This window comes from Bacillus sp. EB106-08-02-XG196 (assembly GCF_013396335.1).
GTDB lineage: Bacteria > Bacillota > Bacilli > Bacillales > Cytobacillaceae > Neobacillus.
On the sequence record NZ_JABWSY010000012.1, the window covers coordinates 57,672 to 173,014 of the forward strand.

At 38.2% G+C, this 115,343-nt stretch carries 124 protein-coding genes, 5 pseudogenes and 1 riboswitch (2 of these 130 cut by a window edge); of the genes and pseudogenes, 28 read left to right on the forward strand and 101 right to left on the reverse strand.

Annotated elements, in window-relative coordinates; all coding sequences use genetic code 11:
* Positions 1-336, forward strand: partial view of an MBL fold metallo-hydrolase gene (locus MLOOGBEN_RS18745; RefSeq protein ID WP_179159805.1) — the final stretch only. 495 nt of this gene lie to the left of the window's left edge; the window shows 336 of its 831 coding nt (coding positions 496-831); the start codon falls outside the window, past its left edge; its stop codon occupies positions 334-336.
* 216 nt (positions 337-552) lie between these two features.
* Here MLOOGBEN_RS18745 and MLOOGBEN_RS18750 read toward each other — a convergent pair whose 3' ends face one another.
* The 3 genes from MLOOGBEN_RS18750 to MLOOGBEN_RS18760 form a co-directional block, all read right to left on the reverse strand.
* Positions 553-1,458 (reverse strand): WD40/YVTN/BNR-like repeat-containing protein, encoded by a 906-nt coding sequence (locus tag MLOOGBEN_RS18750; protein ID WP_179159806.1) that lies wholly within the window; start codon positions 1,456-1,458, stop codon positions 553-555.
* Between the two features lie 240 nt (positions 1,459-1,698).
* Positions 1,699-2,406: a DNA alkylation repair protein gene (locus tag MLOOGBEN_RS18755; protein WP_179159807.1), complete on the reverse strand. Its 708-nt coding sequence runs from the start codon at positions 2,404-2,406 to the stop codon at positions 1,699-1,701.
* A 119-nt stretch (positions 2,407-2,525) separates the two neighbouring features.
* Entirely contained in the window at positions 2,526-2,828 is a 303-nt protein-coding gene (locus tag MLOOGBEN_RS18760; RefSeq protein WP_179159808.1) for an MTH1187 family thiamine-binding protein, read from the reverse strand.
* A gap of 227 nt (positions 2,829-3,055) precedes the next feature.
* Here MLOOGBEN_RS18760 and MLOOGBEN_RS18765 point away from each other — a divergent pair, with 227 nt between their 5' ends.
* On the forward strand, positions 3,056-3,490 hold the full coding sequence (locus MLOOGBEN_RS18765; RefSeq protein ID WP_179159809.1) for a DUF192 domain-containing protein: 435 nt from the start codon (positions 3,056-3,058) through the stop codon (positions 3,488-3,490).
* A gap of 88 nt (positions 3,491-3,578) precedes the next feature.
* Here the strand turns inward: MLOOGBEN_RS18765 and MLOOGBEN_RS18770 are convergent, their stop codons facing one another.
* The 23 genes from MLOOGBEN_RS18770 to MLOOGBEN_RS18880 all read right to left on the reverse strand — a co-directional run bounded on the left by MLOOGBEN_RS18770 (position 3,579) and on the right by MLOOGBEN_RS18880 (position 26,281).
* The gene (locus MLOOGBEN_RS18770; protein ID WP_179159810.1) at positions 3,579-4,850 is read right to left on the reverse strand and encodes an L-lactate MFS transporter; all 1,272 of its coding nucleotides are present in this window, start codon (positions 4,848-4,850) and stop codon (positions 3,579-3,581) included.
* A 54-nt stretch (positions 4,851-4,904) separates the two neighbouring features.
* Positions 4,905-6,047 (reverse strand): phosphoribosylglycinamide formyltransferase 2, encoded by a 1,143-nt coding sequence (gene purT / locus MLOOGBEN_RS18775; protein ID WP_179159955.1) that lies wholly within the window; start codon positions 6,045-6,047, stop codon positions 4,905-4,907.
* A 365-nt stretch (positions 6,048-6,412) separates the two neighbouring features.
* Positions 6,413-7,345 (reverse strand): alpha/beta hydrolase, encoded by a 933-nt coding sequence (locus MLOOGBEN_RS18780; RefSeq protein WP_179159811.1) that lies wholly within the window; start codon positions 7,343-7,345, stop codon positions 6,413-6,415.
* An 83-nt stretch (positions 7,346-7,428) separates the two neighbouring features.
* Entirely contained in the window at positions 7,429-7,731 is a 303-nt protein-coding gene (locus MLOOGBEN_RS18785) for an EthD family reductase (protein ID WP_179159812.1), read from the reverse strand.
* Between the two features lie 117 nt (positions 7,732-7,848).
* Positions 7,849-9,477: a flavin-containing monooxygenase gene (locus tag MLOOGBEN_RS18790; RefSeq protein WP_179159813.1), complete on the reverse strand. Its 1,629-nt coding sequence runs from the start codon at positions 9,475-9,477 to the stop codon at positions 7,849-7,851.
* 393 nt (positions 9,478-9,870) lie between these two features.
* The gene (locus tag MLOOGBEN_RS18795; protein ID WP_179159814.1) at positions 9,871-10,590 is read right to left on the reverse strand and encodes a response regulator transcription factor; all 720 of its coding nucleotides are present in this window, start codon (positions 10,588-10,590) and stop codon (positions 9,871-9,873) included.
* Positions 10,591-10,734: 144 nt separating this feature from the next.
* Complete coding sequence (locus MLOOGBEN_RS18800) at positions 10,735-11,607, reverse strand: 3-hydroxyacyl-CoA dehydrogenase family protein (RefSeq protein ID WP_179159815.1); 873 nt, start codon at positions 11,605-11,607, stop codon at positions 10,735-10,737.
* On the reverse strand, positions 11,604-12,431 hold the full coding sequence (locus MLOOGBEN_RS18805; protein WP_179159816.1) for an enoyl-CoA hydratase-related protein: 828 nt from the start codon (positions 12,429-12,431) through the stop codon (positions 11,604-11,606). Before MLOOGBEN_RS18805 ends, MLOOGBEN_RS18800 begins: the two co-directional genes overlap by 4 nt.
* A complete protein-coding gene (locus tag MLOOGBEN_RS18810; protein WP_179159817.1) occupies positions 12,424-13,317 on the reverse strand; it encodes an NAD(P)H-dependent flavin oxidoreductase in 894 nt (297 codons plus the stop codon). Before MLOOGBEN_RS18810 ends, MLOOGBEN_RS18805 begins: the two co-directional genes overlap by 8 nt.
* Positions 13,310-14,485 (reverse strand): acetyl-CoA C-acetyltransferase, encoded by a 1,176-nt coding sequence (locus tag MLOOGBEN_RS18815; RefSeq protein WP_179159818.1) that lies wholly within the window; start codon positions 14,483-14,485, stop codon positions 13,310-13,312. Before MLOOGBEN_RS18815 ends, MLOOGBEN_RS18810 begins: the two co-directional genes overlap by 8 nt.
* Positions 14,478-14,864, reverse strand: a complete 387-nt coding sequence (locus MLOOGBEN_RS18820) for a MaoC/PaaZ C-terminal domain-containing protein (RefSeq protein WP_179159819.1) — start codon at positions 14,862-14,864, stop codon at positions 14,478-14,480. Before MLOOGBEN_RS18820 ends, MLOOGBEN_RS18815 begins: the two co-directional genes overlap by 8 nt.
* Positions 14,865-14,897: 33 nt before the next feature.
* A complete protein-coding gene (locus tag MLOOGBEN_RS18825) occupies positions 14,898-15,323 on the reverse strand; it encodes an FAS1-like dehydratase domain-containing protein (protein ID WP_179159820.1) in 426 nt (141 codons plus the stop codon).
* 14 nt (positions 15,324-15,337) lie between these two features.
* Positions 15,338-16,390, reverse strand: a complete 1,053-nt coding sequence (locus MLOOGBEN_RS18830; RefSeq protein WP_256989174.1) for a phosphotransferase family protein — start codon at positions 16,388-16,390, stop codon at positions 15,338-15,340.
* Between the two features lie 17 nt (positions 16,391-16,407).
* Positions 16,408-17,178, reverse strand: a complete 771-nt coding sequence (locus MLOOGBEN_RS18835; protein ID WP_179159821.1) for an enoyl-CoA hydratase-related protein — start codon at positions 17,176-17,178, stop codon at positions 16,408-16,410.
* On the reverse strand, positions 17,136-17,918 hold the full coding sequence (locus tag MLOOGBEN_RS18840; protein WP_218781254.1) for a 2-phosphosulfolactate phosphatase: 783 nt from the start codon (positions 17,916-17,918) through the stop codon (positions 17,136-17,138). The genes MLOOGBEN_RS18835 and MLOOGBEN_RS18840 overlap by 43 nt, the downstream gene beginning before the upstream one ends.
* A 4-nt stretch (positions 17,919-17,922) precedes the next feature.
* Complete coding sequence (locus MLOOGBEN_RS18845; protein WP_179159823.1) at positions 17,923-18,456, reverse strand: TRAP transporter small permease; 534 nt, start codon at positions 18,454-18,456, stop codon at positions 17,923-17,925.
* A gap of 17 nt (positions 18,457-18,473) precedes the next feature.
* Positions 18,474-19,799, reverse strand: a complete 1,326-nt coding sequence (locus MLOOGBEN_RS18850; RefSeq protein WP_179159824.1) for a TRAP transporter large permease — start codon at positions 19,797-19,799, stop codon at positions 18,474-18,476.
* A gap of 165 nt (positions 19,800-19,964) precedes the next feature.
* Complete coding sequence (dctP, locus tag MLOOGBEN_RS18855) at positions 19,965-21,086, reverse strand: TRAP transporter substrate-binding protein DctP (protein WP_368737806.1); 1,122 nt, start codon at positions 21,084-21,086, stop codon at positions 19,965-19,967.
* A gap of 20 nt (positions 21,087-21,106) precedes the next feature.
* Positions 21,107-21,883: an enoyl-CoA hydratase/isomerase family protein gene (locus MLOOGBEN_RS18860; protein WP_179159825.1), complete on the reverse strand. Its 777-nt coding sequence runs from the start codon at positions 21,881-21,883 to the stop codon at positions 21,107-21,109.
* Positions 21,876-22,877 carry an NADPH:quinone oxidoreductase family protein gene (locus MLOOGBEN_RS18865; RefSeq protein ID WP_179159826.1) on the reverse strand — a complete coding sequence of 334 codons (1,002 nt, stop codon included), beginning with the start codon at positions 22,875-22,877 and terminating at the stop codon, positions 21,876-21,878. The genes MLOOGBEN_RS18860 and MLOOGBEN_RS18865 overlap by 8 nt, the downstream gene beginning before the upstream one ends.
* Positions 22,878-22,892: 15 nt before the next feature.
* Positions 22,893-24,098: an acyl-CoA dehydrogenase family protein gene (locus MLOOGBEN_RS18870; RefSeq protein WP_179159827.1), complete on the reverse strand. Its 1,206-nt coding sequence runs from the start codon at positions 24,096-24,098 to the stop codon at positions 22,893-22,895.
* A complete protein-coding gene (locus tag MLOOGBEN_RS18875; protein ID WP_368737807.1) occupies positions 24,079-25,677 on the reverse strand; it encodes a class I adenylate-forming enzyme family protein in 1,599 nt (532 codons plus the stop codon). Before MLOOGBEN_RS18875 ends, MLOOGBEN_RS18870 begins: the two co-directional genes overlap by 20 nt.
* A gap of 16 nt (positions 25,678-25,693) precedes the next feature.
* A complete protein-coding gene (locus tag MLOOGBEN_RS18880) occupies positions 25,694-26,281 on the reverse strand; it encodes a TetR/AcrR family transcriptional regulator (RefSeq protein ID WP_179159828.1) in 588 nt (195 codons plus the stop codon).
* Positions 26,282-26,667: 386 nt separating this feature from the next.
* Between MLOOGBEN_RS18880 and MLOOGBEN_RS18885 the strand changes: the two are divergent.
* The 7 genes and pseudogenes from MLOOGBEN_RS18885 to MLOOGBEN_RS18915 all read left to right on the forward strand — a co-directional run.
* Positions 26,668-26,892: pseudogene (locus tag MLOOGBEN_RS18885) on the forward strand (5-methyltetrahydropteroyltriglutamate--homocysteine S-methyltransferase); the annotation flags it as partial.
* Positions 26,893-26,999: 107 nt separating this feature from the next.
* A riboswitch (guanidine-I (ykkC/yxkD leader) is annotated at positions 27,000-27,098 on the forward strand.
* Positions 27,099-27,163: 65 nt separating this feature from the next.
* Positions 27,164-27,505: a DMT family transporter gene (locus tag MLOOGBEN_RS18890; protein ID WP_179159829.1), complete on the forward strand. Its 342-nt coding sequence runs from the start codon at positions 27,164-27,166 to the stop codon at positions 27,503-27,505.
* The gene (locus MLOOGBEN_RS18895; RefSeq protein ID WP_179159830.1) at positions 27,505-27,819 is read left to right on the forward strand and encodes a DMT family transporter; all 315 of its coding nucleotides are present in this window, start codon (positions 27,505-27,507) and stop codon (positions 27,817-27,819) included. The genes MLOOGBEN_RS18890 and MLOOGBEN_RS18895 overlap by 1 nt, the downstream gene beginning before the upstream one ends.
* A gap of 509 nt (positions 27,820-28,328) precedes the next feature.
* A complete protein-coding gene (locus MLOOGBEN_RS18900; RefSeq protein WP_179159831.1) occupies positions 28,329-28,772 on the forward strand; it encodes a hypothetical protein in 444 nt (147 codons plus the stop codon).
* 24 nt (positions 28,773-28,796) lie between these two features.
* Entirely contained in the window at positions 28,797-28,982 is a 186-nt protein-coding gene (locus MLOOGBEN_RS18905) for a hypothetical protein (protein WP_179159832.1), read from the forward strand.
* Entirely contained in the window at positions 28,937-29,212 is a 276-nt protein-coding gene (locus MLOOGBEN_RS28960) for a TNT domain-containing protein (protein WP_218781255.1), read from the forward strand. The genes MLOOGBEN_RS18905 and MLOOGBEN_RS28960 overlap by 46 nt, the downstream gene beginning before the upstream one ends.
* A gap of 12 nt (positions 29,213-29,224) precedes the next feature.
* Positions 29,225-29,467, forward strand: a complete 243-nt coding sequence (locus MLOOGBEN_RS18915; RefSeq protein WP_179159834.1) for an Imm59 family immunity protein — start codon at positions 29,225-29,227, stop codon at positions 29,465-29,467.
* A 413-nt stretch (positions 29,468-29,880) separates the two neighbouring features.
* On the opposite strand, the gene MLOOGBEN_RS29380 is transcribed toward MLOOGBEN_RS18915, so the two are convergent.
* The 6 genes from MLOOGBEN_RS29380 to MLOOGBEN_RS18945 all read right to left on the reverse strand — a co-directional run bounded on the left by MLOOGBEN_RS29380 (position 29,881) and on the right by MLOOGBEN_RS18945 (position 34,897).
* Positions 29,881-30,132 (reverse strand): hypothetical protein, encoded by a 252-nt coding sequence (locus tag MLOOGBEN_RS29380; protein ID WP_256989175.1) that lies wholly within the window; start codon positions 30,130-30,132, stop codon positions 29,881-29,883.
* Positions 30,133-30,191: 59 nt separating this feature from the next.
* The gene (locus tag MLOOGBEN_RS18925; RefSeq protein ID WP_179159835.1) at positions 30,192-31,436 is read right to left on the reverse strand and encodes a replicative DNA helicase; all 1,245 of its coding nucleotides are present in this window, start codon (positions 31,434-31,436) and stop codon (positions 30,192-30,194) included.
* Positions 31,436-32,395, reverse strand: a complete 960-nt coding sequence (locus MLOOGBEN_RS18930) for a DnaD domain protein (RefSeq protein ID WP_179159836.1) — start codon at positions 32,393-32,395, stop codon at positions 31,436-31,438. Before MLOOGBEN_RS18930 ends, MLOOGBEN_RS18925 begins: the two co-directional genes overlap by 1 nt.
* A 138-nt stretch (positions 32,396-32,533) precedes the next feature.
* A complete protein-coding gene (locus tag MLOOGBEN_RS18935) occupies positions 32,534-32,800 on the reverse strand; it encodes a hypothetical protein (RefSeq protein WP_179159837.1) in 267 nt (88 codons plus the stop codon).
* A gap of 175 nt (positions 32,801-32,975) precedes the next feature.
* Positions 32,976-33,761, reverse strand: coding sequence for a YibE/F family protein (locus tag MLOOGBEN_RS18940; RefSeq protein WP_179159838.1), 786 nt, complete (start codon positions 33,759-33,761; stop codon positions 32,976-32,978).
* On the reverse strand, positions 33,758-34,897 hold the full coding sequence (locus tag MLOOGBEN_RS18945) for a YibE/F family protein (protein ID WP_483296398.1): 1,140 nt from the start codon (positions 34,895-34,897) through the stop codon (positions 33,758-33,760). Before MLOOGBEN_RS18945 ends, MLOOGBEN_RS18940 begins: the two co-directional genes overlap by 4 nt.
* Positions 34,898-35,244: 347 nt before the next feature.
* On the opposite strand from MLOOGBEN_RS18945, the gene gltC reads away from it, so the two are divergent.
* Positions 35,245-36,156, forward strand: a complete 912-nt coding sequence (gene gltC, locus MLOOGBEN_RS18950) for a glutamate biosynthesis transcriptional regulator GltC (RefSeq protein ID WP_179159839.1) — start codon at positions 35,245-35,247, stop codon at positions 36,154-36,156.
* Between the two features lie 124 nt (positions 36,157-36,280).
* Here gltC and MLOOGBEN_RS18955 read toward each other — a convergent pair whose 3' ends face one another.
* Both MLOOGBEN_RS18955 and MLOOGBEN_RS18960 read right to left on the reverse strand, forming a co-directional pair.
* Positions 36,281-37,150 (reverse strand): 50S ribosomal protein L11 methyltransferase, encoded by an 870-nt coding sequence (locus MLOOGBEN_RS18955; RefSeq protein WP_179159840.1) that lies wholly within the window; start codon positions 37,148-37,150, stop codon positions 36,281-36,283.
* Between the two features lie 198 nt (positions 37,151-37,348).
* Positions 37,349-38,389 (reverse strand): NAD(P)-dependent alcohol dehydrogenase, encoded by a 1,041-nt coding sequence (locus MLOOGBEN_RS18960; protein WP_179159841.1) that lies wholly within the window; start codon positions 38,387-38,389, stop codon positions 37,349-37,351.
* 342 nt (positions 38,390-38,731) lie between these two features.
* Here MLOOGBEN_RS18960 and MLOOGBEN_RS18965 point away from each other — a divergent pair, with 342 nt between their 5' ends.
* Positions 38,732-39,142: a MerR family transcriptional regulator gene (locus tag MLOOGBEN_RS18965; RefSeq protein WP_179159842.1), complete on the forward strand. Its 411-nt coding sequence runs from the start codon at positions 38,732-38,734 to the stop codon at positions 39,140-39,142.
* A gap of 88 nt (positions 39,143-39,230) precedes the next feature.
* Here the strand turns inward: MLOOGBEN_RS18965 and MLOOGBEN_RS18970 are convergent, their stop codons facing one another.
* From MLOOGBEN_RS18970 to MLOOGBEN_RS18985, 4 genes are all read right to left on the reverse strand, one after another.
* Entirely contained in the window at positions 39,231-40,142 is a 912-nt protein-coding gene (locus MLOOGBEN_RS18970) for a nucleoside hydrolase (RefSeq protein WP_179159843.1), read from the reverse strand.
* A gap of 15 nt (positions 40,143-40,157) precedes the next feature.
* Positions 40,158-41,063, reverse strand: a complete 906-nt coding sequence (gene rbsK / locus MLOOGBEN_RS18975; protein WP_179159844.1) for a ribokinase — start codon at positions 41,061-41,063, stop codon at positions 40,158-40,160.
* A 67-nt stretch (positions 41,064-41,130) separates the two neighbouring features.
* The gene (paiA, locus tag MLOOGBEN_RS18980) at positions 41,131-41,649 is read right to left on the reverse strand and encodes a spermidine/spermine N(1)-acetyltransferase (RefSeq protein WP_179159845.1); all 519 of its coding nucleotides are present in this window, start codon (positions 41,647-41,649) and stop codon (positions 41,131-41,133) included.
* Positions 41,650-41,674: 25 nt separating this feature from the next.
* Positions 41,675-42,127, reverse strand: coding sequence for a MarR family winged helix-turn-helix transcriptional regulator (locus tag MLOOGBEN_RS18985; protein WP_179159846.1), 453 nt, complete (start codon positions 42,125-42,127; stop codon positions 41,675-41,677).
* Between the two features lie 109 nt (positions 42,128-42,236).
* Here MLOOGBEN_RS18985 and MLOOGBEN_RS18990 point away from each other — a divergent pair, with 109 nt between their 5' ends.
* Positions 42,237-42,677 carry a GNAT family N-acetyltransferase gene (locus MLOOGBEN_RS18990; RefSeq protein ID WP_179159847.1) on the forward strand — a complete coding sequence of 147 codons (441 nt, stop codon included), beginning with the start codon at positions 42,237-42,239 and terminating at the stop codon, positions 42,675-42,677.
* 185 nt (positions 42,678-42,862) lie between these two features.
* Here MLOOGBEN_RS18990 and MLOOGBEN_RS18995 read toward each other — a convergent pair whose 3' ends face one another.
* Positions 42,863-43,384, reverse strand: coding sequence for an ECF transporter S component (locus MLOOGBEN_RS18995; protein ID WP_179159848.1), 522 nt, complete (start codon positions 43,382-43,384; stop codon positions 42,863-42,865).
* Between the two features lie 306 nt (positions 43,385-43,690).
* Between MLOOGBEN_RS18995 and MLOOGBEN_RS19000 the strand changes: the two genes are divergently transcribed.
* The 4 genes from MLOOGBEN_RS19000 to MLOOGBEN_RS19015 all read left to right on the forward strand — a co-directional run bounded on the left by MLOOGBEN_RS19000 (position 43,691) and on the right by MLOOGBEN_RS19015 (position 47,733).
* On the forward strand, positions 43,691-44,923 hold the full coding sequence (locus MLOOGBEN_RS19000) for an endo-1,4-beta-xylanase (protein WP_179159849.1): 1,233 nt from the start codon (positions 43,691-43,693) through the stop codon (positions 44,921-44,923).
* 234 nt (positions 44,924-45,157) lie between these two features.
* On the forward strand, positions 45,158-46,156 hold the full coding sequence (locus MLOOGBEN_RS19005; protein ID WP_179159850.1) for an ABC transporter ATP-binding protein: 999 nt from the start codon (positions 45,158-45,160) through the stop codon (positions 46,154-46,156).
* Positions 46,153-46,944: an ABC transporter permease gene (locus MLOOGBEN_RS19010; RefSeq protein WP_179159851.1), complete on the forward strand. Its 792-nt coding sequence runs from the start codon at positions 46,153-46,155 to the stop codon at positions 46,942-46,944. The genes MLOOGBEN_RS19005 and MLOOGBEN_RS19010 overlap by 4 nt, the downstream gene beginning before the upstream one ends.
* Before the next feature lie 3 nt (positions 46,945-46,947).
* On the forward strand, positions 46,948-47,733 hold the full coding sequence (locus MLOOGBEN_RS19015) for an ABC transporter permease (RefSeq protein ID WP_179159852.1): 786 nt from the start codon (positions 46,948-46,950) through the stop codon (positions 47,731-47,733).
* Between the two features lie 95 nt (positions 47,734-47,828).
* Here the strand turns inward: MLOOGBEN_RS19015 and MLOOGBEN_RS19020 are convergent, their stop codons facing one another.
* The 6 genes and pseudogenes from MLOOGBEN_RS19020 to MLOOGBEN_RS19045 all read right to left on the reverse strand — a co-directional run bounded on the left by MLOOGBEN_RS19020 (position 47,829) and on the right by MLOOGBEN_RS19045 (position 52,987).
* On the reverse strand, positions 47,829-48,743 hold the full coding sequence (locus MLOOGBEN_RS19020; RefSeq protein ID WP_179159853.1) for a VOC family protein: 915 nt from the start codon (positions 48,741-48,743) through the stop codon (positions 47,829-47,831).
* Between the two features lie 306 nt (positions 48,744-49,049).
* A pseudogene (locus MLOOGBEN_RS19025) lies at positions 49,050-49,577 on the reverse strand (YceI family protein).
* A 338-nt stretch (positions 49,578-49,915) separates the two neighbouring features.
* Complete coding sequence (locus MLOOGBEN_RS19030) at positions 49,916-51,190, reverse strand: mechanosensitive ion channel family protein (RefSeq protein WP_179159854.1); 1,275 nt, start codon at positions 51,188-51,190, stop codon at positions 49,916-49,918.
* A 255-nt stretch (positions 51,191-51,445) separates the two neighbouring features.
* Positions 51,446-52,237, reverse strand: coding sequence for a DUF817 domain-containing protein (locus MLOOGBEN_RS19035; protein ID WP_179159855.1), 792 nt, complete (start codon positions 52,235-52,237; stop codon positions 51,446-51,448).
* Positions 52,238-52,281: 44 nt separating this feature from the next.
* Positions 52,282-52,500: a helix-turn-helix domain-containing protein gene (locus MLOOGBEN_RS19040; RefSeq protein ID WP_133367729.1), complete on the reverse strand. Its 219-nt coding sequence runs from the start codon at positions 52,498-52,500 to the stop codon at positions 52,282-52,284.
* A gap of 10 nt (positions 52,501-52,510) precedes the next feature.
* Positions 52,511-52,987, reverse strand: coding sequence for a DUF2975 domain-containing protein (locus MLOOGBEN_RS19045; RefSeq protein ID WP_179159856.1), 477 nt, complete (start codon positions 52,985-52,987; stop codon positions 52,511-52,513).
* A 269-nt stretch (positions 52,988-53,256) separates the two neighbouring features.
* Here MLOOGBEN_RS19045 and MLOOGBEN_RS19050 point away from each other — a divergent pair, with 269 nt between their 5' ends.
* Positions 53,257-53,484, forward strand: coding sequence for an EthD family reductase (locus MLOOGBEN_RS19050; protein ID WP_256989190.1), 228 nt, complete (start codon positions 53,257-53,259; stop codon positions 53,482-53,484).
* A gap of 277 nt (positions 53,485-53,761) precedes the next feature.
* Here MLOOGBEN_RS19050 and MLOOGBEN_RS19055 read toward each other — a convergent pair whose 3' ends face one another.
* Positions 53,762-54,292 (reverse strand): GNAT family N-acetyltransferase, encoded by a 531-nt coding sequence (locus MLOOGBEN_RS19055; protein WP_179159858.1) that lies wholly within the window; start codon positions 54,290-54,292, stop codon positions 53,762-53,764.
* A 325-nt stretch (positions 54,293-54,617) separates the two neighbouring features.
* Here MLOOGBEN_RS19055 and MLOOGBEN_RS19060 point away from each other — a divergent pair, with 325 nt between their 5' ends.
* Positions 54,618-55,328: a Dph6-related ATP pyrophosphatase gene (locus tag MLOOGBEN_RS19060; protein WP_179159859.1), complete on the forward strand. Its 711-nt coding sequence runs from the start codon at positions 54,618-54,620 to the stop codon at positions 55,326-55,328.
* Between the two features lie 438 nt (positions 55,329-55,766).
* Here MLOOGBEN_RS19060 and MLOOGBEN_RS19065 read toward each other — a convergent pair whose 3' ends face one another.
* From MLOOGBEN_RS19065 to MLOOGBEN_RS19095, 7 genes are all read right to left on the reverse strand, one after another.
* A complete protein-coding gene (locus MLOOGBEN_RS19065; RefSeq protein ID WP_179159860.1) occupies positions 55,767-56,900 on the reverse strand; it encodes a zinc-dependent alcohol dehydrogenase in 1,134 nt (377 codons plus the stop codon).
* 218 nt (positions 56,901-57,118) lie between these two features.
* The gene (locus tag MLOOGBEN_RS19070; protein WP_179159861.1) at positions 57,119-57,529 is read right to left on the reverse strand and encodes a VOC family protein; all 411 of its coding nucleotides are present in this window, start codon (positions 57,527-57,529) and stop codon (positions 57,119-57,121) included.
* 139 nt (positions 57,530-57,668) lie between these two features.
* Positions 57,669-58,742: an alpha/beta fold hydrolase gene (locus MLOOGBEN_RS19075; RefSeq protein WP_179159862.1), complete on the reverse strand. Its 1,074-nt coding sequence runs from the start codon at positions 58,740-58,742 to the stop codon at positions 57,669-57,671.
* 19 nt (positions 58,743-58,761) lie between these two features.
* Positions 58,762-59,244 (reverse strand): polyhydroxyalkanoate biosynthesis repressor PhaR, encoded by a 483-nt coding sequence (locus tag MLOOGBEN_RS19080; protein WP_179159863.1) that lies wholly within the window; start codon positions 59,242-59,244, stop codon positions 58,762-58,764.
* 272 nt (positions 59,245-59,516) lie between these two features.
* A complete protein-coding gene (locus tag MLOOGBEN_RS19085; RefSeq protein ID WP_179159864.1) occupies positions 59,517-60,416 on the reverse strand; it encodes an alpha/beta hydrolase in 900 nt (299 codons plus the stop codon).
* 355 nt (positions 60,417-60,771) lie between these two features.
* The gene (locus tag MLOOGBEN_RS19090; RefSeq protein WP_179159865.1) at positions 60,772-61,083 is read right to left on the reverse strand and encodes a hypothetical protein; all 312 of its coding nucleotides are present in this window, start codon (positions 61,081-61,083) and stop codon (positions 60,772-60,774) included.
* A 16-nt stretch (positions 61,084-61,099) separates the two neighbouring features.
* Positions 61,100-61,324, reverse strand: coding sequence for a YdbC family protein (locus MLOOGBEN_RS19095; protein WP_179159866.1), 225 nt, complete (start codon positions 61,322-61,324; stop codon positions 61,100-61,102).
* Between the two features lie 179 nt (positions 61,325-61,503).
* Here MLOOGBEN_RS19095 and MLOOGBEN_RS19100 point away from each other — a divergent pair, with 179 nt between their 5' ends.
* Both MLOOGBEN_RS19100 and MLOOGBEN_RS19105 read left to right on the forward strand, forming a co-directional pair.
* Positions 61,504-61,827 (forward strand): BC1872 family protein, encoded by a 324-nt coding sequence (locus tag MLOOGBEN_RS19100; RefSeq protein WP_179159867.1) that lies wholly within the window; start codon positions 61,504-61,506, stop codon positions 61,825-61,827.
* Positions 61,828-61,920: 93 nt separating this feature from the next.
* Entirely contained in the window at positions 61,921-62,103 is a 183-nt protein-coding gene (locus MLOOGBEN_RS19105) for a hypothetical protein (RefSeq protein ID WP_179159868.1), read from the forward strand.
* Between the two features lie 70 nt (positions 62,104-62,173).
* On the opposite strand, the pseudogene MLOOGBEN_RS19110 reads toward MLOOGBEN_RS19105, so the two are convergent.
* Positions 62,174-62,608, reverse strand: a pseudogene (locus tag MLOOGBEN_RS19110) (NAD(P)-dependent oxidoreductase); the annotation flags it as partial.
* Positions 62,609-62,644: 36 nt separating this feature from the next.
* Here MLOOGBEN_RS19110 and MLOOGBEN_RS19115 point away from each other — a divergent pair.
* Positions 62,645-62,851 carry an ATP-binding cassette domain-containing protein gene (locus MLOOGBEN_RS19115; protein WP_179159869.1) on the forward strand — a complete coding sequence of 69 codons (207 nt, stop codon included), beginning with the start codon at positions 62,645-62,647 and terminating at the stop codon, positions 62,849-62,851.
* A 239-nt stretch (positions 62,852-63,090) separates the two neighbouring features.
* Here MLOOGBEN_RS19115 and MLOOGBEN_RS29800 read toward each other — a convergent pair.
* Positions 63,091-63,186: pseudogene (locus MLOOGBEN_RS29800) on the reverse strand (peptide ABC transporter substrate-binding protein); the annotation flags it as partial.
* A gap of 33 nt (positions 63,187-63,219) precedes the next feature.
* On the opposite strand from MLOOGBEN_RS29800, the gene MLOOGBEN_RS19120 reads away from it, so the two are divergent.
* Positions 63,220-63,393, forward strand: coding sequence for an oligopeptide/dipeptide ABC transporter ATP-binding protein (locus MLOOGBEN_RS19120; RefSeq protein ID WP_179159870.1), 174 nt, complete (start codon positions 63,220-63,222; stop codon positions 63,391-63,393).
* Between the two features lie 148 nt (positions 63,394-63,541).
* Here the strand turns inward: MLOOGBEN_RS19120 and MLOOGBEN_RS19125 are convergent, their stop codons facing one another.
* The 19 genes and pseudogenes from MLOOGBEN_RS19125 to MLOOGBEN_RS19205 form a co-directional block, all read right to left on the reverse strand.
* Positions 63,542-64,561: an NADP-dependent oxidoreductase gene (locus MLOOGBEN_RS19125; RefSeq protein WP_179159871.1), complete on the reverse strand. Its 1,020-nt coding sequence runs from the start codon at positions 64,559-64,561 to the stop codon at positions 63,542-63,544.
* Between the two features lie 222 nt (positions 64,562-64,783).
* A complete protein-coding gene (locus MLOOGBEN_RS29385; RefSeq protein WP_256989177.1) occupies positions 64,784-64,912 on the reverse strand; it encodes a hypothetical protein in 129 nt (42 codons plus the stop codon).
* Between the two features lie 49 nt (positions 64,913-64,961).
* Entirely contained in the window at positions 64,962-65,222 is a 261-nt protein-coding gene (locus tag MLOOGBEN_RS19130) for an enoyl-CoA hydratase-related protein (protein ID WP_218781256.1), read from the reverse strand.
* Between the two features lie 219 nt (positions 65,223-65,441).
* A complete protein-coding gene (locus MLOOGBEN_RS19135) occupies positions 65,442-66,332 on the reverse strand; it encodes a 3-hydroxyacyl-CoA dehydrogenase family protein (RefSeq protein ID WP_179159872.1) in 891 nt (296 codons plus the stop codon).
* 127 nt (positions 66,333-66,459) lie between these two features.
* Positions 66,460-67,070 (reverse strand): annotated as a pseudogene (locus MLOOGBEN_RS19140) (thiolase family protein); the annotation flags it as partial.
* On the reverse strand, positions 67,070-67,195 hold the full coding sequence (locus tag MLOOGBEN_RS29390; protein WP_256989178.1) for a hypothetical protein: 126 nt from the start codon (positions 67,193-67,195) through the stop codon (positions 67,070-67,072). The pseudogene MLOOGBEN_RS19140 and the gene MLOOGBEN_RS29390, both read right to left, overlap by 1 nt.
* Before the next feature lie 194 nt (positions 67,196-67,389).
* Complete coding sequence (locus MLOOGBEN_RS19145) at positions 67,390-68,163, reverse strand: SDR family NAD(P)-dependent oxidoreductase (RefSeq protein WP_179159873.1); 774 nt, start codon at positions 68,161-68,163, stop codon at positions 67,390-67,392.
* A gap of 12 nt (positions 68,164-68,175) precedes the next feature.
* Positions 68,176-69,951 (reverse strand): acyl-CoA dehydrogenase family protein, encoded by a 1,776-nt coding sequence (locus MLOOGBEN_RS19150; RefSeq protein WP_179159874.1) that lies wholly within the window; start codon positions 69,949-69,951, stop codon positions 68,176-68,178.
* 280 nt (positions 69,952-70,231) lie between these two features.
* Positions 70,232-70,738, reverse strand: coding sequence for a flavin reductase family protein (locus MLOOGBEN_RS19155; protein WP_179159875.1), 507 nt, complete (start codon positions 70,736-70,738; stop codon positions 70,232-70,234).
* A 30-nt stretch (positions 70,739-70,768) separates the two neighbouring features.
* Positions 70,769-71,032, reverse strand: a complete 264-nt coding sequence (locus MLOOGBEN_RS19160) for a hypothetical protein (protein WP_179159876.1) — start codon at positions 71,030-71,032, stop codon at positions 70,769-70,771.
* Between the two features lie 38 nt (positions 71,033-71,070).
* On the reverse strand, positions 71,071-71,619 hold the full coding sequence (locus tag MLOOGBEN_RS19165) for an NADPH-dependent FMN reductase (RefSeq protein ID WP_179159877.1): 549 nt from the start codon (positions 71,617-71,619) through the stop codon (positions 71,071-71,073).
* Between the two features lie 45 nt (positions 71,620-71,664).
* Positions 71,665-72,459 carry an enoyl-CoA hydratase-related protein gene (locus MLOOGBEN_RS19170; protein WP_179159878.1) on the reverse strand — a complete coding sequence of 265 codons (795 nt, stop codon included), beginning with the start codon at positions 72,457-72,459 and terminating at the stop codon, positions 71,665-71,667.
* Positions 72,460-72,489: 30 nt separating this feature from the next.
* Complete coding sequence (locus MLOOGBEN_RS19175) at positions 72,490-73,722, reverse strand: acyl-CoA dehydrogenase family protein (protein ID WP_179159879.1); 1,233 nt, start codon at positions 73,720-73,722, stop codon at positions 72,490-72,492.
* Between the two features lie 96 nt (positions 73,723-73,818).
* The gene (locus MLOOGBEN_RS19180; RefSeq protein WP_179159880.1) at positions 73,819-75,927 is read right to left on the reverse strand and encodes an acetate--CoA ligase family protein; all 2,109 of its coding nucleotides are present in this window, start codon (positions 75,925-75,927) and stop codon (positions 73,819-73,821) included.
* Between the two features lie 492 nt (positions 75,928-76,419).
* Complete coding sequence (locus MLOOGBEN_RS19185) at positions 76,420-78,360, reverse strand: sigma 54-interacting transcriptional regulator (RefSeq protein WP_179159881.1); 1,941 nt, start codon at positions 78,358-78,360, stop codon at positions 76,420-76,422.
* 167 nt (positions 78,361-78,527) lie between these two features.
* Entirely contained in the window at positions 78,528-79,592 is a 1,065-nt protein-coding gene (locus MLOOGBEN_RS19190; protein WP_179159882.1) for an LLM class flavin-dependent oxidoreductase, read from the reverse strand.
* Positions 79,593-79,681: 89 nt separating this feature from the next.
* Complete coding sequence (locus MLOOGBEN_RS19195; RefSeq protein WP_179159883.1) at positions 79,682-80,464, reverse strand: enoyl-CoA hydratase/isomerase family protein; 783 nt, start codon at positions 80,462-80,464, stop codon at positions 79,682-79,684.
* 27 nt (positions 80,465-80,491) lie between these two features.
* Positions 80,492-81,682: a thiolase family protein gene (locus MLOOGBEN_RS19200; protein WP_179159884.1), complete on the reverse strand. Its 1,191-nt coding sequence runs from the start codon at positions 81,680-81,682 to the stop codon at positions 80,492-80,494.
* Positions 81,683-81,790: 108 nt separating this feature from the next.
* Positions 81,791-82,636 carry a 3-hydroxyacyl-CoA dehydrogenase family protein gene (locus MLOOGBEN_RS19205; RefSeq protein ID WP_179159885.1) on the reverse strand — a complete coding sequence of 282 codons (846 nt, stop codon included), beginning with the start codon at positions 82,634-82,636 and terminating at the stop codon, positions 81,791-81,793.
* 495 nt (positions 82,637-83,131) lie between these two features.
* Between MLOOGBEN_RS19205 and MLOOGBEN_RS19210 the strand changes: the two genes are divergently transcribed.
* The gene (locus MLOOGBEN_RS19210) at positions 83,132-83,878 is read left to right on the forward strand and encodes an SDR family NAD(P)-dependent oxidoreductase (protein ID WP_218781257.1); all 747 of its coding nucleotides are present in this window, start codon (positions 83,132-83,134) and stop codon (positions 83,876-83,878) included.
* Positions 83,879-83,944: 66 nt separating this feature from the next.
* Positions 83,945-84,691 (forward strand): SDR family NAD(P)-dependent oxidoreductase, encoded by a 747-nt coding sequence (locus MLOOGBEN_RS19215; protein ID WP_306430753.1) that lies wholly within the window; start codon positions 83,945-83,947, stop codon positions 84,689-84,691.
* 82 nt (positions 84,692-84,773) lie between these two features.
* On the opposite strand, the gene namA is transcribed toward MLOOGBEN_RS19215, so the two are convergent.
* From namA to MLOOGBEN_RS19280, 13 genes are all read right to left on the reverse strand, one after another.
* Complete coding sequence (namA, locus tag MLOOGBEN_RS19220) at positions 84,774-85,838, reverse strand: NADPH dehydrogenase NamA (protein WP_179159886.1); 1,065 nt, start codon at positions 85,836-85,838, stop codon at positions 84,774-84,776.
* A 37-nt stretch (positions 85,839-85,875) separates the two neighbouring features.
* Complete coding sequence (locus tag MLOOGBEN_RS19225; protein WP_179159887.1) at positions 85,876-86,817, reverse strand: phosphotriesterase family protein; 942 nt, start codon at positions 86,815-86,817, stop codon at positions 85,876-85,878.
* Between the two features lie 37 nt (positions 86,818-86,854).
* Positions 86,855-87,271: a PaaI family thioesterase gene (locus MLOOGBEN_RS19230; RefSeq protein WP_179159888.1), complete on the reverse strand. Its 417-nt coding sequence runs from the start codon at positions 87,269-87,271 to the stop codon at positions 86,855-86,857.
* 32 nt (positions 87,272-87,303) lie between these two features.
* Positions 87,304-88,611 carry a TRAP transporter large permease gene (locus MLOOGBEN_RS19235; protein ID WP_179159889.1) on the reverse strand — a complete coding sequence of 436 codons (1,308 nt, stop codon included), beginning with the start codon at positions 88,609-88,611 and terminating at the stop codon, positions 87,304-87,306.
* Positions 88,612-88,619: 8 nt separating this feature from the next.
* On the reverse strand, positions 88,620-89,114 hold the full coding sequence (locus tag MLOOGBEN_RS19240; RefSeq protein WP_179159890.1) for a TRAP transporter small permease: 495 nt from the start codon (positions 89,112-89,114) through the stop codon (positions 88,620-88,622).
* Between the two features lie 136 nt (positions 89,115-89,250).
* Positions 89,251-90,330, reverse strand: a complete 1,080-nt coding sequence (gene dctP / locus MLOOGBEN_RS19245) for a TRAP transporter substrate-binding protein DctP (protein ID WP_179159891.1) — start codon at positions 90,328-90,330, stop codon at positions 89,251-89,253.
* 83 nt (positions 90,331-90,413) lie between these two features.
* Positions 90,414-91,478 (reverse strand): LLM class flavin-dependent oxidoreductase, encoded by a 1,065-nt coding sequence (locus MLOOGBEN_RS19250; protein ID WP_179159892.1) that lies wholly within the window; start codon positions 91,476-91,478, stop codon positions 90,414-90,416.
* A 226-nt stretch (positions 91,479-91,704) separates the two neighbouring features.
* Positions 91,705-92,406 carry a carboxymuconolactone decarboxylase family protein gene (locus MLOOGBEN_RS19255; protein WP_179159893.1) on the reverse strand — a complete coding sequence of 234 codons (702 nt, stop codon included), beginning with the start codon at positions 92,404-92,406 and terminating at the stop codon, positions 91,705-91,707.
* Between the two features lie 397 nt (positions 92,407-92,803).
* Entirely contained in the window at positions 92,804-94,423 is a 1,620-nt protein-coding gene (locus MLOOGBEN_RS19260) for a long-chain fatty acid--CoA ligase (protein ID WP_179159894.1), read from the reverse strand.
* A gap of 81 nt (positions 94,424-94,504) precedes the next feature.
* Positions 94,505-95,512, reverse strand: coding sequence for an NADP-dependent oxidoreductase (locus MLOOGBEN_RS19265; RefSeq protein ID WP_179159895.1), 1,008 nt, complete (start codon positions 95,510-95,512; stop codon positions 94,505-94,507).
* Positions 95,513-96,204: 692 nt separating this feature from the next.
* Positions 96,205-96,843, reverse strand: a complete 639-nt coding sequence (locus MLOOGBEN_RS19270; RefSeq protein ID WP_179159896.1) for an NAD(P)-dependent oxidoreductase — start codon at positions 96,841-96,843, stop codon at positions 96,205-96,207.
* A 24-nt stretch (positions 96,844-96,867) separates the two neighbouring features.
* On the reverse strand, positions 96,868-97,929 hold the full coding sequence (locus MLOOGBEN_RS19275) for an LLM class flavin-dependent oxidoreductase (RefSeq protein ID WP_179159897.1): 1,062 nt from the start codon (positions 97,927-97,929) through the stop codon (positions 96,868-96,870).
* A 16-nt stretch (positions 97,930-97,945) separates the two neighbouring features.
* A complete protein-coding gene (locus MLOOGBEN_RS19280; RefSeq protein WP_179159898.1) occupies positions 97,946-98,797 on the reverse strand; it encodes a VOC family protein in 852 nt (283 codons plus the stop codon).
* A 179-nt stretch (positions 98,798-98,976) separates the two neighbouring features.
* Here MLOOGBEN_RS19280 and MLOOGBEN_RS19285 point away from each other — a divergent pair, with 179 nt between their 5' ends.
* The gene (locus tag MLOOGBEN_RS19285) at positions 98,977-99,303 is read left to right on the forward strand and encodes a winged helix-turn-helix transcriptional regulator (protein ID WP_179159899.1); all 327 of its coding nucleotides are present in this window, start codon (positions 98,977-98,979) and stop codon (positions 99,301-99,303) included.
* Between the two features lie 228 nt (positions 99,304-99,531).
* Here MLOOGBEN_RS19285 and MLOOGBEN_RS19290 read toward each other — a convergent pair whose 3' ends face one another.
* From MLOOGBEN_RS19290 to MLOOGBEN_RS19300, 3 genes are read right to left on the reverse strand one after another with little or no spacing between them, the layout of a single operon-like run.
* Positions 99,532-100,806 carry a TRAP transporter large permease gene (locus tag MLOOGBEN_RS19290; protein WP_179159900.1) on the reverse strand — a complete coding sequence of 425 codons (1,275 nt, stop codon included), beginning with the start codon at positions 100,804-100,806 and terminating at the stop codon, positions 99,532-99,534.
* A 16-nt stretch (positions 100,807-100,822) separates the two neighbouring features.
* A complete protein-coding gene (locus MLOOGBEN_RS19295) occupies positions 100,823-101,401 on the reverse strand; it encodes a TRAP transporter small permease (protein WP_256989180.1) in 579 nt (192 codons plus the stop codon).
* 21 nt (positions 101,402-101,422) lie between these two features.
* Entirely contained in the window at positions 101,423-102,415 is a 993-nt protein-coding gene (locus MLOOGBEN_RS19300) for a TRAP transporter substrate-binding protein (protein WP_179159901.1), read from the reverse strand.
* A gap of 376 nt (positions 102,416-102,791) precedes the next feature.
* On the opposite strand from MLOOGBEN_RS19300, the gene MLOOGBEN_RS19305 reads away from it, so the two are divergent.
* Complete coding sequence (locus MLOOGBEN_RS19305; RefSeq protein ID WP_179159902.1) at positions 102,792-103,862, forward strand: YeiH family protein; 1,071 nt, start codon at positions 102,792-102,794, stop codon at positions 103,860-103,862.
* A gap of 187 nt (positions 103,863-104,049) precedes the next feature.
* A complete protein-coding gene (locus tag MLOOGBEN_RS19310) occupies positions 104,050-104,745 on the forward strand; it encodes a FadR/GntR family transcriptional regulator (protein WP_179159903.1) in 696 nt (231 codons plus the stop codon).
* A 63-nt stretch (positions 104,746-104,808) separates the two neighbouring features.
* Here MLOOGBEN_RS19310 and MLOOGBEN_RS19315 read toward each other — a convergent pair whose 3' ends face one another.
* The 7 genes from MLOOGBEN_RS19315 to MLOOGBEN_RS19345 all read right to left on the reverse strand — a co-directional run bounded on the left by MLOOGBEN_RS19315 (position 104,809) and on the right by MLOOGBEN_RS19345 (position 111,156).
* Positions 104,809-105,879, reverse strand: coding sequence for an Ldh family oxidoreductase (locus tag MLOOGBEN_RS19315; protein WP_179159904.1), 1,071 nt, complete (start codon positions 105,877-105,879; stop codon positions 104,809-104,811).
* A 96-nt stretch (positions 105,880-105,975) separates the two neighbouring features.
* Complete coding sequence (locus MLOOGBEN_RS19320; RefSeq protein WP_179159905.1) at positions 105,976-107,130, reverse strand: UxaA family hydrolase; 1,155 nt, start codon at positions 107,128-107,130, stop codon at positions 105,976-105,978.
* Positions 107,131-107,133: 3 nt separating this feature from the next.
* Positions 107,134-107,472, reverse strand: a complete 339-nt coding sequence (locus tag MLOOGBEN_RS19325; protein ID WP_179159906.1) for a UxaA family hydrolase — start codon at positions 107,470-107,472, stop codon at positions 107,134-107,136.
* A 121-nt stretch (positions 107,473-107,593) separates the two neighbouring features.
* Complete coding sequence (locus tag MLOOGBEN_RS19330) at positions 107,594-108,544, reverse strand: hydroxyacid dehydrogenase (protein WP_179159907.1); 951 nt, start codon at positions 108,542-108,544, stop codon at positions 107,594-107,596.
* A gap of 206 nt (positions 108,545-108,750) precedes the next feature.
* On the reverse strand, positions 108,751-109,698 hold the full coding sequence (rarD, locus tag MLOOGBEN_RS19335) for an EamA family transporter RarD (RefSeq protein WP_179159908.1): 948 nt from the start codon (positions 109,696-109,698) through the stop codon (positions 108,751-108,753).
* A gap of 230 nt (positions 109,699-109,928) precedes the next feature.
* Positions 109,929-110,690 (reverse strand): TerC family protein, encoded by a 762-nt coding sequence (locus MLOOGBEN_RS19340; protein WP_179159909.1) that lies wholly within the window; start codon positions 110,688-110,690, stop codon positions 109,929-109,931.
* A gap of 28 nt (positions 110,691-110,718) precedes the next feature.
* Positions 110,719-111,156 (reverse strand): MarR family winged helix-turn-helix transcriptional regulator, encoded by a 438-nt coding sequence (locus MLOOGBEN_RS19345; protein WP_179159910.1) that lies wholly within the window; start codon positions 111,154-111,156, stop codon positions 110,719-110,721.
* Positions 111,157-111,304: 148 nt separating this feature from the next.
* Between MLOOGBEN_RS19345 and MLOOGBEN_RS19350 the strand changes: the two genes are divergently transcribed.
* Positions 111,305-112,726 carry a Na+/H+ antiporter NhaC family protein gene (locus tag MLOOGBEN_RS19350; protein ID WP_179159911.1) on the forward strand — a complete coding sequence of 474 codons (1,422 nt, stop codon included), beginning with the start codon at positions 111,305-111,307 and terminating at the stop codon, positions 112,724-112,726.
* 147 nt (positions 112,727-112,873) lie between these two features.
* Here the strand turns inward: MLOOGBEN_RS19350 and MLOOGBEN_RS19355 are convergent, their stop codons facing one another.
* The 4 genes from MLOOGBEN_RS19355 to MLOOGBEN_RS19365 form a co-directional block, all read right to left on the reverse strand.
* Complete coding sequence (locus MLOOGBEN_RS19355; protein ID WP_179159912.1) at positions 112,874-113,386, reverse strand: CBO0543 family protein; 513 nt, start codon at positions 113,384-113,386, stop codon at positions 112,874-112,876.
* Positions 113,387-113,532: 146 nt separating this feature from the next.
* Positions 113,533-114,090 carry a cysteine hydrolase family protein gene (locus MLOOGBEN_RS19360; RefSeq protein WP_179159913.1) on the reverse strand — a complete coding sequence of 186 codons (558 nt, stop codon included), beginning with the start codon at positions 114,088-114,090 and terminating at the stop codon, positions 113,533-113,535.
* Between the two features lie 36 nt (positions 114,091-114,126).
* Positions 114,127-114,249, reverse strand: a complete 123-nt coding sequence (locus MLOOGBEN_RS29395; protein WP_256989183.1) for a hypothetical protein — start codon at positions 114,247-114,249, stop codon at positions 114,127-114,129.
* Positions 114,250-114,577: 328 nt separating this feature from the next.
* On the reverse strand, positions 114,578-115,343 hold the 3' portion of the coding sequence (locus tag MLOOGBEN_RS19365; RefSeq protein WP_179159914.1) for an LLM class flavin-dependent oxidoreductase. The gene runs 293 nt beyond the window's last position; the window shows 766 of its 1,059 coding nt (coding positions 294-1,059); its start codon lies beyond the right edge, outside the window — the gene reads right to left on this strand; its stop codon occupies positions 114,578-114,580.

Below are 115,343 nucleotides of genomic sequence, written 5' to 3' on the forward strand. Positions count from 1 at the left end.
GAAAAGACAAAGGTTATTTTACAAGAAGAAAGCATTCCGACCATCATTGGTTCCTTACAGAGAGTAATAACCTATGATTTTGTGGAGGTATTTTGCTGCCATGCGGGCTATTTAAAGGATGGTCGTGCTGCTTTACAGAGAAAGCTCGATTATTTGTTAAATCTTCAAGGGAATATTATCAAGCTCTATGAAGATGGCATGTCTCCAAGTCAGATTAGCCAAACCCTTTTTCCAAAAAAATATCCCATCATCTTTCTTTCTAGAGGGGAATGGGAATCTATGCACATAATTAATTCGATTATCCAAGAACATACTATAAAAATCATAGATAAATAGGATTATAGGGATTAGAATTATCACCAAAATACTATATTAGACTCTACATTCTACTATATGTATATTAGTACTTTACACTTATAGGCAAGGGTAAACTATACTCCCTTGCCTTTTTCAAGAATATCATGAAAATAGACAGGACAAAAAATGAATTTAGTTAAATAAGTTTACTCCTGAGCGAATTTTTCATCAAATGGGTCATCCTTTTAATGAAGCTTATTCTACCTCCATAGAAAACTCCCAAGTGGTGCCGTTATCGTTTGAAATGAATTTCCCCTTTATTTTCCCACCTTGGTAGTCCCCATTAGGACCTTGATTGATATTAACGGCCAAATGATCCTCTTCTTTAAAAGGAACTTCAGCCATTACAAAGATTTCATGATACTTCTCTGGAATCGTAATATTTGCTTCATGCCAAGAGTTCCCACTATCCTGTGTGACGTATAGATCTGGTTCAACAGGATTAAGGATTCCGAATGATAGGAATCCTGTGTTTTCGTCAACAAATCCTCCATCATAAATTAATCTAGTAACATCCGAATGGGCCGTCTCTTTCCATTGCTTACCGCCATTGTTCGTAACATAAACGGTTGTCCATTCTTGCGACATCGTTCGATCACCTGAAATGATGACATAACCGAACGACTCATTTAAAAATTCAACCTTACGGAAACGGATTGGAGGATATTGAACTGTAATTACACTATCTTCCCATGTTTCTCCCTGGTTCAGAGAATATTTCAATTTGATGCTGCTGCCTTCTGAATATAAAAAGGCAGAACGATTTTGCGTAAGGATATAGCTATTTTCAATTAGCTCTTGTTCGTTCCCATTGTATTCTCCTGCAAAAAATTTCGCATTTTCAACCGGAACTATAACCCAATCACTTCCTTTATTGAAGGTGATTTGTAATTGATTGTTTTGTAACGAGTATCCAATAGAATCGTCTTCAAAGATCGGCTGTAATGGGCTCGGTTGTGGTGTTTCTGATACTTTCGTATCCTGCTCTTCAATTGGTTGTTTCAGTTCTGGTGTAGTTAATTCTTGGTGCATTTCGAAAAAGAATGTGGCAACGGTTATACAAATCATAATAAAAATTGTTCCAATGATAATATTTTTCATATTGAAAGACTCCTTATAATCATGCTTCTGCCTCTTACTATTCTACTAGACTTGACAAAATAATCTATTAAAAAACCAGGAACATCCTTTATTAGGATAGTTCCTGGCTCTTGTTTCCTTTTACTCTTCAAGTTAACATAATATTATTATATGAAGTATTTAGGGTACTTCTTTTATAATAACCTTCGAAAGATGTATTAAGCTCTTGTTTCCGTTAGAAGATTTACTCTACTAACTATACTAACACCTTACATATTTGCGTTTGAATCCAAGCTTCCCTCGATCTAATTCCTTATGAATATTTTCGGAAGCTAGCAGGATGCTGGGTTTTTTCTTACCCCGGTTCATGTCAACTGGGCCTACTGCCTTTGCTGTTTCAATTGCTTTTTCATGGAGCGGCAGATAGGAAATTGCGACTGTGTAAATAAAATTATTCATAGCAGATTTCGTTCGATCAGGAGAATCGTGAATCGTTCTTTCCACCTGGTCAAGCATACTGGCAAGCTTGCTTGCGCTAAATTCACTATCCGGGCGATTACCCAAAAGCCAGCAGTAACAGCTCCAGCCTGCCGACATTCTAAGTTCTTCACCGTTTGCGATCCATTTATCGGCAACAACTTGTGCAATATCAGCTTCTGCCAAAGTGACTGCGACTACATAATCTGACAGCATATAAAAATACGCACCATCCATCCAACGATCAAAATCAGCCTCCGTCATAGCCATTGGGTCCGCAATGATGCCGGCAAAATACATGGCATCGTAGTTCCTAGTTGCGTAAAGCTGCTCGGCCAAAGGCTGATTTATCTTAATTTTTTTTGCAATCGGCTTCATTTTGCCTGTAGCTACACCAAAAAGCGGTTCCTGTGCACCATTGCCTATGTACATCTTTTTCAATCTTTCATTGCTGAGAGCTTCCAGTTCCTGCATTACCGTTTCAAAATCCATCGTATTGCACTCCCTCCTTTTTATCATCTATTTGATGATGAAAAATATAAAAAAATATCTAGTTAACATAATATTATTATGTATTGAATTGTGTTTATTTTTATATATACTCCATTAGGCTATAATTTTGCCTGAACCGATTGTAACTTACGCTCCATTGTATTTTCTTTGTCGCGCCGATCATCAATTCGAACATTCGTACATACTCTTTGCAAACCTTTTTGAAACGGTACCTCATGCAGTTCTTGAACAATCTCAAGCAATAATTTTAAATCACCTTCAATTAGCGTACTCATTGGGGTTAACTGATACTTGACTCTTCCTTCATACTGCTGAAGAACTTTTTGAATTTCAGCTACATACTCACTGACACTTGGTGTGCCTGTCCCAACCGGAATCACTGTAATATCAACAATCGCCATTCTTCTACCTCCTGCTTTCTTTATACTTCATTAGGATATCATGAAATTAGGCGGGGGAAAAATCTAATACAAGCAACGATTAGGTCAGAAGGACGTAAGTACACGTTTATTTCATATCAAAGTCACGTTAAAACCATATCATGGGTAGTAGAAGCGAAAAGGAGTTTTCCTGTTTAGTTCTACTTGTTTTCGTTTAATATGAAAGGGAAATAACAAGGTGAGTGAATATGTGGAAAAATAGCATAAAATTAATCAGTTTACTTTTTCGTCCAAAAAAAGAAACAAGTCTTCAAACAAAAATGATTAAAGTGTCTAGTGGAGAAAAGACAATCAACATCACCGCTCAAGTTGCAGATACTCCAAAAAAAAGAGACAAGGGCTTAATGTTTGTAGAAAAGATACCCGAAAACGAGGGGATGCTATTTGTGTTTTCAGGTGAAACATATGGCGGTTTCTGGATGAAAAACACCTTAATTCCTTTATCGATTGCTTTTCTTGACTCGAATGGAAAAATTCTAAAAATACTAGATATGGTACCATGTAAAGAGGAGTTATGTCCTACCTATGATCCGGAAATTACTTATCATTATGCACTCGAAGTGAATCTTGGATGGTTTGAAAAGAATCAAATCAAAGAAGGTGATTTTGTAAAGCTTAATTAAAATCATCTCATCTCAAAGACATCTTAGATGTGAGGTGTACAGAAAAAGCTGCCCAATTGGCAGCTTTTGCATAAAGATAAACATTAATCTAAAAATTCCCCGCATTTTTCATCATTTGATTTTCACTCATTGTCCTTATTTTCTTGATATCAAGACGAATAAGGAGTGAAACCGTTAGAGCGACAATAAAGATTCCTGAAAAGATTACTAATGTCCCCTGATAGCTTCCGGTTGTTTCCCTGACCCAGGATACAAAGATCGGTCCCGCTAAACCAGCTGCGGCCCATGCAGTCAAAATATATCCATGAATAGCCCCAAGCTGCTTAGTTCCAAACAAATCGCCAATATAGGCAGGTATGGAGGAAAAACCTCCTCCGTAACAAGTCATGATCATATAAACGATTATAGAAAATAGAATTCCCACGGTTATATTTGGAAGCATAAAAAAAGCAACTATTTGAAAAGCAAAGAATAGTGTGTAGACATTTGGTCTTCCGATGTAATCAGAGATGGCAGCCCAAACAATCCTTCCTCCTCCATTAAATAAACCCATGATTCCAACCATTGCCGCGGCCCCAGTTGCTGTCATTCCAACTAACTCTTGAGCCATCGGCGATGCAACAGAAAGAATCGCAATTCCACAGGTAACATTGATAAATAACATCAACCATAATGCCCAAAACTGTCTTGTTCTGACTGCCTCATTTGCGGTTAACTGACGCAGATCCTGTTTTATTTTCATACCGCCTAATTTATGCCCTGCTACCTCGATACCCTTAGGTACCCAGCCCGCTTTCGGTGGAGCAAGATATTGAGCAGAACAAAATATGATAATGAAGTATGCCGCTCCTAGTAGATAAAAGGTATTGGAAATTCCATAGTTCACGATTAAATAATTCATAATCGGACTGCTAATTAAGGAAGCAAATCCAAATCCCATAATAGCTAATCCTGTAGCAAGACCTCTTCTGTCAGGGAACCATTTTACCAGCGTAGAAACCGGTGTAATATATCCAACTCCCAACCCAATTCCAGCGATCATTCCATAAAATAAATAGAGTAATAGCAATGATTCTACTTGAATCGCAAAACCTGCCCCTGCAACTCCAACTCCGAAAAACAAAGCACTTAGTGTACCAGCTGCTCTCGGACCAAACTTCTCTACAAAATGCCCCAAAAAGGCTGCAGATAAACCTAAGAAAAGAATAGCCAAGCTAAAAGTGAAGGATATTTGCTTTAACCCCCAGCCCATTTCTTGTTGAAGTGGTTTAGTGAAAACACTCCAAGCGTAAACCGAACCAATCGAAATATGAATTCCAACCGCCGATAGAGCGATTAGCCAACGATTTTTTGTATGCATTCATCCATCCCTCGTTCCAATTTGTATGGTCGTGTTGCCGATGATTCCAAAGAGTTATTCCTCATACGTTACCATCATTTTAGAAGCTGCTAATTCCGCTCGTTCTCTAGCCTCATTTACAGATTCACCGTTGCTTAACACAACACCCATCCGTCGTCCCACTTTCGTTTCCGGTTTTCCAAATATCCTAACCTGTGTATGAGGGACAGATAAGCTTTCAGCGATTCCAGATATGTGGTACGTCTTACTTTCTTTTTTAGCCTTAATCGTATAACTTGCACCTGGTTGCAATAGCTGAACATCCGGAATCGGATAGCCTAAAATGGCCCTTACATGTAAGGCAAATTCTGATAAATCTTGGGTAACCATGGTAACCATCCCCGTGTCATGTGGTCGTGGTGACACTTCACTAAAATAGACACCAGTTGAAGAAAGGAATAATTCCACTCCAAAAACTCCGTGCCCGCCGAGTGCATCGGTGATTTTTTTTGCAATTGCCTGCGCCTCCAGAATTTGTTCCTCCGACATGTCATGCGGCTGCCAGGATTCTATATAGTCCCCATCTTTTTGCACGTGTCCAATAGGTGCACAAAAGGTTGTTCCGGAAGCGGAGCGGACGGTTAAAAGGGTAATTTCAGAATCAAAATGGATAAATTCCTCCACAATCATTCGGGCTTTTTTTCCTCTCCCCCCTGCAATTGCCTCATTCCAAGAGCATTCTACATCCTCTATCGAACGGCAAACAGTTTGCCCTTTTCCAGAGGAACTCATAATGGGTTTAATGACGCAAGGTGTGCCGATTTTCAGTACAGCATTCCGTAGTTCGTAAAGTGTGTCCGCAAAAGCGTACCTTGCTGTTGGAATCCCTAGTTCTTCGCTTGCCAATCTGCGGATTCCTTCCCTATCCATGGTCAGGTTCACAGCTTTAGCGGTCGGTACGATACGGAAACCTTCGTTTTCAAGGTCCACTAATGTTTCTGTTGCAATCGCCTCGATTTCGGGAACCACCAAATCTGGTTTCTCTTTTTCTATCACTCTACGAAGTGCTTCTCCATCAAGCATGTCCACAACATAAGACCGATGAGCCACCTGCATAGCAGGAGCGTTTTCATAACGGTCAACTGCAATCGTCTCAAGCCCAAGACGCTGAGCCTCAATAATTGTCTCTTTCCCAAGTTCACCTGATCCAAGTAACATTACCTTTTTTGTCTGGGTACCAAACACCTAACACAACCCCTATCGTTTGTCTTTTGATTATAATATCTTATATATATAAAGATTACAAGCAAATATTATCCGTAAAATACGAACATTATATTGAAAATATAGTTTAATATTCGTACTTAAAACAAGGGTGATAGCGTATTAGGTATTTCTTGACTAATTATCTGATTAGGTAGACGCAGTCCAAACTCACTTAAACTCAAAAAAGCTGTTGAGATAAAGCTTTCTCAACAGCCTGACATTCTTTAATTATTTTTCATTAAGGAGATGTTTGTATCGTTATAATATGTTGAAAACTTTCTTTAATTCGGCACAAGCATCATCCACTGCTTCGCTTTTTAAACAGATGCAGCTAAGGCATTGTTCAAAAACAGTCCGATTTCTTTTGCCGTATTCTTCATACTTTCTGCAAAAGGTGGATAGCTGAAGTAACCGTGAATATGACCTTCCATACAAATAAATTGGACAGGCACACCCGCTTCCTTAAGTCGATCAGCATACGCTTTCCCTTGGTCACGAATCGGATCAAGCTCAGCGGTAATGACGAGCGCCTGCGGTAAATCGCTAAAATCTTCAGCCATTATTGATGAGGCATATTTATGATCACGTTCTGTTGGATGATTGAGGTAATGATCCACAAACCAGTTAATCAATTCTACGTCAAGACCGTAGCCTTCTCCATACTCTTGTACAGATTGATAGCCCAGATTTAAATCTGATCCAGGGTATAACAAGACTTGTGCTGCAATCGATGGTCCTTGACGCTCTTTCGTCAATTGTGTCATTACTGCCGATAGATTTCCCCCAGCACTATCTCCACCCACGATAATTTTTGACGCATCCCCATTCAGTTGCGCGGCATTCGCATCGACCCATTCTAGTGCTTTATAGCAATCTTCCACTGGAATCGGAAACTTGTATTCTGGTGATTTACGATATTCTGCGGAGACGACGACACAATTACCAGCATTGGCAATTGAACGACAACCATGATCAACGAATTCTAAATTACCAATTACATAGCCTCCCCCATGATAGTAAACAAAAAGTGGAAATGGTCCCGTACCTTCTGGAGTATAAATTCTCACGTTTATTTCACCATTATCGACTGAGATCGTTTGTTCTTCAATTTTTAAAACCGCTTCCGGTTCTGAGCGAAGTTCAAGCATTGCATCAATTGCCGCACGCGCTTCCACAGGAGACAACGATGGGATTGGCGGTGCAGTACTTAGCATTTCAAGAAATTGTTTCGTAATGGAATTAATCGTCATTCTAAATCACTCCTAATTTTTCTATGAATTTAAAAGTATCTCTGCTTCCTTACATTTTTTAGCAATGCAATTTTAAAAAAGCACTAGTCAACAATTATAATAGCTGGAGGTTTGGGTAAGAATTCCATTAATTTTTTTACGTCTGCTGTTAATTCTTGTCCTTGCGGTGAAGCCAAGTTTTGATTTAATTCTTCTGCATTTTCAAATTCGAGTTGAACCACTAAGTATGGCTTCAACTCGCAGTTTTGAACTCCCAATACTCGATTTGCTTGGACACTTTTTATATCAGGTAATTTCTCAGCTAAAGGGATGTGGGTACCATAGTAATGTCCATCAAACCCATCTTTGTTTGTTGGTTGATCATAAACTACTAACAATTTTGCCATATCATTGTCCTCCGTTTCAATTAAACTAGGAAAACATCATTGTGCAAGAATGTTCTATCAAACAAGCAGGTATATACATTCTTCCTAAAAAGCGCTTTTCAATAACCACGCCCCCAGTTATTTTTTTACAGCCGCGTTTTGCTTTGGTGTAAATGTAAACCCTTTGTAATCTCTAGCATTATTAAACTGTTCTTGAAACATTAAGTAATCTCCAGTGTAACCTAAAAATGCACGCGGCTTCCCTTCAATATTGGCTCCTGTATACCAGCTGTCAACCTTAGCATAAATCGACTGTTCTCCAACTTCATTTGCATGGTTTGTCCAGGTTTCTTCTGCCTCAGTAGTGGCCTCAATTTCTTCAACCCCATGCTCTTCAACATATTTAATGCAATCGAAAATCCATTCTACTATTAACTCATTCACGGTAATAGCATTCGCTGTTAAAGGGAAATGGGGACCCGTAATGGTAAACATATTTGGAAATCCAACGTTACATACGCCGAGGAATGTCATAAGGTTTTTTCCGCCATCCCATTTATCCTTTAACAAAATCCCATTTCTTCCACGGATATTTGCTTTCATTAATGGTCCTGTCATCGCATCGAAACCGCTCGCAAATACAATGATGTCAAACTCAATCTCACCTTCTGATGTTACCAATCCCTTGTTTGTGCACGCTACAATTGGAGTTTTTTTCAAATTGACGAGAGAAACATTTTCTTGATTATACGTTTCATAATAATTTGTACCTACAACAGGACGTTTTCCGCCGATAAGGTACGTAGGAAGTAAATCCTCTGCGGTGTCAGGATCTTTTACAATTTCTTTGATCTTAGTACGTACGAATTCTGCTAATGTTGAATTAGCTTCATCATTTACCGTAATATCCATGTACGAAAATAATAATTGGAAACCATTTTGTTCTTGCCAGAGTTCCTCGTAAAACCTTTGACGTTCTTCTGGTGAATCTTCGAGTGCTGAATAAGGCCTTCTTAAGTCAAAGGCAGGCGCACCGATAAAATGTTCTCGAATTTTACGTCTCAATTCAGGGAAATTATTCTTCATTTCCTTCACTTGGTCTGGACTGAGTAAAGGGTTTTTCACTGGGCTTACAAATTGTGGTGTACGCTGAAAAACTGTAAGGTGCTCCGCTACTTTCGAAATAGATGTAATTGCTTGGACGCCGCTCGAACCAGTCCCGATAACCGCTACTCGTTTCCCCTTAAAGTCTACTTCTTCATGTGGCCAACGACTCGTATGGTAGGTTTCGCCTTGGAAATGTTCTAGACCTCTAATTTTAGGTGCATGAGGGACTGACACATTTCCTAACGCTGGGATGAAATATTTTGCTTGAACAATGTCTCCATCCCCCGTACTGACTTTCCATTTTTTACTCTTCTCATCATACTCAGCAGATGTAAGTCGAGTGTTGAACTGGATATCTCGGCGGAGGTCCAACTTATTTGCTACGAAATTACAGTAGTCTAGAATTTCGGATTGCTCAGGATAAACGGAAGACCATGTCCATTCTCTATGAATTTCTTCTGAAAACGTGTAACAATAAGCTTCTGTTGGAATATCACACCGTGCACCTGGATAGCGATTCCAATACCAAGTACCCCCAACGTTACTGCCTGCTTCATATAGGCGAACTGAGAAACCCTCCTCACGTAATAAATGAAGCATATACATTCCCGAAAAACCTGCCCCTACGATAATAGCGTCAAATTCTTTTGAATTAGTCATAGCTTTCTCCTCTCGTATTTCATTCTTCCTCAGGTTGAAACTTAATTATTCTCAAAATTCGAATAATTATGTATAAGACTATTTTACATTGAGTACCAAAATCATAATACTCCTAGCATTAGGGGAATTATCCTTCATTTGAGGGGTTCGAAAACTTGTAACCTCCATTATTAAATTAGCTCTTTCATATTTGTTGAGGTTATAAACATTTTCTTGCATAAAAAACACGCAAACTCCATTTCTTTTATACTTGAATTGACGAGAAACAAGTAAAGAATGAGGTTGCGTGCTAGATAATTTTCTCTATACCGTAAAAGAACTTGAACAGTTAATCAACATAGATGAATATGAGAGTTTTAGTTGTATTCCCCTGATTTAGGAAACTAACATTTATTAAATAATTCCTTGCTTTATTAATATAGCAACTGCATGAGTCCGGTCTTTTACCCCTAGTTTTTTGAGAGACAATTTAATATAATCCCTGATCGTAAATTCACTAAGATGCATTGACTGGGCGATAGCCTTCGTCGTTTCCCCTATTGATAGCTTTTGCATGATTTCAACCTCTCTCTTGTTTAGCAAGCAATAATTATCATTGATAAGGTATGGTTCCTCAAACAGCTCCCCTAACATTTCTCCATAAAGCGTAAATATAGAAAGTAATTCTTCTATTTTATTATTGCTTTCCGAAAACTGTGTACTACAGGCAATTCCTACGACAACACTTCTAAAAGATATAGGGATAAATAATATCGAAGAGGTCTTTGAAGTAAAAGTGTATCTAGGATTATACTTTACGAAATCTTCCCCTTTGAGAATGATTGCTTTTCGTGTCCTTACCGCATTGTAAACGAAAGGCAGGGTTCGAACATCATCTCTCATATCTCTAATATGTTTAAGTCCCTCTTCTGGGGTGATGGCCATCATTCCTTCTGTTAAATATCCAAATGGAGAGTATCTGAATAATCCTATATCCAATAATGGAAATAATTCAAGAAAGCTCTTAAGCACTTGGATAATCTGATCTTCATGTGATTCCATTGCATTAATTTTTTTAATGTATTTTTCTAAATCACATGTATCCTGCAATATTGAGTTATGATCAATAACCATTACCTAACCCCTTTCTAGACCAATAAAAAACATTCCATACTTAATACAATTAATAAAAATGAGGAAGAAGGTTATTGAAATAAAGAAAACTAAGTTAGTAGATTCCATTGTCTCCAATTAATAAGGGAACTGAGAATTAATACTTTAACTCGTTTGGAGGTTTGTTGGTAAATCGCTGCTAACATAATATTGATAAAATCCTTTGCCGCTTTTTCTTCCTAACTCACCTTTAGCTACCATTTCTCTAAGTAATTCAGGCACCCGGTATTTGGAATCATTTGTCTTTACAAAAAGCGCTTCTTGAATATGCAGCATCGTATCAAGACCAATCATATCTGCGAGCCAAAGGGGACCGATTGGATGATGAGCCCCTAATTTCATCGCTTTATCAATATCGGCTGGGGAGGCAATTCCTTCCTCTACTAGTGTAATCGCTTCACAGATAAGAGGCACTAGCAGACGATTGACAACAAACAGTGGGGTGTCCTTTACAAGAATGCTTTCTTTATTCATTTGCTTAACAAGTTCTTCCGCAATTTGAATGGTTTCGACCGATGTACTATCAGTCGCCGTGATTTCAACAAGCTTCATAAGTGGCACAGGATTAAAGAAATGCATGCCGCATACCCGGTCCTTTCGGTTTGTGAAGGCGGCCATATCGGATATACATAAACTTGACGTGTTCGAAGCTAAAATCGTCTTTTGCTCACATAATTCATCCAGTTCTTTAAAAACTTTTTTCTTTACCTCGATGTTTTCCGTAATTGCTTCGATGACCAGGTCTGTATCACATAACTTTTGTTTGTCGGTTGTATATTCCATGCGCCCTAATACCTCAACCGGATCAAGGTTAGCATCCTTTTGCGCAAGTTTGGTTAAGCTTTTTGTTATTGAATCTTCGGCTTTTCTCAGAGCTTCGTAAGATATATCTACTAATGTAACGTGGTGTCCACTAGTCGCAAACACCTGTGCAATCCCATTTCCCATAACTCCTGATCCTAATACAGCAATTTTCATTTATCCTTTTCCCCTTTATTAAAAAAATCAGGTACGTCACTGCTGTTTAATGGAAAATGAGCGGGGCGTTTTTCTAGAAACGATTGAACACCTTCCATTGCATCAGTGTTGTTTCCTGCCCAAAATAAAAACTTTGACTCTGCAAGATGAGAGACACCTGGTGAATTCTCACTCAGCATGCTCCAAAGAAGCTGTCGGACAAATCGGTTGGATGTTGCTGCAGTTTCGCTTGCAATTTGTTGAGCCAGTTCATATGCTTTTGCCAGCACATCATCTACTTCATACTGGACTAAGCCAGAGGCTAAAGCCTCAGACGTTGGTATGTAGCGAGCTGTATACATCCATTCCAATGCCTTTCCGATTCCAACGAGACGAGGCAGAAACCAGCCTGAGCACGCTTCAGGACCGATGCCTCGTTTGGCAAAAACAAAGCCGATTTTTGCGTCTTTTTTGACAATCCGAATGTCCATTGCCAGTGTCATTGTTAAACCAATACCAACCGCCGGCCCATTTATCGCGCCGATGATTGGCTTTTTCAAGTCGTGTACGACAAGGCTGACCTGACCGCCGCTGTCACGAAAATCTTCCATTGATTCAGATGTTGAGAATGTCTTTCCTCCGTCACCTAAGTCCATTCCCGCACAAAATGCTTTTCCTTCGCCAGTTACAATAATGACTCGAACGTCATCATCCACATCTGCCTTTTTGTATGCATCGATAAGCTCTTGCGCCATAACGTTTGTGTAAGCATTCATTTGCTCCGGTCGGTTTAAAAAAATCGTTAAGATTCCTTCTTTTTGTTCTGTTCTAATCGTTTCATACAAAGCTCGCCACTCCCTCTTCGTATTCCAGTATCAGCTGTTCAATGATTTCCCTTGTAGTCTGAAGCTTTTTGATTGTTGCTACACCATGGCCAGCCGACCAAATGTCTCTCCATGCCTTCACGTTCACCAAATGAGATAAATCGACGTCTTGGCGATGAACGAATGTACGGGGATCGATTCCTTGCTGAAGAAGACTTGGAATAAGTAAATTTGCATAGACCCCGCTGAACGAATTTGTATAGAGAATGTCTTGTGGCGATGCGTCAATTACCATTTGCTTATAGGTATCAAGGGCTGCGCTCTCCTTTGCGACAATAAAGCGCGTGCCCAAATATGCGTAATCGGCTCCCATCATTTTCACTGCGGCAATATCCTGCCCAGTGGATAAGCTTCCAGATAGAATAATCGTACCCTTATAAAACTGTTTAACGGCATTAACGAATCCAAATGGATTTAATGTACCGCCATGTCCACCGGCACCGGCGCATACAAGAATAAGTCCATCCACGCCTGTTTGCGCAGCCTTTTTAGCATGTTCTACTGTAGCAACATCAGAGTACACAAGTCCACCATATCGATGCACCACTTCGATCACTTCACCAGGGTTGCCAAGTGATGTAATAACAATTGGAGGCTGATATTTGTTGATTAACTCGAGATCATCAGCGTACCGGGTATTTGATTTTTTGTGACAAATAAAATTCACCGCCCATGGTTCATCAGGAAGTCCTTCTTTAATCGTTGTTAGCCAGCGCGCGCACACTTCAACAGGGCGGGCGTTAAGAAGATGAAACGAACCAATGACACCCGCTTTACCGGCTTCAATGACCATTTCTGGAGTGGAAACAAGAAACATCGGGGCAATGATTAAGGGCAATCTAGACATGCTCAATCACCATCGCAATACCCTGGCCACCGCCAATGCATAAGCTAACGACAGCAAATTGTGCATTCCGGCGTCTTAATTCGTAAGCAGCAGATAATAACACTCTTGCCCCGCTCGCGCCAACCGGGTGTCCTAAGGCTATTGCTCCACCATTGACATTCGTTTTTTTACGGTCAAGTCCTAAAGCCTTTTCCACTGCTAAATATTGTGCAGCGAACGCTTCGTTTACTTCAATAACATCCATGTCATCAAGAGTAAGCTTGGCTTTGTTGAGTGCCTGCTGGATGGCTGGAACAGGACCGATGCCCATGATGGTTGGATCTACCCCTGTAACAACCCATGAAACGATTCGGGCTATTGGCTTTAGGTTGTTGTTTTGAACGGATTGTTTTCCAGCCACTACAAGTGATGCTGCTCCGTCATTAATGCCTGAAGAATTCCCCGCCGTGACTGTGCCCCCTTTTTTAAATGATGGCTTAAGCTTGGACAAGGCTTCCATGTTTGCATCCGATTTTATATGTTCATCTTTTTGAATAAGGAGGCTGCCTTTTCTTGTTTTAACCTCAACTGGGACGATTTCTTCCTCAAATACATGGGTTGCTCTGACCGCTCGTTGATTTGATTCCGCAGCAAATGCATCTTGTTCTTCTCTTGTAATTTCGTACATTTCAGCAAGTTTTTCTGCTGTAAGTCCCATACCAAATCCTGTGTATTGGTCCGTTAATGTTTCTAACAGCATATCATCAAACGACAGGTTCCCCATTTTAGCTCCGCCAAAGCGCTGCGTGAAATTGGCAAAAGGCGATTGCGACATATTTTCCGCCCCGCCTGCAAGGACGATGCCGGCATCACCAACTAAAATATGCTGGGCAGCGGAAACGACGGATTGCAGGCCAGAACCACATAACCGGTTCAATGAAAATGCTGGCACCTCCTTTGGAACTCCGCTATATAAGCCGATGTGCCTCGAAAGATAGGAAGCATTTTTTTCTGTGTGGATGACATTTCCATAGATAACATGGTCAATTTGCATTGGATCAACATTTGAGCGGCGCAACGCTTCTACAGCACTTACCTTCCCAAGTTCGGTCACACCCGTTTGTGCGAAGGAACCTCCAAATTTTGTGAAAGCGGTTCTGGCACCGTCAACCAAATAAACTTCAGTCATGTTCTTTTCCTCCTTTTAATTCAAATGATCCATTCAGTTTTACTTGCTGGTGAGCATCCGTGACCTGGATAGTCCCATGTAAGTCATCCAATTCTGTTTTTGTGATCATTGTTTCAGTGACTATCAGTTCTTCCCCAGAGTAGGTAGGGGAGAGAAATCGGACCTGGAATTTTGCTAGTTTCCCCTCTGGATACCATGCTTCAAGTGCTTTTGAAACCAAGCCCATGACATACATACCATGAGCAATTGGTTGTGGATGGCCGCTTTTTTGGGCAACCTCTGGTACTGTGTGGACAGGGTTGAAGTCTCCTGAAGCCCCCGCATACTGGACCAAGTCAACGGGTTGGATATATTTTACTTTTAATTGTTTATGTGACAATTTTTCCCCTCCATTCAAGGGTGCAGGTGCAACTTAAGGGATTTTAATCAATGTGGACCTGCATATAACTGTTAGCTTATTCAATTGATTACGGTACACCGTTTTCAAATAATAAAAGGTCATGCTTCGTTTTTCCTCGACTCTTTCTACCGTAAGCGTCGCGGTAATAGTGTCGCCCGCACAGATTTCCTCGAGGTATTCATACGATTGTTCACCATGGAGCACCTGCTCCGGATGAAGTTGTAACCTATCAAATAATTGATAAAGATCGCGATCATTTGAGTACTCAATGACCGTTGGAAAAGTTGGAGGTGTCACAACATCACGGTATCCATTTTGCTGTGCTTCCTCTTGGCTATAATAAATCGGATTTTTGAGACCCAGTACCTTCGCAAACGTTTTGATTTTTCCCCGCTCTATCTCAAATGGTTTGTAGTGATGAGTTATCTCCACTTTCATCTCATCCCTCTTTTTTACAAGATTTGGTTTGTCCGTGTTAAATTTGCCAAGTTAAATAAGTTGGTAATCGGGATATGAAGTTTCGCAAACCGATCGTCATTCGCCGCGCCTTTTTTCCAGCGATAATAGAGCTGTTGTAATATGACGGCAAGCTTGTAAAAGCCGAATGCCACATAATAGTTAATATGTGAGATGTCACGACCGCTTACCTGGGCATACTGTTCAGCCATTTCCCTTCTTGAAAAGAAGCCCTTCTGATTTGTCACCAGCGAAATTCCCATGTCTGGATCACTCACTTCTCCCCAGTATGCAAGAACTGCGCCAATATCTGTCATCGGATCGCCAATTGTTGCCATTTCCCAGTCGAGTACCCCTTTTACTACGCCAGGGTCATGTGGGTCCAGGACGAGGTTGTTTAGTTTAAAGTCATTATGAACAATCGTCGTCTCGACAGTTGTCGGCATTTGCTTTATCAGCCATACCTCCAGTTCCGAAACTCCAGCAATTTCATGCGTTTTGGACACGCTGTAGCGTTTAATCCAGCTATGAATCTGCCTTTCTAAAAACCCTTCTGGTTTCCCTATATCCATTAAGTTTGCTTTCTTGTAATCTACGTTTTGAAGCTCAATTAAGCTATTAATGATACTTTTTGAAATGGCAGGACCAACCAACTCTGAAGATCCATACGCCTCAGGAAGAACATCGTTAACGACCACCCCTTGCTTTTTTTCCATGAGGTAAAAATGTCGCCCCATAATGACTGGGTCATCGCTATATAAATATGGTTTGGGGGCAAGGGGATAAACACCATGCAGTCTGGATAGAATCATATACTCCCGCTTGATATCATGTGCTTTCGCTGGAATTTCACCAAACGGAGGCCTCCTTAACACCGATTCCCATTCCCCAAACGACAGTAAATAGGTGTGATTGGAATAGCCTTCGGAAAATTTTCTAACCTTCATCGGTTCATTTGGGATGCCTGGAATCGTTTCACGGATTAAAGTTTCCAATAAACCCCAATTAATATGTTCGTGATCAATATATTGGTTCACAGTTTTCATCATCCTTAATTCACCCCTGTTTACTTGCCGTAATAGATTGGAATGCGTTTTTCTTTAAAAGCCTTTGCCCCTTCTAGCATGTCTTCGGTTTGACAAAGAACAGCAAAGCATTGTGTTTCAAAGGCTTGACCTTCCGCAAACGTAGTATCTAAACCTCGTGTAATCGCTTGTTTGGCTTTTGCGATGGCTAACGGACCTTTTCTTGTGATTTGTTCAGCGAGTGCCAGTGCTTCTTTGACAGATTCACCGTTTGGTACGACCGCTTCAACCACTCCCCATTCATACGCTTCATCGGCAGAAAGGGCTGCGCCTGTAAAAATCATTTTCTTTGCCCGGCCCGGACCAATTAATTGCGTCAAGCGCTGTGTCCCGCCGTAGCCTGGCAAAATCGCCAATCCGGTTTCTGGTAAACCGAGTTTTGCTTTTTGCTCAGCAATTCTAATATCACAAGCAAGTGCCAGTTCAAGTCCTCCCCCTAATGCAAGACCATTTATGGCACAAATTACCGGAAACGGTGCAGAAGCTAGCTTATTAAAAATCATTTTTCCTTTATCTACTAATCTCGCACCCTCTTTGGCATCAAGATGAAGAAATTGATTAATATCCGCACCCGCAACAAATGCCTTTTCACCTGCTCCTGTAACGACGAGTGCGCGGCAGTCCGATTTGGAGAGAATTTCATCAAAAATTACGTCCAAATCACTTAATAGTGCGTCAGTCAGCACATTCAATGGCGGATTTGCAATGGTCAGCAGGTAGACAAATCCTTTTTGTTCGTATGTAACCAACATTCTGACCTCTCCCTTCCTATATGATTAGCGTATAATTTCCCATTCCTATATACAGGCACGACATCTACTTTCTCAACTTGGTCAATGACCCATTGAGTACTATGCTCATAACCAGTCCTTTTTAACAACCCTGCTGTCTCGCTTCCTAGCAAGTTTACAAACTGTTTTGACTTGGCATGAATGAAAGCGTCTCTTGCCAACCTTGATGCATCGGAAAGCTCAAAGACATTATTCCTCGTGAGGTGATCAATGATTTGTCCAGCCCCGATAAAATCTTCCATGGAGAAACGTCCAGCATTTCCGGAACAGATGAGAATAATCGACGACCCATCGGCCCGCTGCCTAATTTGTTCGGAGACACGGTGGCCATTAATAAGCGAGGACACATATAGCACCTTCGCCTGCTTAGCTTTTTCGATCGCAATCGTTCCATTCGTCGAGCAAATAATTGCTGGTCGTTTTATCCTGGTTGTTTCTATTAACGTGGGGTCTGGATAATGAAAATTCGCTATCGATTCTCCCTGCCATTCGCCCATTAACAGATAGGGGCTTTTCTGCTTCTTTACAATATCAAGTGCTGATAATGCGTCTTTCACGGCATAGACCGGTTCATATCCTTTTTTGAGTAAATAGGTAATCGTTGAGGTGGCCAGTAAAACATCGATGACCACCGCCGTACAATTACGAATCATTTCCGAATCTACTAATTCTTTTTGCGTTATCACATGGATTTTTCTCATGCTATTAACTATTTCTTTCTATATTAAATAGGAAAGAAGGTTCTTTCTCCAACAGGTTTTTTAAAAGAATGAACAAGTTCTCGACAATGATTAAAGCAAAGGCTGCGGGAACAAAAAAGAACAAGGGGTAAATTGGGTATAATGTTCCTGCTGCCGGAAAGGACATTTTTCGTTCCAGCCCTTCCATGGCATACTCCCATGTAAATTGCGTCATTAGTACAAAAATAAAAAGTTCTACGATAATCATTCCAAATATAAAAAATTTCTTGGTTCTATTCTGAAAACGATCCATCAAAAGGTCCATTCTTGGAAGGACGTTAGATGAATACATATACGCAAGAGCTGGAAACACAAGGATAGGCATAAAGTAGTTTTGCACAATTTCAAACCCACCGTTGATTGTGTTGCCGCCAGTGTTTCGCAAAAATACATCAGCGGTAATAAACAACATCATCCCAAACAAGCTGATACCGCTAATCCATACACCAATGAGCTTAATCCAATTAAAATATTTGTAAGCATTTAAAATCCCGTTCATCCTCATCATCCTTTCTGTTAAGAATCCATCGAATTTGGTAGGTATGTGGCAAGTTCAGGGAAAAGAATCATCAGTCCGCCGACCACAACGAGTGCGGCTAAGGCAAACACCATACCAATACGGAAAATTGGTTCTAATCGAATATTACTGACACCTGCTACCGCGTATACACTTAACCCGACCGGAGGAGTCAGTAGACCGATGGTACAAATGACACCGACAAAGACACCGAACCATAATATATCTATCTGCATGGCATTGATAATTGGAAGGAGTACTGGAATCGACATTAAAATGACCGCAGCCCCTTCAATGAACATAAACATGATGAAAAGCACCACAGAGATCACGATAAGCACTAATGCTGGCGTATCCATAATTGGCTCAAGCATCGAAATTAATTTTCTTGGTATCAGAGAAAGTGAGATGAATCGGCCAAAGATTTGCGCCCCAATCATGATGATCAGAACCATACCTGTTAACCGAAGCGTTTCGATAACAGAGTATTTGATAAAATCAAAATTCACCTTTCCTAACACAAGTGCAGCTAAAAACCCGGCAAATGATCCTACTGCTCCTGCTTCTGTCGGGGTGAAAATACCGCTGTAAATCCCCACGAAAATAATTGCCATCACTAAAAAAGAAATAAATATTACGGTTATTAGCCGAGGTACGGAGACATAATGTGCTTCTTCGACTGTTGCAGCTACTTCGTTTTGAACAACCGGCTGCTTTTTTTCAATTTTGTAATAGACCAACATCACGGCGATAAACACTAGCATACATAGTATTCCTGGGATAACTGAACCAATAAATAAGGAGCCTATAGGAGTTTCTGTAGCTACTCCATAAAGGATTAAGATGATACTCGGTGGGATAACCCCTGAAAGGGAGCCCGCTGCCGCAGCTATTGCCCCTGCAAGCGGTCCGCTGTATCCGTGTCTTCGCAACTCTGGGACTGCGACCTGACCAAGGGATGCGGCAGTGGCTGTACCAGACCCGGATACGGCGCCAAGCAGTCCACCAATAATCATGGTTAACACACCCAACGCACCATTTTTCCCTCTGGAAACCTTATGTACCAAATAAAAAATGTCTTTTACAATGTCAGCTTTCAAAATGAATTGCGCCATCAACACGTACAACGGAATCGTTGTTAACGTATAACTTGCCACTCGGTTAAACGGCTCGTTTCCTAAGAGTCCTGGTAAAATATCGAACCCTTCTAATAAAATAATCCCGATGATTCCACAGGCAAATAACACGGAATGAATGTACAAACCAGACAGCAGAAAAAGGACTAATAATGTAAGTGTGATGGTTATGACGATTACTGCATCCATTTTACTCCCCTACCTTCCTGTAATTATGTGTCCCTCATTTCCTAGGTTCAGTTCATAAGGGCAATTAGGAGTTTTACCAATCAAAAAATGATTTTCTCGTGAATACATCCATGAAAGGGCTAGTCACCAATAGTTCTACCAGTGACTAGCACCCTTTTTTCGTTTTTATTTCATGTTCTTAACGCCCTCTGGGACGTCTCCGCCATGTTCGATAATAATGTCACGCCATAATGTGACTAACTTATTCCCTGGTTGACCTTGTTTTTCAAGAAGGTTGGCGTAATCCTTCCATGTATCTTCAATCCCCTTGTTAATTAAATCTTGAACTCCTTTATCGAGGGTAGAAAATTCAACAAACTTACCGCCATCCGCTTCATTTTGCTTAATCATATCTTCTGAACGCTTAATCCACTCATCTGCTCCTTTTGAGAACAATTCTTCGTTTGCTTGTGTCATAGCCTCTTGCACATTCTTTGGCAGACTATCCCACTTCTCATTACTCAAGCCAATAAACGCATTGAAATGTCCGAAGTTTACTCCTGTAAGAGTGTATTTAAATAGATCCTGGAAACCATACCCTGACCAGTCAGCTATACTATAGTAACTGCCATCAAATGAGCCTCTGCTGAGTGAATCATACATTTCTACCGCAGGCATGGTAACACTGTTAATGCCAATGATTTCGGAGTATTTTTCATGGATGCGTGAAGGAGTGCGGAGAGAAGTCCCTTTCACATCTTTGGCTGTCTTGAATTCTTTTCCAGTTGTAGAGATTGAATACTCCTGAGTTGTGGCAATTGGGAATACTTTAAAATCGCCAAACTGCAACTCAGAAAATGATTTTCCATCAGCAAGCTCTACATCACTATTTAACAGATCATTCCATGCATTTGAACCGATATGGGCATCAGACTTTGCAAGTGGGAGCATGGTGATCTCAGCCATTGCATATTGATCCGGCTGATAGATGGGAAGTACCAGTCCGACATCAATTGTACCGCTTAAAACGGCATCTCCTTCATCAGGTGTCGAAACAAGTTCGCCTCCAGCGAATGATTCAAACTCTACTTGACCATTCGTCAACTCTTCCACACGTTCCATCCACGGAACCATATTAGCCGACCACCAGGCATGTTGGGTGCTTAGCCCTGTCGCTGCCCGAAGTTTGATTACTTCACCCTTCTCACCTTCTCCGCCACTTTTAGATGTTTCTGATGAGCAGGCTGCCAAAATCATGAAAATGCTTATAATAAGTGTCAGTAATACCCCTTTTTTTCCTTTTCTCACACGTGTTTCCCCCTTGTTATTTATGATCCTACAAAACTAGCTTTTCTTTTCTCAAAAAAGGCGGATACCCCTTCTTTGTGATCGTCTGTTTGTAGTAGCATGGCTTGAATCGTATTCTCTTGCATAAGTGCTGTTTCATGATGCAGAGATGGAGCTGTATTGACGAGATACTTGACGTATTTGTTCGCCACTGAGGGACCATTCACAATGAAATCGGCAAAGGTCTCCGCCTCCTTGACAACATCCCCTTCTGACAGGCGATTAATCATCTGATACGATAACGCTTCCTCTGCAGTAATAATTTTGCCTGCAGAAATCCATTCCTTTGCCAAAGGTGGCGAAACCCTTTCAGATAAAAGCTTAATTAATCCCAAGTCGGGAATTAAGCCAATATTCGAAAAACTTAAAGCGAATTTTGCTCCCTTTTCAGCTACAATGAAATCGCAGGCAAGGGCGAGACTAAATCCTGCTCCAGCAGCAAAACCATGGACCGCGGCAATCACATATTTATTGAGCTCTAGAATCTGTCGGGTGAGTCCTGAAACAAATTCGACCCATTCAGCAGCCTCTACTTGATTTTTCAAGTTCTTCATGGAATCAATGTCTCCACCCGCACAGAATGATTTGCCGTTGCCTGATAGAACGATTACTTTCACAGCTTGATTGTTCTCAAGTCCAAGAAGTGCTTCACGTAATTCCTCCACTAACTCCCTTGATAGGGCATTTAGCTTACTAGGCCGGTTGAGAACAATATTGCCAATTCCTTTTTCCACTTTTATTTCAATGAATTCAGTCATGGATACCCTCCTTGTGCGTCATAACGACTAATTTCCCCCATGTTTCCCGGCTTCCCAATTGGTTTAGGGCATCAGGGACTTCCTCGAAGGAATATCTCTGATAAATTAGCGGCTTAATTTTTTTTGCTTTGTATAATTCCATCAGCTCGTCATGGGCAGCTTTTACTTTTTCCGGAAAAAGCTTACGGAAATAACCAAAGTGTACGCCAACTAGTGAGTAATTCTTGATTAAGGCATGGTTCATTGGTGCCTCAGGGATGGTTCCACCCGCAAACCCGATGATCAACAGCCTTCCATCAAAGGCGATGCATTTCCGTGACAAATGGAACACATTTCCTCCGACAGGATCAAAGGTTACATCTGCTCCAAGCCCATCGGTTTCTTTCTTTACTCTTTGACTAAAGTCTTCTTCTCGGTAATTGATGACAACATCGGCACCCAGCTGCTTGCATATTTCGAGCTTTTCAGCAGATCCAGCGGTTGCAATGACCTTGGCACCAAGTGCTTTTCCAATTTGAATCGCGGCCGAACCAACTCCACCTGACCCAGCGTGAACAAGAAGTGTCTCATGGGGTTGGAGACAGGCTTTAGCATGTAACGCATAATACGCAGTATGATAGGTGATAAACATCGCAGCCGCTTCCTCGTACGATAGTTCATCAGCAATCGGGAACACATCCTCTTCCTTTACAACCACTTCATCGGTAAATCCTCCATTTGGCAGCAGTGGAAGTGCGAGTACACGCTGACCGACGGATAGTGACACACCCTCTCCGACTTCGTCGATTACTCCCGCCACCTCTGCACCGGGAATAAACGGAAGCGCTGGTTTCTCCTGATATTTCCCTTGGCATTGCAAAATATCAAAGAAATTGAGTCCGAAAGCTTTAACTTGAATGACTACTTCCCCTTTTGATGGAACCGTCCTCTTGATTTCCCTTATTTTAAGAGCCTCTTCCGGGTCTCCAATCGTTGTCACAAACCACGACCTCATTTAGTGCTACACCTCCTATAGTTGTTCTTTAATTTCCAATCTAGCAATATCTCTTAAATGGACTTTATCTGGTCCATCAACTATTCTAAGCGTCCTTGCATTCGCGTAGTGAGCAGCAAGTGGGAAATCATCTGATACACCCGCTCCGCCAAATACCTCGATGGCGCGATCAATGACTCGAATGGATACGCGTGGCACGGCAACTTTAATCATCGCAATTTCTTTTCTCGCAGCCTTTGCCCCTTCCTGATCGATCTTGTTAGCAGCATGCAAGGTAAGAAGTCTTGCCTGCTCGATGTCAATCCGGCTTTCTGCAATTTGTTCCCTTATCGTCTCTTTATCAATTAGTTTCGAACGAAACGCTTCGCGGCTATTGGCACGCTTGATCATTAAATCAAGAGCACGTTCCGCGGCTCCAATCGCACGCATGCAATGATGAATTCTTCCTGGTCCTAAGCGTCCTTGAGCAATTTCAAAACCTCTTCCTTCACCTAATAAAATATTGGAGACTGGTACGCGCACATTGTTGTAGTGGACTTCAGCGTGTCCGTATGGTGCGTGGTCGTAACCAAACACCGGCAAAGGCCTTTTCACTTCCACTCCAGGTGTATCAAATGGAACGAGAATCATGGACTGTTGTTTATGACGCTCGGCATTCGGGTCGGTTTTCCCCATTACAATCGCTACCTTACAGCGTGGATCTAATGCCCCTGTTGACCACCACTTTCTTGCGTTAATCACGTACTCATCGCCGTCACGAACAATACTGCTTTGAATATTTGTCGCGTCTGAAGATGCTACATCCGGTTCAGTCATTGAGAAAACTGAACGAATTCTCCCTTCTAATAGCGGTTCAAGCCACTGCTTCTTCTGCTCATCGGTCCCGTACTTGATGAGGACCTCCATATTCCCTGTATCAGGGGCATTGCAGTTAAAGATTTCCGGTGCCAGAAGGGAACGTCCCATTATTTCGCATAGATGGGCATATTCATAGTTTGATAGCCCTTTTCCATATTCTTCATCTGGAATGAATAAGTTCCATAGCCCTTGTGCTTTTGCTTTCTCCTTTAATTCTTCAATCAAGGACGGGATTTCCCACCTATTTTCTTGGCGGTTCAATTCTTCTTCAAATACCATTTCGTTTGGATAAATATGCTCCTCCATAAACTCAACAAGTTGTGTTTGTAGGTGCTTCGCTTGATTAGACAACTCTTTTAGCATCGTTTTCCCTTCTTTCTTTCAGATTGTTTTTTAGAATTTTTCCAGAAGCGTTTCGTGGCAGTTCATCTAGGAATTCGAACAACTCTGGAACCTTATAATTTGCAAGATAGGTTCGACAATGGGCTTGAATGGCAGGAATGTCTGCTTCTTGAAGCTGGTCGCTAACGACAAATGCTTTCACGCGTTCCCCGTAAATCGGATCTGGTTCACCGACAACTGCCGCTTCCCGAATCCATTCAAGCTTCTTCAGGACATCCTCAACTTCAATGGAAAAAATTTTCTCTCCTCCGCGATTGATCATGTCCTTTTTACGATCGAGAATATAATAGTACCCCTCCTCATCCATTGTTCCAATGTCACCGGATTGCCAATAGCCATTGGAGAAACTCTTAAGATTAGCTTCATCATTTCGCCAATACTCCTGGATGACCATTGGCCCCTTAATGTAAAGTTCGCCAACTTCACCAACTTTGCACGCTTCTCCCTCCGCATTCATGATCCTGATATCCGCCACTGGAACCGCCAAGCCGACGGAAGCGACTTTTTCTGGTGGATGAGTTCTTGGCATTAGCGTAGCGGGAGATGAAGTTTCGGTTGAACCATAAGCATTATGTAGTTCAGCATTTGGAAAAGCACTTTGGAGTAGTTGGTAGGTTTGCTTGTAAATAGGTGATCCGCCATAGGCAACTTTCGTGACAAAATCAAAGGTGTGGTTTTTGAATTCTTCTTCAGTGGACATCATGATGAAAATAGTGGGTACGTTGAACAGGAAGTTGATTTGGTGTTGTAAGATGAGTTCGATGTATTTCTTATTTTGGTAACGTTCCATGCTATAGGATGTACCGCCGACATAGACCATGTGCAGGAGCTGGCCGACTAAACCAGTCACATGAAACATTGGGACTGCAATCAAGGTTTTCATTGTGGAAATAGTGTTAAATACCGATTGGTAATTCATTAAGCTGTGAATTACTCCAATATGCGATAATACGGCCCCTTTAGGCCTGCCAGTCGTCCCGGATGTATATAAAATAAAGGCAGGGTCAACCTCATCTATTTTGGTAAGGTCAGGAGTTGAATTTCTTATATCCATCAGTTGAGCAAATGAATCCTTACCATCTATAAGAAAGATATTTTTCTCCTTTGGGAGGGCTGTTTTATTGATTTCTTCTACTTGGTTGAGTTGGTTTTCATATTTGCTATCACTGACAACAACTTTAACTTCAGAATGACTTAAAATATATTCCATTTCATCTGGTGATAATTTGACATTGACTGGAACCATAATGGCGCCAAGCTTCATACAAGCAAAGACTATGAGTGGTAAGTGGTAGCGATTGCCAATAATGGTAGCAACCCGGTCCCCTTTTTGAATTTTGCATTTATGTTGTAGGTTGGCAGCTATCGTGCTAGAGTATCTATCTAACTCTTCATAAGTGAGTGATCTTTCCTCGGTCACGATAGCCTCCTTTTGTTTGTTGGCACCCAGTTGCATGTTAAGGATATCACTGATATTCTTTGGTCGGTTTGCAAATACTTTAATAGACTTTCTTCCGAATAAATCCATTTCATGAATCACACTTTGAGCCTCCCTCTTATTTTAAAATTTTTAAAATAGATTTTGTGTATTTTTCAATCACTTCTTCTTTCACTAAACGACCATCTGGATTATACCATTGCTGCACCCAGTTCATGGCACCAAGTATAATCATTCTCTCGATGAAAGGTTCCTCTACGCGGAATTCACCACTTGTGATTCCTCTTTTGATAATTTGGTCGAATAAATTTTCGTATTCCTTTCTCAGCTTTAACACGAGTTCAAGCTGCTCCTCATTAAAAAAACGCTTAGGCTCCATTATGAGATTGAATACTTCTTTCTCTTCAATTGCGTACTCCATGTGGGTAGCGATCATTTTTACGAGAATTTCTGTTGCACTTCCTTCCCCTCGATTCAGAATATCACGCAAATCCTCTGTTCCCTGGGACAGGACAAAGTTATGACATTGGTACATTAAATCACTCTTATTTTTGAAATAATAATAGAGGGACCCTTTTGTCATTAATAGTTCGGCTGCAATTTCCTCCATGGTTGCACCACTGTAGCCTCTTCTATTCACTATTTCAATTGCTGAAAGAAGAATCTGTTCTTTCTTTCGGAGGATTTTCTTTTCTGAAAGTTTCATAGGATCACCGCTTTGATAGAATTAGAAATTTACGGAACCGCTTACATTATCTTTTTTTAAACAAGGGTCTGTTTTTAAACCCCATTTAGTTATCTGAATATTTAGTATTAAATATAATTTAACAACATCTTTTTCAAATTGCAAGCATTTTTTTGAATGATGTTTTATTTTTGAACCCCGTTTAATTTTTTATATAGAAAAACGGAAGTAGGTGTAACTACTTCAGTTTGTAGAAACCTGCTGTATTCAAGGATTTTACCTTCATTTGTCTTTGAGACACGTCAATATTTTAATATATTGATAAAACATGTAACCCATCTTGCTGGTGGCAAAAAATATTTGAAGGCATATTTGCCTTAACATCCAGCCTTTCAATCCATGTTTACGTTGAAGGATTAATTACTTCTAAATTGACGGAACTAGAAAATCCTGATGCGATAAAAGCCAGGATCAAAGAAGCAAGCCAATCTATTCCTTTAGAAAACTTAGCACTAAGTCAGCAATGTGGTTTTGCTAGTACCGAAGAAGGAAATATTTTAACAGAAGAAGACCAATGGAATAAAATCAAACACGTTGTGAACATAGCTGATATTGTATGGGGTTCGATCTAAATATATTGAAATAAATAAAACCTCCTTCCATGCCTAGGGTCTTATTTTTACATATTTTACTATTGAATAAATTTTAAATATGTATATAATCTATCGTAATTGTATACGAAAATGTTTTCTAGGGTTCCGCAACCACTGTGTTGGTCTGGTCCGAGAGAAAACTCACAGCTATAGCTGTGTCACGGAAGGAGAAAAGCCTGGGAGATACTGTTTAACAGTTATCTCTCAGGTTTTTTTTGCTTTTAAAAATTTATTATGGAGGTAATAGGTAATGAATGCGAATTGGATTAAGGTGTTTATTGGGGCATTTTTTGAAGTGTTTTGGGTGATAGGTCTAAAACATGCAAATGGCTTTTGGACCTGGACAGGAACTGTCATCTCAATTATTGTGAGTTTCTATTTAATAATAATGGCTGGTCGGAAACTTCCAGTAGGTACGGTATATGCCGTTTTTGTCGGATTGGGGACAGCAGGGACGGTCTTATCTGAAATCATATTCTTCGGTGAACCAATCAAAGTGGAAAAAATGATGTTGATTTTACTTTTACTAATAGGTGTTCTTGGATTGAAATTATTAACAAGTGACGATACTCAAGAAGGAGCTGAGTCCTAATGGCATGGATTTCATTAATTTTAGCAGGATTATGTGAAGCGTTTGGTGTTGTTACCATAAATAAATTGAATATCAGTCGTAATTGGCAATCTTTATTACTATTAATTCTCGGATTCGGGGCTAGTTTTCTATTTCTTGCCTACGCCATGAAAACTCTGCCTATGGGGACCGCTTATGCAATATGGACTGGAATTGGCTCAGCAGGTGGTGCACTTTTAGGAATCATGATTTACGGCGAATCAAAAGATTGGAGAAGGATCGCATGTATTGCATTAATTTTAGGTGCTACCATTGGGCTAAAACTTGTTGGCTAGGAATCTAAAATTCCACTAAACTAGGCAGACCAAAGAACACGTAAGTAAGTCCCGCTGGCTTAGGCTTGTTTTAATATTAATAGGATCATAGCGGGTCTGAAGATTTCTAGAACTAAAATAAAGTCTTCCTATTTGGAAAGAGAGTCTACGTTATAAGAATGGTTTTCGGGGTGAGCTAATCCTTTTTGGGCAAACCCTACCCTTTTTAATTTACTCTTCACTCTTCTTTTTCCTAATGACATCTTTTAAGGATTGAGACCTATTATCCTTCTAGTAATCCTAACCATTTGCAGACAATCCCGTAACTTATGAAGATGAAGCATTTACAGAAGAGTATAATTATTTTAATATCTGCATTGCATAATTAGTAAAATCACCCAAATGTTTTTCGATGATTTGTTTTAAAATGTCTAGATTAATAGGTTTGATAATCATGAACGACAATATTTCTAAATCCAACCATTGCTTTTGTAGATGCAGTAGTCGCGACAGTTGAAGGTCTATGGAATGTGATTACCCATCCAATTGAAACCTTTAAAGGTCTTGTATATGTCGTCCAGCACCCTGTTGAAACCGCCAAATCTATAAGGGAATCGATTAAAAGTTCATGGAATAATGATGTCGTCAATGGAGATGCCGACAGCCGGTCCAATTGGTTTGGGCGCGCTTTTGGAGAAGTTGCTCTTGCCGTTGTCGGTACAAAAGGCGTCGATAAAGCGGTAAAATTAACGAAGGGCGTAAAGGTAGTTGAAGAAGCTGGTGAGGTTAGAATTGTTGATGGTATCGATGCAATTATTAAAAAAACAAACTGTTCCCCGACCGATCTGAATAATTATTTGCAAAAGATAGATAAAGAACTTGCAGAAAATTATACAGAAACCGGACTGTGGCCGGAACATATTCAGGTACCGAAAGACCCTGGGGTATTAAATGTTGACAGCTCCATCAACTGAGATGAGGTTCCAAAGGGCGGCTACGTGCTAGATGAAAACGGAAATGCGATGAAAGAAATTCATAATCCTGAACAAGGAGAAGTTGTTGACCGATATGGACCTGCAAATGGCAGATATACTTCACTTGTTATAGATGGGAAACCGTATAATATGATCAGCGGTCATTGCCTTATGTCGAGGATCCTTCAAAATATCATCAGTATAGAATAACGGGAGATTTCAATAACATTGAATCGTATGTTAATCAGACGCCAGACGCCGTCCTTAGGGAAAAAGTAACTACACTCATGGATGCTTATGACCTATCTTACGATGATTTAAAAATTCAAAAAGGTGATATTGCTCCAGGGTTTGGTTCAACCGGCGGCGGGATTCAGTATGAAATGCCATTACCAGTAGATTTATTGGAAGGTTTAGTCTTAATAGGAAAAATGAAATAAGGTGTGATTACGTTGACAAGAGAGAAGGCTTTAGAAATCATCCAAAATGAGAAATTGCAGAATTTAAATTGGTTCGATGACCATAAAATTAAACCGAATGAAGTTGGCATCCGCGAAAAAGCAAATAAATGGAAAGTATATACTACAGAAGAGTGGGCAAATCCTATCTCAGAGAAAGAATTCCAAACTGAAGGTGAAGCATTAGAAAATTTTATTAAACGATTAAGAGCATTGAATAAGTTTCAAAATCTCTAGGGATGAAAGTAATAAAATTATTGAGAGAAATTTAATATAGCTAGAAATTGAGGACTAACCTCGATTGGTTAGTCCATTACTTTTTCCAAACCTGTTCTTCCTTTTTAAAATCTGTTAATCAGACAAAAGCGGCCCAGTTCTCTGGTTCCGGTCGGACCATATAAATAAACTTGACCAGGCAATAGATTTCTTCGTCCTCCTAGGGAATCATCCTAGAAATTGGTTGTCCCCTTTCTTTATCATCAATACTTCTCAAAACACCCCGCAATAGCAGGAAAGCTATTAAATTCCTTCCTCATGTCCCGAAACGAAATCACCTCATTTCCTCTAGCAAGCTGAAAATCTAGTGAATATTCGTGACAGTTCAATGGGGTTTGATGAAATGTTTTGGTATAGAACTGGATGGCCTCTTGCTAGCTGGTTGCAAAGATAAAAACAAAATCCTTCTGATTCATCTTTAGTGAGTAGATGCGAATTTTACGAATACCTAATACATTGTTTTGAATCATTTCCCTTACTTTCTGATGATCTGCCTGTTCTAGGTCTATCTTGGACATATCATCATCCAATGAAATTTTCTCCTCTCCGAGTAAATGATGGATGTAATGGGCTAATGCAGATTCTTCAAAACATAAACTATCAAAGTAAGCATCTTTTACAAGCATGCGGGTACACCTCGGTAATCAATTTTTTTGGCTAATGAAAGTTTACAAAGGGGATGACTCTATTCCTTTTGGTCCTCAATCCTTCCTGTATGCTCGTTGTAATTCACAGCGATGGCAGCTACCGGGCCATTACGGTTTTTCGAAACAATGATTTCTAGGGAATAATTCTGAGTTTCCTTTTCATAATACGATTCACGATACAAGAACAATATGACATCGGCATCCTGTTCCACACTGCCCGATTCCCGAATATCAGACATCATCGGCCGTTTATCCACTCTTGATTCCACCGATCGATTAAGCTGCGCCAAACAAATAACGGGGCAATTAAAATCCTTTGCCATCGCTTTAAGAGATTTGGATATTTCCGTTACTTGTAAATGGGCGTTCCCTCCATAAAATTGACCAGAATGGATCAGTGTTAGATAATCGATAAAAAGAATTGGTTTCTTGTGCGGAAATTGATTCATCATTTTTCTCGTTTTCGCTCTCATTTCCGCTATACTTTGTCCAGAGCCATCAAAAATTTGCATATGCGTTTCAGTGAGATCTCCAATCACATCCGACCATTGATTCTTTTGATTTTCATTCAGCATTCTTTTTGGGTCCCGCATTTTTCCACGGTTAAATCCCCCTGTGGAAGCAATTAAACGAGAAGTGATCAGCTTTTCAGGCATTTCTAGGGAGAATACAAGCGGCAAATAACCCACCCAGCCCGCCATTTTTGCAAAATGAAGCATGACATCGGTTTTTCCCATCGATGGTCTTGCTGCTAAGATCGTCACTTCCCCGTCCTGAAAGCCTCCCGTCACTTCGTCGAGCTTTTTAATGCCCGTTGTTGCACTTCTCAGTGTTAGTTGATCCTCCCATGGTGCCTCATAGATATCTGATAACGCCTGCTGTAAGGACGTGTGATCATCCATCTTTGCTTGGTTAATTTTATCCAATTCACCAATGACCTTAGCAATCTCCCAATCATTTATGGCTGCCACATTTAAGATATTTCTCTTTTCCCGCTCCTTCCACAGGTCAAGAATGATCTTCTCCACCCCATCAAATTTCTCCAGATCTGCAAACGATAACAACTCCGATAGATAAGACATTCCACCTAATGTTTCGAGGTTGGGTAAAGTGGTGAATGTGATTAAATCAATATTCTTTCCTTCCTGGGTTAACTCCAGCATTCTTCGCATGATTTCTTTATGCCGTGTACTTTCCAGCTGTTCAGGGTGGATTACGGTATCCTTAAGCAAGTATTCCGCCTTCATCAAGCTTCCTATAAATGCTTTTTCTGCTATACTCATTATTCTTCACCTGCCGTAAGGTCAAGTACAAATCCCACTGGTATCGCTCTTCCTGCAGGAAACGTTTGTGTTGTTTGCCTATGCTTAAATACCGGCTTTTGGTTCTCATGGTAGGAATCAACTTCTTCAATCGTCAGTAACGATTCATTTTCCCAGTTTTTCAGAATCCCAATCACATAGCTCAGCCTTCGCTTGTTATTGGCACAGGCAATGTTCATCGCTTTTAAAATCATTTCTTTCGGCTGTAAAAAACTAGAATCATCCAACCAAGATAACAACTGCTGTTTCGCATTAACGTGGGTAAAACCAAATCCATTATCATCCCAAAACCCGATAATTTCTTTCACGTCTTGTTGATTCTTTTTCAAGGGATTTTCCATGGTTGAATTATACGCTATATCTTGATCAAGAGCTTTTTGTTGTTGGTTTTCTGGTTGCATAGTAGGCATAACATCTTCAAGCTCTTCAGAAACAGTTTCCAAATATGTATCGTCTTCATGTTGATTGATAACTTCCTGGTCGTTAACTATTCTTACTTGCTCACAAAAAGAAATATATAAACTACGAATTTCCTGTTTCTGAATAGGCTCTGACACATATTGAATCAGTGAGGTATCCTCGACTTCCTTTAATTCGCTAGTAATACAATCCATGACTGGTTTTCCTGCTCTATACAGGTTGTCTTTCCCCCAGTTTCTAATCGCGAGTTCTCTCGTCACAGGATTGTAACGAATCACCTTGTGATGGTGAATGAATCGGTCCATCACGGTTTGAACACTCTCCATGGAGAAGCCCAAATCAAACGCCATTTGTTTTTTGGTAATCTTATAGATTCCAATTTGAGTTGTATTTGCATTCGTAAGTAGGTAAAGGTAAAATAACTTGTCCTCTGGGCTCATCTCTTCCAGCACAATCGGGTTCTTCCAAAAATCCGTATGTATTAATCTAAACTTTGCCATCTTCCATCACTAACCCTTCTTCTATTAAAATCTTTCATAGGTTATATATGAAAAATTGAAGAAAACGGACAGGGTGATTTTCATCTAGATGTGAATAGTTTGTGACAAATCAATACAAGGTTCCTATGACTCCTCTTTTTAGCTTTTGAAACCGTATGTGAAAAGAATCGAATCAATTCCTTCTACTGGCCCGGATTTACCTCTATACTTGGATAAAGAACTTGTTGTTGTTTTTCTTTTTATTTTTCCTTTTCTTCTTCTTTTTCTTTTTGTCCACGTATCGTAAAACAGTGCATGAACGTATCGTCTAACTCCTAGAATTAGAATCAATTTATGTATCATTTTCATCTTCGTCGCGAACTTCCTTGCAGAAACCACATCTCTTCTTGTTTCAAAAAGAGTCATAATGCCTACGAACGTCCTGTTTTTGAATGCATCCATATACATATTTAAACCAAATTTTTTCATACTTTTTTACAAAAAAAAAACACTCACAACCATTGATTAATCAAGAATTGTGAGTGTTTTAATAACAGGGGATTTCCTCCAAGACCTACTTCATTATCAACAAAGAGCATTGTTATGTATCTTTATTAATGATCTTGTTCTTTCCTCTTGGTTTAATTAAAAAATAAGAATTGATCCAAGCAGTAATCGGAATAATGAGAGCGACACCTATTCCCGCACAAAAAATGGTGATTAGTTCAGCACTAAATATTTTTGAATTGACAATTTCCCCCAGAGTATAATGTAAATCTTTAAACCAAATGAGCAGGGCCAAATAACCTCCAAAGAAAGCAAAAAATAACGTATTTGTACTTGTTCCTAAAATGTCTTTTCCAATACTAATTCCAAAAGCAAATAATTCTTTTCTGCTTATGGATGAATGATGGTGAAACATTTCCCTCATAGGAGATGAAATGGCTATAGCTGTATCTGTAATTGCACCAATGGTACTCATAATAATGACAGAAGCAGCTATTTTAACAAAATCCACCCCAATATAAAGGGAAAAGTAGGAAAGTTCCTCAATTTCTTCTGCGCCAAATCCTTGAATCATAGCACTTTCTGTCACAATCAGAATAAAAAAGAGCAGTATAACAACTGTAATAATAGTAGAAATGAAAGCTGTAATTGTTTTGTTATTCACTTCATTAATATAAAAGAGATTAATGCAGCTAATAACGGTTGATGCAATCAATGTTAAGATAATAGGATCAGCTTTGGGTATGGTCATAATAAAGATAGTAAAAAAGATTACTCCAAAGTTTAGGAATATCGCAATGAATGACCGTTTCCCTTTATTACCGCCAATAAGAATCATCAGGATTAATAAAATGGCTGCCAGCAACACTAATACATTCATACTCTTGCCCTCTTTCGATTAACGAAAAAAATGGTAGTATACAGCCCTATTGGGATTGTAATGACGATTCCTATACCGCCTGCCAAGGCACGTGCCATTTCCAAAGATAGATTCATGGAAAGAGTGAATATCAATGGGGAATTATTCTTAAAATACAAAATAAGCATTGGAATAGAACCACTGATATAGGCAAAAAACAAAATATTCGTCATGGTTCCCATTATATCTTTTCCAATCTCCATTCCTGAAGTTTTAAGTGCTTTTATTGGGATGTTGCGATCCTTTTCATACAGCCCAAAAATAGAAGAAGACATGGTAATGGCCACATCCATTACGGCTCCTAACGATCCGATAAATAACCCAGCCATAAACACTTCTTTATAAGGACGAGTTAAAAATTGCATTTCCTCATATCGAAGTCCTTTTTCAGCTGTTAACCACATCACAAGATAGGTTATGAACAGCGAGACAAAAGTTCCCAATAATGTTGCAACAATTGCGGCATATGTTTTTTCATTAAAGCCGTTAACGAGCAATAAAGAAATGACCGTAAATAATAGAACACTTATACTGCATATCCATAACAAACTGATGCCTGATGTTTTTAAATAAACATCCAATGCATAGGATAACAAAACGGCATTGACAGCCAAGCTGATAATAGAAAACAACCCTTGCTTTTTTCCCACGAAAAGGAGAGTGAAAATAAACATCCACGCTACCAACAATATGTATTTATCCCGCTTTACGTCCATTATGGTTCCACTTAAATCTGTATTTTCCTTTTTTTTCGTATCAATCGAAACAAATAATTCATTTCCAATATGATATTCTTGATCATACGCTCCTGATACGGAATACTCATTTGTTAAATGGATAAGCTGTCCTTTGTAATCACCATTTCTTATTTCGGCTATGATCCGTTGAGTGAAAAGACAATCTTTATTTTCATGCATATCGATCATTTCCGTAGAATCGCCCAACTCTATTTCAATGACCTCAGCTATTGGTCTTTCGTAAAATGAATGATTGTAATAGACAAAGAACACGGAGGAGACAAAAAGAAGTAAGATGATCGAATACCAAAATATTTGTTTGTAAGTCATTTTCTTAAATAGATTGACTATAACCTTCAAAAAAAAACCTCCAGCTTTTGGGATAAACTCTTTAACATAAGGGTATTACAAGTAAAACAACGACCTAAGATAACCTTAAAATAATGCAAAGGAGGTTCATATAACAAAGGTATATGGTTTACAATGGACTAAGAATAACAGGAATGATTTTGAACCGTCAAGGAAACACATACTATTCATTACTTTCTCCATTTTTCGCAAATTCTTTAGGAAAAGGATCGTAAACCTTTTAAGTCTGTAGAATTCCTTTTCTAAAAAGCTGTTTACAATATATAATTTAATAATAAATAGTTCCAATAATTCATGATGATTTTTTTCATGAAACGCATGAACGTGGAGTGGTGAAAATGGAAACGAGACAAATTCAATACTTTCTGGAAGTAGCAAAAAGAGAGCATGTAACAGAGGCAGCAGATGCGTTGCATATTGCCCAATCTGCCATTAGCAGACAAATTTCCAATTTAGAAGAGGAATTAGGTGTAGAGCTTTTTATACGTGAGGGAAGGAATGTAAAGTTAACCCCTCTTGGCAAAATATTTTATGAACGGATTAAACATGTCTGGTATTTGATGGAGGATTCAAAGAGAGAAATTAGAGAATATTTAAATCCTGAAAAAGGGACCGTTCGAATTGCTTTTCCGATTAGCATGGCAGCCCACACATTGCCTCACATCATTTATTCTTTTCGTACTCGTTTCCCCGAAGCAAAATTTCAAATGAGCAATGCCCTTTATTATGATTTAATAGATGGTGTTATACATGGACAATTTAATTTGGCGATGATTGCCCCCATGCCAAATCTGGAAAAAGAAAAAAAGATTAAAGGGGATATTTTATTCACAGAGAATATCGTTGCCCTCATCCCTCTTCATCATCGATTATCGGACCGGCCATCGATTCGATTACGCGATTTAATAAATGATCCCTTTTGCGTTCTTCCTGAAGGGTTTGTATTTCGTGAACAAGTTGTTCAAGCTTGTAACAGTGTCGGTTTTTCACCAAACATCGAATTCGAAGGGAAAGATATTGACGCATTAAAAGGGTTAGTATCTGCAGGTTTGGGTGTAGCCTTAATGCCTGAGATGACATTGGTAGATAACACACCAAGATCTACTGTCGTAATTCCCCTTTCAGATTCAAGACTCACTCGAACAGTAGGTGTCATCTACCCTGCCGAACGTGACCTGCTTCCAACTGAAAAGCTGTTTTATGATTTTCTTATAGATACTTATGAAAGATTGAATGAATTTAAAAACTAGCAAAACAATCGTAAGTAAAAAACACCAAAACAGTGCATAAAAAATGTGTCACAATTCCATGTAGTTTTTCCTACAAGGATTTCTGACACTGTTTTTATTGTTTAACATTCTAATATGGCTCTATTTATTTTACCTTAAAAAGGCATGTCACCCATTCGTTATTTTGTTTCTTTTCCTTCAACAAGAAACCTGCATCACCAAATAATGTTTCTACACGATGGGAATTCCATTCAAGCATACCTGACAATATAAATGTAGCGTCCTTGCAATCTAATAGGCTTTGGGCGTTAAGGATATCCATGTTTTCCTGCGTTCCAATATTAAGGAAAATCCAATCATATTTTTTGTTGATTTGATTTTTATTCTTGATTAAATCACTTTGAAACACATTTACCGGCTTCACGCGATTTAATTCACACTGATACAGAATTTCTCGTTCGACCGGTTGGATGTCATAGGTATCGATCGTACTTGCTCCCTTCTTCGCAGCGGCCACACTTAATACTCCTGAACCGGCCCCGATATCGGCAACACTCAACCCTGTAAAATCATGTTGTAATATGAAGTACAAACAATCTTTTGTGGTTTCATGATAGCCTGTTCCAAAATTCCCTTGTGAGTCTAGTACAATCATCTTTTCTTTTTCGTAATGATTCCTTCTATCCGGTGTCATAATGACCCAGCCATTCTCAAGGAAAATGTCATCAAAGGATTTCTGGTAATTCTGCTCATTTATTTCCTTAACCACCAGACTGGACTCATCAATCGCTAATAATTCTACTAACTGAAGCCGTTCCTTTGCTTTAATATAATCATTTATATAGATATTAAGTTCTGTTGATTCATTTCTCTTCTCAACAAAGGCATAGCCGTTGGCATCTGTGACCACATCTAATGGAATTTCATAGAAGGTTTGATAATAGCCTTTTTGGTATAAATGCGTAATGATTCTCTCGATCTTTTTAGTTGGGAGTATTACGGTTATTTCATACATTGTAGTTTCTCCTAGCAGTTGGCATTATCGATCATTTGGTATAGCCAACATGATCAAACTTTTTACCATTATCGCCAGTGGAACGGAAATGAAAACGGCTTACATAAAAAAAGTTGACCATTACAATTAACAGCTTCTTCTAAAAAAAAATGAGCTGCATATTTGCAGCCCTGTATTAAAACACTTGAATGACGCAACTCACATCGTGCAAATATCGATTACAAACCGATACTTCACATCTGAAGCTAGAACACGTTTATATGCTTCGTCAATTTGATCGGCCGAAACCACTTCAATGTTAGGAACGATGTTATGTTCCGCACAGAAATTCAACATTTCCTGCGTCTCACGGATGCCACCAATCATTGAACCTGCAAATGAACGGCGATGACCAATGAGAGAGAACACATTTAATGACAATGGCTCTGCAGGCGCACCAACATTTACTAGCGTTCCATCTAGCGCTAATAAGGAGAGGTAAGCACTAATATCGATTTTTGCACTTACCGTGTTAATGATTAAATCAAAAGTACCGGCAAGTTTCACGAATGTTTCAGGGTTGCTTGTGGCATAGTAGTGGTCTGCGCCGAATTGCAAGCCATCTTCCTTTTTATTCAATGTTTGTGACAGAACCGTAACTTCAGCACCCATGGCGTGTGCAATCTTGACAGCCATATGACCAAGACCGCCCAGGCCAACAACCGCGATTTTTTTACCTGGTCCAGCTCCCCAATGGTTTAATGGAGAATAGGTCGTAATACCTGCGCAAAGTAATGGTGCTGCTGCGTCAAGCTCAATGCTATCAGGAATTCTCACTACAAAGTCTTCCGTTACGACAATGTGAGTTGAATAGCCGCCTTGGGTAGGCTCGCCGTATTTGTCAACACCTGCGTATGTAGGAACATTGCCTTTTAGACAGTATTGTTCTTCTCCTTTATCGCAGTTCTCACATTCGCCACAGGAATCTACCATACACCCGACCCCTACTCGATCACCAACCTTGTACTTTGTGACCTCTTCTCCTACATCAGTGACAATTCCCGCAATCTCGTGGCCAGGTACGAGAGGATAATTTACTGGACCCCATTCTCCATGTGCAGTATGGATATCAGAATGACATATTCCTGCATATTTAATTTCAATTAGAACATCATGTAAATCAAGATCGCGTCTCTGAATTTCAGCAGCTCGAAACGATTTGTCTGGACCGTCGACAGCTCGTGCTTTAGCGGTTATCATAATAAAACCTCCAATAATTTATCATTTTTCAAGATAAAAAGTATGTACTGGGTAAATTTCTAACCAGCTTCTTTCTCTTGTAAAAACAATGTTAAACCTTAGAGTTAACTCTAGGTCAAGAGATTAATTAATATCCCTCTAAAAAATCTCACTGGCGAAAACAAGCCTTGTAAACTAGCCTATAGCAAACAATTTTTTTAAAAGTTAATCTTAATTAAACAGGGCAGATTTCTACTATTCTAATAAGTGACTTTGACATTTCTGTAAATACCGTGATAAAATCCACTCAATTCATAGAAGGAATCCGGGAGCCTATCGATCATTAAGAAAAGGAGATAAAGGATGAAGACATATTCAATCAGCGAAGTAGCAAATGAATTAAATCTTACCGTATATACCTTGCGTTACTACGACAAAGAGGGTCTTATGCCTTTTGTAGAACGGACAGCCAGCGGAACACGCTTGTTTAAAGAATCCGATATCGAAGCTTTAAGAATAATAGAATGCCTGAAATCTACTGGAATGCCTATTAAGGAAATTAAAAATTTCATTGTTTGGTGTTCTGATGGAGATTCCACGCTGCATCAAAGATATGCCATGTTTTTGGAACGAAAAGCTACTGTAGAAGCACAGATGGAAGAACTAAAAAAAACAATGGAAGTCATCGAGCATAAATGCTTATATTACAAGACTGCTTTGGATGCCGGCACGGAAGATATTCATAAAAACAATAAAATAGAGATTAAGAATTAACAGAAAACCACCTGTATTTCATAAATGTGTATATGAAATACGGGTGGTTTTCTAATTGTAGAATATTAGAGGTAATAAAAATTTATACCTAAAAAAGTCGATCTAGAAAATGGTTTAGAAACCTGTCTGCTTCTACTTGTGTACATACTTGAATTTGCTGCTCACCTTCAGCGTGCGCTACCGTTCTCCCGTATTCTTCCCCTTCTAAGACAACCTTAACATTCCATTTTTCCTTCTTAACGAAACCAGGGTCAATAACAACACCTACCGCAAGAGGGTCGTGTAAAGCACAGCCACCAATACCTGGGTGGAACCTTTCATAGGATTGCATATAAAAACTGGTCATATCTGCAAAAAAATGGGATACATCTGTATCTAGGGCTCGCCAATCAGCTAACCTCGCGTTCGGCAATAGTGTCTGCATCGTCACATCAAGACCTACAACCGTTACTGGCAGCCCTGATGAAAACACACAATCAGCTGCATCCGGGTCAGAAATTATATTAGCTTCGCTATATGGGGTGACATTACCCCTTACAAAAACAGCACCACCCATGATGACTACATCTTTTACAAGTGAAGCTATTTCAGGTTCCTTTTGAACGGCGTGCGCCAGATTCGTAAGTGGTCCGACCGCAATGATCGTAATCTCGTGTGGGCGCTTTTTCACTTGGCTAATGATAAAATCCACAGCGCCTTCAGTTTCTGCTTCCCTGACCGGAGCTTTTTCGAATTTGTTACCCAGACCGTCTTCACCATGAACATGTGTAGGGAATTCTTTTCTAGCACGTTTTAGCGGTTTATCAGCTCCTGAATATACAGGGACAGTTTTTCCTAGTTGCTCTAAGATCACTAATGTATTGCGGGTGGTATATTCAATAGGCCCATTCCCAAAGCATGTTGTCAGACCAATGATCTCTAACTCTGGGGAATTTAATGCATAGGCCATCGCTAACGCATCATCTATACCTGTATCCACATCCAATATAACTGGCTTCATTAACACTCACTCCAATTAAAACGATTTATGTACCTGTAAAAATTCTTCGACTTCCTTTTTGGTTGGCATCCCAGTTTGTGCCCCTAGCTTCGTAACCGAGATAGCCCCAACAACATTGGCAATTCGACACGCCTCTTCGATCTCAAGCCCCTCACATAAAGCTGTGGCCAATGCACCATTAAATGAATCTCCTGCACCTGTTGTATCAGCAGCCTCCACCTGGATGCTGGAAATTTCTATTTTTTCACCATTTTTATAAATCATAACGCCTTGGGACCCTTTTGTTACAATACACTTTTTCTTTAATTTTTCTAATTCTTGATCCGTCCCGTCTACGGAAGCAAACAGCAGTGCCTGTTCATGTTCATTAGGTGTTACATAATCCACCAACTCTAGTAATTCTTTGGGAAGCTTTTGAATAGGTGCTGGATTTACTATCGTTAGGACCCCATGCCTTTTGGCAAGTTCTACTGCTCTAACGACACTTTCTAGGGGAATCTCTAATTGTAAGAGAAGAATATTGCTATTTTCGATTGCCTCTTCATGTTTTTCGATTACTTCCGGAGTTACATGGTTATTGGCTCCGGGTACAACAATAATACTGTTGTCTCCTTCGGATAATATAATAGTAGCAATTCCAGTAGAAGTATCCTTAACTGTCATAATCCTTTTAGTGTTTATTCCTTGGTTTGTTAAATGGTCCACTAGTGTTTTACCAAAAGAATCGTTCCCCACAGCGCCAATCATTGTTATATCCGCTCCAAGCCGGGCTGCGGCCACAGCTTGGTTAGCCCCCTTTCCACCTGGAATGGTATGAAAAGAATGACCTAACACCGTTTCTCCAACCTTAGGTATTTGAGTGGTACTCGTGACTAAATCCATGTTAATACTTCCAATTACGGTTATTTTTCTACCCGCCATATCCCACCATCCCTTTCTTTACTCGGAACATGCTACTACTAAAATTGCCTAAACATCATTAATTATGTCATTTAAGTGATTTAATCATGATAAAGTCTATTTGTTCTTCATCACCCATATAAAAGGAGTGAGCACCGGCTTGTACGAACCCTATTTTCTTGTAAAAAGCAATCGCGTTCTCGTTCCTTTCCCAAACACCAAGCCAGATTTTGTTTTTTTCTTGTTCCACCGCAATTTCTATCGCCTTATTAATGAGATATTTACCAAGCCCAAGTTTTTGAAATTTGGACCTTATATAAATCCTCTCGATTTCAAGGGAATCCTCCCCCATATTTTCTGACTGAGCATCCTTGGTATTCACTTTTAAATATCCAGCCACTTCATTATTAAAAATAACAAAGAAGAATTGCGAAGAAATAGTAGCTAATTCTTTTTCTAATTGGTTTAGGTTAAATGCCCTCTCCAAATAAGCATTCATATTTTCAGGTGAGTTCTGATCCTTAAATGTCTCAATAAATGTTTCGATACTCATTTCTTGAAGTATGGATAAGTCTTCAATGGTACAATGTTTTATATTTATACTCATAATAGTATGCCGCTCCTTTATCTAATCAATAATTTCTCTTGTTTCCCTTTTTTACATGTTCCCAGTCTTTTTCTATATTCTTTCTTACTCTTTGAAGAAGATTAAAAATGGTGTCTATTTCTCTTTCTGAAAATCCCTCTAATGCAACGGTATTGGAATAATTATGTTCTCTTTTTATAAACGGATACACAGTTTTCCCTTTCTCTGTTGGAAAGAGTTTTTTAATTTTCTTGTTATGTTGGTCGTCTTTCTTTTCAATAAAGCCATTCATTTCAAGTTTTTGGATAGCGCGTGCTGCTGTTGTTCGGTCCACTTTAATCATTTCAGCTACCTTTTCTTGAATGATTCCAGGGTTTTCACATATCCGCACAAGGTACAAATATTGCCCTTTCGTAAGCTCCAATTCTTTAAATTCAATATTACTTATCGAATCTAATGCTCTAGCGATCATTCCAATTTCGCGCAAAATTTCCTTCATAATTTCTCCTTAGATGAAGTTTTTGTTGCAATTACAACATATTTACTATAAATTAAATTTAACCTAATATTATTGTAAATACAACAAAAAAAATAAAGGATTGAAAATAATGAAGACAAAAAGATTAACGATGGAAGAAGATTTAAAAAAGGCATTTCAAATTAGAAAAGAGGTATTTGTTGAGGAACAAGGCGTACCCTTAGAGGATGAATTTGACGAGTTTGACAATCTGAATGGTCAATGTGAACATCTCTTAGTTTATTTCGAAGAACAACCTGTCGGAACAGGACGAGTACGATGGGTTGATGAATTTGGAAAATTAGAGAGAATTTGTATTCTAGAACCATACCGGAAATTCGGTCTAGGTAAGGTAATTATTACCGCATTAGAGGGAAGTGCACAGGAACGAGGCGCGAAGAAGGTCAAATTACACGGACAAACACAAGCAGAGGGCTTTTATAAAAAACTAGGTTATCAGAGTTCATCAAACATTTTTATAGAGGACGGAATTCCCCATTTATTGATGACGAAAGAATTATTTAATCGGTAATGAACTGCCTAGTGTTTACACACACTCCTCATATTTTAGAATTTCAGCAGCAAGGGCATTATATGCAAAAAAAAGCACTCACATCTATTGATAAATCAATAATTGTGAGTGTCTTTATCATTTTCAATAGATACTGTATTGTTAGTCTGGGTCGATCAAGTGCATGAACATTGACCCTATACGAATTAAACTCTTTTCCTTAAGCGAACTACAAGAGGTATAACGATTATACCTGCTATGGCGACCTGCATAATGTTTCCAGGGATGGAGCCGAATGGCTGTATCCAGTTACCATAAAGGAGCACTTCTGTAAAATAATAGCCAACCACTTTAATGATGAGTGCAGTAGCAACGGCCAGAGTGTTAACATAGATCCTTTTGCCCGGTACTTTTTCAGAAATAAGTCCGGCGACGAAGCCCATTGCACCTACAATGATAAATGTAAATGGTGCCCAAAGTGCCCAGCCAGAGAGAAGATCGAATAAGCCCATTCCGAACGCACCTGCTACTGCTCCCGTTTTTTTGCCGTAAACAAAGGCTGCTATAAAAAGCGGTACGTTACCGAGATGGATTAGGCCTCCGTTACCCATTATCGGGAGCTTTATGTTGATGAACATCGTAGCCACTAGGGTTAATGCGATGAAAAGTGAATTGATGACGATGGTTTTTGTTTTTGTTGATACTGTCGGTGCGGATAGTGAATTCATAAAGACAACCTCTTCTGTTTTTTTAAAATAATATCATACAATTCTATTTTTTTAAATAGAAAGTTCCGAATAGTACATATAGTCACTAACCGCTCCACATCCACTTATTGGATTAATTGCTAAGAAAATAGATAGCGATCTTCTCTATTACTACCATAATTATTAAACTACTTACTTTAAAAACTATAGATGATCACAATAGTTAGTTTACTGAATATACAATGTTTGCTAAAATTTTGTTGAATTACGAATGCGTTTTCTTTTAATAGAACTGTGAGAAACGGTTATGAAAATGGAGGTAGTATAATGGTACAGACAAATGAATTTGCACACCGTATGGCGAGCAAGACAATCAAACTTGTCGATACATCAGGATATCCAGTTGCAGGAAAGGAAGTATCACTTAAGCTGACAAATCATAAGTTCTTATTTGGCTGCGGTATTTTCGATGCAATTGAAGTAGCAAACAAAAATGTAGCAGCAGACAGACTTGTATTTTTGGAAAATAAACTGGAAAAGTTCTTAGATGTATTTAACTCTGCAACACTACCTTTCTATTGGGGAACATTCGAACCTGAAAATGGAAAACCACGGACAAACGAATTAAAGGCTGCTGCTCAGTGGTTAAAAGAAAGAAATGTAGCAGTAAAAGGACATCCTCTTTGCTGGCACACCGTTACGGCCCCATGGCTTCTGGATATGAGCAATGAAGAAATACTGAAAGCACAGTTTGCTAGAATTGAACGTGAAGTATCAGATTTCAAAGGTTTAATCGATATGTGGGATGTGATGAATGAAGTTGTGATCATGCCAATCTTTGATAAGTATGACAATGGCATCACAAGAATCTCTAAAGATCTTGGCCGCGTTGGCATTATTAAAGAAATGTTTGCAAAGACCCGTGAATTTAATCCTGGGGCAACACTATTATTAAATGACTTTAATACTTCTATTAACTATGAAATCTTAATTGATGGCTGCTTGCAGGCTGGTATTTCCATTGATGCGATTGGCATTCAGTCACATCAGCATCAGGGATATTGGGGACGTGAGAAATTAGAAGAAATACTAGATCGTTTCTCTCACTTTGGTCTTCCCCTGCACTTTACAGAAAACACACTGACATCGGGGCATCTTATGCCGCCTGAAATAGAAGACCTGAATGATTATCAGATACAAGACTGGCCATCTACACCAGAGTTTGAAGAACGTCAGGCAAAAGAAGTTGAAGAAATGTATTCTATACTGTTTAAACATCCTCAGGTAGAAGCCATTACGACCTGGTCCTTCAGTGATGATGGTGCATGGCTTGGTGCTCCTGCTGGATTTGTCAGAAGAGACAATAGCCCAAAACCTGCTTATGAAGGATTAAAGAAACTGATTAAAGGTGACTGGTCTACAAATGTGACATGTAAGACAGATCAAAACGGTATCGTTTCATTTGAAGGATTCCTTGGTGAATATGATCTTGTTTGTAGAGATAAGAAAGTAAGCTTTAAATTAGATAAAGATGCTGAACCAGTACAAATTACAATCTAATCGATGTACTTAAAAAAAGCTTCCGTCCAAATTCTGGCCGGAAGCTTTTCATTTATCTTATATTCTATCCATGATTACACTTTAGTTAATGCTAAGCGTTGTATTTTTCGCCAATATTGGTTATCACCGGATGTAAAGTGCACCATACTTGCATCAAAAACTAGCTCACGTTATTATTTAAGATTGGTAAGACACTTTTCAATCTTGTTTTTTTAACTCCTAGGAGGAAACGAAATGAATGTCATCGAGGTTCAAAATTTACGGAAAGAATTTAATTCCTATACAAGCAGGCCCGGTTTGGCTGGAGCGTTTCGAGATTTATTTACGAGAAATTATAAAGTCCATGCGGCTGTTGATAATATTTCACTTACGGTTAAACAAGGGGAAATGGTTGGTTATATTGGTGAGAATGGTGCTGGTAAATCAACGACAATTAAGATGTTAACCGGCATATTGACTCCCACATCCGGTTCCATTATCGTAAATGGGATGAATCCCCATAAGCAGCGGGAGGAATTCGTGCGAACCATTGGCGTGGTGTTCGGTCAGCGGTCACAGCTATGGTGGGATATTGCGGTTCAAGAGTCTTTCCGGTTATTAAAAAAAGTATACCGTGTTTCGGATGACGACTATAACCATCATATGGGCCATGTGATCGAGACGTTAGAAATCGGTCCTTTACTAGATAAACCGGTCCGAAAGCTGTCTCTTGGACAACGGATGCGCTGCGAATTAGCCGCTGCTCTCGTACACAATCCTCCTCTTCTCTTTTTGGACGAGCCAACGATTGGGCTAGATGTATTGGTGAAATTAAAAATTCGAAAGTTTCTCCAGGAAATTAACGAACAATATAAAACCACCATTCTCTTGACGACACATGACTTAACGGATATTGAAGCTCTTTGTGAACGAGTGGTGTTATTAGATGAAGGAAAAATTATTTATGATGGCAAGTTAAATCAACTTCAACAACATGCCGTGGAAGGAAAACAAATCGAATTTGAATTTTTGTCAGAAGTTCCTCGCAGCTCCCTGCCTCGTGTCGAGAATATTCAATGGGAACAAAAGGATGCCACCACCTGGCTCGGGTATGTCAATGGGGATGAACAAATGGTCTCTCGATTGATTAGTGATGTCATCCAGAGGAATCCGATTAAGAATGTTCGAATCAATGAAGTTTCTACGGAAGAGATTGTACGGAAGATTTATGAAGAAGGTATGGCCCTCACATGAGTATGTATTTAGAAATGATTCGAGTGCGTTTTTTAATGATGCTCGCTTACCGGACAAACTATTATAGCGGGATTTTAATTTACAGCATTAATATTGGAGCCTACTATTTTTTATGGTCAGCGATTTATGGAGGGAAAGAAGAGATCCAGGGATTATCAGTCGCTCAAATGACTACCTATGTGGCAGTCGCTTGGATGGCAAGAGCGTTTTATTATAACAATATTGATCGTGAAATTGCGGCTGAAATCAAAGACGGCAAAGTCGCGATTGAAATGATCCGCCCTTATAACTATTTAGGGATGAAAACCATGCAGGCACTTGGGGAAGGCGTCTTTCGCTTATTGTTTTTCTCTGTCCCAGGTATGATTATTGTTGCCTTAATATTTCCAGTTCGCTTTGATGCTAGTTTGACAACGTGGATATTTTTCTGTATCTCGCTTGTTTTTAGTTTTATTGTTAATACGCATATCAACTTATTAACAGGTATCATGACGTTCTTTTTATTTAATAACACAGGGTTGATTCGAGCAAAACGTGTCGTGATTGATTTGTTCTCAGGATTACTTCTCCCAATCTCTTTTTATCCAGTATGGGCTCAGGACGTAATGTCGTATTTGCCCTTTCAAGCGATCAGCTATGTTCCTAGTATGATTTTTACAGAAGGCTTTGTTGGTCAAGAAATCTATAATGCTTTGCTTTCACAAGTATTCTGGGTGGTCATTTTACTGATTCCTATCCGCCTACTATGGTCGCAGGCAAAAAAACACTTAATTGTACAAGGAGGCTGACCAATGTTTTATCTATCATTGTTCTTTCAATACGCCTCTCAATATTTAAAAACAAGGCTCACTTACCGTGTTGATACGATTATTGAAATCCTATCTGACCTATTATTTCAAGGTGTCAACCTACTTTTCATAATAATCGTTTTCCGCCATACAGCTTTTTTAGGCGGCTGGAACCGAGATGAAATCATTTTTATTTATGGATTTTTCCTTGTTCCTTATGCGCTATTTTCGTCCTTTTTTAACATATGGGACTTTAATGAACGCTATATTGTCAAAGGCGAAATGGATCGTATTTTGACACGGCCGGTTCACAGTCTTTTCCAAATAATATTGGAACGAATCGAGCTGGAATCTTTATTCGGTGCGATTACAGGCTTATTGGTTATGGGTTATGCCATGGCAAATCTAGAACTTACTTTTTCTTGGTACGATATTTTGATCTTTATTCTCATGGTGATTGGCGGGGCATTTATTTACGCTGGAGTCTTTATTTCGATTGCAACGATTGGATTCTGGTCAGACAGCCGTACCGATATTATGCCCATGATGTATAACATCAGCAATTACGGCCGCTATCCTATTAACATTTACAACAAGGTGATTCAATTTGTGTTAACGTGGATTCTACCTTTTGCCTTTGTCGGTGTATATCCAGCTTCCTATTTTTTGAAACGTGAAGAATGGTATGGCTACGCCTTTTTCACACCCGTTATGGGACTTCTGTTCTTCGGGATTGCGATTTTGCTGTGGAATGCTGGAGTCAAGAGGTATCGTGGGGCTGGGAATTAACATTTGAATTAAAACGATAGAATCATATAGCCAACTCCTAAAACTATAATAAGCCCTTAGAAGCCATCAAGGCTTCTTAAGGGCTTTATTTCTCATTATCCCTTGAATGCATTCTTTAATTCCACAAGATCAAATTTCTTCATTTTAAGAAATGCTTTTGTTAGGCGCTTAAGTTGCTCCGGTGTGCCCTTACTCATCATCTCGTCCATCTCACTTGGCACAATCTGCCATGATACGCGAAACTTATCTTTCAGCCAGCCGCATTGCTCGGCTTCTGGAACTGCAGAGAGCCTGTCCCAGTAGTAATCAATCTCTTCTTGTGTGTCGCAATATACCATAAATGAGATAGCTTCGTTAAAATTGAATTTATGCTCATGCGCACTATCCATTGCAGCAAACCACTGATTTTCTAAGCAAAAGTCAGCGAACATGATAGTTCCTTCTTTATCAGGTTCCATGCCATCAGAGTAGCGGGCGATATGTCCCTGCTTTCCGTTCTTAAATACTGATAAATAAAAGTTAATTGCCTCTTCTGTTTTGCCGCATTGATCACCCACAAACAAAAGTGACGGCACAATTGTTGGCCGCTCTTCACCTTCAGGATTGGTAAGCATTAATTGCCAGGATAAACCATACTTATCCTGAATCCAGCCATATTTCTCGCTGAACGGATACTGATCAAGTGGCATTAACGCTGTTCCGCCTTCGGACAATTTGTTCCAAACCTCATCTAATTTTTCACTCGCATCTTTTTCTCGAGATGGGTCAAAATTTACGATAAAGGACACCGATGGATTGATGTTGAAATAAGGTCCTGCGCTGATTGCCATGAACTTTTGCCCCCAAAGCTCAAAGGAGACGATATCGGAGTCGCCTGATGGTGTGTCATGGATCGTAGTTATATCCGTTATTTTTGAGTCTGGGAAAATGGAAGCGTAGAATTCGGCGGCTTCCTTTGCCTCCTTGTCATACCATAAATGCGGAACAATTTTTTGATTTATTTTTGACATAGTTAATCCTCCATTAATTTCTACCATTTTTAGACAACATGGTTATGACCAAAAATCCAGTATAAGGTATCATTCAATATTATATTACCATTTTCCTTCTGTATGTAATTACTAATCGATTCAAAATGAAGCAATTCTCAACAAGAAAAGAGACAAACTCTATATGCTTGATAAGTGGAAAGACTGTAATACAAAAAAACACTCACAAACATTGATATAACAACGTTTGTGAGTGTTTTAATATTCAAGTAAATACTCGAATTGGTTTTTAGTTACCTTATTATTATTGACCTTGCGACTAACTAATTATGCTGCTGGGTTAACTTCTAATTCAACCTTGATTTTGATGTCTTTTCCTACAAGGACGCCGCCTGTTTCAAGTGCTGCGTTCCAAGTAAGACCAAATTCTTCACGATTGATTTTCGCTTCTGCTTCAAATCCGTAAACTTCTACGCCCCATGGGTTTGTACCCTTACCATTGAATTCAACAGCAAACGTTACTGGTTTTGTTACGTCCTTAATCGTTAAGTCACCAGTTACTCTGTAGTCATCTCCATCTTTTGTAATGCCTGTTGATGTAAATTCAATTGTTGGGTTATTTTCAACATCAAAGAAATCTGCAGATTTTAAGTGGTTATCTCGATCTTCGCTGCGTGTGCTAATGCTTGCAACGTCAAATTTGAAAGAAATTGAAGCTGAAGTTAAATCTGTTAAATCTGCAGCTTCTACTTCCGCAGTATAGGACTCAAATTGTCCTTTTACTTTAGATACCATCATGTGTTTTACTTCAAATCCAACGCTTGAGTGTGATTAGTCTACTGTCCATTTTGCCATTTTAAAATTCCCCCATTTTGTTTTATTGTTATCTCGAAGTTGAGATATATTGCTAAAAAAATTGTTTACCTTAACCTTCTAAAAAATTAAAGGCAAACTTATTGAGATCTACAAATCCGAAAGTATAGTTCAGTTGATTGTCTCGAAATTATTTATCTCTAACTCGAGATAAATTTATCATATATTCCTTCCTACTGTCAACACTTTACGGAAATATTTTTTTGATCCAATAATTTTTAAAAAATCCTTGTACATTTTCATACAAAACAAAAAACACTCACAAGCGTTGATTTAACAACCTTGGTAAGTGTTGTGTCTTTCCTAATAAGGCGGTATTGCTAGGAGTAATCTGTTTCTCTCCTACTCCTTACATTCCCTCCAATATCCCCCATCATATTTTTAAAGTCATTCCCAGATGGATTCTGGAATAAATGAAGTCCAAATTCCGGTGCTACTGCGAAAAGGTGATCAAAGATATCGGATTGTATGGTTTCATATACATCCCAGCGAATATCATTGGTAAATGCATAAATCTCAAGTGGCAATCCCATTTCAGTTGGTGCTAGTTGTCTTACGAGTAAAGTCATTTCCGGACTAATTCCTGGGTGATGTTGAAGATATTGATTAATATACGCTCTAAAAACCCCGATATTAGTAAGCGCACGGCCATTGACTGGATTATTCCGATTTATTTTATTCTTGGCATTGTATTCAGCAATTTCATGTTCCTTCGTAGTTATGTAATCTGATAGAAATTGGATCGTTTTAAATTTCTCTATCATTTCTTCTGTGCAAAACGTAATACTGTTGGTGTCGATAAATAAAGACCGCTTAATTCGGCGTCCGCCAGAAGCTTGCATCCCTCTCCAGTTTTTAAAGGAGTCAGAAATAAGAGCATAGCTTGGGATTGTGGTAATCGTTTTATCAAAGTTCTGAACTTTTACCGTATTCAAAGAGATATCAATAATATCTCCATCCGCATCATATTTAGGCATTTCAATCCAGTCACCCACTTGCACCATATCATTGGCAGCTAATTGAATCCCAGCTACAAGTCCTAAAAGTGAATCTCTAAACACGATTAGAAGAACAGCTGATAAAGCACCGATCCCGCTAAGAAGAATAAAAGGACTCTCCCCCATCAAATTGGCGATTACGACGAGTCCTCCAAGAATGAAAACAATAATTTGGACAACCTGAATATATCCTTTGATTGGCTTAGTCTTAGAGATTTCAAAGGTTAAATAAATATCATTTACGGCTTTTAAAAAGCTATTAATGACCATTAACCCAACAATAATTATATAGGTAATGGCTCCTTTTTCTATTAAGTGCTGATAGGCTGGAAAGGTGGTTGAAAAATAATAAATAATAATTGCCGGAACAATATGGGATAACCTGCGAAAAACCTTCCTTTCTAAAAGGATATTATCCCACTCGAATTTGTTATTTGTAATGATATGAGTTATGACCCTCAACACGATTTTCTGCGTAATAAAATTCGCAATAATACAGAGAATGCTTATAAAAAGAATCATAATAATAGCAGCAAGATTATCAGTAAGGACTGGATTCATCCCATATTCAAGCAGTTGATTCCGAATAAGATTCATATTTTCCTCCCTTGTATATCATCACATGTTATCAGTTCGTTAAATACACCACCCTAATCACTCATTCTACATATATTTTTCCTAAATTGCATTTCAAAATACTCCGTTGCAAAATAGAAATATTAAACGCTACTGTATGCTACTCAAGTGCTTCTTTTTCCATATTACTTTATTCAAAATTTGTAATTCAATCTAAAAAAGTCGAATTCCTTACTATTCTAAGGATTCGACTTTTATTAATGAGCTTTCCTAACACTATAAAAATTTACTATTATCGATTCTTGATGAATTACTCCCCTTAACCAGCTTCAACGTCGCTACGATAAGAAAGCTAACAATCACTAATAAGAGCCATGAACTCACCTTTCCTAGATGAACGAGACTCCATGCATCGCTTTGATTTGGGTATTCCCAAGCTCCAAAGAACGTGGCAATATTTTCAGCTATCCATATAAAAAATCCAATGAGCACAAAAGAAAGTGCCAGTGGCATTCGGTAACGGGTTCCACCAACCACGTATGTCACCCCTGATTTCCAAAAGACGATCATGACAAAAGCAGATAGCCACCAACGAACGTCAATCCAAAAATGGTGAGTGAAAAAGTTCAAATAAATCGCAGCTGCAAGAGGTACAACGACTAAAAACGGCGGCCACTTAACCAGTTCTACCTTTAACCTCCTCCACGCCTGACAAAGATAACTCGCTACACTTGCATACATGAATCCGCTATACAACGGCACAGCTAAGATTTTGAAATATCCTTCTTCTGGATAAGACCAGGAACCCATGTGAGTCTTGAAAATTTCAAGCGCAAGTCCAATTAGATGGAACAAGGTGATAACCTTTAATTCATCTCGAGTTTCAAGCCCAGATCGCACCATCCACCACTGCATCAGAAGACAGATGATGAGCAGCCAATCATATCTTGGCAGGAAGGGAAGCTGCACAATCTGTGTTAAAGCCAAAGAGGCAAAAATAACAACAGGAAACAAACATGATAGGGCTTGCTCCCAACCAAAAAAATCGAGTTGTTTTAGTGCTCTCATAGTTTGTGCCTCCAAAGGGTTATTTCAGAGTTTGACTATCCTGTTTATGGGGTGTCTTCGTCACTTCGATATTCTAGAATATCTCCAGGTTGACAATCTAAGGCTTTGCAAATTGCCTCTAATGTAGATAATCGAATCGCTTTGGCTTTTCCATTTTTCAATATAGAAAGATTGGCCATCGTTATTCCAACCCTCTCCGAAAGTTCGGTGACACTCATTTTCCTTTTTGCCAACATCACATCAATATTTATTATAATTGCCATTGTTTTCACCTCAGACCGTTAAGTCATTTTCAGATTTTATATCGATCGCTTCTTGTAAAAGTCTTTGAAGCACGGCAGCAAAGACGGCAATCACCATTGAAGCGAAAACAGGGACCATTCCGACTATGACGAGTCCTGGTGCATCATCCAGGTCTGCTACGAGAAAAACAAATGGAATAATTAGTACATACAAACTACTGATTGTCATTGCACAGAATTTGATATTCTTTAGAGCTTTAACAGACAATTCAGAGAAGGCTTGGTTACTGTCTATATAGCTTAAAAGTTTAAAAGCCTGATACAATGCAGCGAAAAACGGTATCACTGATACATACATACCAATTACAATAGGATATAGCATATGGGCATATTCTGGATTTGCTGGATTTTTAGGTAACCATGTTAACCCAAATATACCCAAAGCAAGAACTGGAGTTCCAATAAGAAAAACAGCCATCCTTAAAAATATTGTTGAACCTCGTTTCATAAAAAGCACCTCACTAATTTATTTTCTATTTGATATTAACATGATATTTATCGTTTTACAATAAATTATTATTCTTTTTTATTATACTCTTATCGTTATGTAAAAATCCTTTTAATTTTAAACAAAAATAAAAGCAATTCCCTCATTACAATGAAATGCTCTTTATCTTTTAAGTATTTTGGAAATATTTTCAATTGAAGGAGAAAAAAGTACTGGCATAGAAATATAACCTATAGAGAAACGAAAGTTGTGAGTGTGCAGTGGCGAAGATGGTAATTATGTATGAGGAACCAACTGATAAAGAGAAATTCGATCAGCATTATTTTGATGTTCATGTTCCACTTGGCAGGAAGATTCCAAATATTATTAAAGATTCTGTGCATCGCGTTGTAGATTCACAAAACACAAATTTAAACTTTTATCTGATGACCATATTAGAATTCGAGAATATGGAAAAACTTCAAGAAGCATTTGCAAACCCGAAGCAAAACAAGTAGAAGAAGACGGTCCAAATCTTTTTAAATACCTGGAAAAACCTCCGATTATCACGATTATTGAATAAAAATAAATAGGACGTTTCTTTTCTTCTATTATGAAGGAAAGACTCGTCCCATTTTCGGATTAGTTATTAAAGGTATAAGGTTGTTGTCTAGGGTCTTTAACTGCTTTAAACTCGAATGCTCATTACTTCCGCCTACTTTTTAAATCCTTAAAAGAATAAAAGGTTCCTTTCCAGCTAATCCCTTCAGTAAATAACGTAATTAGGCTAGCAATTTACATTTTCTTTATATGATATAGAACATGTGTATTTAAAGGGCTCTTTATCTCAATCTTAGGGTGATTAAAATATTTTATAAAACTCATACCGATTTTTATCATTACGTTTTTCGAAGGAGTATTAACATCAGCAGTAAAACTATAAATATCACTAAAACCCAATTCCTTAAAACCATATTGTAAACATGCTGCCGCTCCCTCCGTTGCATATCCTTTTCCCCAAGCCTCTTGTTTCAAGCGCCATCCAATTTCTACACATGGTGTAAAATCTGCCTCGAAGTTTGCCCGATGAAATCCTATAAACCCTATAAACTCTTTATTTTCCTTTACATCCACGGCATATAACCCAAATCCACATTCTATAAATTCAGAGATAATTGATTTATAAAACACGGTTGTTTCTTCACTTGATAAGGTTTTAGGAAAATACTTCATAACCTTTTCATCCGCATTTAGTCGACTAAATGGCTCTAAGTCTGTATCTTCCCAGTCGCGTAGTTTCAATCTTGAGGTTTCTAAATAAATCATCATACACCTCCAAAAAAATTTTTATTTGAGAGTTTCATCACACTTTATTGCAATCTGAAAAGTATTAATCCAATGGCTTTTCGTTCAAAACTAAGGAATTCGAGCTTCGAATTCTAATCCTAGAAAATAACTAAGTCTACTTTCTTTAAAAAGATTCTCGAGATTGAACTCATTATAACATCCATCAATTTCATGATTTGCAATTGTAAGGTAAAATCTTTATAGAATCAAAAAAATTGGGCTATGAAGCTAATTAGTAAAATATTGATCTGACTAGTAATAGATCTCGTGAAAAATATTTTTAGAATAAAGGGGGAAGATAGGAATGACTGAATTAAAAGATTGGAAAAATGGTGCTAGCGGCCATAAATTCATAGCTTCTTTTAGCGGTGGAAAGGATAGTGTCTTAGCGCTATATAAAGCTAGGAAGGATGGAGAAGCACTTGGACTGATTGTCATGCTGGAGGAAGAGGGAAAACGTTCGAGATCCCATGGAATGCCACCGAAGCTCATACATGCCCAGGCTAAATCAATAGGTTTGCCCGTATATACTGCAGCCGCAAGCTGGACTGATTATGAAAAAGTATTTATGCAACTTTTAGAAAAAGCTAAAAATCAAGGAGCAGAAGTGTTAGTAACTGGAGACTTGGATATGCCTGCTCATGGCTGTTGGCATGAAAAAGTTACAAAGAATGCTGAATTAAAGCTGGGGATGCCCTTATGGGAAATGAATCACCGTGAAGCTGTCGAAGAGTTCATCAATCTAGGATTTGTAACGATCCTTGTTACTGTTAATCTATCACTTGGAATGCTCGAAGACGATTTAGGGAGAACATTAACCTATGAATATGTGAAGGAGCTTGAAGCTCGTGGGATTGATCCCTGCGGAGAAGGTGGCGAGTTTCATACCACAGTCATAGATGGTCCTATTTTTAAACATCCCATTCCAGTTCGTAAATGTGCAATTATCAAGGACGGAGAATATGCTTTTTTACCTTTGGAGCTGGATCAGATGGCTGATATGGGTACCTTATAATAAGGCTCTTTTCGTAAATTTTGTTGTTTTTTTTTGTACAAGACCCTGGATTAAGGACTAATCCTTATGGGGCACGCGAGATTTGTCCTCAAGACCCTGGATTAAGGACTAATCCTTATGGCGGCACGTGAGATTTGTCCTCAAGACCCTAGATTAGGAACTAATCCTTATGTGACTCGTGAGATTTGTCCTCAATCCCATCGATTAAGGATGAATCTTCCTTGCCGCATTCAAACTGGTTTGGTAAATTCGAAGGCAACCGAGACATATTCAGCGGCCTTATCAAAATCCTAGAATTAAATCTGTTTGAAAACAACAATCAATGCGAAAACAGCCTATAATAAAGACTTCCATCAGTGGTTTTTCCTCATCCCCCACTGATGGTGAGTAACATTTATAATAATTTCTAAGTAGAAACCTTCGCAATAAAATGAATCATCATGGTTTTAAGATAACCTTTATGCAATCATCTTCATGATTATTAAATTTTTCATAGCCTAAACTTGCCTGTTCTAATGGCAAGGTATGTGTAATGATTGAAGTTGGATCAATTTCCTTTTTTACAATAAGGTCATAAATTTCAGGCATTAAATGTCTAGCCGGCGCTTGCCCCATTCGAATGTTTACGTTTCTTGTAAAGAACGGACCTAGTGGAAACATATTGTAAAGACCCCCGTAAACACCTGTGATTTGAAGTGTACCACCTTTTCTTATCGCCTTCGTCGCAATTTGGATCGGTCCAAGCGTACCGCCTTGTAGTTTTAATTTCTGTTCGATAAATTCTAACGGAGACTTTTTTCCATCCATTCCGACACAATCAATTACTACATCTGCTCCACCCTTTGTTACTTCTTTCAGAACTTCCCCCATATCTTCATGTTCGGTAAAGTTAAAGATTTCCACCTTGTTTTCCCGTTTCGCGTGCTCTAGACGATAAGGAAGATAATCAACAGCAATGACTCTTTTAGCACCTTTTAACCACGCAAACTTTTGAGCATATAATCCAATCGGCCCACAGCCTAGTACGATGACGGTATCGCCCTTTTTCATCCCTGAATTGATTACACTCCAATATGCCGTCGGAAGTACATCTGATAAAAACAATAAATTTTCATCCTCTAATTCACAATCCTTTGGAACCACAAAAGGTGTAAAATTGCCAAAGGGAACTCTTAAATATTCTGCTTGACCTCCAGGGTAATCCCCAAATTTTTCTGAATAGCCAAAATAACCACCAGAGTCATAATGTGGATTCGAGTTATCACATTGGCTTTCTAGCTGATGGTTACAGTAATAACACTTTCCACAACCAACAGTAAAAGGAACAACAACCCGGTCGCCCTTTTTCACTTTCGTTACATCAGGTCCAACTTCTTCTACTATTCCCATCGGTTCGTGTCCAATGACATATCCGATGGGAAGTGGAAAATTACCTTGATACAAATGTAAATCAGATCCACAAATAGCCGTCGAGGTAACTTTAATAATCACATCTTCTTTGTCTTCTATAGCAGCATCATCCACATTTTTAACGGCAACTGAATGTTTCCCTTGATACGTAACAGCCTTCAATTACAGATCCCCCTCGTATTCATTTACTCCTATTGTTTCCAAAAAGGTATAATTCTAGCTACTAATGTTTAAAAAGAGATCCAATTGACTAATACGATTATTAATTAAATCATTCAGGCTCAGAGCACTTAGCCCTGAGCCTTCTGTGATTCGTATTAAATGTTCAAGTTTAATTCTCCATATTATCTACATAGAATGCATATTCCCAGTAGTTATCCTTAATTAAATGCACTTTCGTCCATATAAGCGATTTCCCAGATATGACCATCTATGTCTTGAAAGCCCCATACATACATAAAACCATGATCTTGCGGGTCGCTATAGGATTTCCCACCTGAAGACAATGCCTTATTTACTAACTCATCTACTTGTTCTCGACTTTCAGCTGATAGGCAGAAAATTGCTTCAGCAGAAGTAGTAGTATCCACAATTTCCTTTTTAGTAAATCCTTTGAAACGTTCTTCAACCATGATCATAGCATAGATATTGTCATAGATAATCATACAAGATGCAGTCTCATCGGAGAATTGTGGGTTGAACTCAAAACCTAATTCCTTGAAAAAGTTTGTGGATTTGTTTACGTCTTTCACAGGAAGATTGACAAAGATATTTTTGGATTTAAATTCCATTCTTTTATCACCTCTTGCTGATACTATCATAGGCAATAAAGGCAAGTCAAAATGCTAAAAGAGGCCCTCAATGGACCCCTTTAAGAGTTATTTAGACATATATGAACTGCTGCCCCAAGTATTGTTGAACAAAGTTACATTAATCGATAATTTCATTTACTTTAGTAGAACGAATCGACAGCCACGGATCAATCGCAAAAGCAAACTGTCCGGTTAGGCACAGAGATACATGTCCTGCCTCCACATGCTGATAGGTTTTATCTTCACTTGAAATAAGGTCCATGATCGGAAGGCTTTGTGATTCTAGCACTAATTCATCCCTTGTAGATGTTATTACCAATGTACTGCATTTAATATTGGTTAAATCCACCATCTGACCGCCAATCTTCATTTCTCCTTTTACAAGCTTGTTATCTTTATATAATTCATTCATCATTTGCTTAAATGCTGCACCCGAAAATGTAACGGCATCTTTCATCCATTTGTCCATATGCCGCCACTTATCAACATACTTTTGATCGTGAGCACGGGTGACCAGATTAATGGTTGGTCCGATGTTAAATCCTTGGAGCGCCATAAAGATTGCATATAAAAACTCTGATGGAATTACTTCGTAAGCATCTGCAAACCGGTCAAAATTGATTGTCCCGTTTTGAAGTGCTTTAACCCATTTATTAGGAACAATGGCGTCGCTGTAGTCAACTGGTACTGCAGCCAGAACGAGATTTTTGATTGGCAGATCTGTTAGTGATGTTAGCATTGCTGAAAGCATTCCACCAAGACAATAACCCACCAAAGATATATCTTCTGCACCTGAATGCCTTAGGGTTCGTTTTACCGCAACTTCCAGATAGTCGATAAGGTAGTTATCTAAAGTGAGATCCTTATCTTCCAAGCCAGGAGAGCCCCAATCTAGTAAATAGACATCGTACCCCATTTTTGTAAGGTTGCCAACGACACTTCCTTCCTCAGAGATATCCAGAATATACGCTTTATTTAATAGAGAATACACCAAAAACAAGGGGGTCTTATACTTTTTCTCTGGAGCAGGGTGATACCACAAAACAGATTTATTTTTTTTCCAGACTGCTTTTCTAGGTGTAGACTTAATTTCTGGCTTTGGTTCACTCATGACTTTATAAATAGTGTTCCACCTCTGCTTCTCAGTGTCAAGATTGAGAACAGGGATATTTACTAGTGATTTAACCGCCATCATTTATTCCACCTTCACATTATTTTCCTGTCAGAACTGGTTCTTTTTTTTCTTTCTGCAAAAGCTTCTTCATCGCCTCAATCTCATTTTGCATTTCAGATAATTTTGTAAGCTCCTGTGATGCCTTTTGCCATTCTGAATGGAGATGTTTGGTGAATTCTATGATTTCAGCAAGCATTTTATTTTGCTCCTCCGTAGCTAAAGCAAAGCTTTCTTGTAAATTCCAGATTTGCTCTTCGAGAATATCTATTTTTTCTTCAGCTTGGATGGTTTGTTTGACCGCATTGGCTACATCATTTTTGGTTGGTAGATTCATATAATTAGCCATTAATTCCCGATTTCTTTTTAACATCTCTATATATCTAGAATTTGCCTGAATGCCAACCTTTGTTATTTGGATCAATGGGTTGTTATTAAGGGATTGAAATAGTAATCCATTTAAACCTTTTTCCCACATTCCACTTACTTGTCTAAATGAATCGTAAGGATTATTTTCGGACATGAACTCTCACCTCTGTTTGATTTTTTTTTTGTTCTCCAATACATGTTTTTTCGGTTGTTTCCACTTCACTCCTATCAATATGAATGAATACTCATTCACTACTTATTACCTGTATTTTACATTGGAAAATTGTAACTTACAATAGCCCAAATTGAAGATTCTGAAAACATTTATAAAATTGTTTAGTAGATTTTCTTTTGAGAAGTTATTATCGTAATTTTAAATAGAAATTCTGTAAAAACCCTATAATAAATTATTTAGAAAAACACCAATCAATGCGAAAACAGCCTTACAAAGTCCCCAATTTCTTTTACGGCCTTTTTGGCTTCAGGTAGTTTATTGCTTATTTGCCATACATGCCACATACCTTCCCAGACTTTTAAGTGTACCTCTACCCCAGCCTTACGAGCTTTATCCGCTAATAATTTGGCATCGCTTAACAAAATTTCAATACTTCCTACTTGAATAAACAATGGCGGAAACCCACTTAAATCAGCAAAAACGGGAGAAATCAATCTATTGTCAAGTGACTCCTCAGCTGCATATGCTTGAGCGGTTTTTCGCACAAGTTCCTTCACTAAATACGGATCTTTTTCCTTGTTTTCGATGTAGCTTTCACCCGAGCTTGTTAAATCAACCCAGGGAGACAGACAAATTACTGCTGAAGGAAGTGTTTCAGATTGATCTCTCAGTGCCAACGCAGCTGCCACCGATAAGCCCCCTCCTGCTGAATCACCTGCAAATATGATATTTGAAGATTCATAACCTTGCTTTAGAAGCCATCGATGAATTGTGAGAGTATCTTCAATTGCTGCAGGATATGGATGTTCAGGTGCAAGTCGATATTCAGGAAGGAGAACTTTTACACCTGATTCAATCATGATTCTTGCAGCCAACGATCGATGGGTATCTGCCGAGCAATAACCATATCCTCCTCCGTGCAAATAAAGAATCACCTTACCTGCCTCCGACTGGTTGTTAGATATCCACTCAGCGTAAATTCCTTCAATCTGAATTTGTTCAACCTTACAGTTCTTTGGCAACTTGGAGAATTTCCGGGCAAATGAATCGATGACGTACCTGCTTTCACCAATATCCTTTTCCTTCAAATTAAGTTTTTTGGCTCCAACTTTAATACCTTTTTTAATAAAATAGCTGCTTACACTTGGCAAAACAATCCTCCCCTTCTGAATCCCAAGCACAAAAAACGATGAGAAGTAATTATTCTCACACCTAATTTTACCAAAAATTTTTTTCCTGGCCACTAGTCACTATTGACAATTTTTAGGCAAGATTTCCTTCATTGTCCACCACCTGAACGAATGTTAATACTTACAAGTGTTTAGTTGAAAGAAGGATTACAGTTATGATCCTTTCAATACCAAAAAAGGATTTGCATTAACGCTATGAATCCTGCAGCTATTCAGATTCACGAGAGCAATCTAAAACGACCAATCATAAATAAAAACGGAAAAGGGGCTTATTTAATGCCCCTTTTCCGTTTTTATTCATCCTCACTTCAAAGGCTTACCTCAGATTATTATTTTTTACCCATTCAATAAGTTCTGATATGGCATCTTCAAAGTCAATAACAACGGTTCCATCTTCAGGAAGTTCTCCTAAACTGTTATCGAATTGGTCAATCCGAAGAGAAAGCTCCTCAATGTTTTCATTCGATGGTTGTTTCTTTTTCTTATATTGTTTTGCTTTTTGCAGTAGCTCGCTGAAATATTCATTATCTCCAAGTTCATCAATGCCACTCCAAACCTCTTGTAATGCACTCTCTAATTTTTGCACAGAAGAATGCAGCTTTTTTAATTTCTCTATGGCTGTGTCCATAACCTACTCCTCCTTCCTATTCCAAACCCATCTCATTTAATAATTTCTTTAACTGGATTAACTCCTCTTTAGATAGGGTAATACCTTTGCCCATTTTCTCATGGCTTTGGTCCCAATCCCGCAAATCATATTTCGGCTCACGGTCGTTCCAACTGATGAGATTTAGTTCCTTGTTCCATCCCTTTGCACCTTCAGAAATGATTCCTATCGTTTCCTTTATTTCATATTTTAAGCTGGCCATTATTACACCCCTTTTATTTTCTATACAATAATCTTCCCTTTTTATAAAATAGACACCAAAAAATCTTGAAAAAAACATCCAATTTTTTTCAAAAAAATGTGGTCGTTTTATTTGTTGTGTTATATAATAACTAATAATAATAAACCTGTTATATAACATTGAGAAAAGGGGTAATGAAAATGAACAAAACAGATTCAATCGCACGGAGAATTCTTGGTTGGAAGTTAAATAGATGGGACCGCTGGTTTGATTATGAAAAGGGTATTTTCATTCATGATTCTGAATTTCAACCTGAGCAAAACCTTGAACATGCCATGATAATCGTTAAAAGACTAGAGGAATTCGGGTTTACTTTTTCAACAGCTGGAGAATCCGAAGTTAGCTTTAATAATATCCGCGCGAAAGGTGAAACTTTAGCACAAGCGATTACCAATGCGGCCTACTCCATTATTGAACAACACTCCGTCGCCAACACCACTAGAATCTGGAGCACACTGTGCTAATATGTGAAATTCCTCCATTTTACTAAAACAACTGTCAAATGCCTAAATATATGTTAAAATCCAGTAGGTATTATTACCTAGGATATTACTACTATGATATATATTTGGGCGATTATTGGAAGTTTAATTGCTACTGTACTATTTGATATGATTTATTCCAAAATTGAGCTAGATAGTGAAATTGAAAAATCGTGGCATGCTTTGAATGATCAGCTTGAACGTGAAGGAAAACCTCGCTGGGATCAAATGGACCCTGATGATGAAGGTAAAAAATAAGAGTCCAAAGACATGAAAGTCTTAGGACTCTTTACATAGGAAAATTTAATTTCTAATCCCAACCATTTGATTATTCACCAACAACAGTAAATCTTTCATTAAGATGCTTAGGATTTTCAACTTCATCTACCACCGCGATGGCAAAGTCAGCATAGCTGATATAACCTTCATTTTTTGAATTAACAAGAAGATGATCTTTCCCTGACTGATAAGATCCCGTTCTTTTTCCTTCTGGATTGAAAATAGCAGAAGGGCTGATAAACGTCCATGTTAAATCAGAGGTCTCCTGTAATTCTTGTAGGTTCCTTGCTTGACCTTGTGCAGTTGGTTTAAACATATCCGGAAATTCAGGAGTATCGATTACTCTAACTGTTTTGTTCTCGTCGACAAAAAGACTTCCCGCACCCCCGACAACCATTAATCTTGTACTTATTCCTTTTAACGCCTCGATTAAAGCATGACCCGCAGGCACATTAGCTTGTTCCTCTCCAAGCGGCGCTCCAAAGAGCTGTAGATATTATATCCTTTCAGGTATAACGCGGTGAAACTTTCAGTATCGTCGGGTGAATCCGGATGTGGTAAAAGTACCACGGGTATGAGTTTAATTCGATTAATCAATCCAACTTCTGGTGAAATCTATTTTAACAATGAGGATGTGCTATCACTTAAGTATAAAGAATTAAAAGCATTTCGAAAGGACATTCAAGTAATTTTTCAAGATCCATATAGTTCCTTAAACCCTAAGTAAACAGTAAGGAACATCTTGAGGGAGCCTTATTTAATTCATAAAACCTTTTCAAAAATAAAATTGATGATCATGTTCAAAAGTTAATTGAACTTGTCGGCCTGGATTCTAGCTATTTGGACCGTTATCCACATGAGTTTTCAGGGGGTCTGCGTCAACGAATTGGAATCACCAGAGCGTAAGCTTTAAAACCTCAATTGATTGTTTGTGAGCCGGTTCAGCATTAGATGTCTCTATTCAGGACTTATATGCTCCACTACACTCAGGTCATGAGAAATAAATATATATGTTAAGTTTAACTGTTGCTGTAACACTTTTAGTAAATTTATGATTACCGAGTAGCCGTTATGTATTTGGGGGAAATCGTGGAAATGGGAATATGTGATCAAATTTTTAATGAACCAAAACATCCGTATACAAAGGCATTACTTGCGTCTATTCCAATAGCTAACCCACAAAATGCTGAAAATAAAAAAAGGGTTATGATCACAGGAGATTTGCCAAAAATTCTCCTAAAGGATGTCACTTTTATTCTGCCCGGTTAAAATGAAGCAATGTAAGGAAGTCTACACGGAAGTAAAAATATTGCCTAATCAACAACAAATTGCTTGTCACTTATTCTAAAATAAACCCGATTGTATATCAAAACGGCTACCGTATCGAAATAATCACGGTAGCCGTTTTGAGTATGTTCTATTCCTCTGACACTTTTACAAGCTGTTTACCTATATTATCACCTCGGAAAAGTCCCAGGAAGGCTTCAATCGTATTTTCAAAGCCCATAACCACATTTTCCCGGGATTGGATTTTCCCTTCTGTAAGCCACTGGGATAGCTGTGTTAAGCCTTCTTTGTTATGCTCTGCATAGTCAGTTACAATGAATCCCTTCATCGTGGAACTGCTCCTCAGAAGATGCCCCGCTACCCTTGGTCCGGGTTCTGGGTTTTCCAAGTTGTATTGGGAGATTTGACCGCAAATGATGATTCGCGACTGGAAATTGATCATGGTCATGACAGCATCACTCACCACTCCTCCCACATTGTCAAAATATACATCGACCCCGTCAGGACATGCTGTCTTAAGTGCGTTCTCCAGGTTTTCTGTTGTTTTATAGTTAATGGCTGCATCAAAGCCTAGTTCTTCGGTTAAATACGAACATTTTTCATCTGCACCGGCTATCCCGACAACTCTGCAGCCGTTCAGCTTGGCGATTTGGCCTACAATCATGCCGACTGCTCCAGATGCTCCGGATACGACGACCGTTTCACCTTGTTTTGGCTGCCCAATGTGCAATAGGCCAAAATAAGCTGTCAACCCAGGCATTCCCAGTACATGAAGAGCAGTTGAAACAGGTGCCAATTCCGGATTAATCCTGCGAATCGCGCTTCCATCAGATACATTGTAATCAGCCCAGTTTAGTCTTCCTCCTTCAATAAATTCACCTTCCTGAAATCTGGAATTTTTTGAAGCGACTACTTTTCCAACCAATCCTCCAAGGAACGGCTCACCGACATCATAAGGTTTGGCATAGGATATGGCATTCGACATCCGTCCGCGCATATATGGATCAACCGAAAGATAAAGGGTACGAATCAGAACTTCCCCTTCCTTTATCTCCGGTACTCTTTCCTCAATCATCTCGAAGTTACTTTTATCTGGTATTCCCATTGGCCTGCTGGCAAATAAAATTTTGCGGTTCACTAAGTTTCTCATCAAAATCACTCCCGTTTTATCATCTTTTTCAAAGTTACTTTCAAACCACTTTATACATGTACTATTTTCTTTGAACAAATACCTGCCCAAAAAGGACGATTGCATTTACTTTGCCAGTTTAAACTGATAATTAGTATGATTCCCTTTTTGGATAACCTCATCTTCTGGTGTAAACTCAATTTCACCCCTTCCTCAGTAACATCTCTTAAATATTTCTTGCGCCTAGGCTCTTACCACATCGGTATGTAATACTTGCCCAGTACTATATCTCGATTCTTCTGTCGCAAAGAAATTAACAGCATTGGCAATATCATTTGGTGTCAGTATGATGGAAGTTGGTTGCGCTTTCACTAAATATCTTGTACGTCTTGTCGTAAATTTAGAATGAGAGTTCTATCAATCAATCCTGGGGCAATATAGTAACGGTTACATTGAACTTGGCAAACTCTTCTCCACCGCCGCTCGGGAAGATTCCGAGCTTGATTTCTGGTAAATCGATTCGAACATGGGTTTCCGCAATTCTTAAATCGCAAATAAGGGCCAATTTACCCCCACCTCCCAAGTCATGCCGTTCAAGACAGCAATCGTCAGTTTCGTCAGAAAATCGATTTGATTCATCACTCCGTGGGTTTCCAACGCGATTTCTTTTACATCGTTTCATACGATCCTGGTCGGGAATTCTTTAATATCGGCGCCCGCCATGAACACTTTGTGTTTCCCGCACCGGTCAGGAGCGTCACAACCACTTCCTGATTCTTTTCTATGGCTGAAAAAACCTCTCCCAATTAACTGACCACTTTTCTGTTTATAACATTCAATGGAGGATTATCAATCGTAACAATGGCATTCCCATTTACTTTTTCAACATATATATAATTAGTCATGGGAATTTCCACCCCCTTTTATTGGAATACTCATACCAGCCTTTTCCCGTTTTCCTTCCAAGCGTTTCGGCTTTCACCTTTTCTTCGATGCAAGCAGCCGGCTTATCCTTGGGGTCTCCGGTCTCGGCATAGAGCTGTTGCAGACCGTAATACAAGACATCTACGCCAGACAGATCCGCCAATTCAAATGGACCCATTGGATGATTCAATGCTTTCTTGCAAACAAGATCAATTTCCTTAAAATCCGCAATTCCCTGCTCGTAGAGACTTATCGCTTCTCTTGATAAAGCGAATAAGATTCGATTGGCAATAAATCCGTATATTTCTTTGCGCAACAATACGGCTGTACGGTTCAACTGTTTGCATAGATCCATTGTCACCTGGGCCGTTTCTTCCGATGTCTTTTCGCTCATGACGACTTCCACGCAATCCATGACGAGCGGAGGGAAGAAGAAATGCATGTTACAAACTTTATCCGAACGCTTCGTTGCTTCTGCAATCAGCGAGTTGACAATCGTAGAGCTGTTGGATGCCAAAATGGCATGTGGCGGCGATACTTCATCCAATTCAGCAAACACTTTCTTCTTTACATCGAGCTTTTCGACTACCGCTTCAATGACAAAATCTGCATTAACTGCCGCTTCTTGCAAGCTGGTTGTAAACAATAACCGATCGAAGGCCAATTTTTTTGCTTCATTGGATATCTTTCCTTTAGCGACCCATTTATCCATGATCCCTACTAAGGTGGATTTCGCTTTTAGCAAAGACGCTTCACTAACATCCTGAATCGTTGTCTTGTACCCGCCCAATGCACACAACATGGCGATTTGATGCCCCATGGAGCCGCTGCCTACTATACAAATGTTTTTTATATCTTGAATATTCATCTTGTTTCAATCCTCCTATAATATTGATTTGCAAATACTAATCTATCAGTATATTATGGTGTAAAAAAAATGCTTCTACTCCAAACGTTGGGTTATCGGAGTCTCAAACAATCTCCAGAAGGAAGACCTAATTTTCGCGTTCCATTATAGTAGCGATCCCTTGTCCACCGCCGATACAAGCAGTCAATAACGCGAACCGCCCCTGAATCCGTTCCAATTCATATATGGCTTTCGTAGCAGAATAGCTCCAGTTGCCTCGGGCGGATGTCCGTGCGCAATAGCACCGCCATTTACATTGACTTTCGATAGTTCCATATTCAGCACCCCGGTTACAGGCAATCACTTAAGAAGCAAAGACGACGTTAATTTTAATGATATCCATATCCCTTATGGTTAGCCCGGATTTGTCCATCACCTTGATTGTAGCCGGAACTGGGCCAATCCCCATAATATTCGGGTCCACTCCCGCTACAGCATGTTGACGAACATCGACAAGCGGTTTCAATCCTAATTCCTCCGTTTTCTCCCTGGACATAATAACGAGCGCCGAAGCAGCATCATTTAATCCCGAACTGTTACCGGCCGTTACGGATCCGCCATTAACGAAAGCCGGTGCCAATTTAGCCAAACCTTCCCTAGTTGTATTCGGACGTGGATGTTCATCGGTAGCGAAGATGAAGGTTTCCCCTTTACTTTCGGAACAGCGATCGGAACAATTTGATCTTTAAATCGGCCTTCTACTGGCTGCTAAGGGCAAATTCGTATGGTTCCTCCTCCTTATTTTTTTGTTTGATAGAATCTACTGAATCAAAGACGTCAAACTCCTCAACCATCAGTGGAACACTCACTGCACAAGTTTGCATCCCTAGAATACTAACAAACTATAATACTTCCAAAATCTCTTCACTTGTTGCCCTAGTTTTATGGCATTCTGGATATGAATTCTAATCGCTGGGACAGATAAATGAGTGGGAGAGTTCTGCTAGAAAAAGAGAATAACCAGGAATACCTTATGGAAAGGATAGCTTGATAGTACTCTAGAATTGGCGGCCTTGCTTTAAGTGACCAACCATCCACCATCAACTAAAACGTCTGATCCGGTCATATAAGATGCCTCCGGTGATGCCATGAATGAAATGACATTGGCGATTTCTTCCGGTCGTCCCGCACGGCGTAAAGCTGTATTCCGTTTAAGGGATTCGATGAAACGTTGGTTCTTCATCCCTTCTTCTATTAATGGTGTTTCAACAAATCCAGGCGAAACAGAATTAACACGAATTCCAAAAGCAGCAAATTCATTTGCAAGGGCCCTTGTAAAATTGATGACAGCGGCTTTAGAAGCACTATAATGAGGAATTTGTGCCCCTGCTTTATAACCAGACAAGGAAGCTACATTAATGATAGCCCGGTCCTTTTTATATTTTTCATTATCTAAAGATTTAGTCATTAAATTTCCTAATATCTTTGAGACTAAAAACACACTTCTCAGATTTAAGGCAAAAATTTGATCCCATTCCTCAACTGTAATATCTCGAATTTTTGATGTGGCTGAGCCTCCGGCACTATTAATGACCACATGCAGACTCCCGTGATTTTTTTCAATGTATTCGGCTAAGGTAAAGACATCTTTCTCTAGAGTTACATCCGCGGCAAAAACTTCAGCAGCATTGGGGTGGTTGAGATCAATTTTATTAGCCACGTTGTTTAATTTTTTTTCCGTTCTTCCAACTAGAATCACTTTCGATCCTTCTTTCGCTAATCTAATGGCTGTTGCCTCACCTATTCCGCTTCCTGCACCGGTGATAACTGAAACCGTTTCAATAAAACGCATAATTTCCCTCCATTAATAAGAAATATACTCTTCTGTTTGAATAAGTTTTGATGCGATATCCCGCTTAAGGGCAAAGGAATTTTTCACAACATATTGACCTAATTCTTTTAATACGAGTTTCCGGCAAATTTCAGACTGCTCGCTTAAGTCCAATCCGTTTAATAGCTGGCGGGCGGATGTCTCAACTTTTAGCATGACATCATGGACATAATTCATGGTTAGCTTGGCTTTCCAATCTTCTTTCTCCATTCCGTTTCTTTGAATCGTTTTTACCGTTCGAAGGACAGCTGATTCTGAAGAGTATAGGTAAATGGCAACATCGGAAAGCTTTAAAAGACTTTCTTGTTCATTAGCGAATGCGTCGCCGTACTTTTCAAAAATAAGCCCAGTTAAGACGAGAAAGACTCTTCGGATTGAGCGGACCATCTCAATTTCAAGGGAAAGCGGACCTTCAATTGATGGCATAGTGCTTTCGATTTCTCGTGTCGCTTGTTTAATACATTCATCAAGATCGAATTCTCCTTTCTTTGCTTTTTTGAATAGGAGGTTCGGAATAAGAAATCGGTTAATTTCATTCGTCCCTTCAAATATTCGATTGATTCTCGAATCACGGTAGAACTGTTCAATCCGGTATTCTTGCATGTACCCGTAACCGCCATGAAGCTGAACCCCTTCATCGACGATTTCATCTAGGTTTTCCGATCCAAAGACTTTACAAATAGAGCATTCCACCGCATATTCCATCATTTGATTCTTGATAGAATCCAAATCGGATGCGTCATAAAGGTCACTTAATGCCTCCTCCAACAATTGTGCGGTCCTATATTGCACCGCCTCGGCAGCAAAGAGCCTGCTGGCCATATTTGCTAGTTTTTCTTGAGTAGCACGAAAAGAAGAAATTGGTCGCTTGAACTGGCTTCTTTGGTTTGTATATTTTATTGTCAATTTTAGTACTGCCTTTGCCGCCCCCATACATATTCCACCCAGATTAAACCGTCCCAAGTTAAGTACATTTAAAGCAATCACATGTCCTTTTCCAATTTCCCCCAAAATATTTTCAACTGGTACTTTACAATCTTCAAAGATGACAGAACGAGTGGAGGATCCTTTAATTCCCATTTTCTTCTCTTCCGGCCCTAGAGACAAACCCTGAAAATCCTTTTCAACAATAAAAGCTGTAAATTTATCACCGTCTACCTTCGCATACACAATAAAGGTATCGGAGAATCCCGCATTGGTAATCCATTGTTTGGTTCCATTTAAGATATAATGGGTTCCTTCCTTATTTAATATTGCTGTTGTTTGTGCGCTAAGTGCATCTGACCCAGAGGAGGGCTCAGTCAGGCAGTAAGCCCCAAAAAACTCTCCCGAAGCCAGCTTCGGTAAATATCTGGATTTTTGCTCATCGTTTCCAAAATAGGTGATAGGTAGGGTTGCAATGCAAGTATGATTAGAATGCGCTATACCATAGGACCCTGCCTGTCCAAGGGCTTCACCAACTATTCCTTTGCTCACTTTATCTAGACCAAGTCCACCGTATTTTTCAGGAATACTATGAGCTAAAAGACCCAACCCTCCCGCTTTTCGCAACAACTCAACTGTCTTTTCGAAATTTTGACCCTCAAATTCATCCAAATGAGGAAGCACCTCGCGTTCCACAAATTGTTTTGTGGTTAAAGCAATCATTTTATGCTCTTCCGTAAAATCTTCCGGAGTAAAAACTTGATCAGGGTCTCCCTGTGATACGAGAAATTCCGCACCCCGTAAATTATCTTGTAATATTTTCATTAGAGCTTCTCCTCCTTTTAACTAGTATTGTTTAGATTTTTTTCCTTCCATGGCTGTATTTTGCACTCCATTAGGGACCACTTAACTAGGGCATCTTTTTACCTACGCCTGAGATCCTTGTTTATTTTGTCAGAGCGGATGACAATCCTTCCCCACTAGGTACAATTTGATTTACTAGTCCGACCTTTTTGGTTTTTTCCTCCAATAGAGTAATCGTATCGATTCCCGAAAAAAACGCAGAGATTATCTGCGTTTTTTTCTTCTAGGGACAGAAGTAACTTTAGTTTTCCTTTTCCCATTGCTCTGGAACATTTCCTACTTTTCTTCTAAAATAAAGCATTGGATCCTGTTCATTTTTCGTTACTTCTAGTACCTCCCCAATCAGTATATAATGATCTCCCGCGTCAATCTGCTGCACTTTTTTACATTCTAATGAAGCAAATACATTATCTAACACTGGAAGGTTATTTTTCGAAAGACTCCATGGGTGCTTAGAGAATCGATTTTGTTCAGATTTACTTGCAAACGTCCAGCAAACTTCCTGCTGTTCACCTGATAAAATATTTACAGAAAATTTCTCTGCCTGTTTAAATACTTCACAGCTTCCTGCATTTTTATCAATACTCCAAAGTATCATCAATGGGTCTAATGAGACGGAAGCAAATGAGTTAACCGTTAATCCAACCGGCTTATTATTTGTATCTAGTGTCGTAAGAACCGTTACACCCGTTGGATAGCTACCCATAACTTCTTTAAATAATTGTGTTGCTACTGTTTGCACTATCATCGATAGTCCTCCTTAAAATAGTTTTTTCCTTTATTCTGCTAAGTTATCAAAATACTCCATTAACTTTTGGCGTAATCCTCCATGGCCGAATCTGACTTTATTGTGTGCATCAACAGCACTAACCCGAATAAAATTCAGGATTTCTCTTCGTCGGTCCAAAATATCTACAATTCCTTTATTGTAAAACCATTTATCAACTTCGTTATATACCCCGCGGTTAATACCATATTCTAAATCACACATTTTTTGAAAAGAACGGTCTGTAAAATGAATGCAATTTTTCATATTATCCATAAATTCCCCACATGCTCACAAGATTTTTAACTAGATTGTTAAGATTTCATTTCTTGAGTATTTTGTTTAACGATTTCACCGTAATTTTTTACCAGACGAATGAACTGATCTTGAATCTCTGGATTATTCAATTCATTTTGACAATTAAAGTCACTTGATACAGCAAAAACCTGATTAGGAAGTGTTTTCATTTTTAAATAATTGGTAATAGGTATTAGATGATTTTCAATCGCTTGACTATGTTGCGGATTTCCTCCATTAGCCACTAATGCGATTGTTTTATTTTCAAAAATAGAAACAGGAATGAGATCAAAAAGATTCTTCAGTGCGCCGGGAATGGAATTATGGATGATGGTTGTTCCTAACACATAGCCATCTGCATTCTCGAATTTCTTTATGATTTCCTGTGTATCGTTGTTGTACTCCGTTTGGGGTCTTCCGTCACAGAAATCCAACTGAAAATCTTTTAAATTAATCATTTCCAATTCAAATTCTGGATACTGTCTCTTAATCTCATTCATGAGATACTTTGTGATAATAATCGTCTTTGAGCCTATTAAAGTCCCGCTAATTCCTAAAATCTTCACGTTTACCCCTCCCCTCAAAGTCTACTCTTCACAAAGGTACTTCCCTTAAACCTCCTGAGAGTTAAACCAATCAATTGCACCTTTAAGGCCTAGTTCTTTAATTTTCTTATGAACTAGTTTAATACCATCAGCCGTATGAATTATGGCATCCTGTTCCGGACCAAACATTAAACCCGTTCTAAATCCTTGGAGTTCCATCATGCGATTATGAGCTTTTTTCTTAAGCTTTAAAATGTCCAATGGTGTTTTTGCGATTCCGCGGGCAATTTTTAAGGTTTCTTCTTCTAGTTCCTCACGTTTGAAGCATTTTGCTGCAATACCATACTCGGTTGCCTCTTTACCGGTAATCCTGCTTCCCGCTGTTAAATCAAGCATTTTTGCCCGTTGTGGGCCAACATGCCATCCCCAGTAAATTCCTACAAAACCGCCGCCTAATGGTAATGAAGGAAAACCAAATTGTGCTTCTTCCTCTGTTATGACGATGTCACAGCAGGCAAGCAGCTGCGTACCACCAGCTAAGGCGAATCCTTGTACCTGGGCAATAATTGGTTTCGGATACTCCCAAACTCTTAACCAGCGTCTCGTGAATTCTTCTAAACTATCTCGATCTTCCGTTACTGACGGCTCAATATAATTGGAAACATCGTAGCCAACACTAAAGGCGCGGCCCTTCCCTTTTATAATTAGAACACTTATCGAATCATCTTTTTCCAGCTCCGCTAAAGCTTGATCCAACTCACTGAATAGGTCTGCACTTAATGCATTTAACTTTTCTGGTCTATTTAAAATCACGTAAGCAATTCTTCCTCTTTTTTCAATAAGAACGCATTTTTCAGACATAGAAGCAAAACCATCCTTTTTCATATTTTTTTAGAATGTTAAATCACCTTTTAATAAGCTTCTGGCAATGGTACGTCTATGAATCTCTGATGTGCCGTCAGGGATTCGTAACATCCTGGCCAACCTGTATCCTTCTTCTAACTGAAGCTCATTTGAAAGGCCCATCCCTCCGTGAATCTGAATGGCTTTGTCATAAACCCTGCCCATCATCTCTGTACAGTATGCTTTCACCATGGAAATCTCTTTGGTTGGTGTTTTTTTGCTATTTTCAATTTTCCATGCACAATGCAGCGCCATATTTCTTGCTGCATAAATATCCATGGCACATTCGGCTAACATATTTTGAATCGTTTGGTGTTCTTCAATTGCTTTTCCGAAGGTTCTGCGGATCTTTGAATATTCAACGGCTTTTTTCAATGCCCATTGAGCCGATCCAATACATTTTCCGCTCATGCCTAAACGTCCATTATTGATTCCATTCATCGCCCTCGTAAAACCATTATCCAGTTCACCAATAATGTTTTCACTCGGAACTCTTAGGTTATCAAGGCTAATGATTCCAGCATCCCCGCCTAATGACCCCATTGTTGCAATCACGGAATCTACTGTAAATCCTGCTGATTTCGTATCAACAAAAAAACAAGTTATCCCGCCTTTTCTTTGCTCCTGTAGCTCTGGGTTTGTAACGGCAAATAATAAACAATAGTCCGCATATGGTGCGTTTGTAATCCATTGTTTAGTACCATTAATAACCCAGTCATCGCCGTCTCTCTCTGCACGTGTTTTGATTCCCCAAACATCTGACCCAGCATCAGGTTCAGTTAAACCAAAGCATAATGTTTTTTCTCCTGAACCAATGCCTTCTAGATATCTATCTTTAAGTTCTTGATTCAGCCCTTTTAATACAGGTGTTAAACCGTTTGTGAATGGGGATGGAATGACCACGGCTTCTATCAGTTTTCGATTGGGAAAGTTCTTATCTAATGCTTCGTTGACTAAAAGAGAGGCTATTGGGCCAAATTCTTCACCGCCTAATTCCTTTGCACCAAACATAGTATAAAATCCTGCTTTAGCAGATTCTTTACGAACCTGTTTTCTTAACTCTTCTACTCTAGGATGACGGCGACCGTCCTCCAGATAGTAATTTCGTTCATTGTAAAGTAAATCATGGTTTTCCTCTTCCAAGGGAATAACCACTTTATTTATAAATTGTTTTAGGGCATTGATAATTTCTGTTATGTCTTCTGGAATATTAAAGTTCATTGTTTTTATCTCCTTTTTGGTTTTATCATCAATTTTCGTTGATTTCCGCTCCAATCAACTAAGTTCCAAAAAATCACCTTTATTATTATTAAATGCTTACGAATAGATGACTCGTTTTTCGAATGTCATTAATCCATCTGCTACTTTGATTCCTTGACCTTTTGCAAAGACCATGACTGGATTTAAATCTACTTCTAATAGCTTCTCTTCCTGACTTACAATAAAATGGCTAAATCGAGAGATTAATTTACTTAGTTCCTCCACGTCATACGGCGGCTTTCCTCGATACGATTGTAAAATCGCGCTGGCTCGTAATTCATGAACCATCTTTTCTGCTTCACTAACGGAAACAGGTGCTTTTCTCATTGATACGTCTTTTAACACCTCGATATAAATGCCACCCAATCCAACTAAAACAATCTGACCAAAGATCGGGTCTTTCTTTGAGCCGACCACTATTTCGACAGAGTCTCTTTTCAGCATTTCTTGAACCAAAACTCCCTCGAATTCTGCTCCATCGGTTTGCTCGATGATTGATTTTAATCTCAGGAACTTTTCTATTACATCTTCACTTTCGGTAATATTTAAGAAAACGAGACCTTTATCTGTCTTATGAAGGATCTGCGGTGACATCCCCTTTAACACGATGGGATAGCCAATTTCATTTGCATACTGTACCGCCTCTTCAGCTGTTCTTGCTAATTTTTCATTTGTAATTGGGATACCGTATTGTTTAAGAATTTTTTTGCATCCATACTCGGTTAAGACGGATGCTGAACCAAAAACATCTTCCTTTGTAAGATACACTTCTTCCTTTTCTTCCTCAGGTAGACTAGCAAAATAGGATAATGCTTTTAAAACTGTTACTGCTCTTGATGGATCATCACTAACATAAAGCTCTGCATCACTGAACAACTGTCTTGATTTCACGCTATTGATTGTTACTGGTAGTTGCGGAATATCTTTAAATTGGTTTTTCATTTTTACTAATGTACTAATACGATCATCTAAGGAATCTAGTTTTAAACCAGCAAAACCTAAAAATACAATGGCAGAGTCGTATTTACCGCTGGCGAGGACCGTCTCCATAAATTCTTCGAGTAATGACGGCATATAAGAAATTTGTGCCGTCGTATCAATTGGGTTTTGAACACCCGCAATTGGGAGAATGGACCTTAATTTCTCTTTTAATGGTTCCGGAGTTCCCGGCAGGGTTAAACCATTTGCAGATAATTGGTCGGCTATCATGATTCCTATTCCACCTGAAACAGTAAATACTGCTGTCCTATTTCCATTAGGAAATGGCAACTTTGATGCAGCATATGTAACATCTAGGAATTCCTCAATGGTTTCAGCTCGATATACCCCGTTTTGCTTAAAGACTGTGTCAAATACATCATCTGAACCAACGAGTGCCCCCGTATGGGATAAAGCAGCTTTCATCCCAACATCGGTTTTTCCTACTTTTAAGGCAATAACTGGTTTTTTATTTTTTCGGGCTAGCCTTAAGGCTTCTATTAAACTATTTCCATCCTTCGTTCCTTCTATATAACATGCAATCACATCTGTACCTGGATCTTCTGCTAAAAATTGAATGCAATCAGCAACATCTACATCACATTCGTTTCCAGTTGCTACGAAATAACTAAAGCCAATATTTTGCTGTCTTGCAAGGGTAAAAACGTGAGACCCAAATGCTCCGCTTTGACTTACAAATCCAATATTACTTTTTAATGGTTTTTCATCCTCGATAATCGTGGAAAAGGTTCCATAAACCCCTTTCCCTACGTTGAACATCCCTAAACAATTGGGACCTAATACGCTTACATTATTTTGTTTGGCAATTAAGGCAATTTCATCTTGCTGTTTTTTACCTTCCTCATCTACTTCAGCAAACCCTGCGCTGAATATGATCACGGAACGGACCTTTTTTTCCGCACATCTCTTAAACGTGCTAATTACTACGGAACTAGGTACGGCAATGATTGCTAAATCTATTTCTCCTGTGACTGATTGAATATTTGGATAGCATGTTAAACCATTAATTTCATCATACTTCGGGTTAATTGGATAAATTACACCTTCATACCCATAGCGTTGAAGATAACTAAGAGGTCTTCCGCCAATTTTTTGATTATCTGGAGAAGCACCAACAATTGCAATACTTTTCGGATCGAATAGTGCCTTTAAATTTTCTTGCTTCAACAGCTTCACACTCCTTTTATAATAACTCTGGGTAAATTTAACTTTTTTAACAAAGGAACATACTTTTGTGAAATGATTTAAAATAAACCCTTTATATATAACTAATGCAATATTCGTGCCATCTTCTTCAAAAAAAACTTCTGTTTCTCCACTTCATACATTAAAATAATTTATTGATTGGTCCAGTCATTGATAATCACGAACAGGATCATAGTATTTCTGATTTCTTCCCCTATCGTTTTAAAGACATCTACCTCTTCTTAATATTCAAAATATATTTAGATAGTGATATTTTTTTTGAATGTTCCTACCTTTCATAGTCTTATTCTTAATTTTCAGACTAATTGTTTCGGCGTAGAACAAAGTGTTCTAAAATTGAAACACCGTAAATATCACTTTCAAAGCAAACAAAAAACTCCTATTGCAGATAGGTAATCAACCGTGATGCCCGATTGCTTAACCATCGACAATAAGAGTTACTTTTATTCGTATCTATACTGTTTCAACATTTTCATTCAATTTCCGCCAGAGGGTACTTCTACTGATACCTAATATTTTAGCGGCTTCTTTCCTATTACCATTCGTTTTTTCTAACACTTCTTTTATTTTGTTTATTTCAATGTCTTTTATTACTTCATGGAAGGTGGAATTTTCCATATCCATATCCTCTATAAGGAAGTGATTTTCCTCAATTGCTTCTTTTAAATAAATCAGCACCTGACTTCTTGAAATATTTTGAGGGGTTTCTATATAAGCAAATAATCTTTCCATGGTATTTTCAAATTCCCGAATATTTCCATGCCATTGATGTTCTTCCAGGTATGGCAATATGTCGTTTAATACCTCTTCAATTAGTTGTGTAAACTGTGGATAATTTTTTGCCGTAAATGATTTTACAAGAAGCCCGATATCCTCTTTTCTGTTGCTCAATTTCGGCAGGAATAGATTTAATACCCCAATTCGATAATATAAATCCATTCTAAACTTGCCGCTCTTAATTTCTTCGATTAAATTTACATTTGTTGCTGAGATTACCCTGATATTTATCGGGATTGCCGTAGGACTGCCTATTCTTCTGACAACGTTTTCTTGTAAAACTCTTAGAAGCTTAGCCTGCATACTAAACGGTATCTCTCCAATTTCATCTAAAAACACAGTGCCATTATGTGCAAGCTCAAATAGGCCCGGTTTCCCGCCTTTTTTTGCACCTGTAAATGCACCATCGTTGTATCCAAAAAATTCACTTTCTAGTAGGCTTTCTGGAATTGCCGCGCAGTTAATGGCCATGAAGGGCTGGTTAGCACGCCGACTTTCATTATGTATACTTTGCGCAAATAATTCCTTCCCGGTTCCTGATTCGCCAAGAATCAATACATTCGAATCTGATCGTGCAAATTTCTTCGCTTTATTAATCGCCTTTAGTGTTTGTGGACTTTGTCCAACGATATCATTGAAATGATATTTAGCTAAGTCCGCTTTATGATTCATTTTACGTCTAATTTTATTTTCCTGTTGCTGTAATGTCTCTGCATCAGAAAATAGCGCCACAATCCCATTACTGGTTCCATTTACATGAATCGGTAATGTGTTCAAAAACAGCAATTTAGTTTTGAATGGCACAACCATATCCTTTACGACTGTACTGACTGTTAAAATTTCTAATAATTCACTTTCCGGCAATATATCGCTAATATGCTGTGTCTCTAGGTCACCACTGTCACCAAGCCCCAGCAATTGAATGGCATGATGGTTGATATTAATAATCCTGCCAGTTACATTGAGATTAATCACACCTTCATTAAAGTTTTCTAAAATATAGGCTTGCCGTTTTTGATTACTTTGTTCTACGAGCTTTGCATTTAATACATTAAAGGCAATATCCACAGCAAGGCCCACACTTTCTTTACCGTACCAAAGTACTCCTTCCATACCATGTTCTCGGGCAAATCTAACGACTAAGCCTGATCCAATCACTACTTTTTGACCATCAGCTTTCAACCTTTGTACCAGTTTTGTTACATCCTCAATCGTCACATATGTAAGTTGATTTATTTTAATTTTAAAGATGGCTTCTATTGATTCATTAATCCATTCGATATCCTCCGTTTTAGTCTGGATATACTCCTTTTGATAGTTAATAATATTTACTTCATTTGAAATTTTTGAAGCTTTTACTAAAGCCTTAAAAAAATCATTACTCTGAACTCTCATTGGAATAATATGTCCCCGGACATTTAATCTTTTGAAATCCTCAAATAACATAGCACCGCAGAGCAATACATCATCATCTGTAATATATGTCGGGTTATCCAAAATATATTTTGAGTCAAGCGTTTGAACAACCAGCCCCTTCATATTACCTTTTCGTTTATCAATCGCTTTCTTCACATAATCGTCCAGTGGTGATGCTCCCGAAACTAGTAATTTAAGCATAATTCTTCCCCCTTACTATCCAATTGTGCAAAAATTAATAATTACTATCTTTTCCATAATCTAAGTATAATAGAAAGAATATTAACAATATACTCAAATTTCGTATTTTAGAGATTAATAAATAAATAGTCTCGCGAATTTTCACGAGACTACAGGTATAGATTTTATTAACTAAGAACACTTACGGCTTGATTAGCAAAGTGCGGCATTACTTTACTAGAAAACAGCTCCATTGACTTAAGCACATTCTCTTGATGTTGTCCGCCAATATTCATCCACAGAATAATGTTATTCAATCCTGTTTCTGCTTTATATCTTTCTATATCTTTAATCACTTTTTCCGGAGAACCAATTAATGCATTTTCTGATTGTAGGAAGGCATCATAATCTACATTACGCTCTCTGCTAATGACACCAAAAGTAGGACGATTATCACGTTCACTCATATACCATTCTAAACCTTGTCTGTACTCTTCTTGCGCTTGTTCTGTCGTTTCGGCTACATAACAAAATAATAGCTTCCCAGATCTTGCAACTGCTTGTTCAACATATTCCTGTGATAAACCTGAGGCCAAGGCATATTCACGGTATAAGGAAATTTTATGTTTCGTGTCATCATTCTTTATACCGCCTAACACGAAAGAATGCCCTTTTTTTGCAGCACTAATCATGGAGGCATCATTTCCGGAAACCATAACAAAAATCGGCGGTCTCGGACTCTGAACAGGTCTCGGATAGACTGGAATATTCTTAATATCATAGAATTTACCGAAATAGTTCACGGTACCATTTTGTAAAGCAGTCGTTAAAATATCAAGAGATTCTAAGTACTTTTCATGCCGCTCTTCAAAGTCCTCATTATATGCATCAAACTCTAATTTATCGTAGCCCTTGCCAACACCTAAATAAAGTCTACCATCACTGACAATATCCACCAGTGCCATATCCTCAGCGAGCTGCAGTGGATGATGTAACGGTAATCTAGTTACAGCTGAGCCCAATTTTATGTTCTTTGTAACAGCTGCTGCTGCAGCTAAGTAAACAGCCGTGGAGCTAACAACACCATATGCACGAGCATTATGCTCTGCAATCCACGCTGAATGGAATCCTAATTCGTCGGCAGCTTTAATTTGGTCTAAACCATTTCTTAATTCCTCTGCATCTGTTTTCCATGGTGCCACCGAATTTAAAAAGAATAATCCAAAAGTCATATCTCTTCCTAATACTGCCATGTTTACCATCTCCAATTATTCATTATTATTTATACCAATTTATAAAAATGACTTTGTGCATTCCAAAATATCTTATTATATTATCAACCCTATTTAGATTGGAAATTAGGACTTCTTTTTTCCAAAAATGCACTAGTTCCTTCTATTTTGTCTTCGGTAGAAAACAAGACAGCTTGGGCTAGTTTTTCAATCAGTAAGCCTGTTCTTTGGTCAGACTCAAATCCTGCTTGTACGGCGATTTTTGCTAATTTCACAGCAAGCGGACCTTTTGCAAGAATTTTTCCGACTACATCTTCCGTTCTAACTTCCAACTCTTCAGGAGATACTACTTCAGAAACTAGTCCTATCCGGTAGGCGTCTTCCCCATCTATCATTTTCCCTGTCAGGATCATGTCGAGCGCTCTGCTCTTTCCAACTAAACGTGCAAGACGCTGAGTTCCTCCAGCTCCTGGCAGAATAGAAAGGTTTAACTCTGGAAGCCCAAATTTGGCATTTACCGATGCAATCCTGATATCACAGGCTAATGCAAGCTCACATCCGCCTCCTAAGGCAAATCCATTCACCATGGCAATAGTCGGTTTATCATACATTTCGATAAGATCGTAAACCTCTTGCATTCCTCCTGGTTTGAAAACATCTAGGGCGGTCTTTTGTCTTAACTGATTGATATCTGCTCCAGCAGCAAAGGATTTCTCTCCTTTTCCGGTAAAAATAACACAGCCAATTGTTTCATCTTCTCTTAATTCATCGAGTGCATCGACAATATCCTTTAATGTTTCTTTACTCAAAGAATTTCGAAGCTCCGGACGGTTGATGAGAACATAGCCAAGACGCCCTTTCTTATTGACTTCAATATTTTGATATACTTCCATGCTATTCCTCCTTTAATTTACATATAGTTACTCAAGGTTTTCTATTAATATCGCCATTCCTTGCCCGCCACCGACACATAGAGTTGCTATCCCATATTTAAGGCGTCTGCGTTTCAATTCATGCATCAAAGTGACAACTAGACGTGTACCTGTTGCTCCTACAGGATGTCCTAATGCAATCGCTCCGCCATTGACATTTACTTTCTCTTGGTCAAATCCAAGCTCTCTAATGACAGCCAGCGCCTGGGAAGCAAATGCTTCATTAAGCTCTATAAGATCTATCTCATCCAGTGATTTGCCAGTACGTTCAAGAAGCTTTTTGACTGCAGGAACAGGTCCGATGCCCATGATTTCCGGAGAAACACCGGTTTGGGCCCAATCGATGATCCGAGCAAAAGGCTTCAAAACAAGCTCAGTAGCTTTTTCACCCGACATCACAACCACTGCAGCGGCTCCGTCATTACGGCCACAGGCATTCCCGGCAGTAACGGTACCGTCTTTTCGGAATGCTGGCTTTAATGTAGCAAGTTTTTCTAGAGTTGTTTCCGGACGTGGATGTTCATCGGTATCAAAGAAAGTAACTGTTTTTTTGGTTTTGATTTCATACGGTGCAATTTCTTCTTTGAACTTCCCTTCGCGGATGGCCACGGTTGCCCTTCTTTGGCTTTCAAACGCAAAAGCGTCTTGGTCCATGCGTGAGATATAAAACTTTTCTGCTACATTCTCCGCAGTCATCCCCATGCCAAGATTTTCACCGTAAATTTCATTAGGCTGCTGTCCAGCCTCCGTATTAGAGTCGACCAAATGCGAACGGTCACCGCCAAATCGTGATCCGCGCAAGTAAATAGGGGCACCGCTCATGCTTTCTGTACCGCCCGCAACGACGATTTCCGCCTGTCCCGATTGAATTTGCTGTACCGCTGAGGCTATCGCCTGCATCCCTGATGCGCAAAGACGGTTGACCGTAAAGGCTGGTACAGTTTCTGGTATTCCCGCTCTTATTGATGCAACCCTTCCCACATTTGAGGATTCGGTCGACTGCCTGACTTCCCCAAGGATCACTTCGTCTACTAAATTCGTACTTATACTAGCCCGGCTTAAGGCTTCCTTAATGACATGGCTCGCTAAATACCCCGAATTAAGTTCCTTCAATGCTCCCCCATACCTTGCGATTGGGGTACGAACTCCACTTACAATAACAATGTCTTTTTTTGCCATTTCCTTTTTCCTCCCAGACGGAATTAAATTTTTTATTCCCTCTTTATTTACCGGCGTAGATATATTTTGGCTGTCTTTCTACTGTCTAAATGGATTCCCAATCACATCTTAATTGTAGGTGTAAAATCCTCTTCCACTTTTCTTGCCCAACCGCCCTGCTTTTACAAATTTTACGAGAATTGGGCATGGGCGGTATTTTTCACCAAGTGTTTTATAGAGATATTCCATATTTCGAAGCCGTGCATCGAGCCCAACGAGATCAGCAAGTTCAAGCGGCCCCAGGGGGTGGTTTAAGCCCAATTTGATGGCTTTGTCGATATCCTCTACAGTACCGACACCTTCCATGACCATATTCATTGCTTCGTTCCCTATCAGACAATTCATCCGGCTGACTGCAAAGCCCGGAAATTCATTTATTTTTACACATTCCTTCCCAAGTGCTCTTCCAAATTCATAGCTTCTCTTGATTGTCTCCTCAGATGTATCCAGCCCGCAAATCACTTCAAGTAGCTTCATTTTCGGAACTGGGTTGAAGAAGTGGAGGGCAATACAGCGGTCTGGCCTCGATGTCTGGGCACCTATTTCAGTCGGACTCATTGTTGAGGTATTGGTAGCCAATATGGTTGAAGGTTTTACAACCTTATCAAGTCGCTTAAAAATCTCTATTTTAAGGTCCATAATTTCCAAAACGGCTTCAATGACCAAATCTGCATCCTTGGCTGCTTCCTCGAGTTCTGTTGTATAGCGGATTCTGCTCATGGCATGATCTGCCTCTTCTCTAGTAATTTCGCCTTTCTCTAGAGAACGTCTAAATTGCTTTTCTATATAAGATTTGCAGTTTGAAAGGACACTTTCATTGATATCCTGAACAAAGGTGGTAAAACCTGCAGCCGCACAGGAAAAGGCAATCCCCCGGCCCATTGTCCCTGAACCTATTACACTAACAATCTCCATAATATTATCTCCCTTCAAAAAATGATGCTTGTATATGTATGTCATTCTCTTATTCTTTTAAGTTGCAAGAAGCATGCCAATATTTAATATGTTAATTTTAATAGACATGAAAGACCATTTTATTAATGAAAGCGTTATTATAACAATATTTTAAATCTTTAATAATTTCAATGATTCATTTTGCACGCTTTGTCTAAATCATTGTTTATAATGAGACGTTTCATTATTGAAACGTATGAATAGCATTATGAATTGATTTATAGCTTTCTAACTTATGGTTTTCTATTTTCTGTTTATATTTCTCTAAATTTTAAAATATTTGAAAGATATCTATTTTAAGTAATAATTGGTTTTCCTGCACTTTTTTGTAGACTTTTCGTTATTACCATCTGTAATGGGTTTTGTTTTTATAAAAGTTAAAATACTGGCATGAATCTTGCAATTTATAAAACTGAAAAGTAAATTTTATTAATAGAAAGGAAGATTAATAAATCAATGTCAATTAACCGTTTACAAGATAAGGTGGCTATTATTACTGGTGCTGCTGATGGAATAGGAAAGGAAACAGCCATTTTATTTGCTAAACATGGAGCCAAAGTGGTTGTTACAGATATCAATGAAGAGAAGCTTCATCTAACATCTCAGATAATCAATGAGAATGGTGGGTATGCAATCGCTATTAAACTCGATGTTTCACGTGAAGAGGATTGGGAACAGGTTATTTCAATAACAGAAAAAGAACTCGGCCGCTTAGATATTCTAATGAATAATGCAGGCATTGGAACAAGGCTTACATTAGCCGAAACCTCCCTAGAACAATTTGAAAAGGTTCAATCTATAAACTCAGTGGGAGCTTTCTTAGGAATGAAGCACGGATCAAACGCTATGAAAAAATCTGGTAAAGGTTCTATTATTAATATTTCATCCATGTATGGAATTGTTGGAAGTCCAGGGAACACTGCCTATCATGCTTCAAAAGGAGCCGTTAGACTAATGACCAAGTCGTCTGCCCTGGAACTGGCAAAGGATTTGATTCGCGTAAATTCTATCCACCCTGGTGTTATTGAGACGAATATGTCTGGGGCTAAAAATGGAGAACATCCATTAAAGGATAAAACACCTTGGCCACACTTAGGTGAACCGATCGACATTGCCTATGGTGCCCTTTATTTAGCTTCGGATGAATCTCGCTTTGTTACTGGTTCAGAGTTAGTCATCGACGGTGGATATATAGCTCAGTAATCTGAATGAGTTTGGGCTTAACACTTTGGGGATCGTTCAAATACACTTCAGCAGAAGGGAATTGAAATGATGTTAAGATTAAAGGATAAAGTTGCTATTATTACTGGAGCAGCTAATGGTATTGGCAGAGAGGAAGCCCTATTATTTGCTAAGAACGGAGCAAAAGTAGTAGTAACCGATATTGATGAAGCAGGTCTTGTTGAAACCGTTGAGTCCATTAAAAAGCTAAGCGGGCAAGTGATTGGGATTAAGCAAGATGTTTCACTTGAGGAAGATTGGCAGGAAGTCATATCGCAAACAGAATCGGAATTTGGTCAATTAGATATTCTCTTAAATAATGCGGCCATTTTGAGCAGAAATGGATTAGCCAAAACATCAATGGAAGAGTTCTTGAAGATTCAATCAATTAACTCAACAGGTACGTTTTTAGGAATGAAATATGGAGCAGCATTAATAAAGAAAACATCTGGTAAGGGGTCGATTATCAACACTTCTTCTGGATCTGGATTGGTTGGAAGCCCAGGGAGTACGGCCTACCACGCTTCAAAGGGGGCAGTTAGATTAATGACCAAATCAGCGGCCATTGAGCTGGCAAAAGATTTTATTCGAGTAAATTCCATTCACCCAGGTGTAATTGAATCAGCCATGTCTGGAGGCAAAGATGGAGAGCATCCATTGAAAGATAAGATTCCTTGGCCAGGATTAGGAAAACCGATTGATATTGCCTATGGTGCTCTTTATTTAGCTTCTGATGAGTCTCGTTATGTAACCGGTTCAGAGTTAGTTATCGATGGCGGGTATACAGCCCAGTAATATATACACAATAAAAGGCATTTGGAATGGGCTCATTCACAAATGCCTTTTATACTCTATTCATTGAATCGGTCATATTCATTTATGTATATGGAAAATCGCTATTCCAGCCCCTGGTGTATTGTATTGGACCTTCAATTTTTACTCCTAGCTGTTTAGCAGCGGTGTATGTCCAGTAGGGATTTCTTAGCAGCTCCCTTCCAATAAAAACTAAATCCGCACGCTCGCCATGGATAATTTCAGCAGCTTGGATGCCTTCTGTTATCACACCAACAGCTCCTGTCGGAATGTTTACCTCTGTTCTTATTTTTTCAGCATACTTCACTTGGTACCCAGGAAAAACATCATAATTTGCAGGAATGACTTCACCTGAACTGCAATCGATTAAATCCACACCCTGCTCTTTCATCCATTTTGCAAAATCTACAAAATCATCACAGGTATTTCCTTGGGCATCATAGTCATTTGCTGAAATTCTTACGAATAAGGGTCCGCGCCATTCTTCTCTCACCGCATCTATAATTCTACCTAAGAAACGATATCGATTTTCTTTTGTGCCCCCAAACTCATCCTTCCTAAGGTTAGATAATGGAGATAAAAACTCATGGATTAAATACCCGTGCGCTGCATGAATTTCTATGACATCGAAACCCGAATCCCTTGCCCTTCTAGCAGCCTTTTGGAAGTCAGCGATTTTTTCTTCAATCATAGATTTCGTCATTTCCGCAGGCACCTTACTCTGATCAGAAAAAGGAATCGCAGAAGGAGCAATGATTGATTCTTCAATTCTTGACTTTCTTCCAGAATGGGCCAGCTGTATACCTATTTTTGCTCCGTGTTTATGAACTAAATTTGTTAATTTCAATAGTCCATCCATTTGGCTATCTTCCCATATACCAAGGTCCTCTGCACCAATCCGGCCTTCTTTACTAACAGCCGAAGCTTCGACAATTATCAGACCTACTTGACCGATGGCACGAGAGGAATAATGAGTTAAATGCCAATCGGTCACCTTGCCATCCAGTTTCAGACAGGAATACATACACATAGGCGACATCACAATTCGATTTTTTAATGTTAGATTATTAATAGTAAAAGGCTCAAATAATTTTCCTAGTGAATATGGTTTAAATACTGGACTTAGCATAATTCCTCCCAACAAACGATTGATCCTGCTATTTCGTCTAGCTCAACCAGTCTTTTACGTTCTCATTCATCATAATATTAATTTCCTCTTCAGAAACTCCTTGTGAAATAAGAGTTGGAATGACTTCATCAAGTAGGAAGGTCATTGACCAATCAGGCTGAAGGGACTTTTTGAGACTATCCGGTTTAAGACGATCGGTTGTACAGCAATAATCTTGAGACAAAAACATCCGTTTCACATAACCTTTTTCGATTAGAGCTCTTACTGTATCATTTCTTTGTTCTGTTGTAATTGTACCCGTAATACCATAACGGTCTATTCCGATATACGCACCCTTATCAAGGATTCTCTCTATATAGTCCAAATTATCCGTATCACCGCAATGTCCAATTAATACATTACTCAGTTCTACTCCCTCTTCTTCAAACACTTGAAGCTGTAACAATCCAGTCTCTGCAGAAGGAGCAGAATGAGTCATAATCGGAACATTCGTACGGTGATGAGCACGTGCTACAGCCCTTAAAACCTTTTCGACATCCGGGGTTAAACCTTGAACTTCTGTAGCACATTTTAAAAACCCTGCCTTTATTTCACTATTTTGGACACCCTCTTTAATGTCTTTTACAAACTGTTCCGCCATGAAATCTATACTATTTGCCATAAAACGTGTTGGCAAATAATGAAAAGTGAATATCCCTGTTGCAGCAATTATTTGGACACCTGAATCCTCCGAAACTCGCTTCATAAACCGCACATCACGATCCAACCCCATTACAGATGGATCGAAGATGGTTTTAACGCCTCTGTTTCTAACTGCCACTACTTGCTCCATTGCCAATTGATACTCTTCGTCGGCATCATACAAACGAGGAAACTGTACCGGGACACATTCGGATCTTGTTCTGAGGTGTTCATGAATTAATGTTCGTCCTATTTGTTCAACCTCAATTTTGCCCGTAACTGAATTAATGAATATCATCTTGCCCTCCAGTTATTCAAAGAATCTTCATACTTCTTTATACATTCTTTTTCTTTACCGCATACGTTGCTTTTCCTATTGCTAGTAATCTTCCTTCTTCATCTTTAATCTCTCCGGTACCAACTATTAATAGTTTACCCTTGTTTACTAGCTTTCCCTCTGCAAAGATTTTGCCTTTTATCGCCGGTCTAAAATAGTTGATATTCATTTCTGCCGTAACAGAAAATTCATTGGGGTCTAAAACCGTTCTAACCGCAGTACCGATAACGGAATCTATCAGAACAGAAAGAACTCCGCCATGAACCATATTTCCTGACTGTAACAAGTCCTCCCGAATGGACAAGGATAAGACAGCAGCCCCTTCGCTGATATCTTCTATTTTGACTCCTAGTAATTTCCGAAAATTATTGTTTTCCATTAATTTCTCTTCGATTTTCCATAGTTCCATCTTCATTATAAGTCTCCTTTTAATACCACACAATTACTCTATTTCACCGAATATGGTATATATAATGCAATTTCAGGAAAGACGTATAGCAATGCAATAAGTGTAAGGATCGGAATCATAAAAATTAATGCGCCTTTAAAAATTTCTGTAAGCTCCAATTCTTTTACCACTCCATTTAGTACAAAACAGTTCATTCCTACAGGCGGAGAAATTAATCCCATCTCAACAACTAGTACAATGATTACACCAAACCATATTAAATCAAATCCTACAGCTTCAATTAACGGCAAAATAATAGGAATCGTTACAACGATCATCGAAAGTGTATCCATAATTGCACCTAAAATAATATACATAACTACGATTATGATAAATAGCATTAACGGTGAAAGATTTGTTGCAAATAAAAAGTCAGATATTAAATGTGGAACACGTGTTATTGTTAATACATAGTTTAATATAAATGCCCCAATAACAATTGCGAAGATAAAACCGGTTGTTTTTATCGTTTCAAAAATAGCTTCGTTTATTTTTTGCAAAGTTAATTTTTTCCTTGCTAAGCCAATTACAAATGCTCCTAATGCACCTGCCCCAGCTGATTCAGTAGCTGTAAAAATACCAATGTACATTCCACCTAAAACGATGATAAAAAGCAAAATAATCCAAATTGTTGATTTTAATGAAGAAAAACGCTCTTTCCAGCTTACTTTTTCTTTCGATGATTCTGCTATTAAACTTGGTTTTATTAGGCTTGCTACATAAATTGTAATCATAAAGAACAGGGTCAATAGGATTCCCGGTAATATCCCTGCCATTAGTAGTTTACCAATCGATTGTTCTGTCATCATACCATAGATAATAAACATAGTACTTGGCGGAATAAGAATTCCTAGTGTTCCACCAGCAGCAATCGAGCCACCAGTTAAGGATTTACTGTAACCAGCTGCTAACATTTCTTTCGATGCCATTACACCAATCGTTCCTGTTGTAGCTAAACTAGAACCTGAAGCCGCAGCAAACATTGCAGACGAGCCAATCGTTGCCATTGCCAACCCGCCCCTTAAACCACTAAACCAATTACGAAAAGTAGTAAAAAGTTCACTACTTATTCCAGATGAATAGATAAACTGCCCCATTAATACAAATAACGGGATAGTGGTTAATGTATAGGAATAGCTTTGTGTCCATACAATGGTATCGAACGCTGAAAATAATGTATCCCAACCTCTTATATAAAGAATTCCAATAATAGCAGGGATTGCCATAGCAATAGCAATAGGGATCCGTAGGAACATTAAGACAAAGACACATAATATAACTAGTAAACCAACAGTTGAAACTGCCATTATAATGCTCACTCCCCATTGACAAAATAATTAGGATTCTTGTACCATTTTAGTTCAAAATAACCCCTTTTAACTGCTTCAAGTCCCCACGCGAAGAAACCAATAATTAACATAATCTTAAAGGGATAATAAACTATAAGTAGCAAACTAGATTTTGATGCGAAATCCAATTTTGAGATAAAAATCCAACATACAAGGAAACAAAAAAGAATCGTTAATATTTTAGCTATTACTTTTAAAATCAATTGGAACAGTGAGGGTAATTTATTATAAATTAAGTCTATTGCTACATGTGAATCTGTTTCTTCCGTATAAGCTAATGAAAAAACAATCAATAAAACCATTGTAAATTGTACAATTTCAATATCTCCAACAATGGGGTGCCCAAAAGCTCTTGAAGTAGCAAAAAAGAAAACAAGCAACACCATAAGAGAAGAAATACCATACGCTGCCCATTTAGTAATAGAGGTAATATATTTAACCGTATTTAAAAATATATTCATTACCTGGCCTTCCTTCCTGAAAAAGAGTTTATAACTCCAAAAATGAATTAAGCTATTAAGAGTAGACTAGGAATGAATCATTCCTAGTCAGGATATATGACGAACTCCACTTTAAAATCCATTCTATTCTAACCTGTTAAAAAGGTATTTCAACGCCCTCTTCTGCTAGCAGCTGTTTGAAATATTCCATCATTTCATCACCTGGATAGCCTCTTTTAATTGCTTCGGCTGCCCAATTATCCCACATTTTCTTAGCAGGCTCTTTAAATTTATTTAATTCCTCAGATTCCAGTGTGAAAACCTTTCCACCTTGATCTTTCACTCTTTTCTCAAACTCTTTAATAGAATTTTCCATAGAAGTCATATAAAGCTCTGCCATTAATTCTTGGTGTTTTGGGCCTAATTTTTCGACAAATAACTTTTGTAAATCTTCTGGCATCTTTTCAAACATACTTCCATTGATAAATAATCCATTTGATGATACCCCTAAATCAAGCTTTGTCATATAAGGAGCTACTTCATTTAAATTAAATCCTATCGCTCCTGTCGTGTTATAGATAATATCATCGACTAAACCACGTTCAACAGATTCGTATAATTCTGCATTATCTAATGAAACAGGAACGGCATCCCACATTTTGAGCAATTCATTTCTAGAATATAAACTATTACTTACTTTACGATTTTTCATATCTTTTAGTGTTTTGATAGGTTCCGTGGAATATAGCTGCGAAGTATCCGTTGATGATGCTCCTAGCCATACTGCATCTTTGAAAGTATCTTTCATATATTTCTCCTGAAATTTATTCATAACCTTAATCGCTACATCAGGGTTCGGAATGGCAAAAGGCAGGTCACCAATAGATAATGGGAATAAAATATCATTACTATCAGAACTTGCGTATAAAAGGCCAACATCAAACACACCACCGCTGACATCATCATATCCAGTATCAGGCGTTCCTAGTGCTGAGCTAGGAAATACATTAATTTTCACCCTGCCATCTGTTTCCTTTTCAACAAATTCAGCCCATGGTTCAGCAACTTTTGTCGTATATGGATGTGTAGGCGGAGCAAGATCATTGTAGTTTAATTCATAAACTTTATCATCCTTACCTGAAGACTCAGATGATGAAGATTCTTTTGCCTTTCCACATGCCGTTAATAGAACTATCCCGATTAGTATGATGCTGATATTCATAAGTATTTTTTTCATTAAGTTTTCCCCCCATAACATCTATTATTATCCATAACATTTAAAACAGTATAAATATTGAATTAATTTAATATTCAATTAATTTATTTTGCAATAATACTACTCTTTTCTGTAAAATGGGGAAGAACTTTTTCTGCAAATAGCTCCATTGATTTCAATACTTGTTTTTGTGGTTGGCCGCCAATATTCATCCAAAGAATAATATTGTTAAGCCCTGTTTCTTCCTTATACCTTTGAATATCTTTAATTACTTTCTCTGGAGACCCTATTAGTGCATTTCCAGATTTTAAGAAGTGATCATAATCTAAATGGCTCTCCCTTTTAACCACTCCGAATGTAGGACGACTATCCCTTACACTCATATACCATTCTAAGCCCTGTCTATACTCTTCCTGTGCTTGTTCAGTGGTATCAGCTACATAACAAAATAACAGCTTTCCTGACCTTGCAATCGTTTTAGATACTTGTTCTTCGGATTGCCCTGCTTCTAGAGCTGTCTTTTTATATAACTCAATCTTATGGTTCGTATCTTCATTTGTAATACCACCTAGCACAAATGAATGTCCCTGTTTTGCTGCATTAACCATTGATTCATCATTACCAGAAACCATTACAAAAATCGGTGGTCCTGAAGGCTGAATCGGTCTTGGATAGACTGGAATATCTTTAATATTATAGAATTTCCCAGAATAAGTAACTCTCTTATTCTTTAATGCTGCTGTTAGAATTTCTAATGACTCTAAATACTTTTCATGACGCTCATCGAAATCAATATTGTATGCATCAAATTCCAAGGCATCATAGCCTTTACCAACGCCCAAATACAATCTGCCATCACTGATAACATCTACCAATGCCATATCTTCTGCTAATTGTAATGGGTGATGTAAAGGTAAACGGGATACTGCCGAACCTAACATAATCGTAGAAGTTTGAGCTGCCGCTGCAGATAGATAAACAGATGTTGAGCTGACAACACCGTATGCACGCGCATTATGCTCTGCTATCCAAGCGGAATGAAATCCCAATTGATCCGCTACTTTAATTTGTTCTAAGCCATCTCGTAATTCTTCTGCGTCCGTTTTCCATGGAGCCACAGAGTTTAAGAAAAATAATCCAAATGTCATATCTTCTCCCAAAATCGCCATCTAAAACACTCCATTCCATTTATATATTTCCTCTAAACTAGTATGCAAATTTTATGCAAATTTTCAGAATATTAGTTTTGGAGCTAGTTTCCTCAATTATAACTAGAATTCCACCAATTTTTATAAAAGCTAGAACTTTTTCTTTTTATAGATATTTCAAACGAAACACATGTCGCAATTTTGCAATTAAAAAGTTGTTCATTTACAACAACAATTCTATAACTATTTATTTAACCAGCTTCTTATCTGATAACACCGATTGTAAAATAGGAATTCCTGCATAAAATGTATCTACACCTTGTGCACTTGTTAGTTTAAATACTTCCATAATTTCTTCAAATGTCGCTCCATACCTAAGGGCATTTTGAATATGGACTCTAATTCCAACACTAAATAAATGTGTAGTAGCACTATCTATTGCAATATAAATGAATTCTTTTAATTTCGGGCTTAGGATATCACTGTCCCATGGATTAGTCAGAAATTGATAATAACTCTCAAAAAAATGCTCATCATTCATTAAGAGAGTGTCCCGAAATCCATGCCAATAGCCCATCTTCTCTATGAATTTTTCCTTTAACTCCTCCTGGTGGGCATCTAGTTTTGCCTTTGCAAATTTACCCGTTTCTTCTACCAGAATTGGGACTCCTACTGCACAGGTATGCATACCTAGAACACTAACAAGTTTAAAGACTTCTAAAATTTCTCGTTCTGTAGCCCCTGCTTTGATGGCGTTTTCAATATGAACCCTTAGTGTATCCTTGCTCAAATTTGTCGGAGCGGCGCTTAATGACACATTAATTAATTCTCTAGATTTGGCATCAATAATGTTATTTTTGTAGGGAGCAGAAACTAATTTATTATAAATATCATAGAATTCCCTATCCTCTTCAAATAAATAATTCAATATTGTTTCCTGACTAACCATTAATTTTTCCTCCCTTTTTTAAAATTCACATTAAAATAGCTTGATCACAGATTCTTTCGACCATTCATACAATTATTTTGTAAACACTTACATTTACATGTTCAATAAGCAATTTAATACTCACTGATACCATTATATATGCAATTATTATGCCAATTCTAAAATTCCGTTAAAGAATAGTAAAACATTGTGTGAAATTAACGCTTTTCTTGAAGTCCATAAGTTGAAGAAGTTTTGATGAAAGCTATTAAACTAGTACAGCTTATAATTTCTCTTTTTTTATGTTTCAAAAGTGAAACATGCCGTTTCGTTATTAAAGTAATTTAATGCATTTATTGTTCTGAAATAGAAGAGCAAATGCAGATAAGAGATTCAAAGGCAAGAAATCGAAATAAATTTATTTACTAATAGAAGGGCTTTTATAATCCTCACGTAATTTCATCTTTAAAAATTTTCCCACAGAGGTTTTTGGTATTTCTTTGATAAAAATAATTTCATCAGGCAACCACCATTTGGCAAACTGGGGTGCTAAGAAATCCATAAGTTCTTCTTTTGTTACAGTAGTATTCGCTCTATCTCTTTTAACAACAAAAGCAACTGGACGCTCCTGCCATTTTTCGTGTGGAACAGAGATGACTGTAGCTTCTGAAACTCCTTCATGAGCCATTAATGCATTTTCAAGGTCAACAGATGAAATCCACTCGCCACCACTCTTTATTAAGTCTTTTGTACGGTCGACAATTTTAATGGTCCCTTCTGAATCAACAGTTGCAATGTCTCCAGTATAAAGCCAGCCGTCTTTTACCGCTTCAGATGTTTTCTCAGGCTTGTTGTAATATTCATCTATGATCCATGGTCCACGAACCAAAACTTCCCCCATATCATTACCGTTATTCCTTACCTCACCTTGTTCATTTATTACTTTTATTTCAATCCCCGGAACCGGGATCCCCTGTTTAGAGATAAATTCTAGTTTCTCTTCATATTCCAACTCTTGTTGATAGCTTTTTAATCGGGAAACGGTCGCAACTGGACTTGTTTCTGTCGCTCCATATGCATGAACAAGAGGAATATTGTATTTCTCTTGATACGTCCGGATGACACCTTTAGGTATTGCAGAACCTCCACATACGATACAACGTAAACTTGATAAATCGTACTTATTGGTGTTTAATTCATTCAATAGACCTATCCAGATTGTTGGAACACCGGCGGTTATGGTGACATTTTCATTTTCAATCAATTCTCCTAGTGTTTTAAAGTTGAAATTAGGTCCTGGCAAAACTTGTGTCGTTCCAAACCAGACAGAAGAGAACGGAAATCCCCACGCATTTACATGAAACATAGGAACCACATGCATCGCTACATCTGATTCAGATATTGCCATCGTGTCTGCCAATCCAAGCATCATACTGTGTAAGATAATACTCCTATGAGTGTATAAAACACCTTTGGGATCACCGGTTGTTGCGGAAGTGTAACACATGCCTGCTGGATCATTTTCATTTAAGTTATTAGGAAATACATAATTGGCATTTCCTTCTTTCAATAGTTTTTCATAATGATAGATAGTCTGAATTTTAGTTTCGGGCAATTCTTCTTTATCTGTTAGTACAATAAAAGCTTCTACCGTAGGGATTTCATCTTTAATATTCTCAATTATTGGTAACAGTCCCTCATCAATAAGTAAAACCTTGTCCTCAGCATCATTGATGATGTATTTTAGATGGTCTGATGAAAGTCTAATATTAATAGTATGTAATACTGCACCCATACAGGGAATAGCAAAATAAGCTTCTAAATGACGATGATCATTCCAAGCAAACGTTCCCACTCTGTCACCGTGTTTGACACCCAGATTTTCAAGAACACTGGCTAAGGCCCTGGTTCTCTTTGCAAAATCTCTATAAGTTAAACGGGTGATTCCCGTTGAAGTTCTTGAAATAACTTCCTTTTTGGCAAAATATTTCTCTGCTCTCACTAATAAAGTATCAATTGTCAATTGTGTATCCATCATAGTAAATCCCTCCAGCCTTTTCACTAATTTTTCCTGTTTTATAATAGACCCACTGACATGAAGTATTTTAAAAACAAAAAATTAATTGATTAATTTAACAAGTTGTTTACCGAGATTTTCACCACGGAATAGTCCTAATAAAGCATCTGGGGCATTTTCTAATCCATTAACCATATTTTCCTTATATTTAATTTTCCCTTCCGCAAGCCATTGTGCTAGATCCTTTCTTCCCTCTTCAAACTGATTTTTATAGTCACTATAGATGAAACCTTTTAAAAGGATACTCCTTCTAACAACGTGTGTAAAAAAGCGCGGTCCATTTTCATTGTTTTCTGAATTTAACATCGATATCTGACCACATAAAACGACTCGTCCATAGAAGTTTAATAGGCTGATAGCCGCATCAGTGATTTTTCCACCGACGTTATCATAATAAATATCAATTCCGTTTGGACACACATCCTCCAACTGTTGATAGATATCATGAACACTTTTATAATTAATAACCTCGTCAAAACCTAGTTCATCTTTTAAAAATTTAACTTTATCATCAGAACCAGCAATTCCTATTACTCTACAACCCTTAATTTTTGCTATTTGACCTACAACCATCCCAACTGCACCCGCTGCCCCCGAAACTACTACCGTTTCATTAGGTTTTGGTTTGCCAATATCAAGGAAGCCAAAGTATGCTGTTAATCCAGTCATTCCTGTTACATGCAAATTTGTTGTGATTGGCGCCTTATCAGGAATGATCTTACGTAATGCTGAACCATCCACTATCGAATAATCCGCCCAATCAAAGTTTCCTATCACCATCTCACCAACAGTAAAGTCAGGGTGTTTTGACAAAATGACTTCACCAATACTATCACCCGTAAGTGGTTCACCAATTTTGAAGGGTTTTGCATAAGATTTGATATTGTTCATTCTTCCGCGCATATAAGGATCTACAGATAGATAATGAGACCGGACAAGAATTTCATTTTGTTTTGGAACTGGGATAGCTGTTTTTACCATTTTAAATGTGGAATAATCAGGTATACCAATTGGTCGCTTTGCTAACAAATATTGCCGATTAATTTTCATTAATGAACAAGCACCTCAATCTGAAAAATTTATTCTTTAACCCACTTTTACTCTTTATTTACCACTAAGACTCTAAATGCCCTTCCATCTCTTTCGTTCATCTTACTTTTCAAGCTGCGAGTACAAAAAAATTCTTTTTACTCTTTACTCTTTACTATGCATTTTTTGTGCCAAAAGATTATTAATATAAGAAGGCATTATGTATCCTTACCTTTTTTAATTATTTAGAGTTTTCCTTAGCTACTTTTCAACCAAAAGTGTCTTATTAATAAGAAGCCCTATTTCATATTTGAAACATTAAGGAAACTCGGAGAATAACAAGGAACAACTTATCTTGTTTCTATTGTAGAGCCACAGGACAAATTTAACCTGAGCATAATCTTGAACATGCTATGCTGATTGTGGAAAGATTAGAGAAGTTTGGGTTTAATTTTCAATTGCTGGTGAGTCCTAAGTTAGTTTTAATAATATCCGCGCGGAGGGTGAAACTTTAGCACAAGCAATTACCAATACAGCTTACTCTATCATTGAGACACACTTGTCGCCAAAACTACAAGAAACTGTAGCACATTGTGCTAGCCTTTTCATTAGTAAAATACTTACGCCCAAACCTATGTTAAAGCTAGTAAGATATTTGATATTTTATCAAAAAAAGTCCCAAGACGCGAAAGTCTTGGGACTCTTTTTGCATATTATTCCGCTTCACCTACAACAGTATATCTTTCGTTCAGGTGCTTAGGATTTTCAACTTCATCTGCTACTGCAATCGAAAAGTCAGCATAGCTGATATAACTTTCCCCTTTTGAATTAACAAGGAGGTGATCTTTCCCCGCTTTATAAGATCCCGTTCTTTTTCCTTCTGGATTGAAAATTGCAGAAGGGCTAATAAACGTCCATGTTAAATCAGAAGTCTCCTGTAATTCTTGTAGGTTCCTTGCTTGACCTTGTGCAGTTGGTTTAAACATATCCGGAAATTCAGGAGTATCGATTACTCTAACTGTTTTGTTCTCGTCGACAAAAAGACTTCCCGCACCCCCGACAACCATTAATCTTGTACTTGTTCTTTTTAACGCCTCGATTAATGCGTGACCCGCATCCACATGAGCTTGTTCCTCTCCAAGCGGCGCTCCAAAGGCATTAATAACAACATCAAACGCTTTTAAATCATCTGATGTTAAATCGAATACGTTTTTCTCAATCACTGCAACATTTTTAACTTGAATTTTAGATACATCTCTTACGATAGCTGTTACGTTATGTCCCCGATTTCCTGCTTCTTTCAATATCAAGTTACCTGCTTTTCCACTTGCTCCAATTACTGCGATGTTCATAATGATTTCCTCCAATTATATAATTTAGTAGCTTGTCGCCTTTTTTAACGAGGGAACAACCTCAGTTGCCAATAACTCAATATTTTTGGCTACCTTATTAAAAGGTAATCCGCCTATATCCACTTGCGCTAGAAAACGTCTATGACCAAAAAGCTCATGCTGATGAAGAACCTTCTCGACAATTTGCTGTGGACTTCCTACGAACAAGGCCGTATTTGGACTTGCCATATGTTCGAAGTCGGCCCTTGACATCCTTGTTCCCATTCCTCTTTGGCGATTCACATAGGACCAATAGTTTGAATAATAAGGAAAGAACTCGTCTTTGGCTTGCTGAGTAGTTTCGGCAATGAAAGCATGGCCTGTTACACCCACTTTTAATACATCCGGTGAATGTCCTGCTTCCATTCCCGATTTACGGTAAAGATCCACAAGGTGTTTGAAACGCAATGGATCTCCGCCTAAAATGGCCAGCGCCATTCCAACCCCAAATTTCCCAGCACGGATTGCACTATCAGGCGTCCCGCCAACACCAATCCAAATCGGTATATGCTCTTGTATAGGTCGTGGTGAAATTTCTACATTCCTTAATGGAGAACGAAAATCACCCGACCAAGTGACTCGTTCATTTTTATTTAGCTGCAATAGCAATTCCATATGTTCAGTAAAAAGCTCATCATAATCATTGGTACTGTATCCAAAAAGCGGGAATGATTCTATAAATGCTCCTCGGCCAGCCAAGATTTCTGCACGACCATCTGAGAGCAAATCCAATGTGGCAAAATCCTCGAATAAGCGAACTGGGTCAAGCGTACTCAACACACTTGTAGTACTGGTTAATTTAATTCGATTTGTTGCTTGTGCAATAGCAGCTAAAATGACTGCAGGAGAAGAGGAAGCATAATCCAAACGGTGATGTTCCCCTACCCCAAAAACATCTAGACCAGCTTCATCCGCAAGCTTTGCCGCTTGTATCATTTCCTTCATTCGTTGTTTGGGAGTTATCGTTTTGTTCGTCAAGGGATCCGGACCGATATCAGCAAGTGTATAAATTCCTATTTCAATGCCGTTATGATTACTAGTAGACACTGTGATTCCTCCTTATCTAAACTGTTAACTCTATTTTGTTTCCAGAAGGGTCATGAGTTATAAAAGAATGGTTTACTTCCATTACATTGGCACCAATCTTTTTCAAATTAGATACTACGTGATTACGTACTTCTTCATTAGGCAAAATAAGTGTAAAAGATTCTAAACCTACACTATTTAAGGAAGGAGTTGGTGCCCCTGCTCCATTCCATGTATTGAGCCCAATATGATGGTGGTACTTTCCAGTGGAAAGAAATAGCGCCTGCCCGCCATATCGATTGACAACATCAAATCCAAGTCCTTTTACATAAAATTCTTCCGTCTTCTTTAATTCAGAAACGTGTAAATGAATATGACCCATTACCGTTCCTTCCGGCATTCCCTGCCACTTTTCACCCGGTTTAACAGTAGTCAATAGATTTTCAAAATCAAGCGGGTCCACTGTCATAGCCACTTCTTCGCCTTTCCAGTTCCATTTAGAAGGATCCCGATCGATATAAATTTCAATACCGTTTCCGTCTGGATCATTTAAATACAATGCCTCACTTACAAGGTGATCGGAAGACCCAAATTTTATCCCCTTGTTCACCAAGTGAATCACAATATTGGCTAAATCCGTTCTTTCTGGTAAAAGGATAGCGAAATGATATAAGCCTGTTGTTCCTCTTTGTTTTGGAATGACCTTGTCAGGTAGCTCAAGTGATAAAATACTTGTTTTTCCATCACTTGTTAGTTTTACCGTTGAAATGGATTGCTCTAAAATATTGAAACCAAGAACATCTTGATAAAATTTCAATGAACGCTCTAAATTTTCTACCTTAATTTTGACATGCCCCACAAATGTAGCTGGTTTTATGTGAAATCCCATAAAAACCCTCCTAGAGTCATTTCTTTTATGATAATTTGTCAGTTAAAAACAAATAACAGTTAGTTACTTTATGTAAGTAAGTGTATTATTGTTATCATGCATTGTCAAGTAACTAGATTTACTTTTGTTAACGAATGACATTTTGTGGTATACTATAAATAAGAGAGGTGTAATGTAATATGAAACAACCTACTATATGTCCAAAATTTGAAAAAGCCATCTCACTACTTAGTCAAAGATGGAGTGCATTAGTTATTTATCAGTTATTATCTGGTTCACAACGGTTTACTGAAATTCAGTCCGCCATTGGCATAAGTGGTAAAGTATTATCCGATCGTTTAAAGGATTTAGAACAACAAGGAATAGTAAAACGGAAGGTAATACCGGAAACACCAGTCATTATTGAGTACTCATTAACCGATAAAGGTCGGTCGCTAGAACCGGTTTTACGAGAAATAGAGAGCTGGTCTCAGCTTTGGGTGAAACCGGAACCTGAACTATCTTAACTGACGGAAATGGCAAAGTCCTATTATAGAAAGAAAAATTTAAACTAAAAATACACATTTTCTTATACAGTTAAGTTATAAAAAAACAAAAAAACAAGCATTAGCCTGTGAGGACTGATACTTGTTTTTTTCATAAAGATTAAGGGAACTGTGGTTTGATTCCATCAATAAAATTGCCACTCTAGCATTCCATAATAAAAATTTGATTAAACTATTAAACTATTAAAGTTAAACCCAAAACATTGATAGTGCCGGAAAATAAGTAATGATTAAAAGGTCACAGATCATTACTAAAATAAAAGGAACAATTGATTTAACTATCCTATCATAAGATACATTAGCAATACCTTTTACTATAAAGAGATCTAAACCAACCGGAGGTGTTATTAAACCTATGGAAAGGTTGACAACCATGATAAGTCCAAAAAAGATAGGATCAATTCCTGCTGCCAATGCAATAGGTAAAAGTAATGGAGTTAATATTGTTATTGCAGCTGAGGCGTTTAAAAAACATCCCGCAATAAAGAAAATGATATTGAATAAAATGAGTATTACGTATCTATTATCAGATACACCAGTCACAAGTTGTGTAAGATATGATGGAATTTGTTCAGCAGTTAAAAGCCAGCCGAACAGGTTTGCAGCAGCAATAATAAACACGACCATTGCAGTCATTTTCGCAGCATTCAAAAATGCAGAAGGGATATCCTTCCAATCCATATCTTTATAAACAAACTTATTAATAATAAATGCGTATGCTGCAGCAGCGGCACCAGCTTCAGTTGGAGTAAAAATTCCTCCTCGAATCCCAACTATAATAATTAAAGGTAAAATTAAAGCTAATATACCTTCAAAAAAGGTTTTCCTAAATGATGAAAATTCAAACTTACCCGCTTCTTCAGAATAACCATTCTTTTTTGTCAGCCAGTAGTTTAACAACATAATAGAGAGACCAATTAAAATTCCTGGAACTATACCTGCAGTAAATAAATCTCCAATCGAGACCCCCGCAGTTACTCCATAAACAATCATTGGGATAGAAGGTGGAATAACAACTGCAATAGTACCTGCACTTGCAACCGTGGCAGCAGCAAATCCTTTATCGTATCCTTTACTTTCCATCATCGGAATCATCATTTTCCCAACAGCAGCCGTATCTGCAGCCCCAGATCCAGAAATCCCAGCAAAAAACATACTAGTTAATGTAGAAACTTGGGCTAATCCTGCTCGTACCCATCCAACAGCTGCAAAAGCAAATCCTGCTATTCTTCGCCCCATGCTCCCTGACATCATTAATTCACCCGTAAGCATGAAAAACGGAATAGCTAAAAGTGGAAATGAATCTACTGAAGTTATCAGTCTTTGGGGAATTACTTCCAATGGAATATAATAGATGCTGGATAGAAAACCCGCAATTGAGGCCATAATGAGAGATATGGCAATTGGGACGCCTATCATCATTAATATTAATAGTACTATCAGTACAACAATAGCTACAGTCATTGAAACTCCTCCTTCATTATCCTAAATTGGTACCTTCACCGGTAACTTCGACTCGAGTAATTTCATTATTCTCACTTTTAGAAATTACCAATCCTACTATATTACCTAAAGAATGTATAAGACAAATTATGGAACAAATAAGCACAGCTCCGTAAATTATGGTCATATTAAGCCCCATTGAAGGAGAAATTTGTTGACTAGTAAACTTTAAAATCCTGGAACCAAAAATGATTAAAAATAGAAATAAACTTGAATTTATAACTTCAATAAGTATTATTAACTGACTTTTATACTTTTTGGGTAAATAATGATGTAAAACTTCTACTTGTGCGTGTTCCTTGCTTTTGTAAACAACTCCAATTCCCAAAAAGACAATCCAAACAAACAAATAACGAATCAGTTCTTCAATCCAAGTTAAATTAAACACAGAAAAATCGACCATTGGAATCATTTCTTGTACAAAAGTACTTTGCAAAACAAAACGGGAAAATACTTGATAAACCGTAGACAAGAAGGCAGTAACAAAAAATACAAATATGACAACTTGACTGGCTTTATTTACAGCTAAACTCGTTTTTTCCATAAATTCTTTCAATTCACAGCCACCTCCACATTTTTATTTTAGAGCATCTATTTTGTCGAATAAATCCTTACCAATCGATTCTTCAAATTCCTTATATACAGGTCTTACGGCCTTTCTAAAGGAGTTTAAATCAGGGTTTTCTTCAATTTCAATATCCGTTTTTCGTAAATTCTCTAATAGCTCATTCTCATCATCTAAAGCTACTTGCCTTTCGTATTTAATAGCTTCTTTCGCAGATTCCTTCACGACTTGTTGAAGATCTGCAGGTAAGGTGTCAAATGTGGTTTTACTCATAATAAAAACAGCTGCATCATAATTATGGGCGGTTAATGTTAGATACTTTTGTACCTCATTAAACTTATTTAAATAAATTTGAGCAAGAGGATTTTCCTGTCCATCTACCACTTTTTGCTCTAGAGCAGTATAAAGTTCTCCAAATGGGACTGGTACAGGAGTTGATCCAAGCGCTTTAATAAAGGAGATATATGGTGGAGATTCTTGAACCCTGATTTTCAAACTAGACGCATCGTAACTCGTTTTTATTGGTTGTTTGTTATTTGTCATATGCCTCCATCCGTTTTCCATAAAACCAAGATTGATTAAGCCTCTGTTTGGTAAATTGGACGCAAGATCCTCTCCAATCTCCCCATCAAGAACTTTAAAAGCATGCTCACGACTTTCAAATAAATATGGGATATTAAGCACATTAAACTTAGGTGCAAAGTTTGTCACAGGAGCAACAGATCCTATGTGGAAATGAATAGAACCAATTTGTGCTCCCTCAATCTGATCTCTTCCATTCCCAAGTTGACTGCTTGGGAAGATATCAATTTGTATTCTTCCATCAGATTTACTTTCTAGGAGTTCCTTAAATTTAGTTGCTCCTTTGTGGTAAGGATGAGTCTCTGTTTGCAAATGTCCCAACCTTAGGACATATTCAGCCTTTGCTTCCTGGTTTGTTACATTGGAGCATCCACTAATGAACAAGATAACCATAAAAATTAAAATGGAAATACACCTTTTCATTTAACAACCTCCCATGATATTTGTAAGCCTTTACATATTTAGGATAAGTAAACTTAGAATGAAGCAGATTTTTAGAGTTAGATAAATTTTTATAAACATCATTGGGTGTTCCTTTTTTTCTCATATAAGGTAAAATCGTTAAAATGTAAAAATAGTACTCTATCCTCCTTTTCCAAGGTACGGTCACCCAACCACTATATTCATTTTATTTATAATTTTCCAAAAAATCAATCTTTTTTTTAAATCTTTTCTTAAAGATTAATAATTTTCTTGATTAGTTCATTTTAACATGATTTAATAAAATTATAGATTATTGGTTGGGTCACCTAACCAATGTTAAATAAGGGCTTTTGAATTTTAAAAAGGAGGTAGAAGATTGAGTAATTTAGGTGCGGAAAAAATAAAAGAAAAAAGTAATTCGATTCCTCTTTATTCCTACAAAAAAATCAAATCCTTAAGAATAAAAAAAGGATGGATACAAGGAGTTCTCTTGACAATGGTGTTGGCAATGCTATCCGGTCTAATAGCTGTGTTCCCCGTTTTTTCTGTAATGGGTGTGATGATTATTTCTATTATCTTAGGTATGAGTTGGAAAGGACTAATGGATATTCCAGCAGGTTCTGATATTGGAATTACATTTAGCAGTAAAACCTTACTTCGTGCCGGAATTATATTAATGGGTTTAAGATTAAATATTGAACAAATCATTTCAGCAGGTTTTTCTATAATTTTTATAGATATTGTAATTATTACATTCACCCTTTTAGTCATCATGTGTATTGGAAGATTTTTTTCCATTGACCGCCATCTATCAGCTTTGATTGCTGTAGGAACAGCTGTATGTGGAGCTGCTGCTATTGTAGCAGTAGCACCTTTAATCGGAGCAAAAAAAGAGTTAACTGCAATTTCAGTAGCTTTTATAGCCATTATGGGAACGGTCGTAACTATTATTTACACATTTTTATATCCTGTTCTTGGATTAGACCCATATAATTTTGGATTATTAACAGGGGCTACATTGCATGAGTTAGCACATGTGATAGCAGCAGCTGCTCCTGGAGGTGACATAAGCAGTGACACAGCATTACTTGTAAAATTAGGCCGTGTTGGGCTTCTGATTCCCGTTGCGTTTATTTTAGCAGCATTATTTAATAAAAAGCACCCTGATGCTCCAACACAAAAACGTAAGTTAAAGGATTTACCTATTCCATGGTTTATATTTGGTTTTTTACTAATGTGTCTTGTCAATACAGTCGGTATTTTATCCGAAACCATTACTCAAATGTTAATTGCTTTAAGTATCTTCTTATTATCAATGGCGATGGCTGGTTTAGGATTGAGCGTGAATTTTTTAGAATTTAAAAAGCTAAATAGTAAAGTTCTTCTTACCGGAACGATAGGATCAACAGCGTTAATTTTATTAGGATTTCTTTTCACAAAAATGTAGGAATGCTGCCTCAATTGAGGCAGCTTTAACCTATTTAAATCATATAAAGTGATTTTTGTAATTACATTTGAAAATCTCTTTATGAGATGATTTAATAAAAAGGTTGGGCCAATGGAATACGGTATTTTTTTTATAAAGATAAATAAAACCATTCGAATATCGAATGTAACTGGGGGTTAAGATTACTATGGAACTTAATAGAAAAGGTATTTCTGAACAAGTAGCCGATAGCATAAAGAAAAAAATTCAAGATGGAATATATAAGCCTGGGGAAAAAATTCCAGGTGAAAGGGATATGGGTATAGAGCTTTCCGTAAGTAGAAATACGGTGAGGGAAGCCTATAAAATTCTTGAAGCCTATGGATACCTTACTGCTAAACATGGTACAGGGGTTTTTGTTGCTTCACCCGAACATCAAATTCAAAAAATGGCCGAAGCATTTTTTGTTTCCTCCGATCAAATCAAAGACTTTTTCGCTGTTCGTCAAATTCTCGAAGAATCGACCGTAAAATGGGCAATCGAAAATTCAAATGTTGAACAAATTAATGAGTTAGAACAAATTATTAATGAAGCGAATGAGATCCTAGATGGCAAAATTGATTATAATCGTCTTGCGGAGTTGGATCATAAATTTCATATAAATTTAGCGAATAACTCAAAAAATGCAGTGTTAGTAAGACTCATGTATTATTTAATTGATTTACTATCAGAATCTCGAACGAAGTCCATTCAAATTCCCGGTCGAGTCAGACAATCAGTTCAAGAGCATACAAAAATTCTAGAGGCGATGAAACAAAAAGATATACCGCTTGCACAACAATATATGAAAGAACATTTAGGTAGTGTTGAGCAATCCATTACCCAAGCCACCACAACGAAATAAATAAAAAAGCTGATCTGTTTAAGGGCTCTCATACGTCCTAACCACAGACAGCTTTTATTACGTTTATTGGATTTTCTCCAGGGTAGCAGGTATAGGAAACCTTACATTAAAGTTCTTGCCTAATTTGATTAATTCCTCTTCGACATTTGCCGATAGTTGAATTCCTTCCACTAGCCGTTGCTCTCTATCTCTCTTTCTTCTTTCACCCGGATATCTAATTTCATTCGTTCCTGGTATTTTAGGAATATCCTTCATCTCACCTAAAAGGGTTTCAATTAACTCGAAAAAGCTATTTAAATCCATAAACTTCTCAATGTCCATCAAAATAAAGAAATGACCTACATTTGCTTGTTCTGTTTCATTATCATCGTAAATATTTTTTACATGAGGACCAAAAGCTGCACCTGATAGGATCCCAGTCAGAATTTCCACCGCTAATGCTAAAGCTGCACCTTTTGGTCCACCTAATGGCAAAACAGATCCTTTTAAAGCTGATTCAGGATCGTTTGTTGGCTGGCCATGTTCATCAATTGCCCACCCTTCAGGGATATTATTCCCCTGTTTAGCAGCTAAAATAATCTTCCCTCTTGCTACAATACTTGTCGATAAGTCTATGATAACAGGCTGATCATTCTTTGTAGGAAAGCCAAAAGCAATAGGATTCGTACCAAAAAAAGCATTCTTTCCACCCCAAGGAGCAATGCCTGGAGGAGAATTTGTAAATCCGATACAGGCAAGGTTATTTTCGCATGCTAATTGGCAAAAATAGGAAGCAGTTCCAAAATGATTGCTATTCTTAACAGCTATTGCAGTAATACCACTATCCTTTGTCATTCCAATCCCTTTTAAAATAGCATGATAACTAACTACATGCCCCAATCCATTATCTCCGTCTACTAAAAGAACAGAAGATGTCTTCCTATCCATTTTGAGGTTTGGATTTAGATTAATCCTTTTATCGAGGAAACGTTTGATATATATAGGGAGTCTGCTGATTCCATGACTATCAACACCTTCTAGATTTGCTCTAATTAAGGCATCAGCTACCACGGAAGAATTCTGTTTAGTCATACCCATACCTACTAATACATCTTCACAAAACACCTTAAGATCAGAATTACTATAAGTATTCATTCATATACTCCTTAAAATTTTGTCTAATTTCTACATACAAAACTTAGTGGTTAAAAAAGCTATCTCCCTACGCATAAAAGTGTAGGGAGAGAAAGATCAAGCACTTCTATATAATTTTGTCATGACAAATTCTCTATGTCCTAATGCCTCTGCACACGTGAGACGACCATTAACAGTACGAGCAATCATCTCCATTAACTTATCTCCAGCTTCTTCTAAAGAAATCTGACGAGAAAGCAAACCTTGCACGTCAACATCAATATGTTCACTCATCGTTCCTGCAGTAATTGGGTTTGCAGTAATTTTAACCACAGGTTCAATAGGATTACCGATAATATTTCCTTGTCCGGTAGGGAACAAGTGTAGTACAGCACCAGCAGCAGCCATTAATGTAATACATTCTGCAGCGGCTGAGGAAGTATCCATAAAGTATAGACCATTTCCATTTACAGGTTTTTCAGCAGGCTCCAGTACGCCAATTACTTGTTTTGTACCAGTCTTTGCAATATTTCCAAGTGCTTTTTCTTCAATAGTCGAAAGCCCGCCTGCGATGTTTCCTTGAGTCGGTTGGGATCCTAATAAATCGACACCTTTCGATTCAATTTCACCTATATAATCATTGTAGATATCCATAAATTTGTTTTTCAGTTCCGGAGTTGCCATACGCTGAGCAACTAGGTGCTCTCCACCCGTTAATTCAGATGTTTCCCCGAAGAATACGGTTGCTCCTGCATCTACTACCCGATCAACAGCTTGAGATACAGTTGGGCAAGAACCCAATCCAGTTGTCGTATCAGATTCACCACATTTAATACTAATTGTTAAATCTTTTAATTCGATTGGTTCTTTTTGCAGTTCTGTAGCCCATTGAACATACTCTTTCGCTTTCCAAGATGCCGCCCGAATTGTTTCTAAGTCTCCATTTCTTTCAATAGAGAAATAGGTTACTGGCTTACCAGTGTCTGCAATACCATCAGCAATTTTCTTTGCCCAATTTTCCTCAATCCCGATAACAACAACGGCTGCTACATTTGGATTAGACCCTGTTCCAATCATTGTTCTAAAATGCAAATCTAGATCCGGCCCATATTGAAGTCTGCCATAAGAATGTGGCAGAGCCATAGTTCCTTTTACTTGGTTTGCTACTGCTTCACAAGCTGCGTTTGATATGTCATCTACAGGTAAAATAATTACATGATTACGAATTCCAACCTTACCATTTTCTCTGCGATATCCAAAAAGTTGTGTCATTTTTTACCACCTCGCCGTTTTAATATTTTGAGTGTGAATATAGTCGCCGACTTCCCATTTAGCTGTAGTTATGCCGATTTGAACACCATATTTTAAGACAGGCTCTCCACAGTCTAAATTGACTAAAGAAATCTTGTGACCTAATGGAATATCTCCCTTAGCAGTTACTACCACATCAGAATTATCATCCATATAAATGCCGACTACTTTCTCACCCGTTTGAATAGGACTAGTCGCAACACCTACATGATCACCTCTATGATGGATTAAAAACTTATGAGTACTTACAGGGGTTGATTCCTGCTTTTCAGTCAAAGTGCTTGATTGACTATTGTTGCTCATTATATAGCCTCCTTTATTATTGGTTGAGTGACCCAACCAATTGGTATATCCTTATTAAACCACCTAAACCATTAATAGTCAATAATAATATTCAAATTTTCAAAATATTTTAATTAAATGGTTATATCGTACATAAAGAAGGATTTCCTTTTAAGATTTTTGCTACTTCCTTAGCCACTAATAAAGAGGTTCTTATCTGTGATTCATTCGTCAGTCCAGCAATATGCGGCGTCAAAATGACTCTTTCACATGACAAAAGTCTATTAGATTGTGAGATTGGTTCTATCTCGAGGACATCTAGAAATGCTCCAGCAATGGTATGATTATTTAAAGCGATAGATAGTTCATTCTCATCAATAATTCCACCCCTGGAGGTATTAATAATAACGGCTGAAGGTTTCATCCTATTTAGTTCCGTTTCAGAAATTAGATACTTTGTAGCGGCGGTTAATGGAACATGTAAGGAAACAAAATCCGATACCGATAATAATTCTTCTAAAGAGTCTTTTACCTGGACACCCGTTTCAGAAACGATATGGTCATACTCAGTGATAAACGGGTCGAATCCAATTACCTTCATTCCAAAAGCGTTTGCTCTTTTAGCTACACGGTGAGATATTTCTCCTAACCCAATTAACCCTAATGTTTTATCAGCTAGTTCTTCACCTGTATATTTTTTTCGATTCCAATGTCCTTTTCTAATATCATAATCTGCTAGATGAAGTGGTCTATTTGCACTTAACATAGCAGCCATTACGTATTCAGCTACTGAGGTAGCATTTGCATGACGAGCGTATATAACTTTAATGCCCCTTTCCTTTGCTGCAATTGTATCTATGTTATCTAGACCGACCCCAAGACGACCAACTACCTTTAAGCGATTTCCAGCCTCTAAAAGCTCTTGATCTACTTTCGTTTGATTCCTGACTATAATTGCATCATAGTGCTTCACCACTTGGAGCAATTTTTTACGATTTCCCCATAAATTCTCATCATAATCCACTTCTAGTCCTTGCTTAACCAGTTCCTCTATTCCATCATTCCAAATAATTTCTGTTATCAGAATTCTCATTTACAATCTCCTCTCCTTTATCTTTTTATTTTGATAAATCCTAATTTATATAATACCATTTTTAATATTTTTGGTACAGTGACCCAACCAATTTAACTAAAAAAATATCTACACTTTTAAATAAGAGCAGGAACCTCTTTTACGGCTCCTGCTCTTGATTATTTTCCCATAAAGTTTTGGTGAACGCTTTAAAAGCCCCATCTGAATTAAATTTTTAGTTCTAAGTGTTCGCTCTTTGCATTTGATACAGCTATTGACATTTTTCTTCTTTTTATCACCTGACGGATATTGGAAATACTGAAGATTACTAAAGCGATCCAGATGCATGAAAAAGTAACGGCATGGTCCTTCGTAAATGACTCCCCGTATATAAGTACTCCAAGTAGTAAACTAATGGTCGGTGCAATATATTGTAAGAAGCCCACGAGGTAGAGGGGAATCTTTTGTGCTCCGATACCAAACCATAAAAGCGGCAAGGCGGTAGCGATACCTGATCCTAGTAAAAATAAATCATTCTTAAGGGACCCGGTTGCGAAGCTATGCTGGCCATTTACACCTAAATAGGCTAAAAATAATAAAGCAAACGGTACAATAAACAATGTTTCTAGCAGCAAGCCTAAAATTGAATCTACTTTTATTAGTTTTTTTGACAATCCATAAAAACCAAAGGATAAGGCCAATATCAGCGCAATCCATGGGAAAGTTCCAAGCGATAACGTCATATAGACTACACCGATTCCGGCCACCACAAATGAGACAGCCTGCCAAACATTCATCTTTTCACCTAATACAAAAACCCCTAACAATACGGCGACCAGCGGATTAATAAAGTAGCCTAAGCTTGCCTCCACTATGTGGTTCGTATTCACAGCAAATATATAAACAAACCAGTTTATACTAATTAATAGAGAAGCAAGGAAAAGTCCTAACCAAGTTTTTTTCTGCCTCATTTGAACTTGAAAAAAGTTTTTTAATAGTTTTCGCTTCAAAATGCCTACTATCAGTAAAACGAAAATAAAAGACCAAATGACTCGATGAGCTAAAATTTCTAGCGCTGAAATTTGATCGATAAACTTCCAATAGATCGGTAAGACTCCCCAAAATATATACGCGCCTGCAGTATAGTAAATCCCTTTTGTATTTTCACGTTCCATTTCTTATTCCACCTAGTTTCTGTTTTACATAGTTGTTTAATACGCTTCAAAAAACACAAGTAATTATATCATACTATTCTTTTTATGGTAGGATTCATTCTTATAGAACTTAATTTTGCCTGGGCCATTACCACGATACCCGATTGTTGGGAGATGGGCGATTTATTATCGAATCCGAAATATGCTGCAGCTAAATTTAGCTGCAGCATTTTTCGGTTGATCACTAATTCTTAATGAGAATACTTTTCCGCTCTCGATTTGCGGATGTAATGGATGATAAAAGTAACCAAAAACGATAGTACCAAGAATCCGATAAAAATTTCGTTTGCGATGTAAATATCCACCAAAGTTAATCCCATTTTAATCGCAATAAAGGTGATTAGAATGTAGGCGGTTGTTTCGAGTTCAGGCACCCGGTCCATTAATGCAATGAAGAAAGTTGCCACTCCCCGCATTAGAAGAATTCCAATCATACCTCCAAGTAGGATGACCCAAACTTCTTCAGATACAGCCAGTGCAGTCAGAATACTATCTACTGAAAAGGCTAGATCCATGAGTTCTACACTAATAACTGTTGCCCAGAAGAAACCAAATATTTTTACTAACCAGCCTTTTGGTTGAACTTGTTCTTCTTCATTACTTGTTTCTTTTTGGCTAAGTTTGTCTTTAAAGAATTTAACTGCCAGCCACAACAGGTAAAGAGCACCGATTAATTTAATCCACCATAGTTTAATTAGAAATGTTCCTAATCCGATAAAGATAAAACGGAATATATACGCTCCCCAGAGACCATATACCAATGCCTTCTTTTGCTGCTCTTTTGGTAATGGTTTTACAAATGCAGACAAAACTAACGCATTATCTGCCGATAAGATACATTCGAGTACCGCTAGAGAAAGGATTAACCCCCAAGCTTTCGGTGAGGTTAATACCTCCGACCACATATGCCAATCTAACATTGCCGCATAGGTTGATAAAATGCCTTCCCACATTCTCCATTTCTCCTTCTGTATTTAATGTTTAGTCCATTTTTTCCAGCAATTCATTCAACTTCTTGAGTCCATTAATGATTTCATTCAATGATTGGTCTGTTTCCCCCTGAATGGAATTAGAAATCTTCTCGATTAATTCTTGATTGATTTCCTCTACCACACTTTTTCCCTTTTCTGAAAAAGCTACCTTTACAACTCTCTCATCGAATTCATCTCTTACACGTACTATAAGTCCTTTACCTTCAAGCTTTTTACACATGGTTGAAATATTGGTTCCGGCAATATGTAACCGGCTGGCTAAGGTGCCGATTGTATGAGAACCATGCCGATCTATTTCTAAAAGTATTCTCCCTTGCAATGTAGTTATCCCATTGTGTTCACATAGAGTGATAATTAAATTATTGGTTCTTTCATTTATTTGCCTGGTATAGCTCCAAAGGATATTTTTAAAATCGATTACATCCATGGGTACCTCCTTTTATATATAATTTATATTATATATAATTTATATATATTATAAATTATATACTTAATAATATCAAATCGTTTTTTAAATGAGTATTTATTAGAAGTAGTTCAAACAATAATGATATTCCGTAAGAGGAGGAATATCATTGGAACATACTTGGCTTTCTCTCGTGCCCTTTCTAATCGTTATCGCCATGTCGATTTGGCTAAAAAATATCTTACCTGGTCTTGTGGTTGGTCTTGTCGCAGGCTCATTGATATTTACTTCGGATATATTAGATGGAACCATTCAAAGTGTTACTTATATGGTGACTACTCTATCGGATGAAACCAACATAAAAATCATTGGGTTTCTATATTTATTTGGCGGTCTTGTGGGGATGATGAACATTTCTGGAGGGATTAAAGGTTTTTCAGAATGGGTGGGGACAAAGATAAAAAGTGAGCGCGGACTGCTGGGGCTGATTTGGCTCACCCTCCCTTTTACCTTTATGATGCCTATGTTTCGGATTATGATGATTGGTCCTGTTGTCAAATCCCTTGCAAAAAAGATGAACGTCTCGAAGCAAAAAGTTGGGCTGACGATGGACATTTCTACAGAATCAGTCATTGTCCTTTTACCAGTCGCGACCGCATTTGTGGGCTTCATGGTTTCTTTAGTAGAAGGCAGTATCCGCGACTTGGATTTTGGAATGTCGCCCTACGAAGTATTCTTATTGAGTATCCTGTTTAACTTTTTTGCGATCATTACGCTTGTTATTGGATTAATCCAAACTTTATGGAACCGTGGTACTAAAAATACAAATGTAAAAGGAATCCAAGAGCAGCTGGAAGAAGAGGAGCATGAATTTCACCGCGTTGGTATCAAAAAAGAATTATCCATGGTGAAAGCTCAACCGTGGAACTTGATTGTCCCTGTCTTTTTATTACTAGGATTTTCTCTGTTTCTGTTGTGGCAGGATGGGAGAAGTAAAGGAGCAAAAACAGTTTTTGATGCTTTTTCGATTGCAGACGCCACTTTTGTTATGCTTTTAGCTGTCTTTATCACTCTCATCCTATCATTTATTTTTTATATTATCAGACGGCAACATATTAGTGAGCTGTTGTATCATTTTTATGATGGCGGGAATCAGATGATGGAGGCAATTAGCTTGCTCGTGCTGATTTGGTCATTAACCCTTTCAGCTGAGGACTTAGGTTTCTCCACCTTTATTAGCTCAACTTTAGGGGCATTCTTACCAGCTTGGTTAACTCCTGCCACCATCTTTCTGCTTGGCTCTGTTGTTGGCTATTTTATCGGATCCTCGTGGGGAACTTGGGGATTGTTTATGCCACTAGGTGTCTCATTGGCGGTTTCTACCGGTGCCTCCATCCCGTTAACGGTTGGTGCCGTATTTGCAAGTGGAGCCTTCGGGGCGTTGGCTTCCCCATTGGGTGACACCACCATAACGACAGCTTCCATAATGGATTTACCGATTGTTGAGTATGCTCGATATAAATTGAAGGTTTCCGTAATTGGCGGAATTATTTCAATCGCTTGCTATCTTGTAGTTGCCTTCTTTATTTAGATAGCTACACAAAATTACTCGATAAATAAACACGAGCGGCCGCATCCGCTCGTGTTTTTACTATCTATCAAGGAAAAGGGAATAATGACAAACGAAATATCTGTTGTTTTACTATTTATACATAATTAATCGAATGGTTGTATTTACTTACTTCATTTTATCCAAGGTAACTTCGAAAATCATACATAAAAAAAGGGAAAAGGGAATCGAAACTATTAATGCCAAAATTGGTCTTGAAAAATGCAATCGAATGACCATAAACATGACTACCACAAATAATAGTGACCATCCGAGATTCCACCCGTTATGATAAGAAATTGCGCCTAATCTAACAGATACATACTCTAAAACAATAAATACTAAAATAAAAAATGAAATATAAATGCCCTTCTTGTATATACCTGATTTATATGGATATTTAGATAAAAAGACCCATGTTGATAATGGCATACCAAGTAGAATAAGCAACAACATAGGGATCATTGAGTAACCTACCCCATTTGGTTCCATTTTCCACAATTGAAATTTATAACAAAGGACTTCATACAAAGCATTCCCAAGCGCAGCAAATAACATAGAAGGATAATATTTTCTCCAATCACGATCTCCAAATTTCATTGCAGCGATAATCCATGAAATAGAGAGAATAATTGCTACCATAACCGAACACCTACCTTACCGGTAGTTTTCCAATAATAGTAAATAATAAACCCCAAAGTCTATTTCAGCACACAAAAATAGACCAACAATTTGTTGACCTATTACTTTTGCTTCTTACGGCTTATGACAGATATAGACTATCATTTTTATCGGTAATTATTATGAATGGGTTCAAACAAGTTTTCTTCACTTTTTCGAACCACTGCAAAATTGTCGACATTGTAATGCCCATGCAATGTTTTATTATGATGATCTATGATTTGTACAGCAGTTAGGACGGTTGAGTCTTTTGTAGAATGACCATCTGCTGCTAATGTTACATCAAACCCACTAATTGTAGCGGTTCTCACTGCAGAGTCAATACAGTATTCTGTTTGACATCCCATGATGACAAGGTGTTCGATTTCATGTTCTTTTAGGTACTCCAATAAAGGCGTTCCATAGAATGAATTGGTCGCTTTTTTATCAAAAATCTTTGATGACGATGGGACGTTAATTTTCTGGTGGACTTGAAACCCTTCCCCTTTACCGCCAGCCACATCTTTATCTCTTACAAAAACAACTAATGCATCAGATTCTTTTGCCTTATCAATAACCAAGTTAATATTGTTCAAGAGCTCCTCTTTTTTAAAAACACTACTATCAGATTCATTTCCTTCTATTAATTCCTGCTGGGCATCAATAACAAGCAAAGCTTGATTCACTGGCGCAACTCCTCTCATTACAATATTATCTAATACTCAAATTACTTTCATGGCTTTATGTTTAACAAATAATAGATAAAACTTCAATACCTTTTCACCTGCAAGGTATTTATCACTTTCGTATACATTTGTGCATAATTCTCCAAAGTAATCTACCAATACACCCTCTCCTCTAAAAACATAATATTCTGATATATACTTCCACAGACTATCATAGCAATCCTTTTTTTAAAAAATATTTATGACATAGCAGAGATGTTTAAATAAGTATTGATTCGAATCAAGCTTATTATTACATTCTAATTTCAACTGGCATGATCATTACCGAGAGCATGATTCTTACCGAAATTGGGTCACAATTCACGACTAATTGTGACCCAAATTATGTATCTTTTTGTTTTTTGGTAACAATCAACCAGCAATTGTACCCAACCATTGCTTTTGGCCGATTTTCGAGTACAATTCCTAAAAATCGTTAATTTCTTTCTTACTTACCTTCGTTTTCCGATTCCCACTTTGCCACTTCCTCACGAACAATTGGTGCCACTTCTTTTCCTAGCAGTTCGATTGATCTCATGACATCTTCATGAGGCATGGTTCCAACTGGACAGTGAAGCATAAAGCGTGTGACTCCAACATTCTTTCGCAGGTTAATGATTTTTTCAGCAACCGAATGCGGATCTCCCACATACAAAGCCCCGTGTAGACTACGAGCAGAGTCGAAGGTTGTTTGATCATATCTTCCCCAACCACGCTCTCGACCTAGTTTATTCATGGCCTGTTGTGTTGAAGGGAAAAACTTCGCCGCAGCTTCCTCTGTACTTTCGCCAACAAAACCATGTGAATGCGAGGCAACCGGCAGTTTTGAAGCATCATGACCTGCATGTTCCGCGGCTTTCTTATAAAGCTGGACAAGTGGTGCAAAATGCTGTGGACTCCCACCAATGATGGCTAGTACAAGTGGCAATCCAAGCAGGCCTGCACGGATGACAGATTCCTGATTGCCGCCACTGCCTATCCATACTGGCAGCGGATCCTGAACTGGTCTTGGATATATACCCAAGTTATTGATAGCTGCTCGATGTTCACCTTGCCAAGTTACCTTCTCTGACTTCGTTATTTTTAAAAGTAGATCCAGCTTCTCTTCGAATAACTGATCATAGTCCTTTAAATCGTATCCAAACAAAGGAAAGGATTCGATGAAGGATCCCCGGCCAGCCATGATTTCCGCACGTCCATTTGAGATAGCATCG

Bases quoted from the DNA above. Each gene is read 5' to 3' on its own strand.
- MLOOGBEN_RS18800 (WP_179159815.1), bottom strand. From the start codon at position 11,607: ATGAAAATTGCTGTATTAGGATCAGGAGTTATGGGAAATGGGATTGCA.
- MLOOGBEN_RS29390 (WP_256989178.1), bottom strand. From the start codon at position 67,195: ATGCAAACTTGTGCAGTGAGTGTTCCACTGATGGTTGAGGAGTTTGAC.
- MLOOGBEN_RS18765 (WP_179159809.1), top strand. From the start codon at position 3,056: ATGTGGAAAAATAGCATAAAATTAATCAGTTTACTTTTTCGTCCAAAA.
- namA (WP_179159886.1), bottom strand. From the start codon at position 85,838: ATGCTAAGTCCAGTATTTAAACCATATTCACTAGGAAAATTATTTGAG.
- MLOOGBEN_RS19260 (WP_179159894.1), bottom strand. From the start codon at position 94,423: ATGATGGATACACAATTGACAATTGATACTTTATTAGTGAGAGCAGAG.
- MLOOGBEN_RS19175 (WP_179159879.1), bottom strand. From the start codon at position 73,722: ATGAACTTTAATATTCCAGAAGACATAACAGAAATTATCAATGCCCTA.
- MLOOGBEN_RS18780 (WP_179159811.1), bottom strand. From the start codon at position 7,345: ATGACGATTAATTCCATTACGAAACAATTTCTTGAAATGCTAAGTACT.
- MLOOGBEN_RS19035 (WP_179159855.1), bottom strand. From the start codon at position 52,237: ATGAGAGCACTAAAACAACTCGATTTTTTTGGTTGGGAGCAAGCCCTA.
- MLOOGBEN_RS19095 (WP_179159866.1), bottom strand. From the start codon at position 61,324: ATGGCCAGCTTAAAATATGAAATAAAGGAAACGATAGGAATCATTTCT.
- MLOOGBEN_RS18990 (WP_179159847.1), top strand. From the start codon at position 42,237: ATGAAGACAAAAAGATTAACGATGGAAGAAGATTTAAAAAAGGCATTT.
- MLOOGBEN_RS19120 (WP_179159870.1), top strand. From the start codon at position 63,220: ATGGGAATATGTGATCAAATTTTTAATGAACCAAAACATCCGTATACA.
- MLOOGBEN_RS19205 (WP_179159885.1), bottom strand. From the start codon at position 82,636: ATGGAGATTGTTAGTGTAATAGGTTCAGGGACAATGGGCCGGGGGATT.
- MLOOGBEN_RS19100 (WP_179159867.1), top strand. From the start codon at position 61,504: ATGAACAAAACAGATTCAATCGCACGGAGAATTCTTGGTTGGAAGTTA.
- MLOOGBEN_RS18815 (WP_179159818.1), bottom strand. From the start codon at position 14,485: ATGACTGAAGTTTATTTGGTTGACGGTGCCAGAACCGCTTTCACAAAA.
- MLOOGBEN_RS18865 (WP_179159826.1), bottom strand. From the start codon at position 22,877: ATGAGGTCGTGGTTTGTGACAACGATTGGAGACCCGGAAGAGGCTCTT.
- MLOOGBEN_RS18995 (WP_179159848.1), bottom strand. From the start codon at position 43,384: ATGAATTCACTATCCGCACCGACAGTATCAACAAAAACAAAAACCATC.
- MLOOGBEN_RS19060 (WP_179159859.1), top strand. From the start codon at position 54,618: ATGACTGAATTAAAAGATTGGAAAAATGGTGCTAGCGGCCATAAATTC.
- MLOOGBEN_RS19265 (WP_179159895.1), bottom strand. From the start codon at position 95,512: ATGAAAATTAATCGGCAATATTTGTTAGCAAAGCGACCAATTGGTATA.
- MLOOGBEN_RS19255 (WP_179159893.1), bottom strand. From the start codon at position 92,406: ATGGTTAGTCAGGAAACAATATTGAATTATTTATTTGAAGAGGATAGG.
- MLOOGBEN_RS19015 (WP_179159852.1), top strand. From the start codon at position 46,948: ATGTTTTATCTATCATTGTTCTTTCAATACGCCTCTCAATATTTAAAA.
- MLOOGBEN_RS18795 (WP_179159814.1), bottom strand. From the start codon at position 10,590: ATGGTTATTGATCATAACTCAATATTGCAGGATACATGTGATTTAGAA.
- rbsK (WP_179159844.1), bottom strand. From the start codon at position 41,063: ATGGCGGGTAGAAAAATAACCGTAATTGGAAGTATTAACATGGATTTA.
- MLOOGBEN_RS19290 (WP_179159900.1), bottom strand. From the start codon at position 100,806: ATGACTGTAGCTATTGTTGTACTGATAGTACTATTAATATTAATGATG.
- MLOOGBEN_RS18930 (WP_179159836.1), bottom strand. From the start codon at position 32,395: ATGGCAAAGTTTAGATTAATACATACGGATTTTTGGAAGAACCCGATT.
- MLOOGBEN_RS19005 (WP_179159850.1), top strand. From the start codon at position 45,158: ATGAATGTCATCGAGGTTCAAAATTTACGGAAAGAATTTAATTCCTAT.
- MLOOGBEN_RS19210 (WP_218781257.1), top strand. From the start codon at position 83,132: ATGTCAATTAACCGTTTACAAGATAAGGTGGCTATTATTACTGGTGCT.
- MLOOGBEN_RS29380 (WP_256989175.1), bottom strand. From the start codon at position 30,132: ATGCTTGTAAAAGATGCTTACTTTGATAGTTTATGTTTTGAAGAATCT.
- MLOOGBEN_RS18890 (WP_179159829.1), top strand. From the start codon at position 27,164: ATGAATGCGAATTGGATTAAGGTGTTTATTGGGGCATTTTTTGAAGTG.
- MLOOGBEN_RS19320 (WP_179159905.1), bottom strand. From the start codon at position 107,130: ATGACACAACTTTTTGGATATCGCAGAGAAAATGGTAAGGTTGGAATT.
- MLOOGBEN_RS19230 (WP_179159888.1), bottom strand. From the start codon at position 87,271: ATGAAGATGGAACTATGGAAAATCGAAGAGAAATTAATGGAAAACAAT.
- MLOOGBEN_RS19195 (WP_179159883.1), bottom strand. From the start codon at position 80,464: ATGGAAGTATATCAAAATATTGAAGTCAATAAGAAAGGGCGTCTTGGC.
- MLOOGBEN_RS18870 (WP_179159827.1), bottom strand. From the start codon at position 24,098: ATGCTAAAAGAGTTGTCTAATCAAGCGAAGCACCTACAAACACAACTT.
- MLOOGBEN_RS18845 (WP_179159823.1), bottom strand. From the start codon at position 18,456: ATGAACGGGATTTTAAATGCTTACAAATATTTTAATTGGATTAAGCTC.
- MLOOGBEN_RS19090 (WP_179159865.1), bottom strand. From the start codon at position 61,083: ATGGACACAGCCATAGAGAAATTAAAAAAGCTGCATTCTTCTGTGCAA.
- MLOOGBEN_RS19150 (WP_179159874.1), bottom strand. From the start codon at position 69,951: ATGAAAATATTACAAGATAATTTACGGGGTGCGGAATTTCTCGTATCA.
- MLOOGBEN_RS19045 (WP_179159856.1), bottom strand. From the start codon at position 52,987: ATGAAACGAGGTTCAACAATATTTTTAAGGATGGCTGTTTTTCTTATT.
- MLOOGBEN_RS19155 (WP_179159875.1), bottom strand. From the start codon at position 70,738: ATGATAGTGCAAACAGTAGCAACACAATTATTTAAAGAAGTTATGGGT.
- MLOOGBEN_RS18830 (WP_256989174.1), bottom strand. From the start codon at position 16,390: ATGATGAAAACTGTGAACCAATATATTGATCACGAACATATTAATTGG.
- MLOOGBEN_RS19135 (WP_179159872.1), bottom strand. From the start codon at position 66,332: ATGAATATTCAAGATATAAAAAACATTTGTATAGTAGGCAGCGGCTCC.
- MLOOGBEN_RS18825 (WP_179159820.1), bottom strand. From the start codon at position 15,323: ATGAAAGTGGAGATAACTCATCACTACAAACCATTTGAGATAGAGCGG.
- MLOOGBEN_RS19235 (WP_179159889.1), bottom strand. From the start codon at position 88,611: ATGGCAGTTTCAACTGTTGGTTTACTAGTTATATTATGTGTCTTTGTC.
- MLOOGBEN_RS19075 (WP_179159862.1), bottom strand. From the start codon at position 58,742: ATGGCGGTTAAATCACTAGTAAATATCCCTGTTCTCAATCTTGACACT.
- gltC (WP_179159839.1), top strand. From the start codon at position 35,245: ATGGAAACGAGACAAATTCAATACTTTCTGGAAGTAGCAAAAAGAGAG.
- MLOOGBEN_RS19020 (WP_179159853.1), bottom strand. From the start codon at position 48,743: ATGTCAAAAATAAATCAAAAAATTGTTCCGCATTTATGGTATGACAAG.
- paiA (WP_179159845.1), bottom strand. From the start codon at position 41,649: ATGAGTATAAATATAAAACATTGTACCATTGAAGACTTATCCATACTT.
- MLOOGBEN_RS19310 (WP_179159903.1), top strand. From the start codon at position 104,050: ATGGAACTTAATAGAAAAGGTATTTCTGAACAAGTAGCCGATAGCATA.
- rarD (WP_179159908.1), bottom strand. From the start codon at position 109,698: ATGGAACGTGAAAATACAAAAGGGATTTACTATACTGCAGGCGCGTAT.
- MLOOGBEN_RS18760 (WP_179159808.1), bottom strand. From the start codon at position 2,828: ATGGCGATTGTTGATATTACAGTGATTCCGGTTGGGACAGGCACACCA.
- MLOOGBEN_RS19300 (WP_179159901.1), bottom strand. From the start codon at position 102,415: ATGAAAAGGTGTATTTCCATTTTAATTTTTATGGTTATCTTGTTCATT.
- MLOOGBEN_RS19125 (WP_179159871.1), bottom strand. From the start codon at position 64,561: ATGAGAAACTTAGTGAACCGCAAAATTTTATTTGCCAGCAGGCCAATG.
- MLOOGBEN_RS19185 (WP_179159881.1), bottom strand. From the start codon at position 78,360: ATGCTTAAATTACTAGTTTCGGGAGCATCACCACTGGACGATTATGTG.
- MLOOGBEN_RS19250 (WP_179159892.1), bottom strand. From the start codon at position 91,478: ATGGCGATTTTGGGAGAAGATATGACATTTGGATTATTTTTCTTAAAC.
- MLOOGBEN_RS18965 (WP_179159842.1), top strand. From the start codon at position 38,732: ATGAAGACATATTCAATCAGCGAAGTAGCAAATGAATTAAATCTTACC.
- MLOOGBEN_RS19000 (WP_179159849.1), top strand. From the start codon at position 43,691: ATGGTACAGACAAATGAATTTGCACACCGTATGGCGAGCAAGACAATC.
- MLOOGBEN_RS18840 (WP_218781254.1), bottom strand. From the start codon at position 17,918: ATGAGAAAAATCCATGTGATAACGCAAAAAGAATTAGTAGATTCGGAA.
- MLOOGBEN_RS19145 (WP_179159873.1), bottom strand. From the start codon at position 68,163: ATGCGTTTTATTGAAACGGTTTCAGTTATCACCGGTGCAGGAAGCGGA.
- MLOOGBEN_RS18750 (WP_179159806.1), bottom strand. From the start codon at position 1,458: ATGAAAAATATTATCATTGGAACAATTTTTATTATGATTTGTATAACC.
- MLOOGBEN_RS18985 (WP_179159846.1), bottom strand. From the start codon at position 42,127: ATGAAGGAAATTTTGCGCGAAATTGGAATGATCGCTAGAGCATTAGAT.
- MLOOGBEN_RS19200 (WP_179159884.1), bottom strand. From the start codon at position 81,682: ATGGCAAAAAAAGACATTGTTATTGTAAGTGGAGTTCGTACCCCAATC.
- MLOOGBEN_RS19315 (WP_179159904.1), bottom strand. From the start codon at position 105,879: ATGAATACTTATAGTAATTCTGATCTTAAGGTGTTTTGTGAAGATGTA.
- MLOOGBEN_RS18940 (WP_179159838.1), bottom strand. From the start codon at position 33,761: ATGAATGTATTAGTGTTGCTGGCAGCCATTTTATTAATCCTGATGATT.
- MLOOGBEN_RS18970 (WP_179159843.1), bottom strand. From the start codon at position 40,142: ATGAAGCCAGTTATATTGGATGTGGATACAGGTATAGATGATGCGTTA.
- dctP (WP_179159891.1), bottom strand. From the start codon at position 90,330: ATGAAAAAAATACTTATGAATATCAGCATCATACTAATCGGGATAGTT.
- MLOOGBEN_RS18880 (WP_179159828.1), bottom strand. From the start codon at position 26,281: ATGAAACTTTCAGAAAAGAAAATCCTCCGAAAGAAAGAACAGATTCTT.
- MLOOGBEN_RS18850 (WP_179159824.1), bottom strand. From the start codon at position 19,799: ATGGATGCAGTAATCGTCATAACCATCACACTTACATTATTAGTCCTT.
- MLOOGBEN_RS19010 (WP_179159851.1), top strand. From the start codon at position 46,153: ATGAGTATGTATTTAGAAATGATTCGAGTGCGTTTTTTAATGATGCTC.
- MLOOGBEN_RS19130 (WP_218781256.1), bottom strand. From the start codon at position 65,222: ATGAAACGATGTAAAAGAAATCGCGTTGGAAACCCACGGAGTGATGAA.
- MLOOGBEN_RS19270 (WP_179159896.1), bottom strand. From the start codon at position 96,843: ATGAACATCGCAGTAATTGGAGCAAGTGGAAAAGCAGGTAACTTGATA.
- MLOOGBEN_RS19160 (WP_179159876.1), bottom strand. From the start codon at position 71,032: ATGGATAATATGAAAAATTGCATTCATTTTACAGACCGTTCTTTTCAA.
- MLOOGBEN_RS18785 (WP_179159812.1), bottom strand. From the start codon at position 7,731: ATGGCAAAATTGTTAGTAGTTTATGATCAACCAACAAACAAAGATGGG.
- MLOOGBEN_RS19355 (WP_179159912.1), bottom strand. From the start codon at position 113,386: ATGGTAGCAATTATTCTCTCTATTTCATGGATTATCGCTGCAATGAAA.
- purT (WP_179159955.1), bottom strand. From the start codon at position 6,047: ATGTTACTTGGATCAGGTGAACTTGGGAAAGAGACAATTATTGAGGCT.
- MLOOGBEN_RS19050 (WP_256989190.1), top strand. From the start codon at position 53,257: ATGGTAATTATGTATGAGGAACCAACTGATAAAGAGAAATTCGATCAG.
- MLOOGBEN_RS19080 (WP_179159863.1), bottom strand. From the start codon at position 59,244: ATGTCCGAAAATAATCCTTACGATTCATTTAGACAAGTAAGTGGAATG.
- MLOOGBEN_RS18810 (WP_179159817.1), bottom strand. From the start codon at position 13,317: ATGTCTAGATTGCCCTTAATCATTGCCCCGATGTTTCTTGTTTCCACT.
- MLOOGBEN_RS19225 (WP_179159887.1), bottom strand. From the start codon at position 86,817: ATGATATTCATTAATTCAGTTACGGGCAAAATTGAGGTTGAACAAATA.
- MLOOGBEN_RS19330 (WP_179159907.1), bottom strand. From the start codon at position 108,544: ATGAGAATTCTGATAACAGAAATTATTTGGAATGATGGAATAGAGGAA.
- MLOOGBEN_RS19345 (WP_179159910.1), bottom strand. From the start codon at position 111,156: ATGGATGTAATCGATTTTAAAAATATCCTTTGGAGCTATACCAGGCAA.
- MLOOGBEN_RS19190 (WP_179159882.1), bottom strand. From the start codon at position 79,592: ATGGCAGTATTAGGAAGAGATATGACTTTTGGATTATTCTTTTTAAAT.
- MLOOGBEN_RS18860 (WP_179159825.1), bottom strand. From the start codon at position 21,883: ATGACTGAATTCATTGAAATAAAAGTGGAAAAAGGAATTGGCAATATT.
- MLOOGBEN_RS19070 (WP_179159861.1), bottom strand. From the start codon at position 57,529: ATGGAATTTAAATCCAAAAATATCTTTGTCAATCTTCCTGTGAAAGAC.
- MLOOGBEN_RS19040 (WP_133367729.1), bottom strand. From the start codon at position 52,500: ATGGCAATTATAATAAATATTGATGTGATGTTGGCAAAAAGGAAAATG.
- MLOOGBEN_RS19325 (WP_179159906.1), bottom strand. From the start codon at position 107,472: ATGAGCAACAATAGTCAATCAAGCACTTTGACTGAAAAGCAGGAATCA.
- MLOOGBEN_RS18755 (WP_179159807.1), bottom strand. From the start codon at position 2,406: ATGGATTTTGAAACGGTAATGCAGGAACTGGAAGCTCTCAGCAATGAA.
- MLOOGBEN_RS19215 (WP_306430753.1), top strand. From the start codon at position 83,945: ATGATGTTAAGATTAAAGGATAAAGTTGCTATTATTACTGGAGCAGCT.
- MLOOGBEN_RS18935 (WP_179159837.1), bottom strand. From the start codon at position 32,800: ATGACTCTTTTTGAAACAAGAAGAGATGTGGTTTCTGCAAGGAAGTTC.
- MLOOGBEN_RS18790 (WP_179159813.1), bottom strand. From the start codon at position 9,477: ATGACTAATTCAAAAGAATTTGACGCTATTATCGTAGGGGCAGGTTTT.
- MLOOGBEN_RS18835 (WP_179159821.1), bottom strand. From the start codon at position 17,178: ATGTTGGTTACATACGAACAAAAAGGATTTGTCTACCTGCTGACCATT.
- MLOOGBEN_RS18925 (WP_179159835.1), bottom strand. From the start codon at position 31,436: ATGAGTATAGCAGAAAAAGCATTTATAGGAAGCTTGATGAAGGCGGAA.
- MLOOGBEN_RS19030 (WP_179159854.1), bottom strand. From the start codon at position 51,190: ATGAATCTTATTCGGAATCAACTGCTTGAATATGGGATGAATCCAGTC.
- MLOOGBEN_RS18960 (WP_179159841.1), bottom strand. From the start codon at position 38,389: ATGATAACCGCTAAAGCACGAGCTGTCGACGGTCCAGACAAATCGTTT.
- MLOOGBEN_RS19285 (WP_179159899.1), top strand. From the start codon at position 98,977: ATGAAACAACCTACTATATGTCCAAAATTTGAAAAAGCCATCTCACTA.
- MLOOGBEN_RS18895 (WP_179159830.1), top strand. From the start codon at position 27,505: ATGGCATGGATTTCATTAATTTTAGCAGGATTATGTGAAGCGTTTGGT.
- MLOOGBEN_RS19105 (WP_179159868.1), top strand. From the start codon at position 61,921: ATGATATATATTTGGGCGATTATTGGAAGTTTAATTGCTACTGTACTA.
- MLOOGBEN_RS19055 (WP_179159858.1), bottom strand. From the start codon at position 54,292: ATGATTTATTTAGAAACCTCAAGATTGAAACTACGCGACTGGGAAGAT.
- MLOOGBEN_RS19240 (WP_179159890.1), bottom strand. From the start codon at position 89,114: ATGAATATATTTTTAAATACGGTTAAATATATTACCTCTATTACTAAA.
- MLOOGBEN_RS19170 (WP_179159878.1), bottom strand. From the start codon at position 72,459: ATGTCTGAAAAATGCGTTCTTATTGAAAAAAGAGGAAGAATTGCTTAC.
- MLOOGBEN_RS18955 (WP_179159840.1), bottom strand. From the start codon at position 37,150: ATGTATGAAATAACCGTAATACTCCCAACTAAAAAGATCGAGAGAATC.
- MLOOGBEN_RS19280 (WP_179159898.1), bottom strand. From the start codon at position 98,797: ATGGGATTTCACATAAAACCAGCTACATTTGTGGGGCATGTCAAAATT.
- MLOOGBEN_RS19340 (WP_179159909.1), bottom strand. From the start codon at position 110,690: ATGTGGGAAGGCATTTTATCAACCTATGCGGCAATGTTAGATTGGCAT.
- MLOOGBEN_RS18770 (WP_179159810.1), bottom strand. From the start codon at position 4,850: ATGCATACAAAAAATCGTTGGCTAATCGCTCTATCGGCGGTTGGAATT.